This window comes from Streptomyces sp. NBC_01003, assembly GCF_045162695.1.
Taxonomy (GTDB): Bacteria; Actinomycetota; Actinomycetes; order Streptomycetales; family Streptomycetaceae; genus Streptomyces.
In genome coordinates, this window is sequence record NZ_CP108707.1 from 6722501 (window position 1) to 6837843 (window position 115343).

General features: G+C 71.2%; 86 protein-coding genes, 3 tRNA genes and 2 rRNA genes (2 of these 91 running past the window's edge). 41 read left to right on the forward strand and 50 right to left on the reverse strand.

The genetic code is table 11. The features are described from left to right. Together OG698_RS30660 and rrf are read left to right on the forward strand one after the other, a co-directional pair. Window positions 1-2405: ribosomal RNA gene (locus OG698_RS30660) — 23S ribosomal RNA — on the forward strand (it extends 718 nt beyond the left edge of the window). Window positions 2406-2494: 89 nt separating this feature from the next. Next, window positions 2495-2611, forward strand: a 5S ribosomal RNA gene (gene rrf, locus OG698_RS30665). Between the two features lie 129 nt (window positions 2612-2740). Here the strand turns inward: rrf and OG698_RS30670 are convergent. The 3 genes from OG698_RS30670 to OG698_RS30680 all read right to left on the reverse strand — a co-directional run bounded on the left by OG698_RS30670 (window position 2741) and on the right by OG698_RS30680 (window position 6104). Then, window positions 2741-3331 (reverse strand): TetR family transcriptional regulator, encoded by a 591-nt coding sequence (locus OG698_RS30670; protein WP_406106847.1) that lies wholly within the window; start codon window positions 3329-3331, stop codon window positions 2741-2743. 24 nt (window positions 3332-3355) lie between these two features. Next, a complete protein-coding gene (locus OG698_RS30675; RefSeq protein ID WP_406106848.1) occupies window positions 3356-4381 on the reverse strand; it encodes an aldo/keto reductase in 1026 nt (341 codons plus the stop codon). A gap of 280 nt (window positions 4382-4661) precedes the next feature. Beyond that, on the reverse strand, window positions 4662-6104 hold the full coding sequence (locus OG698_RS30680) for an MFS transporter (protein ID WP_406106849.1): 1443 nt from the start codon (window positions 6102-6104) through the stop codon (window positions 4662-4664). A 101-nt stretch (window positions 6105-6205) separates the two neighbouring features. Between OG698_RS30680 and OG698_RS30685 the strand changes: the two genes are divergently transcribed. Then, on the forward strand, window positions 6206-7177 hold the full coding sequence (locus OG698_RS30685; RefSeq protein WP_406106850.1) for a helix-turn-helix transcriptional regulator: 972 nt from the start codon (window positions 6206-6208) through the stop codon (window positions 7175-7177). Between the two features lie 86 nt (window positions 7178-7263). On the opposite strand, the gene OG698_RS30690 is transcribed toward OG698_RS30685, so the two are convergent. Then, window positions 7264-8733: an MFS transporter gene (locus tag OG698_RS30690; RefSeq protein WP_406106851.1), complete on the reverse strand. Its 1470-nt coding sequence runs from the start codon at window positions 8731-8733 to the stop codon at window positions 7264-7266. Between the two features lie 136 nt (window positions 8734-8869). Here OG698_RS30690 and dusB point away from each other — a divergent pair, with 136 nt between their 5' ends. After that, window positions 8870-10000, forward strand: a complete 1131-nt coding sequence (gene dusB / locus OG698_RS30695; protein WP_100591847.1) for a tRNA dihydrouridine synthase DusB — start codon at window positions 8870-8872, stop codon at window positions 9998-10000. A 158-nt stretch (window positions 10001-10158) separates the two neighbouring features. On the opposite strand, the gene OG698_RS30700 is transcribed toward dusB, so the two are convergent. Next, a complete protein-coding gene (locus OG698_RS30700) occupies window positions 10159-12150 on the reverse strand; it encodes a glycogen debranching N-terminal domain-containing protein (RefSeq protein ID WP_406106853.1) in 1992 nt (663 codons plus the stop codon). Continuing rightward, window positions 12147-13616 carry an MGH1-like glycoside hydrolase domain-containing protein gene (locus OG698_RS30705; RefSeq protein WP_406106854.1) on the reverse strand — a complete coding sequence of 490 codons (1470 nt, stop codon included), beginning with the start codon at window positions 13614-13616 and terminating at the stop codon, window positions 12147-12149. Before OG698_RS30705 ends, OG698_RS30700 begins: the two co-directional genes overlap by 4 nt. Window positions 13617-13741: 125 nt before the next feature. Here OG698_RS30705 and OG698_RS30710 point away from each other — a divergent pair, with 125 nt between their 5' ends. From OG698_RS30710 to OG698_RS30725, 4 genes are all read left to right on the forward strand, one after another. Then, window positions 13742-15004, forward strand: a complete 1263-nt coding sequence (locus OG698_RS30710; protein WP_406106856.1) for an ROK family protein — start codon at window positions 13742-13744, stop codon at window positions 15002-15004. A gap of 394 nt (window positions 15005-15398) precedes the next feature. Further along, a complete protein-coding gene (ppdK, locus tag OG698_RS30715) occupies window positions 15399-18116 on the forward strand; it encodes a pyruvate, phosphate dikinase (RefSeq protein WP_362899323.1) in 2718 nt (905 codons plus the stop codon). Window positions 18117-18349: 233 nt separating this feature from the next. Continuing rightward, window positions 18350-20734, forward strand: coding sequence for a discoidin domain-containing protein (locus OG698_RS30720; protein WP_406106858.1), 2385 nt, complete (start codon window positions 18350-18352; stop codon window positions 20732-20734). 98 nt (window positions 20735-20832) lie between these two features. Beyond that, a complete protein-coding gene (locus OG698_RS30725) occupies window positions 20833-21747 on the forward strand; it encodes an oxidoreductase (RefSeq protein WP_406106859.1) in 915 nt (304 codons plus the stop codon). A 32-nt stretch (window positions 21748-21779) separates the two neighbouring features. Here OG698_RS30725 and OG698_RS30730 read toward each other — a convergent pair whose 3' ends face one another. Beyond that, a complete protein-coding gene (locus OG698_RS30730; protein ID WP_406106860.1) occupies window positions 21780-22337 on the reverse strand; it encodes a hypothetical protein in 558 nt (185 codons plus the stop codon). 220 nt (window positions 22338-22557) lie between these two features. Here OG698_RS30730 and OG698_RS30735 point away from each other — a divergent pair, with 220 nt between their 5' ends. From OG698_RS30735 to OG698_RS30745, 3 genes are all read left to right on the forward strand, one after another. Further along, complete coding sequence (locus OG698_RS30735; protein WP_406106861.1) at window positions 22558-23805, forward strand: ABC transporter substrate-binding protein; 1248 nt, start codon at window positions 22558-22560, stop codon at window positions 23803-23805. 110 nt (window positions 23806-23915) lie between these two features. Further along, window positions 23916-24785 carry a sugar ABC transporter permease gene (locus OG698_RS30740; RefSeq protein ID WP_329581998.1) on the forward strand — a complete coding sequence of 290 codons (870 nt, stop codon included), beginning with the start codon at window positions 23916-23918 and terminating at the stop codon, window positions 24783-24785. Beyond that, complete coding sequence (locus OG698_RS30745) at window positions 24782-25621, forward strand: carbohydrate ABC transporter permease (protein ID WP_406106863.1); 840 nt, start codon at window positions 24782-24784, stop codon at window positions 25619-25621. Before OG698_RS30740 ends, OG698_RS30745 begins: the two co-directional genes overlap by 4 nt. Before the next feature lie 22 nt (window positions 25622-25643). On the opposite strand, the gene OG698_RS30750 is transcribed toward OG698_RS30745, so the two are convergent. From OG698_RS30750 to OG698_RS30780, 7 genes are all read right to left on the reverse strand, one after another. Next, the gene (locus tag OG698_RS30750; protein ID WP_406106864.1) at window positions 25644-26411 is read right to left on the reverse strand and encodes an SDR family NAD(P)-dependent oxidoreductase; all 768 of its coding nucleotides are present in this window, start codon (window positions 26409-26411) and stop codon (window positions 25644-25646) included. Window positions 26412-26545: 134 nt separating this feature from the next. After that, window positions 26546-27130 (reverse strand): TetR/AcrR family transcriptional regulator, encoded by a 585-nt coding sequence (locus OG698_RS30755; RefSeq protein WP_406106865.1) that lies wholly within the window; start codon window positions 27128-27130, stop codon window positions 26546-26548. A gap of 50 nt (window positions 27131-27180) precedes the next feature. Beyond that, window positions 27181-27543: a nitrite reductase small subunit NirD gene (gene nirD / locus OG698_RS30760; RefSeq protein ID WP_406106866.1), complete on the reverse strand. Its 363-nt coding sequence runs from the start codon at window positions 27541-27543 to the stop codon at window positions 27181-27183. After that, window positions 27540-30095 carry a nitrite reductase large subunit NirB gene (gene nirB, locus OG698_RS30765; protein WP_406106867.1) on the reverse strand — a complete coding sequence of 852 codons (2556 nt, stop codon included), beginning with the start codon at window positions 30093-30095 and terminating at the stop codon, window positions 27540-27542. The genes nirD and nirB overlap by 4 nt, the downstream gene beginning before the upstream one ends. A 1-nt stretch (window position 30096) precedes the next feature. Continuing rightward, on the reverse strand, window positions 30097-31320 hold the full coding sequence (locus OG698_RS30770; RefSeq protein ID WP_406106868.1) for an NAD(P)/FAD-dependent oxidoreductase: 1224 nt from the start codon (window positions 31318-31320) through the stop codon (window positions 30097-30099). 98 nt (window positions 31321-31418) lie between these two features. Continuing rightward, the gene (locus OG698_RS30775; RefSeq protein WP_406106870.1) at window positions 31419-32063 is read right to left on the reverse strand and encodes a class F sortase; all 645 of its coding nucleotides are present in this window, start codon (window positions 32061-32063) and stop codon (window positions 31419-31421) included. A gap of 136 nt (window positions 32064-32199) precedes the next feature. Next, on the reverse strand, window positions 32200-32712 hold the full coding sequence (locus tag OG698_RS30780; protein ID WP_406106871.1) for a hypothetical protein: 513 nt from the start codon (window positions 32710-32712) through the stop codon (window positions 32200-32202). Between the two features lie 292 nt (window positions 32713-33004). Between OG698_RS30780 and OG698_RS30785 the strand changes: the two genes are divergently transcribed. Next, window positions 33005-33643 (forward strand): NADPH-dependent FMN reductase, encoded by a 639-nt coding sequence (locus tag OG698_RS30785; RefSeq protein ID WP_406106873.1) that lies wholly within the window; start codon window positions 33005-33007, stop codon window positions 33641-33643. Window positions 33644-33707: 64 nt separating this feature from the next. On the opposite strand, the gene OG698_RS30790 is transcribed toward OG698_RS30785, so the two are convergent. After that, window positions 33708-35357 (reverse strand): M4 family metallopeptidase, encoded by a 1650-nt coding sequence (locus OG698_RS30790; RefSeq protein WP_406106874.1) that lies wholly within the window; start codon window positions 35355-35357, stop codon window positions 33708-33710. A 165-nt stretch (window positions 35358-35522) separates the two neighbouring features. Between OG698_RS30790 and cutA the strand changes: the two genes are divergently transcribed. Continuing rightward, the gene (gene cutA / locus OG698_RS30795; protein ID WP_406106875.1) at window positions 35523-35864 is read left to right on the forward strand and encodes a divalent-cation tolerance protein CutA; all 342 of its coding nucleotides are present in this window, start codon (window positions 35523-35525) and stop codon (window positions 35862-35864) included. 133 nt (window positions 35865-35997) lie between these two features. Here the strand turns inward: cutA and OG698_RS30800 are convergent, their stop codons facing one another. From OG698_RS30800 to OG698_RS30810, 3 genes are all read right to left on the reverse strand, one after another. Then, complete coding sequence (locus tag OG698_RS30800; RefSeq protein WP_406106877.1) at window positions 35998-36549, reverse strand: DoxX family protein; 552 nt, start codon at window positions 36547-36549, stop codon at window positions 35998-36000. Window positions 36550-36627: 78 nt separating this feature from the next. Continuing rightward, window positions 36628-38733: a molybdopterin oxidoreductase family protein gene (locus OG698_RS30805; RefSeq protein WP_406106879.1), complete on the reverse strand. Its 2106-nt coding sequence runs from the start codon at window positions 38731-38733 to the stop codon at window positions 36628-36630. A gap of 276 nt (window positions 38734-39009) precedes the next feature. Beyond that, window positions 39010-39585, reverse strand: coding sequence for a vancomycin high temperature exclusion protein (locus OG698_RS30810; RefSeq protein WP_399979955.1), 576 nt, complete (start codon window positions 39583-39585; stop codon window positions 39010-39012). Window positions 39586-39869: 284 nt separating this feature from the next. Here OG698_RS30810 and OG698_RS30815 point away from each other — a divergent pair, with 284 nt between their 5' ends. Beyond that, complete coding sequence (locus OG698_RS30815; protein WP_406106880.1) at window positions 39870-40757, forward strand: sirohydrochlorin chelatase; 888 nt, start codon at window positions 39870-39872, stop codon at window positions 40755-40757. Window positions 40758-40790: 33 nt separating this feature from the next. Further along, a complete protein-coding gene (locus OG698_RS30820) occupies window positions 40791-42182 on the forward strand; it encodes a deoxyguanosinetriphosphate triphosphohydrolase (RefSeq protein ID WP_406106882.1) in 1392 nt (463 codons plus the stop codon). On the opposite strand, the gene OG698_RS30825 is transcribed toward OG698_RS30820, so the two are convergent. Then, window positions 42163-42387, reverse strand: coding sequence for a winged helix-turn-helix domain-containing protein (locus tag OG698_RS30825; RefSeq protein WP_406106884.1), 225 nt, complete (start codon window positions 42385-42387; stop codon window positions 42163-42165). The genes OG698_RS30820 and OG698_RS30825 overlap by 20 nt on opposite strands. Before the next feature lie 311 nt (window positions 42388-42698). Between OG698_RS30825 and OG698_RS30830 the strand changes: the two genes are divergently transcribed. The 3 genes from OG698_RS30830 (at window position 42699) to OG698_RS30840 (ending at window position 47685) form a co-directional block, all read left to right on the forward strand. Then, window positions 42699-43973 carry an NAD(P)/FAD-dependent oxidoreductase gene (locus OG698_RS30830; RefSeq protein WP_406106886.1) on the forward strand — a complete coding sequence of 425 codons (1275 nt, stop codon included), beginning with the start codon at window positions 42699-42701 and terminating at the stop codon, window positions 43971-43973. 34 nt (window positions 43974-44007) lie between these two features. Next, a complete protein-coding gene (gene dnaG / locus OG698_RS30835; RefSeq protein ID WP_100591871.1) occupies window positions 44008-45906 on the forward strand; it encodes a DNA primase in 1899 nt (632 codons plus the stop codon). Between the two features lie 369 nt (window positions 45907-46275). Beyond that, complete coding sequence (locus OG698_RS30840) at window positions 46276-47685, forward strand: RNA polymerase sigma factor (RefSeq protein ID WP_406106887.1); 1410 nt, start codon at window positions 46276-46278, stop codon at window positions 47683-47685. A gap of 95 nt (window positions 47686-47780) precedes the next feature. Here the strand turns inward: OG698_RS30840 and OG698_RS30845 are convergent, their stop codons facing one another. The 4 genes from OG698_RS30845 to OG698_RS30860 form a co-directional block, all read right to left on the reverse strand. Beyond that, window positions 47781-49709 carry an ABC transporter ATP-binding protein gene (locus tag OG698_RS30845; protein WP_406106889.1) on the reverse strand — a complete coding sequence of 643 codons (1929 nt, stop codon included), beginning with the start codon at window positions 49707-49709 and terminating at the stop codon, window positions 47781-47783. Next, window positions 49709-51442 carry an ABC transporter ATP-binding protein gene (locus OG698_RS30850; RefSeq protein WP_406106890.1) on the reverse strand — a complete coding sequence of 578 codons (1734 nt, stop codon included), beginning with the start codon at window positions 51440-51442 and terminating at the stop codon, window positions 49709-49711. The genes OG698_RS30845 and OG698_RS30850 overlap by 1 nt, the downstream gene beginning before the upstream one ends. A 137-nt stretch (window positions 51443-51579) precedes the next feature. Next, window positions 51580-53019 (reverse strand): FGGY family carbohydrate kinase, encoded by a 1440-nt coding sequence (locus OG698_RS30855; RefSeq protein ID WP_406106892.1) that lies wholly within the window; start codon window positions 53017-53019, stop codon window positions 51580-51582. Window positions 53020-53105: 86 nt separating this feature from the next. Next, window positions 53106-53414, reverse strand: a complete 309-nt coding sequence (locus OG698_RS30860) for a YtxH domain-containing protein (protein ID WP_399979934.1) — start codon at window positions 53412-53414, stop codon at window positions 53106-53108. A 136-nt stretch (window positions 53415-53550) separates the two neighbouring features. Between OG698_RS30860 and OG698_RS30865 the strand changes: the two genes are divergently transcribed. The 5 genes from OG698_RS30865 to OG698_RS30885 all read left to right on the forward strand — a co-directional run bounded on the left by OG698_RS30865 (window position 53551) and on the right by OG698_RS30885 (window position 56769). Next, window positions 53551-53623 (forward strand) — tRNA-Asn (locus OG698_RS30865). 5 nt (window positions 53624-53628) lie between these two features. Then, window positions 53629-53701: transfer RNA gene (locus OG698_RS30870), tRNA-Asn, on the forward strand. A 187-nt stretch (window positions 53702-53888) separates the two neighbouring features. After that, a tRNA-Ile gene (locus OG698_RS30875) sits at window positions 53889-53965 on the forward strand. Window positions 53966-54878: 913 nt separating this feature from the next. Continuing rightward, complete coding sequence (locus OG698_RS30880; protein WP_406106894.1) at window positions 54879-55418, forward strand: hypothetical protein; 540 nt, start codon at window positions 54879-54881, stop codon at window positions 55416-55418. Window positions 55419-55854: 436 nt separating this feature from the next. Further along, a complete protein-coding gene (locus OG698_RS30885) occupies window positions 55855-56769 on the forward strand; it encodes a hypothetical protein (protein ID WP_406106895.1) in 915 nt (304 codons plus the stop codon). A gap of 1109 nt (window positions 56770-57878) precedes the next feature. Here the strand turns inward: OG698_RS30885 and OG698_RS30890 are convergent. Next, entirely contained in the window at window positions 57879-58916 is a 1038-nt protein-coding gene (locus tag OG698_RS30890) for a rod shape-determining protein (RefSeq protein WP_406106896.1), read from the reverse strand. Between the two features lie 224 nt (window positions 58917-59140). On the opposite strand from OG698_RS30890, the gene OG698_RS30895 reads away from it, so the two are divergent. The 4 genes from OG698_RS30895 to OG698_RS30910 all read left to right on the forward strand — a co-directional run bounded on the left by OG698_RS30895 (window position 59141) and on the right by OG698_RS30910 (window position 63180). Next, window positions 59141-60400, forward strand: coding sequence for an MFS transporter (locus OG698_RS30895; protein WP_406111381.1), 1260 nt, complete (start codon window positions 59141-59143; stop codon window positions 60398-60400). Between the two features lie 142 nt (window positions 60401-60542). After that, window positions 60543-61004, forward strand: coding sequence for a hypothetical protein (locus OG698_RS30900; protein ID WP_406111383.1), 462 nt, complete (start codon window positions 60543-60545; stop codon window positions 61002-61004). Window positions 61005-61016: 12 nt separating this feature from the next. After that, window positions 61017-62534 carry a hypothetical protein gene (locus OG698_RS30905; protein WP_406106897.1) on the forward strand — a complete coding sequence of 506 codons (1518 nt, stop codon included), beginning with the start codon at window positions 61017-61019 and terminating at the stop codon, window positions 62532-62534. After that, complete coding sequence (locus OG698_RS30910) at window positions 62527-63180, forward strand: hypothetical protein (RefSeq protein ID WP_406106899.1); 654 nt, start codon at window positions 62527-62529, stop codon at window positions 63178-63180. Before OG698_RS30905 ends, OG698_RS30910 begins: the two co-directional genes overlap by 8 nt. A 6-nt stretch (window positions 63181-63186) precedes the next feature. On the opposite strand, the gene OG698_RS30915 is transcribed toward OG698_RS30910, so the two are convergent. The 4 genes from OG698_RS30915 to OG698_RS30930 all read right to left on the reverse strand — a co-directional run bounded on the left by OG698_RS30915 (window position 63187) and on the right by OG698_RS30930 (window position 70893). Continuing rightward, on the reverse strand, window positions 63187-67728 hold the full coding sequence (locus OG698_RS30915) for an SAV_2336 N-terminal domain-related protein (RefSeq protein ID WP_406106900.1): 4542 nt from the start codon (window positions 67726-67728) through the stop codon (window positions 63187-63189). Next, complete coding sequence (locus OG698_RS30920; RefSeq protein WP_406106902.1) at window positions 67718-68737, reverse strand: AAA family ATPase; 1020 nt, start codon at window positions 68735-68737, stop codon at window positions 67718-67720. The genes OG698_RS30915 and OG698_RS30920 overlap by 11 nt, the downstream gene beginning before the upstream one ends. Window positions 68738-68851: 114 nt before the next feature. Further along, a complete protein-coding gene (locus OG698_RS30925) occupies window positions 68852-70558 on the reverse strand; it encodes a trypsin-like peptidase domain-containing protein (RefSeq protein ID WP_406106903.1) in 1707 nt (568 codons plus the stop codon). After that, on the reverse strand, window positions 70555-70893 hold the full coding sequence (locus OG698_RS30930; protein WP_100591881.1) for a CU044_2847 family protein: 339 nt from the start codon (window positions 70891-70893) through the stop codon (window positions 70555-70557). The genes OG698_RS30925 and OG698_RS30930 overlap by 4 nt, the downstream gene beginning before the upstream one ends. Window positions 70894-71151: 258 nt before the next feature. Here OG698_RS30930 and OG698_RS30935 point away from each other — a divergent pair, with 258 nt between their 5' ends. The 3 genes from OG698_RS30935 to OG698_RS30945 all read left to right on the forward strand — a co-directional run bounded on the left by OG698_RS30935 (window position 71152) and on the right by OG698_RS30945 (window position 76166). Next, entirely contained in the window at window positions 71152-74826 is a 3675-nt protein-coding gene (locus tag OG698_RS30935; RefSeq protein WP_406106905.1) for a S8 family serine peptidase, read from the forward strand. A gap of 246 nt (window positions 74827-75072) precedes the next feature. Further along, on the forward strand, window positions 75073-75168 hold the full coding sequence (locus OG698_RS30940; protein WP_406106907.1) for a putative leader peptide: 96 nt from the start codon (window positions 75073-75075) through the stop codon (window positions 75166-75168). Between the two features lie 125 nt (window positions 75169-75293). Beyond that, window positions 75294-76166, forward strand: coding sequence for an LLM class flavin-dependent oxidoreductase (locus tag OG698_RS30945; protein ID WP_406106908.1), 873 nt, complete (start codon window positions 75294-75296; stop codon window positions 76164-76166). A 379-nt stretch (window positions 76167-76545) separates the two neighbouring features. On the opposite strand, the gene OG698_RS30950 is transcribed toward OG698_RS30945, so the two are convergent. Both OG698_RS30950 and OG698_RS30955 read right to left on the reverse strand, forming a co-directional pair. After that, window positions 76546-77898, reverse strand: a complete 1353-nt coding sequence (locus OG698_RS30950; RefSeq protein ID WP_406106910.1) for a carboxyl transferase domain-containing protein — start codon at window positions 77896-77898, stop codon at window positions 76546-76548. Continuing rightward, window positions 77891-79339 (reverse strand): acyl-CoA synthetase, encoded by a 1449-nt coding sequence (locus OG698_RS30955; protein ID WP_406106912.1) that lies wholly within the window; start codon window positions 79337-79339, stop codon window positions 77891-77893. Before OG698_RS30955 ends, OG698_RS30950 begins: the two co-directional genes overlap by 8 nt. Window positions 79340-79507: 168 nt before the next feature. On the opposite strand from OG698_RS30955, the gene OG698_RS30960 reads away from it, so the two are divergent. Continuing rightward, window positions 79508-80218 carry a FadR/GntR family transcriptional regulator gene (locus OG698_RS30960; protein WP_399979906.1) on the forward strand — a complete coding sequence of 237 codons (711 nt, stop codon included), beginning with the start codon at window positions 79508-79510 and terminating at the stop codon, window positions 80216-80218. A 55-nt stretch (window positions 80219-80273) separates the two neighbouring features. Here the strand turns inward: OG698_RS30960 and OG698_RS30965 are convergent, their stop codons facing one another. The 9 genes from OG698_RS30965 to OG698_RS31005 all read right to left on the reverse strand — a co-directional run bounded on the left by OG698_RS30965 (window position 80274) and on the right by OG698_RS31005 (window position 91380). Next, window positions 80274-80882, reverse strand: a complete 609-nt coding sequence (locus tag OG698_RS30965; RefSeq protein WP_406106914.1) for a hypothetical protein — start codon at window positions 80880-80882, stop codon at window positions 80274-80276. A gap of 23 nt (window positions 80883-80905) precedes the next feature. Beyond that, complete coding sequence (locus OG698_RS30970; protein ID WP_399979900.1) at window positions 80906-81136, reverse strand: Trm112 family protein; 231 nt, start codon at window positions 81134-81136, stop codon at window positions 80906-80908. Continuing rightward, on the reverse strand, window positions 81123-82052 hold the full coding sequence (locus OG698_RS30975) for a hypothetical protein (protein WP_406111385.1): 930 nt from the start codon (window positions 82050-82052) through the stop codon (window positions 81123-81125). The genes OG698_RS30970 and OG698_RS30975 overlap by 14 nt, the downstream gene beginning before the upstream one ends. 14 nt (window positions 82053-82066) lie before the next feature. Continuing rightward, entirely contained in the window at window positions 82067-82798 is a 732-nt protein-coding gene (locus tag OG698_RS30980; protein ID WP_406106916.1) for a class I SAM-dependent methyltransferase, read from the reverse strand. Next, on the reverse strand, window positions 82795-84093 hold the full coding sequence (locus OG698_RS30985; RefSeq protein ID WP_406106917.1) for a condensation protein: 1299 nt from the start codon (window positions 84091-84093) through the stop codon (window positions 82795-82797). The genes OG698_RS30980 and OG698_RS30985 overlap by 4 nt, the downstream gene beginning before the upstream one ends. Beyond that, window positions 84090-88196 (reverse strand): alpha-(1->3)-arabinofuranosyltransferase family protein, encoded by a 4107-nt coding sequence (locus tag OG698_RS30990; RefSeq protein WP_406106919.1) that lies wholly within the window; start codon window positions 88194-88196, stop codon window positions 84090-84092. Before OG698_RS30990 ends, OG698_RS30985 begins: the two co-directional genes overlap by 4 nt. Next, window positions 88193-88942 carry a class I SAM-dependent methyltransferase gene (locus OG698_RS30995; protein ID WP_406106921.1) on the reverse strand — a complete coding sequence of 250 codons (750 nt, stop codon included), beginning with the start codon at window positions 88940-88942 and terminating at the stop codon, window positions 88193-88195. The genes OG698_RS30990 and OG698_RS30995 overlap by 4 nt, the downstream gene beginning before the upstream one ends. After that, window positions 88939-90090: a glycosyltransferase family 4 protein gene (locus OG698_RS31000; protein ID WP_406106923.1), complete on the reverse strand. Its 1152-nt coding sequence runs from the start codon at window positions 90088-90090 to the stop codon at window positions 88939-88941. The genes OG698_RS30995 and OG698_RS31000 overlap by 4 nt, the downstream gene beginning before the upstream one ends. A gap of 279 nt (window positions 90091-90369) precedes the next feature. Beyond that, the gene (locus OG698_RS31005) at window positions 90370-91380 is read right to left on the reverse strand and encodes a DUF3068 domain-containing protein (RefSeq protein WP_406106924.1); all 1011 of its coding nucleotides are present in this window, start codon (window positions 91378-91380) and stop codon (window positions 90370-90372) included. 188 nt (window positions 91381-91568) lie between these two features. Here OG698_RS31005 and OG698_RS31010 point away from each other — a divergent pair, with 188 nt between their 5' ends. Together OG698_RS31010 and OG698_RS31015 are read left to right on the forward strand one after the other, a co-directional pair. Next, a complete protein-coding gene (locus OG698_RS31010) occupies window positions 91569-91721 on the forward strand; it encodes a hypothetical protein (RefSeq protein WP_406106926.1) in 153 nt (50 codons plus the stop codon). 3 nt (window positions 91722-91724) lie between these two features. Beyond that, window positions 91725-93017, forward strand: a complete 1293-nt coding sequence (locus tag OG698_RS31015) for a helix-turn-helix domain-containing protein (protein ID WP_406106927.1) — start codon at window positions 91725-91727, stop codon at window positions 93015-93017. Between the two features lie 8 nt (window positions 93018-93025). Here the strand turns inward: OG698_RS31015 and OG698_RS31020 are convergent, their stop codons facing one another. Beyond that, window positions 93026-93961, reverse strand: coding sequence for an RNA polymerase sigma-70 factor (locus OG698_RS31020; protein ID WP_406106929.1), 936 nt, complete (start codon window positions 93959-93961; stop codon window positions 93026-93028). A 46-nt stretch (window positions 93962-94007) separates the two neighbouring features. Continuing rightward, the gene (locus OG698_RS31025; protein ID WP_406106930.1) at window positions 94008-94751 is read right to left on the reverse strand and encodes an SDR family oxidoreductase; all 744 of its coding nucleotides are present in this window, start codon (window positions 94749-94751) and stop codon (window positions 94008-94010) included. Window positions 94752-94939: 188 nt separating this feature from the next. Here OG698_RS31025 and OG698_RS31030 point away from each other — a divergent pair, with 188 nt between their 5' ends. The 7 genes from OG698_RS31030 to OG698_RS31060 all read left to right on the forward strand — a co-directional run bounded on the left by OG698_RS31030 (window position 94940) and on the right by OG698_RS31060 (window position 102407). After that, window positions 94940-95716, forward strand: coding sequence for an IclR family transcriptional regulator (locus tag OG698_RS31030; protein WP_406106932.1), 777 nt, complete (start codon window positions 94940-94942; stop codon window positions 95714-95716). Continuing rightward, window positions 95713-96561, forward strand: a complete 849-nt coding sequence (locus OG698_RS31035) for an SMP-30/gluconolactonase/LRE family protein (RefSeq protein WP_406106934.1) — start codon at window positions 95713-95715, stop codon at window positions 96559-96561. The genes OG698_RS31030 and OG698_RS31035 overlap by 4 nt, the downstream gene beginning before the upstream one ends. A 155-nt stretch (window positions 96562-96716) precedes the next feature. After that, window positions 96717-98072: an extracellular solute-binding protein gene (locus tag OG698_RS31040; protein ID WP_406106936.1), complete on the forward strand. Its 1356-nt coding sequence runs from the start codon at window positions 96717-96719 to the stop codon at window positions 98070-98072. Beyond that, entirely contained in the window at window positions 98069-99010 is a 942-nt protein-coding gene (locus OG698_RS31045; protein ID WP_406106938.1) for a carbohydrate ABC transporter permease, read from the forward strand. The genes OG698_RS31040 and OG698_RS31045 overlap by 4 nt, the downstream gene beginning before the upstream one ends. Further along, window positions 99007-99876: a carbohydrate ABC transporter permease gene (locus tag OG698_RS31050; RefSeq protein WP_406106939.1), complete on the forward strand. Its 870-nt coding sequence runs from the start codon at window positions 99007-99009 to the stop codon at window positions 99874-99876. The genes OG698_RS31045 and OG698_RS31050 overlap by 4 nt, the downstream gene beginning before the upstream one ends. A gap of 68 nt (window positions 99877-99944) precedes the next feature. Beyond that, on the forward strand, window positions 99945-100853 hold the full coding sequence (locus OG698_RS31055; RefSeq protein ID WP_406111387.1) for an arabinan endo-1,5-alpha-L-arabinosidase: 909 nt from the start codon (window positions 99945-99947) through the stop codon (window positions 100851-100853). 45 nt (window positions 100854-100898) lie between these two features. Then, on the forward strand, window positions 100899-102407 hold the full coding sequence (locus OG698_RS31060) for an alpha-N-arabinofuranosidase (protein ID WP_406106941.1): 1509 nt from the start codon (window positions 100899-100901) through the stop codon (window positions 102405-102407). Window positions 102408-102479: 72 nt separating this feature from the next. Here OG698_RS31060 and OG698_RS31065 read toward each other — a convergent pair whose 3' ends face one another. The 8 genes from OG698_RS31065 to OG698_RS31100 all read right to left on the reverse strand — a co-directional run bounded on the left by OG698_RS31065 (window position 102480) and on the right by OG698_RS31100 (window position 113978). Next, on the reverse strand, window positions 102480-105419 hold the full coding sequence (locus tag OG698_RS31065) for a glycoside hydrolase family 35 protein (RefSeq protein WP_406106942.1): 2940 nt from the start codon (window positions 105417-105419) through the stop codon (window positions 102480-102482). A gap of 113 nt (window positions 105420-105532) precedes the next feature. Next, window positions 105533-106693, reverse strand: coding sequence for an aldose epimerase family protein (locus OG698_RS31070; protein WP_406106943.1), 1161 nt, complete (start codon window positions 106691-106693; stop codon window positions 105533-105535). A gap of 59 nt (window positions 106694-106752) precedes the next feature. Continuing rightward, window positions 106753-108003 carry a multiple monosaccharide ABC transporter permease gene (gene mmsB / locus OG698_RS31075; RefSeq protein WP_399979861.1) on the reverse strand — a complete coding sequence of 417 codons (1251 nt, stop codon included), beginning with the start codon at window positions 108001-108003 and terminating at the stop codon, window positions 106753-106755. A 5-nt stretch (window positions 108004-108008) separates the two neighbouring features. Further along, a complete protein-coding gene (gene mmsA / locus OG698_RS31080) occupies window positions 108009-109535 on the reverse strand; it encodes a multiple monosaccharide ABC transporter ATP-binding protein (protein WP_406111389.1) in 1527 nt (508 codons plus the stop codon). 58 nt (window positions 109536-109593) lie between these two features. Beyond that, window positions 109594-110703, reverse strand: a complete 1110-nt coding sequence (chvE, locus tag OG698_RS31085) for a multiple monosaccharide ABC transporter substrate-binding protein (RefSeq protein ID WP_406106944.1) — start codon at window positions 110701-110703, stop codon at window positions 109594-109596. A gap of 5 nt (window positions 110704-110708) precedes the next feature. After that, the gene (locus tag OG698_RS31090) at window positions 110709-111701 is read right to left on the reverse strand and encodes a hypothetical protein (RefSeq protein WP_399979853.1); all 993 of its coding nucleotides are present in this window, start codon (window positions 111699-111701) and stop codon (window positions 110709-110711) included. Between the two features lie 100 nt (window positions 111702-111801). After that, on the reverse strand, window positions 111802-112818 hold the full coding sequence (locus OG698_RS31095; RefSeq protein ID WP_406106946.1) for a zinc-binding dehydrogenase: 1017 nt from the start codon (window positions 112816-112818) through the stop codon (window positions 111802-111804). Beyond that, on the reverse strand, window positions 112815-113978 hold the full coding sequence (locus tag OG698_RS31100; protein WP_326775894.1) for a mandelate racemase/muconate lactonizing enzyme family protein: 1164 nt from the start codon (window positions 113976-113978) through the stop codon (window positions 112815-112817). Before OG698_RS31100 ends, OG698_RS31095 begins: the two co-directional genes overlap by 4 nt. A gap of 226 nt (window positions 113979-114204) precedes the next feature. On the opposite strand from OG698_RS31100, the gene OG698_RS31105 reads away from it, so the two are divergent. Beyond that, window positions 114205-114882, forward strand: a complete 678-nt coding sequence (locus OG698_RS31105) for a hypothetical protein (protein WP_406106947.1) — start codon at window positions 114205-114207, stop codon at window positions 114880-114882. Window positions 114883-115001: 119 nt separating this feature from the next. Here OG698_RS31105 and OG698_RS31110 read toward each other — a convergent pair whose 3' ends face one another. After that, window positions 115002-115343 carry the 3' portion of a MarR family winged helix-turn-helix transcriptional regulator gene (locus OG698_RS31110; protein WP_406106948.1) on the reverse strand. Its footprint extends 135 nt past the window's final position, so 342 of the gene's 477 nt are visible here — the last part of the coding sequence; the start codon falls outside the window, past its right edge; the stop codon is at window positions 115002-115004.

Below are 115343 nucleotides of genomic sequence, written 5' to 3' on the forward strand. Positions count from 1 at the left end.
TGGGGAAGCCGTAGCGAAAGCGAGTCCGAATAGGGCGGTTCAGTAGCGCGCTCAAGACCCGAAGCGGAGTGATCTAGCCATGGGCAGGTTGAAGCGGAGGTAAGACTTCGTGGAGGACCGAACCCACCAGGGTTGAAAACCTGGGGGATGACCTGTGGTTAGGGGTGAAAGGCCAATCAAACTCCGTGATAGCTGGTTCTCCCCGAAATGCATTTAGGTGCAGCGTCGTGTGTTTCTTGCCGGAGGTAGAGCACTGGATAGGCGATGGGCCCTACCGGGTTACTGACCTTAGCCAAACTCCGAATGCCGGTAAGTGAGAGCACGGCAGTGAGACTGTGGGGGATAAGCTCCATGGTCGAGAGGGAAACAGCCCAGAGCATCGACTAAGGCCCCTAAGCGTACGCTAAGTGGGAAAGGATGTGGAGTCGCACAGACAACCAGGAGGTTGGCTTAGAAGCAGCCACCCTTGAAAGAGTGCGTAATAGCTCACTGGTCTAGTGATTCCGCGCCGACAATGTAGCGGGGCTCAAGCGTACCGCCGAAGTCGTGTCATTGCGATATATACCCCCAACGGGGATCGTGATGGGTAGGGGAGCGTCGTGTGCCGGGTGAAGCAGCCGCGGAAGCGAGTTGTGGACGGTTCACGAGTGAGAATGCAGGCATGAGTAGCGATACACACGTGAGAAACGTGTGCGCCGATTGACTAAGGGTTCCTGGGTCAAGCTGATCTGCCCAGGGTAAGTCGGGACCTAAGGCGAGGCCGACAGGCGTAGTCGATGGATAACCGGTTGATATTCCGGTACCCGCTGTGAAGCGTCAAACATTGAATCAGGCGATGCTAAGTCCGTGAAGCCGTTCCGGACCCTTCGGGGAAAGGAAAGTGGTGGAGCCGACGGACCAGACTTGTAGTAGGTGAGTGATGGGGTGACGCAGGAAGGTAGTCCAGCCCGGGCGGTGGTTGTCCCGGGGTAAGGGTGTAGGCCGTGTGATAGGTAAATCCGTCACACATTAAGGCTGAGACCTGATGCCGAGCCGATTGTGGTGAAGTGGATGATCCTATGCTGTCGAGAAAAGCCTCTAGCGAGTTTCATGGCGGCCCGTACCCTAAACCGACTCAGGTGGTCAGGTAGAGAATACCGAGGCGTTCGGGTGAACTATGGTTAAGGAACTCGGCAAAATGCCCCCGTAACTTCGGGAGAAGGGGGCCATCACCGGTGATTGAATTTACTTCATGAGCTGGGGGTGGCCGCAGAGACCAGCGAGAAGCGACTGTTTACTAAAAACACAGGTCCGTGCGAAGCCGTAAGGCGATGTATACGGACTGACGCCTGCCCGGTGCTGGAACGTTAAGGGGACCGGTTAGTGCACTTTCGGGTGTGCGAAGCTGAGAACTTAAGCGCCAGTAAACGGCGGTGGTAACTATAACCATCCTAAGGTAGCGAAATTCCTTGTCGGGTAAGTTCCGACCTGCACGAATGGCGTAACGACTTCTCGACTGTCTCAACCATAGGCCCGGTGAAATTGCACTACGAGTAAAGATGCTCGTTTCGCGCAGCAGGACGGAAAGACCCCGGGACCTTTACTACAGTTTGATATTGGTGTTCGGTTCGGCTTGTGTAGGATAGGTGGGAGACTTTGAACTCTGGACGCCAGTTCAGGGGGAGTCGTCGTTGAAATACCACTCTGGTCGTGCTGGATGTCTAACCTGGGTCCGTGATCCGGATCAGGGACAGTGTCTGATGGGTAGTTTAACTGGGGCGGTTGCCTCCTAAAGAGTAACGGAGGCGCCCAAAGGTTCCCTCAGCCTGGTTGGTAATCAGGTGTTGAGTGTAAGTGCACAAGGGAGCTTGACTGTGAGACCGACGGGTCGAGCAGGGACGAAAGTCGGGACTAGTGATCCGGCGGTGGCTTGTGGAAGCGCCGTCGCTCAACGGATAAAAGGTACCCCGGGGATAACAGGCTGATCTTCCCCAAGAGTCCATATCGACGGGATGGTTTGGCACCTCGATGTCGGCTCGTCGCATCCTGGGGCTGGAGTCGGTCCCAAGGGTTGGGCTGTTCGCCCATTAAAGCGGTACGCGAGCTGGGTTTAGAACGTCGTGAGACAGTTCGGTCCCTATCCGCTGTGCGCGTAGGAATATTGAGAAGGGCTGTCCCTAGTACGAGAGGACCGGGACGGACGAACCTCTGGTGTGCCAGTTGTCCTGCCAAGGGCATGGCTGGTTGGCTACGTTCGGAAAGGATAACCGCTGAAAGCATCTAAGCGGGAAGCCTGCTTCGAGATGAGTATTCCCACCCCCTTGAGGGGTTAAGGCTCCCAGTAGACGACTGGGTTGATAGGCCAGATCTGGAAGCCCGGTAACGGGTGGAGGTGACTGGTACTAATAGGCCGAGGGCTTGTCCTCAGTTGCTCGCGTCCACTGTGTTGGTTCTGAAACCACGAACAACCCCACGTTTGTCACAGAGCGTGGTGCGGTTGACAGTTTCATAGTGTTTCGGTGGTCATAGCGTGAGGGAAACGCCCGGTTACATTCCGAACCCGGAAGCTAAGCCTCACAGCGCCGATGGTACTGCAGGGGGGACCCTGTGGGAGAGTAGGACGCCGCCGAACTATTTTTGAAGAAAACCCCCGTAACGGATGAGAATCCTGTTACGGGGGTTTTCTGCGTTTAAGGGGTTGGTTCCCTTATGTGGCCGGACCCCTTTTCGGGGCCCGGCCGAATGCTGTGCGGGGATACAGTCAGGAATTCAGGCCGCGGAGGACGAGATCCGTGAGGGCCCTGAACTCCTCGTCGATGCCGGCCTTCTGCCACTCACCCGCGTATGCCGGATCGTGGAAGCGATTCGTCGCGTCGAATACCGCGCGGGCGGTCAGAGCGGGGTCGGGGTGAGGGAGGGTGAACTCCCCGCTGGCGATGCCGTCCTGAATGATGTGGTCGAGCTGCATGATCAGCTCACCGACGTGGAGTTCAACCACCCGGCTGTTCTCGCTGATCAGTACTTGGTAGGTGGCGAAAAGCTGCGGATCGTCGCCCGCCTTGCGGCGCTTGGCCGCGAACAGGGTCGCGAGCCATTGGCGCAACATGGCGGGCGACGTCAGCGAGCCATCTGTCATCAGCAGTTGCAGTTCGTTCGTGGTGCGGTCGAGCCAGCGCTTCGTGACCGCCTCGCGCAACTGTGCCTTCGTACCGAAATGCCGGTAGACGCTGCCGTGACTGACGCCGAGCGCGCGGGCCACGTCGACGACGTTCGCCTTGGCGGGACCATGCCGGCGCAACACCTCCTCGGTCGCCTCGAGGATGCGCTCGGTGGTCAGGGTCTCGGTTGCCATGATGCCGACCGTACCGGGCGGAGATCAGCGCTCGCTGTCGAGGTGTGCCATCTGCGCCTCGGGATAGCGGTCACCGGCGGCGGCACCGGCCGGGACGGCCTTCTCGATGGCGGCGAGGTCCGCCGAGTCCAGGGTGACGTCGAGAGCGCCGAGCGCCTCCGTCAGCCGGTCCCTGCGACGGGCGCCGACCAGGGGCACAATGTCGTCGCCGCGGCTGAGGACCCACGCGATGGCGACCTGCGCGACGCTGGCGCCCTTCTGCTCGGCGATCTTGCGCAGCGACTCGACGAGGTCAAGGTTGTGCTGGAGGTTCTCGCCCTGGAAGCGCGGGCTCATTCCGCGGAAGTCGTTCGCGGCGAGCTTGCGGTCCCGGCCGAAGTGCCCGGAGATCAGACCCCGCGACAGAACCCCGTACGCCGTGACGCCGATGCCGAGCTCGCGGGCGACCGGCAGGATCGCCTCCTCGATGCCGCGGGAGATCAGCGAGTACTCGATCTGCAGATCGGAGATGGGGGCGGTGGCCGCGGCCCGCCGGATCGTGTCGGCGCCGACCTCGCTCAGACCGATGTGCCTGACGTGTCCCTTCTCGACGAGCTCGGAGATGGCCCCGACGGTCTCCTCGACCGGTACGTCGGGGTCGATCCGGGCGATCCGGTATACGTCGATGTGGTCGACGCCGAGGCGCTGGAGCGAGTACGCCGCGAAGTTCTTCACAGCGGCCGGCCGGCCGTCGTAGCTGGACCAGCCACCGTCCGGGTCCCGGAGAGCGCCGAACTTCACGCTGGTCAGCGCCTTCTCGCGGTGTGCGGCGGGGGCGGTCCGCAGGGCCTCCCCGATCAGCATCTCGTTGTGCCCCATCGCGTAGAAGTCCCCGGTGTCGAGCAGGGTGATGCCGGCGTCGAGGGCCGCGTGGATGGTGGCGATGGACTCGCCCCGGTCGGCCTCGCCGTAGAGCGCGGACATCCCCATGCAGCCGAGCCCGATGGCGGAGACCTGAGGACCGGTGGAGCCTAGGGAACGGGGGTGGAGGGTGGGAGAGGTGGGGGGCATAGGGGGCTCCTTGGATCGGTGCTGCCAGTTCGATAGTTCGGTGTCTCCCTATCCACGATGACATGACAGCTGACAGATTTCAATATCTGTCAGCTGTCAGCTGTCAGCTGTCAGCTGTCAGCTGTCATCCGTTATCCGTCACCTGTCACCTGTCACCTGTCAGTCATGCGAGGGGTGGCAGCGAGCGCTGGGCAGCGCCGGGCAGCGCTGGGCACGCGGCGGGCAGCGCCGGGCGCGCCCGGGCACTCGGCCAGCTCCGGGCAGCGCCGCGTAGTCCCGCTCAGCTCACGACCCGTGGCAGCCTCAAGCTCAGTGCCGTTGTCAGGGCGATGCCTGCCAGTTGCACCAGCAGCGTCGTTACCAGCGCGTCTCGTGTGCCCAGGCTTGGGATCAGGGTGAGGAACAGGGAGCCGAGTGTGGCTACGCCGAGGGCCAGGGCCGACTGCTGGGTGGTGATCATGACGCCGCTGCCGACTCCCGCCCGCGACGCCGGTACCTCGGACAGGATGAGCCGGAAGAGTATGGGGAGTTGGAGTGCCTGGCCCGCGCCCGCGAGTGCGGCGCCCGGCATCAGTTCCAGGACGCCGAGGTCGGGCCAGGTTCGCCAGGCCGCGAGGGCGATCAGGGCGACGCCGGCCCCCTGGGCGATGCCGCCCGCGGTGACGATCCGGGTGCCGTAACGGGCGATGAGGCGCGGGCCCGCGAGGGACACTGCGAAGAAGGCGACGGCCATGGGCGCGAGGGCCAGGCCCGCCGGTACGGGGCCGAGGTGTTCGCCCTGCTGGAGCGCCACTGCGATCACGAACATGAAGCCGCTGAACCCGATGGAGAACGGCACGATCATGATCAGGCCGCGGCGCAGTGAGACCAGCGCGAAGAGACTGGGTGGGACCAGTGGGGTGCGGCCATGGCGGTCCGCACGGCGTTCCACCTGGTAGAAGGCGTACGCGATGAAGGGGAAGACCGCGAGCGAGAGCCACGTCCACAGGGGCCAGCCCGCCGCCCTGCCCTCGGTCAGGGGTGCGAGGAGCGTGAGCAGGGACGCGGCGAGGAGGACCGTGCCGGGGCCGTCGACCGGCTCGGGGTGCGGGGAGCGCGTCTCGGGGACGGCGCGGGTGGCCAGGAAGAGGCCGACGAGGACTACGGGCACGTTCACCAGGAACACGGACCGCCAGCCGGTCCCGAACACGTCTGCCGCGACGAGGACGCCGCCCAGGATCTGGCCGGCGACCATGGACAGGCCCGCCGTCGCCCCGTACAGGCCCATGGCCTTCGCCCGGCGCCGGCCCGTCGTCGTCGACTGGATGGTGGCGAGGACCTGCGGGAGCATCGCGGCCGACGCGGCGCCCTGCGCGACGCGCGCGGCCACAAGGGTCCAGGCGTCGGGGGCGAGGCCGCAGGCCAGCGAGGTCAGGCCGAAGGCGATCATGCCGCCGAGGAACAGCCTGCGCCGGCCGAAGAGGTCGCCGAGCCGTCCGCCGAGGACGAGCAGGACGGCGTACGCGAGTCCGTAACCGGCGACGACGAGTTCGAGGAGCGCCTCGCCCGCGGCCAGGTCGTGGCCGATGGTGGGCAGGGCGACGTTCACGATGAAGAAGTCGATGAGAGGGAGGGCCGCGCCTACGAGCACGGTGAAGAGCCCGAGTCCGCCGAGTTCCGGTGGGGCCGTGGCGGAGCGGGCGGTGGTGGCGACAGAGAGGGAACGGGTCCCGGTTCCGGTCATGGGTACCAGCGTCGTCGGGCGCTCAGACTGGTACCAGAGTGTCCTTATCCTGGTAGAAGGACTACCTGGCAACAGGCTCCGTGGCGCGGCAGGCTGGAGGCATGACCACGATGGCGCGGATTACTACGACGACTGCGGCAGAGGGACGGGCGCGGGCCGAGGCGGAGGCCGCGGCTCAGGCGAAGGCTGGAGGGCCCGGGCAGGTGGCGCCCCCGCTCGAGTCGCCCAAGCGCGAGTCCGAGATCCGGCGGCATGAGCTCGCCGACTTTCTGCGCAGCCGTCGCGCCCGCATCACCCCCGAGCAGGTCGGGCTGCCGCGCGGCCGGCGTCGGCGTACTCCCGGGCTGCGGCGTGAGGAGATCGCGCAGCTGTCCGCGGTCGGGGTCACCTGGTACACGTGGCTTGAGCAGGCGCGGGACATCCAGGTGTCGGTGCAGGTCCTGGACGCGCTGGCCCGCACGCTGCTCCTCGACGCGAGTGAGCGCGCGCATCTCTTCCAGCTCGCCGGGGCCGTCGATCCGTCGCCCGCGGCGCGCTGCCAGACGGTCACGCCGGCGCTGCGGCTGATGCTGGAGAAGCTGGAGCCGCTGCCCGCGTGCATCCAGAACAGCCGGTACGACATCCTCGCGTACAACCGCACGTACGGGCGGCTGCTGTGCGATCTGGACACGGTGGCGCCCGAGGACCGCAACTGCATGGTGCTGATCTGCACGAACGAGCAGTGGCGGAAGTCGTTCGTGTTCCTGGAGGACACGATCCGGCTGATGGCGGCCAAGTTCCGCGGGTCGATGGCCGGTCATCTGGGCGAGCCCGCCTGGGAGTTGCTGCTCAAGCGGCTGGAGGACGAGTCGCCGGAGTTCCGTGAGGCGTGGCAGCTGCACGAGGTGGTGGGCACGCGCAGCAAGACGAAGTACTTCCGCAACGCGCACGTCGGGCCGCTGTCCCTGGTCCACACCGATCTGTGGCTCGGCCCGGACCAGGGGGCCCGTCTGGTGACGTACACGCCCGCCGACGAGGAGTCCCGGGAGCGGCTCGACCGGCTTCAGGAGCTGGCGCTCGCCGTGGCCTCCTGAGTCTCCGGCTGCTCCGGCAAGGTGCCGGGCGGCCGGTGAGGAGGCCGACCTGGGGAACGGCCACGCCGTGGCCGGCGGCGGTCGCTTCAGGAGCTGGCGCCCGCCGTGGCCTCCTGGATTTCCGGCTGTTCCAGGCAGCGGGCGGTGCGCTGTGCTGTGGAGCGTGCCCAGCGGCCGCTGGTGAGGAGGCCGACCAGGAGTACGGCGAGGCCGCAGCCCACGATGATCCACCAGCCGCCGCGGCTCGCGTCGACGAACGTGGTCGCGTACGCCGATGTGCCGACGGCCCCCGCGACGCCCGACGCGAGGACCGCGCCGATGACGGCGACGCCGAGGGTCTGGCCGATCTGCCGGCTGGTGGAGGCCACCGCGGCGGCGACGCCCGCCTGGGCGCGGGGCATGCCGGAGACAGCGGTGTTCGTGATGGGGGCGTTGACGAAGCCGAAGCCGAGGCCGAACAGGACGTAGCCGATGAAGCGGGGCACGTTCGACGTCTCCGCCTCGAACGCGGCGAACAGGAGGCCGCTCGCCGTCATCGCGATGCCCGCGACGAGCAGCGGGATCCTCGGGCCGCGGCTGCCGACGATGCGGCCGGAGACCGGGGCGCACACCAGGGTCATGGCCGCCATCGGCAGCATCCACAGGCCTGCGTCCAGGGCGTTGAGGCCGCGTACGTTCTGCAGGTAGAGCGTCGAAAGGAACAGGAAGCCGCCGAGCGAGGCGAACGCGCTGATCGCTATCACCGTGGCACCGCTGAAGGGTGCCGAGCGGAAGAAGCGCAGGTCGATGAGAGGTTCGGCGCGGCGCGGCTCGTAGGCGATCAGCCCGATGAGGGCCGCGAGGGCGAGCAGCGCGAACGTCACGATGGTGGGGGACGTCCACCCCGCTTCGGGGGCCTCGATGATCGCGTACGTGAGTGAGCCGAGGAGCGCGATGACGAGGAGCTGCCCGATCGGGTCCGTGCGGCGCGGCCTGGGGGCGCGGGACTCGGGGACGTAGCGCATGGTCAGCAGGAGGGCGGCGAGGCCCACCGGCAGGTTGATCCAGAAGATGGAGCGCCAGCCGACCGAGTCGACGAGGACGCCGCCCACGATGGGGCCCGCGGCCATGGAGATGCCGACGACGCCGCCCCAGACGCCGATGGCCCGGGCGCGTTCGCGGGGCTCGGTGAACGTGTTGGTGATGATCGACATGGCGACGGGGTTGAGCATCGAGCCGCCGACCGCCTGGACCATGCGGAACACGATGAGGGACTCCAGGTTCGGCGCCACCGAGCACAGCACCGAGCCCACGGTGAAGATCATCAGGCCGGCCTTGAAGATCCGGCGTCGCCCGATCCGGTCGGCCGTCGAGCCCGCCAGCATCAGGAGCGACGCGAGGACCAGCGTGTACGCGTCGATGGTCCACTGCATGCCGGAGACGCTCGCGCCGAACTCCTTCTGCATGCTCGGCAGCGCGACGTTCAGGACGGTGTTGTCGAGGCTGACGATCAGCAGGCTCATGCAGCAGATCGCGAGGACGAGCATCCGCCGGCGGGGAGTCAGTGGGGGAGGCATGTATCCGACGGTAGCCCGACCGTGGGCGGGGGCGCCCGCCAGGTCGGGGACAACCCTGGGCGGGGCTGTCCGCCAGGTGGGGGACAATGGAGAACTGCCCCTGCCCGCCGCCCCACGATTTCGGAGAGCCCGCCCGATGTCCCAGCAGCTCACCATCGGTCCGCACCTCGTGCAGCCGCCCGTGGTCCTCGCGCCCATGGCCGGGATCACGAACGCGCCCTTCCGCACCCTGTGCCGGGAGTACTCCGGCGGCAAGGGCCTCTTCGTGAGTGAGATGATCACGACGCGGGCGCTGGTCGAGCGCAACGAGAAGACCATGCAGCTGATTCGCTTCGACGCGAGTGAGCAGCCCCGGTCGATCCAGCTGTACGGCGTCGATCCGGCGACCGTCGGCAAGGCCGTCCGCATGATCGCCGAAGAGGATCTCGCCGATCACATCGACCTGAACTTCGGCTGCCCGGTCCCCAAGGTGACGCGCAAGGGCGGCGGCTCCGCGCTCCCGTACAAGCGGAATCTGCTGCGGGCCATCCTGAAGGAGGCCGTCAGCGGGGCCGGGGACCTGCCGGTCACGATGAAGATGCGCAAGGGCATCGACGACGACCACATCACCTTCCTCGACGCGGGCCGGATCGCCGTCGAGGAGGGCGTCACCGCGATCGCCCTGCACGGGCGGACCGCGGCGCAGCACTACGGCGGCACGGCCGACTGGGACGCCATCGCCCGCCTGAAGGAGCACGTCCCGGAGATTCCCGTCCTCGGCAACGGCGACATCTGGTGCGCCGACGACGCGGTGCGGATGATGCGCGAGACCGGCTGCGACGGTGTCGTGGTGGGGCGCGGCTGCCTGGGGCGGCCGTGGCTGTTCGGCGATCTCGTCGCCGCCTTCGAGGGCACCGGCGCGCCCGCCGCGCCCGACCTGCGCAAGGTCGCCGACGCGATGGTGCGGCACGCCGGGCTGCTCGGCGAGTGGATCGGCGACGAGGCACGCGGTGTCATCGACTTCCGTAAGCACGTGGCCTGGTATCTGAAGGGCTTCTCGGTCGGTTCCGAGATGCGCAAGCGGCTCGCCGTCACGTCGTCGCTCGCCGAACTGCGTGCGGGGCTCGACGAGCTGGACCTCGACCAGGCGTGGCCCGTGGGCGCGGACGGGCCTCGCGGCCGTACGTCCGGCAACAACCGGGTGGTGCTGCCGGACGGCTGGCTCAAGGACCCGTGGGACTGCGCGGGCGTCAGCGAGGACGCGGAGCTGGACACGTCCGGGGGGTGACTGGTGGCGGGGGAGTTGTTTCCCCCGCTCCGCCCCACCCCGCCCCTTCCTGAAACCGGCTCTGCGCCCGGACCCCCGGACCCCCGGACCCCCGGACCTCCGGTCGCTCGAACGCCGCGACCGGCTAAAGGCCCCTGGTCGCCCAAAGACCCCGCTCGCTAAAAGACCGCCGTGAGCAGCGCGAGCGGCGCCGCCGCCGACCGTGACTCGCGCTCGCACGCGTGTGGGTAGGGGACGGGCGCCGGGTACGACTCCCGCGCGTACCCGGCGAGCACCTCGGGCAGCCGGTGGCCGGAGGCCGCTGCGGCCTCCACCAGCGCGTTCGCCACTGTCCGCGCCTCGTCGTGCAGTCCGTAGCGGGCGAGCCCGAGCGCGATCAGCGCGTTGTCGTGCGGCCACACCGAGCCCCGGTGGTAGGAGAGCGGGTGGTAGGCGGCCTGCCCCGCCGCGAGCGTGCGCACCCCCCAGCCGGAGAAGAAGTCGGGCTCCAGGAGACGCCGGCCGACCACTTCCCCGTACTCCTTGTCGAGCAGGCCCGACCACAGGAGATGGCCCGCGTCGGACGCCAGTGCGTCGACGTGCCGCCCCTCGCCGTCCAGGGCGAGCGCGGGGAACGCGCGGTCCGCCATCCAGAAGTCCCGCTGGAACCGGTCCCGCAGATCCGTCGCCGCCTGCTCCAGAAGGTCCGCGTACACCGGGTCGTCCCAGGCCGTGCGGGCGAGCGCGGCCGTGCGGCGCAGCGCGTCGTAGGCGTAGCCCTGGGCGCCCGCCGCCGTCACGGGTCCCGTGGGGCGGCTGCCGTCGGCCGAGCAGATGGCGCCCGGCGAGTCCTTCCAGTTCTGGTTGGCGAGGCCGCCCCGGTCGGCGCGGTAGACGAGATAGCCGCGTGAGGTGAGGCCGCCGTGGTCGAGCATCCAGCTGACGGCGGCCCGCGCGTGCGGTTCGAGGCGGCGGGCCGTGGCCAGGTCGCCGGTCCGGTCCGTGTACGCGCCGAGCAGGACGAGGAAGAGGGGCGTCGCGTCGACGGAGCCGTAGTAGCGGGCGAAGGGGACCTGGCCGAAGTGCGCCAGCTCGCCGTGCCGCACCTCGTGGACGATCTTGCCGGGCTGGGCTACGGCGCCCTCGGTGGACTCCGTGGCCTGCGTCGCGGCGAGCACCGGGAGCGTCGCGGCGGCCAGCCCCGGCCGGTAGGGGAGGGCGAACAGGGAGGTCAGGAGCGCGTCACGGCCGAGGAGCGTGAGGAACCAGGGGACGCCCGCACCCGGCACGCTCAGCCGCTCGCCGTCCGGGCCGGTGGCCGGGACCTGGAGCACGGCCAGGTCGGCCAGGCCCCTCGTGCACGCCGCTGCGAGTCCGGGCCAGGCGGCGGGCAGGGTGACGTCCCGGGTGAACTCCTCGGTGCGCGCGGCGAGTTCGGCCGCCGCGTCGGCGGGGGACGCGGGCACCGGGGTGCGGGGGGCGCCGTGCGGGCGGGCCGCGACGCGCAGGTTCAGGTCGGCCGTGCCGTGCCCGGCCAGTTCGAGGGACCAGACGAGGCGGCGGGCGCCGGTGCCGGTCTCCTCGACGGCGTCGGGCGCGGGTTCCGCGGTCACCGTGGTCGACGAGCGCCACTCGCCCCGCCGGTAGCCGAACCGGACGCCGTCCTCCAGGACCGACCGGGAGCGAACCGCGCCGGTCTTCGCGTACGTGCGGTGGTCGGCGCGCAGCTCGAACTGGTCGGTGAAGTCGGCGTCGACGGTCAACGCGAGTCGTACCGTCGTCGGCGCCGCGCGGTTGGAGACGACCCGCAGGGTCTCGACGAACGCGCCGTCCGCCACGGCCTGTTCGCGGAAGAGCGTGTACGCGGGCGGCTCCAGGCGGCCGCCGCGCGGCACCAGCACACAGCGGGCCACGCCTTCACCGGTGCCGGTCCGCCCGCCCGCGTCCCCGCCGGTCCGCCCGCCCGCGTCCCCGCCCGGCCGTCCGGCGGGCGTGAGCACCTCGGGTGCGGCGCCGTCCGCCGTGAGCTGCCAGCGGCTGAGGTGCCGGCCGTCGCGCACGAACAGGCCGTCGGGCGAGCCGGATCCGCGTACGCCGCTGATGTCGCCGCCGGGGCCGATCGCCGCGAACGTGGCGCCCCGCACGAGCAGTTGATGCTGTCGGTCCGTCATCCCCAGGTCCCTCCCTCGTGCCGCTCCTGCGGCTCCTGCAGCAGATCCAGGGCGAGCGCGGCGCTCCAGGCGAAGCCGCGCGCGCCGCAGCCGCGTCCCGTGTACGGATCCACGTATTCGGCGAAGGCCGTGTCGAGTGCCGTGCCGAGCAGCGCGGCGCGCAGGCGTTCGGCCTCCGCGTGCTCGCCATGGAGGCGCAGGCCGCGCTCGATCAGCCAGTTCGTGTTGAACCAGGCCGGTCCGCGCCAGTAGCGGTGCGGGTCGAAGGCCGGTCCCGTCAGGTCGTAACTCGGCACGAGCCGCACCGCGGTGCCGAGGCCGAAGCGGGGGCCGCGGGCGGTGCGCAGCAGTCCGGCGGTCACGTGCCGAGGGAGCGTCGGCAGGATGAGCGGGATCAGGCCCGAGACGCCGTACTCGGGGATCAGGGCGGGGGGTGAGGACCGGCCGGCGGTTCGGGGTGTGTCGTGTCCCGGTGCGCGGGACGGGTGGTGGCCGTCGGTCGCGCCGCGCAGGTCGCGGCAGAAGAACATGCCCGTCGCCGGGTCCCACAGGCGCTCGACCAGCGCTGCCGTGAGGCGTTCGGCGCGGGCGTGGCGGGCCGTGCCCGCGGCGCCGAGTTCGCAGGCGATGCGGGCGAGGGCGTGTTCGGAGGCGATCAGGAGGGCGTTGAAGGAGGGGTCCTCTACGGCGAACTCGCCCTGTCCGTCGGCGTATCGGCCGTTCCGGTAGTCCGTCGCGAGGCGCACGTACCGGCCGTAGTCGAGGTCGGTGGGGCGGTCGTCGGGCGCGCCGTGCTCCAGATCGGCGCGGCGGAACGCGCGCGCGGGCGCCGGGGCGATCCGGCTCAGCGGGGCGTCCCAGCACGGGCTGTTGTCCATGCCCTGTTCCCAGGGATGGATCACGCTGGCGAGGCCGCCGCCGCCCAGGTCCCTGCGGTGCAGGAGGTAGCGGTGCCAGGCCGCGAGCTTCGGATAGACGCGGGCCAGGAACGAGCGGGACCGGGACAGGCCCGGGTCGGCGCGGTGCACGAGCCAGGCCGCCAGCGCGTGCACCGGCGGCTGCACGATGCCGGAGGTCTGCACGGAGCGCGGCGCTCCGGCCGCCCGGCCCGAAGTGGAGGAGCGCCAGAAGTCGGGGCTGGGAAAGTAGGCGTCGAGAGGGACGGAGGGGTTGAACACGATGTGCGGCACCCGGCCGTCGCCCCACTGCGCTTCGAACAGCGTCTCCAGCTCCAACTGTGCGCGCAGCGGCGACACATGACGTGACCCGATGGCGACGAACGCGGAGTCCCACGACCACTGGTGCGGATAGAGGGTGCGGGAGGGGACCGTGGACGTGCCCGTCCAGTTCGTCTCCAGGACCCGTGCCGCCCGCTCGCGCAGCGCGGCCCGCTCGAGCGAGGGCGCGGCGACGGCATCGGGGGCGCGGCGGACAGCCGCACCGGTCCGCCGGGTTGTGCGGTCCACACGAACTCCCACGGTCTGTCAGTTAAGCCGTATCCAGCTTAGAGTTACGTCTACTTAACCAGCAAAACCCAATATGTAACGCGCAGTTGATGAACGCAAGCGATTGACGAACGCAAGGGGTGCGAATGGCCGGAGACCGGACGAGAGAGCGGCCGCGGAGCCAGGCGAGCGCCGGGGATCTGCTGCACCTCGTGCGCAGCGGCCGGGCGACCACGCGCGGCGCGCTCCAGGAGGCCACCGGGCTCTCCAGGGCCACCGTCGGCCAGCGCCTCGACCGGCTCTTCCGGGCGGGCTGGCTGCGTGAGGGGGCGGGCGCTCCGGCCGGGTCGCCGACGGGCGGGCGGCCCTCCCTGCGCCTGGAGTTCGACGACGCCCACGCGGTCGTGCTCGCCGTCTCCCTCGACACCCGGCACGCGCGCGCCGCCGTCCTCACCCTCACCGGCGAGCTGCTCGCCGAGCGCTCCGGCGCCCTGTCCGTCGACGAGGGGCCGGAGCGGGTGCTCGGCGCGCTCGGCGGCTGGTTCGCCGGGCTGCTGAAGGAGGCGGGGCGGACCGCGGACGCGGTGTGCGGCATCGGGCTCGGGGTCCCGGGTCCCGTGGACAGCGCCACGGGCCGCGTCGTGCAGCCGCCGATCATGCCGGGCTGGGACGGCTACGACATCAGGGGCCGCCTGAGCCGCGCCTTCGCCGAGCAGACGGGCGGCGGGGGTGATGTACGTGACGCGGGTGATGCAGATGGCGCAGGCGGCGTCCCCGTTCTCGTGGACAACGACGCCAACCTGATGGCCTACGGCGAGCAGCGCACCGGACACCCGGACTGCGCGGCGTTCGCCCTCGTCAAGGTGTCCACCGGCATCGGCGCCGGCGTCGTCGTCGGCGGCCGGATCTACCGGGGCATCGACGGGGGAGCGGGCGACATAGGCCATATCCGGGTGCCCGAGGGCGCGGGCACGCTGTGCCGGTGCGGCTCGTACGGGTGCCTGGCCGCGGTGGCCAGCGGGCGCGCCCTTGCGCGGCGGCTCACCGAGGCCGGGGTGCCGGCGGAGTCGGGATCGGATGTGCGGGAGCTGCTCGCCGAGGGGCACCCCGAAGCGGTGCGCCTGGCACGGGAGGCCGGGCGCAGCGTGGGTGAGGTCCTGGCGACGGTGGTGACCCTGCTCAACCCGGGGGTCCTGATGATCGCGGGGGATCTGGCCGGAACCCCCTTCCTCACGGGCGTACGCGAACTGCTCTACCAGCGGGCCCTGCCGCGCTCCACCGCTCATCTGGACGTGGTCACCGCGCGGCTCGGCGAGCGGTCTGCCCTGGTGGGGGCGGGTGCGCTGGTCGTGGAGCACCTCTACGCGCCGGACCGGGCGGAGGAACGGCTCGCGGCGCTCGGCCTGTGAACGCCCGCTTTGCGTCCGGATGCTGACATCGCGGGGCCCGGAAACGGCGTGATTCTCGCCACCCCTGATAGGGGTAGCGCTCAGATGAGCAACTTGAAGACGGCTGTACATTTCTAAGGCATGGCACTGAGTGCCACCGTTCGATCATTTACAACTTGAACTCACATGAGTAATGAGTCCGCTCACCTGAGCGATATTCGGGGTCTACGGGGGTTGTGTCTTCAAGAAGTGAAGGCAAGGAGCCGGGCGCCGCCACCTGTTAGTTACTTTCGATCTAGCGGCGGACGGGTGGTTACGGCCGTATGACGCACAAGTGGACGTACCCAGATGCCTTCGATCTGGGTATGTTCCTCGCCGTCAGGGCAGCCACCGAGTCATCGAGGAGTCGAGACCCGTGTCGGAAAACAAGGATCCCCACGTAGTGAAGTTCGTCTACGACTTCACCGAGGGAAACAAGGACCTCAAGGACCTCCTCGGCGGGAAGGGGGCGAACCTCGCGGAGATGACCAACCTCGGTCTGCCGGTTCCTCCCGGCTTCGTCATCACCACTGAGGCCTGCAAGGTCTACCTCGACAGTGGCGATGAGCCGGTGGCACTGCGTGACGAGGTGAGTGCGCACCTCGACGCCCTTGAGCAGAAGATGGGCAAGAAGCTCGGCCAGGCCGACAACCCCCTTCTGGTGTCGGTCCGTTCGGGCGCGAAGTTCTCCATGCCCGGCATGATGGACACCGTCCTCAACATCGGACTCTCCGACAAGTCCGTCCTCGGCCTGGTCAAGCAGTCCGGCGACGAGCGGTTCGCGTGGGACTCCTACCGCCGCCTCATCCAGATGTTCGGCAAGACCGTCCTGGACGTCGACGGAGAGCTCTTCGAGGACGCCCTCGACAAGGCCAAGGCTGCCAAGAAGGTCACGGTCGACACCGACCTCGACGCCTCCGACCTCAAGAAGCTGGTCACCCGCTTCAAGAAGATCGTGAAGACCGAGGCCGGCCGGGACTTCCCGCAGGACCCGCGCGAGCAGATGGACCTCGCCATCCACGCGGTCTTCGACTCCTGGAACACCGACCGCGCCAAGCTCTACCGCCGCCAGGAGCGCATCCCCGGCAACCTCGGCACCGCGGTCAACATCTGTTCCATGGTCTTCGGCAACCTCGGCCCCGACTCCGGCACCGGCGTCGCCTTCACCCGCGACCCCGCCTCCGGCCACCAGGGTGTGTACGGCGACTACCTCCAGAACGCGCAGGGCGAGGACGTCGTCGCGGGTATCCGCAACACCGTGCCGCTCGCCGAGCTCGAGTCGATCGACAAGAAGTCGTACGACCAGCTCATGCAGATCATGGAGACGCTCGAGACCCACTACAGGGATCTCTGCGACATCGAGTTCACGATCGAGCGCGGCCAGCTGTGGATGCTGCAGACCCGCGTCGGCAAGCGCACCGCCGGTGCCGCCTTCCGCATCGCGACGCAGCTCGTCGACCAGGGCCTCATCGACGAGGCCGAGGCGCTCCAGCGCGTCACGGGCGCCCAGCTCGCGCAGCTGATGTTCCCGCGCTTCGACGAGAGTGCGAAGGTCGAGAAGATCGGCCGCGGCATCGCCGCCTCGCCGGGCGCCGCGGTCGGCAAGGCCGTCTTCGACTCGTACACCGCCGTCAAGTGGTCACGTTCGGGCGAGAAGGTCATCCTGATCCGTCGCGAGACCAACCCCGACGACCTCGACGGCATGATCGCCGCCGAGGGCATCCTCACCTCGCGCGGCGGCAAGACGTCGCACGCCGCCGTCGTCGCCCGCGGCATGGGCAAGACCTGTGTCTGCGGCGCCGAGGACCTCGAGGTCGACACCAAGCGCCGCCGGATGACGGTCGGCGGGCAGGTCATCGAGGAGGGCGACGTCGTCTCCATCGACGGCTCCACAGGCAAGGTCTACCTCGGTGAGGTGCCGGTCGTCCCGTCCCCGGTCGTCGAGTACTTCGAGGGCCGCATGCACGCCGGCGCCGACGACGCCGACGAGCTCGTCGGCGCCGTGCACCGGATCATGGCGTACGCGGACCGCGTCCGCCGGCTGCGGGTGCGCGCCAACGCGGACAACGCCGAGGACGCGCTGCGCGCCCGCCGCTTCGGCGCGCAGGGCATCGGCCTGTGCCGCACCGAGCACATGTTCCTCGGTGAGCGCCGCGAGATGGTCGAGCACCTGATCCTCGCCGACACGGACGCGGAGCGCGAGGAGGCCCTCAAGGAGCTCCTGCCGCTCCAGAAGAAGGACTTCGTCGAGCTGTTCGAGGCGATGGACGGGCTCCCGGTGACGGTGCGCCTGCTCGACCCGCCGTTGCACGAGTTCCTGCCCGACATCACCGAGCTGTCGGTGCGCGTCGCCCTCGCCGAGTCCCGCCAGGACGCCAACGAGAACGACCTGCGCCTCCTCCAGGCCGTGCACCGCCTGCACGAGCAGAACCCGATGCTGGGCCTGCGCGGTGTCCGTCTCGGCCTCGTGATCCCGGGCCTGTTCGCCATGCAGGTACGGGCCATCGCCGAGGCCGCCGCGGAGCGCAAGAACGCCAAGGGCGACCCGCGCGCCGAGATCATGATTCCGCTCGTGGGCACCGTCCAGGAGCTGGAGATCGTCCGCGAGGAGGCCGAGCAGGTCATCGCCGAGGTGCAGGAGCAGACCGGCGTCGAGCTGAAGCTGGCGCTCGGCACGATGATCGAGCTGCCGCGCGCCGCGCTGACGGCGGGGCAGATCGCCGAGGCCGCGGAGTTCTTCTCCTTCGGCACGAACGACCTGACGCAGACCGTCTGGGGCTTCTCCCGCGACGACGTGGAGGCCTCGTTCTTCACGGCGTACCTGGAGAAGGGCATCTTCGGGGTCTCGCCGTTCGAGACCATCGACAAGGACGGCGTCGGCAGCCTCGTACGCAACGCCGTGGAGGCCGGCCGCGCCACGCGGCCCGACCTCAAGCTCGGCGTCTGTGGCGAGCACGGCGGTGACCCGGAGTCGGTCCACTTCTTCCACGAGGTCGGCCTGGACTACGTCTCCTGCTCGCCGTTCCGTATCCCGGTCGCCCGCCTCGAGGCCGGCCGTGCCGCGTCGACGTCGACGGGCAGCGACCACCGGTAGGAACCGGTCCGCAGAACTCCGGAGCCGTTGTCTGGGTGCCCGACCCTCACGAAAGGCAGCGGCTCCGGTGCACCGAAGGAGAGGGCGGTACCCCTTGTGCGGGGGGTGCCGCCCTTTCGTGTGGGCGGGGGCGGGCGCTCTTGGAAGTCGTGTGGGCGGGGCGGGCGCTCTTGGGAGTTCTGTGATGTCCGTTCCCTTGTGAGGCCCGGAAGGCAAGTGGTGTAGTCCAATGCATGCCTCCGAGTAACGGTACGACTTCACCGCGTCTGTCACGCCGCTCGTTCGTCATCGCCCTCGCGGTGACCTCGGCAGCCACCGCCCTGCCGCTCGGGCTCGGGTCCGCCGCCGCCCGGGCCGCGGGCGGGAGCGCGGCCAACGAACGCCCCGTCGTCATCCCCGCCCTCCAGAACTGGGCCGGATCCACGGGCCGCTACCGGCTCGAAGCGGGCGCGCCGATCGTCGTACAGGCCGCGAAAACGGGTGAACTCCTGTCGCTTGCCCGGCAGTTCGCCGACGAGATCGAAGAGGTCACCGGCATCAGGCCCGGCGCTCCCCGCGCCGGCCGCGGAGTGCGTGGCGGCCTGCGGCTCGTCCTCGACCCGGCCGACCGGCACGCGCCCGGCGGCGACCGGTACGCGGAGGAGGGTTACACCCTCACCGTCACCGCGGCCGCCGTCACGGTCACCGCACCCACCCGCACCGGCCTCTACTACGGCACCCGCTCGGTCCTGCAGATCCTCCTGCGCTCCGACGGCCGCCGCGAACTGCCCACCGGCACCGCGCACGACTGGCCCGACTACCGGCTGCGCGGCTTCATGCTGGACGCGGGCCGCCGCTTCTTCACCCCGGACTTCATCCGCGACCAGCTGCGCCTGATGGGCTGGTTCAAGCTCAACGACCTGCAACTGCATCTGAACGACAACGAGATCAGCCCGGCCGGCGGCGACTGGTCCAAGGCCTACGACGCGTTCCGGCTGCGCAGCGACAAGCCCGAATGGGCCGGGCTCGCCGCGCCCGACGGCTCGTACTCGCGGGGAGACTGGGACTCCTTCGAGGACACCGCGGCCGCCCACGCCGTCCAGCTCACCCCCGAGATCGACGCGCCCGCGCACGCCCGCTCCTTCGTGCGCTTCCGACCCGAACTCGGCCTGAAGGGCGGCAACTCCGACCACCTCGACCTGGCCGAGCCGGAGACGACCGCCTTCATGAAGAAGGTCTTCGACGAGTTCGCGCCCTGGTTCCGCAGCCCCGAGATCCACTACGGCGCCGACGAGTACACCGGCCCCGAGGAGCAGTACCGCGGCTACTTCAACGCGATGGCCGCCCACCTGCGCACCCTCGGCAAACACCCCCGCGCCTGGGGCAGCCTCACCGAGATGGCGCCCTCCGGCACCTCCGGCTACGACCGCGACGTCACCATCCACAGCTGGAACAACGGCTGGTACGGGCCCAAGGCCGCCACCGCCGACGGCTACGAGATCGTCAACACGAACGACGGGCTCCTCTACATCGTCCCGTTCGCCACCTACTACCACCCGCTCGGCCTCGACGGCCCCTATCTGTACGAGAGCTGGGCCCCGCACGTCTTCCCCGGCGACCAGAGCCTCCAGCCGCACGACCCGAAGCTGCGCGGCGCCATGTCCGCCGTGTGGAACGACCTCGTGCACGCCACGTACACCCAGCAGGCCGTCCACGGTCTGGTCGAGAAGACCTTCGGCACGCTCGCTCAGAAGATGTGGAGCGGGTCCGGAGCGGGCCTGAGCTACCGCGACTTCACGGCCGAGCTGCGGCGCGGTATCGCCGGACCCGGGCTCACCACCCTCACGCCCACCCTCGCCGAACCCGACCAGATCTCCCTGGACGCCCCCGCCACCGCCTCCTCCACGGCCGCGGGGTCCCGCCCCGCGTACGCCACCGACGGCAGCCCCGTCACCCGGTGGACCAGCGGCCGCGAGCGCGCTCCCTGGCTGGCCGTCGACCTCGGGCGGAGCCGGCCCGTACAGCGCGTGCGCGTCGAATGGGGGCAGGACCACGGCACCGCGTACGCCGTCGAGGTCTCCGACGACGGCGTCGCATGGCGCACCGTCGCCGAGCGCACCGGCCGCGACCGCGCGGGCTGGGACGAACTCGGCTTCCCGGCGACCGCCGCGCGCCATGTACGCCTGCGCGGCCAGGAGCGCGCGAGCACGCGCTACTCGGTGTGGAGCCTTCAGGTGTACGACATCCCCGACCTGGCGCTCGGCCGCCCCACCACCGCGTCCTCCGCCGAGACGGCCACGCTCACCGCGCCCAACGCCACCGACGGAGACCCGGGCACCCGCTGGGCGTCGAAGTACACCGACGGCGAGTGGATCGAGGTCGACCTGGAGCAGACCCGGACCGTGCGGCGGATCGTCCTCGACTGGGAGACGGCCGCGGGACGGGACTACGACCTCCAGGTCTCCGCCGACGCCACCGGCTCGTCCTGGCGCACCGTCGCCGCGCGCCGCGACCGCACCACCGCCGGGGTGGACACGGTCGACCTCGACGCCGTTCAGGCGCGGCGGGTGCGGATGCTCGGGGTGAAGCGGCAGACGACGTACGGGTACTCGCTCTACCGGTTCGAAGTGCGGGGCTGAGCACTCCGGGAGGGGAAACGGGGGTGCGGGGTTCCGCATCTACTGGCCGGTAAGTACAGTCGGGCACCCCCGTATCCCCTCGTCCAGGGAGCACAGCCATGACCGGCTGGAACGCGAGCGACATCCCCGACCAGAGCGGCCGCACGGCCGTGGTGACCGGCGCCAACAGCGGCATCGGCTACATCACGGCACGCGAGCTGGCCCGCAAGGGCGCCCACGTCGTCCTCGCCTGCCGCAGCGAGGCGCGGGGCACGGCCGCCCTCGACCGGCTGCGCTCCGAAGTGCCGGGCGCGCAGGCCGAGTTCGAGCAGCTCGACCTGGGTGACCTGTCGTCCGTGCGGAAGTTCGCCGGAGCGCACGCCGGCGGGGAGCGGCTCGACCTGCTGATCAACAACGCGGGCGTGATGGCGCTGCCCCTCGGGCGGACCGCCGACGGCTTCGAGACGCAGTTCGGCGTCAACCACCTCGGCCACTTCGCGCTGACCGGGCTGCTCCTGCCCCGGCTCCTCGACACACCCGGCGCCCGCGTCGTCAGCGTCTCCAGCATGTTCCACGTCCTCTCGGACATCGACATCGCGGACCTCAACAGCGAGCGCCGCTACCGGCGCTGGATCGCGTACGGCCGTTCCAAGACGGCGAACCTGCTGTTCATCCACGAGCTGGCGCGCAAGCTGGCGGCGCGCGGGTCCGACGTCGTCGCGGCGTCCGCGCACCCGGGGTACGCGTCCACGAACCTCGCGACGCAGGGCGTGCGCATGGAGGGCCGCAAGGCCGTCGAGCGGGTCGTCGAGCTGGGCAACCGGGTCATCGCCCAGCCCGCCGAGGCAGGCGCGCTGCCCACGCTGTACGCGGCGACGGCACCCGGTGTGCGCCCGGACTCGTTCACCGGGCCGTCCCTGATGATGTGGCGCGGGGCGCCCGCGAAGTCGTGGCGGGCCGGGCGGACCCTCGACGACGTGGCGGGGGAGCGGCTGTGGGCGGCGTCGGAACAGCTGACGGGCGTGACGTTCTAGGGCGAACCACCAGCGCCTTTCCGCCGGAGGCCCTAGTCCAGCTCCGAGGCCTCGAACACCGCGCGGGCCGCGTCGCCGTCGATGCGGGCCGCGAGGCGGTCGACGACCGGGGTGCCGCAGCGGAGCAGCCCGTTCGCGCGGGCCCGGCGCGCGCCCGTCTCCAGGCGGTGCCAGACGACGGGGTTGTCGGTGAACACCTTCGGGTCCAGTTCGACGCGCCCGCCGAGCGCGTCCCGCAGCACGAGCCGCGGCGTCACCCCGTCGCTGTGGCGCACCGACGTGAGCAGATCCGTGCAGACCCGCCGTGTGCCCCAGACGCCGCGCACGGCGAGCCAGCCGGGACCCGCGCTGACCAGCGGCGGATGCAGCACGGCGTGCAGCAGCGCCGAGAGCCCCGCCCACAGCCCGACCCGCGCCGCGCTGAGCGTGCCGTTGGCCGTGTCGATCACCAGGATCAGGCAGAACAGCGTGAGCGCGCAGAACACCGCCGCCCGCAGATCGGCGGCCCACCGCCGGTCCCGCACCACCGTGTCCTGCGAAGCCGGCGCCGCCGCCCGTCCGCGGGATCCCGCCCTCGTATCTCGTCCCATGCAGCGCACCGTAAGCCCGTGCGGGGCCCCAGGACAGCACTCTTGACGCGTCGCTGATCCAGCGGCCGCGCACGTTGACGCCGTGCTGACGGGAGGGCCGACATACGGCTGTAGTCCCTCTGTCGTAATCCGGCCGCATGGTTGATCGTTGGGCCGTCGGAATCCGTGGACGCCGAAAGAAGCCGGCGTTCAAGAGCAGCGAAAAGCAGGGGGACGATCAATGACCATCAGCCGCAGGGGACTGCTCGGGACCGGCGCCGCGCTGGGGCTGCTCACCGCGTGCGGCTCCAACACGGGCCGGGACGACGGCGGATCGGGCGGCGAGCCGGAGCTGGCGCAGTGGTACCACCAGTACGGCGAGCAGGGCACCGAGCAGGCCGTGAAGAAGTACGCCGCCGCGTACGAGAAGGCGCACGTCACCGTCCAGTGGCGGCCCGGCAACTACGACGAGCAGACCGCCGCCGCGCTCCTCACCGACTCGGGCCCCGACGTCTTCGAGGTCAACGGGCCCACCCTCGACCAGATCCAGGGCAAGCAGATCGCCGACCTCACCGGCCTGTTCGAGGGGGTCAAGGACGACTTCAACCCGGCGGTCCTCGCTCCGAAGACGTACGACGGCAGCATCTGGGCGATCCCGCAGGTCATCGACATGCAGATGCTCTACTACCGCAAGAGCCTGCTCGCCGACGCGGGCGTCGAGCCGCCGGAGACGCTCGACGAGCTCGTGGACGCCGCGAAGAAACTCACCTCGAAGAAGACGAAGGGCCTCTTCCTCGGCAACGACGGCGGCGCGGGCGTCCTCGGCGGTACGCCTCTGTACGCGGCCGGCCTCGAACTCGTCACCGAGGACGGCAAGGTCGGCTTCGACGACCCGGCCGCCGCGAGAGCCCTCGGCAAGATCCACCAGCTGTACGCCGACAAGTCGCTGCTCCTGGGCGCGCCCTCCGACTGGTCCGACCCGTCGGCGTTCGTCCAGGGCCTGACCGCCATGCAGTGGTCGGGCCTGTGGGCGCTGCCCACCGTGCAGAAGGAACTCGGCGACGACTTCGGCGTCCTGCCCTTCCCGAAGGACGGCGCGGGCAGGCCGTCGGTGCCGGTCGGCGCATACGGCGCGGCGGTCTCCACCCGTGGCAAGCACCAGCAGGCCGCGAAGGACTACCTCAGGTGGCTGTGGATCGACCGCACCGAATACCAGGAGGACTTCGCCCTCTCGTACGGCTTCCACATCCCGGCCCGTGTCTCGCTGGCGAAGAAGGCCGCGAAGCTGCGGAAGGGCGCGGCGGCCGACGCCGTCCGCTTCACGACCGACCACGGCTTCGCCCAGCCCTTGAGGTGGACACCCGCGAGCCAGACCGCGTACCAGGACGCCCTGAGCCGCATCATCAAGGACGGCGCGAGTCCGGACAGCGAGCTCAGGAGAGTCGTGCGGAAGGTGTCGGCCGAGCTCGACCGCGTGAAGAAGAAGTGAGCCTGCGGCAAGAGGGCCGCCGCCAGGCGATCCCTCGGCAGAGAGGCCGCGGGCAGGGCGGCACGGCACGGAAGTGGGCCGGCGTCCAGAACCGCACCCTCTGGTTCTGGATCTTCGTCGGGCCCTTCTTCCTCGGCCTCGGCGTCTTCACGTACATCCCGCTCGGCTGGAGCGTCTACCTCAGCTTCTTCGACGCGCACAACACCGTCACCCCGAGCGACTTCGTCGGCCTCGGCAACTACACGGCGATGCTGAAGAACGAGGCCTTCACCGACAGCCTGTGGACCTTCCTCGTCTTCTCGCTCTTCATCGTGCCCGCGACCTACGCGCTCTCGCTCGCCCTCGCCCTGATGGTGAACCGGCAGCGCCGCGCCCAGGCGTTCTTCCGCTCGGTCTTCTTCCTGCCCGCCGCCTGCTCCTACGTGGTGGCGGCCCTGATCTGGAAGATGTCGATCTTCAACGGGGTGCGGTTCGGGCTCGCCAACACCGTCCTCGGCTGGTTCGGCGGTGACCAGATCGCCTGGCTTTCGACGACCGACCCGCCCTGGTACTGGGCCGTCATCGTCACCGTACGGCTCTGGCTCCAGGCCGGCTTCTACATGGTGCTGTTCCTCGCGGGGCTCCAGCGCATCAGCCCCACCCTCTACGAGGCGGCGGCCGTCGACGGGGCGCGGCCCGGCTGGCAGGTCTTCCGGCACATCACGTTCCCGCAGCTGCGGGCCACCTCCGTGGCGGTCGTCCTGCTCCTCGTCATCAACGCCTTCCAGGCCTTCGACGAGTTCTACAACCTGCTCTCGGACGCCCGCGGCTATCCGCCGTACGCCAGGCCCCCGCTCGTCTACCTCTACTACACGGCACTCGGCCAGGGGCAGAACCTCGGGCTCGGCAGTGCGGGCGCGGTGCTGCTCGCGCTGATCATCGCGGTGGTGACGGTAGGGCAGGCCAAGTGGTTCGGCCTCGGCCGCAAGGAGGCACAGTGAGGGACGAATCCCGGGTCAGGGCCGGCCGCGCCCTGCGCCTCGCCCTGCTGATCGCGCTGGCGCTCCTGTTCCTGATCCCGTTCTACCTCCTGGTACGCAACGGGCTCGCGGCGGAGAGCGACCTCACCTCGCCCGAGTGGACGTTCTTCCCGTCCTCGCTGCGCTGGGGAAACGTGCGGGAACTCTTCGCCGACACGTCCGTCCCCTACGCCCGCTCCCTGCTCAACTCCGCGCTCATCGCGGTGGCGACGACGCTCGGCACCCTGCTCCTCGCCTCGCTCGCCGGCTACGGCCTGGCCCGCATCCCGTACCGGCACGCGAACAAGGTCTTCTACGCGATCCTCGGCACCCTGATGGTCCCGGCCGCGGTCACCTTCGTGCCGAGCTTCGTGCTCGTCTCGTCACTGGGGTGGATCTCGACGCTGCGCGGCCTGATCGTCCCGACCCTGTTCTCCGCGTTCGCGTGCTTCGTCTTCCGCCAGTACTTCCTCGGCTTTCCGGGGGAGCTGGAGGACGCGGCGCGTGTCGACGGGCTCGGCCACTGGCGTACGTACTGGCGGGTGGTCGTGCCCAACTCCCGGCCTGTCTTCGCGGCCGTCGGCACGATCGTCTTCATCGGCGCGTGGAACTCGTTCCTGTGGCCCCTGGTCATCGGCCAGGACCGCAACGCGTGGACCGTCCAGGTGGCGCTGTCGTCCTTCACCACGGCCCAAGTGGTGCGGCTCCACGAGCTGTTCATCGCGGCGGCCGTGTCGATCGTGCCGCTGCTCGTGGTGTTCCTGTTCTTCCAGCGGTGGATCGTGGCGGGGGTGGAACGCTCGGGCATCGACGACTGACCCCACCCTCTCTCCCTACGGGCTATGCGGCCGAGCCGCCGTCGATCACCAGGTCGGTGCCGACCACGGACGCGGCGTCCTCGGACGCCAGGTACAGCACGGCGGCGGCGACCTCGCCCGGCGTCGCGACCCGGCCGAGCGGTGACTGCTCCTTCATGCGGACGGCCCGCTCGGCCTCGGTCTCGCCGGGGAGCAGGGACATGGCGGTCGCGGCGGGGCCCGGGCTCACCGCGTTGACACGGACACCGTCACCGATGTGGTCGAGGGCCGCGCCCCTGGTCAGGGCGGAGACGGCCGCCTTCGACGCGGCGTAACCGGTCACGCCCGCCCGGGACTTGTGGGGGCCGAGGTTGGAGGAGATGTTGACGATCGCGCCGCCGCGCTCCTGAGTCCGCATCTGTGTGACCTCGGCCTGGAGGGCGAGAAGCACGCCGGTGACGTTGATGTCGAGCATCGTCTGCCAGTCACCGGACGCGAGTTCGGCGACGGGGCCCGCGCCGCGGAAGACGCCGGCGTTGTTCACGGCGACGTCGAGCGACCCGAACCGCTCGACGACGGCACGCACCAGGTCCTGAAGGTCTCCGGCCCGGGTCACGTCGGCGGTGTGCGCGACGGCGGTGCCGCCCGCCGCTTCGATGAGGTCCACGGTCGCGTCGAGGGTGGCGCGGGTCCGTCCGGCGACGACGACCCGCGCGCCCTCGGCGGCGAAGGCGACCGCGATGGCCCGCCCGAGCCCGGTTCCGGCACCGGTGACGAGGACGCTCTGACCGGCGAAGCGACTGCGGGACATGAAGGGCTCCTTGGCTGGTGGGTCGGGCGGGTGGATCAGGTATTTCTAGAACGATTGGTTCAGTATGCGGCCATGCGGAAAGACCCATGGGTGGGTCAGGGGGTGGCCCCTCGAGCGCTCAATGGCGCAGCCGCTCAGTTCAGGAGGCCGAGCGCCTGCTCCGCCGCGTCCCGTACGCGCGCCGGGTCCGGCGATGCCTTGCCGACGACGCGCATGCCCTGCATCAGGACGAGCAGCAGACGGGCGAGTGCCCGGGGGTCGCGGTCGGCGGGCAGCTCGCCCTGGGCGCGCGCCCGCGTGAGCGTGGCGTGCAGCAGCGTCTCGATGTGCTCCCAGCTGCGTTCCACGCGGCGTGCGGCGGCCGTGTCGTGCGGGGCCAGCTCCGTCGCCGTATTGGTGACGAAGCAGCCGGTCAGGCGCCGTTCGTCGGCCGTCGCCTCGGCGGCGAAGCGCCGGACGAGCCCGCGCACGGCCGGCAGCGCGGGGCCGCCGGCCGACAGGTCCGCGAGGATGACCGCGTCGGCGGACTCGGCGTACCGGTCCATGGCCTTCAGGTACAGCTCGTGCTTGTTGCCGAAGGTCGCGTAGATGCTGGCGCGGCCGATGCCGAGATGGGCGACGAGGTCCGCCATCGACGTCGCCTCGTAGCCGCGCCGCCAGAACAGCTCTAGGGCCGACTGGAGCGCGGCGTCCGGATCGAATTCCTTGGTCCTGGCCACGGAAGGGAGACTAGGCGTATCTGGAACGATTGGTCAAGAAGTGTGGTCGGTCACGCAGGGCTCGGCGTCGTCTGCACGGCATATGTGGCCACCGCGTACGTCTCGTCGTCGAGGCACGTGCCGCTCTCCAGGTCGAAGCGCTGCTTGAGCAGCGGTGACGCGACGAACGGGCGGCCCTGCGACGAGCCGATCAGGCCGCGGGAGAGGACCGCGGCGCCCGTGAACGGGTCACGGTTGCCGACCGCGTACAGGCGGCCCGAGCGGTCCAGGAACACGGCGGCCTGCCGGCCGTCGGGGAGCAGCGCCGCGACCCCGCGGCCCGGGGTCAGCCGGGCCAGCTCGCATACCGTGAACCAGGCGTCGCCCAGGTGGAGTTGCACCATCACGGCGGTCTTCTCGGGAGCGACGGTCATGACGTCACCGATCCTTCCAGGGGGCGGGAGCCGATGGAGAGCAGGGGCAGGTCGGGCTTGATCTGGTCGCGCTCCGGGACGAACCGCACCAGCGGGTCCGGGGCATCGGGCGCGTTCACGAAGGACACGAAGCGCTCTAGGCGCTCCGGGTCGTCGAGGGTGTCGGCCCACTCGTCGCGGTAGTGCGCGACATGGTCGGCCATCAGGGCCTCCAGCTCGTCGCAGAGGCCGAGGGAGTCGTGCACGACGACGTCCCGTACGTGGTCGAGGCCGCCCTCGATCCGCTCCAGCCAGCCCGCCGTGCGCTCCAGACGGTCGGCCGTGCGGATGTAGAACATCAGGAACCGGTCGATCAGCCGGATCAGCTCGGCGTCGGAGAGGTCCTGCGCGAGGAGGTCGGCGTGGCGCGGGGTCGCACCCCCGTTGCCGCCCACGTACAGGTTCCAGCCATGGGCCGTGGCGATCACCCCGAAATCCTTCGACTGGGCCTCCGCGCACTCGCGCCCGCAGCCCGACACGGCCGACTTCAGCTTGTGCGGCGCCCGCAGACCCCGGTAGCGCAGCTCCAGGTCGATCGCCATGCGCACGGAGTCCTGGACGCCGTAACGGCACCACGTCTGCCCCACGCACGACTTCACCGTCCGCAGCGCCTTGCCGTACGCGTGGCCCGACTCGAAGCCGGCGTCCACCAACCGCGCCCAGATCAGCGGCAGTTGCTCGACCCGGGCGCCGAACAGGTCGATCCGCTGACCTCCGGTGATCTTTGTGTAGAGGCCGAAGTCGCGCGCCACCTCGCCGATCACGATGAGCTTCTCCGGGGTGACCTCGCCGCCGGGGATACGGGGCACGACCGAATAGGAGCCGTTCTTCTGGAGGTTGGCGAGGAAGTGGTCGTTCGTGTCCTGGAGGGCCGCCTGCTCGCCGTCGAGGACATGGCCCTCGGCGCCGATCGTCGGGGCGAGTGAGGCGATGATCGAGCCGACCGCCGGCTTGCACACCTCGCACCCCTCGCCGCCGCGCGCGCCCTCACGCCCGTGCGCGTCGAGCAGGTCCGCGTACGACGCGATCCGCTTGACCCGGACGATCTCGTACAGCTCGGCGCGGGTGTGCGGGAAGCAGCCGCACAGGCCCTTGTCGCCGCTCTGGGGCAGGAGCCGGCCGATGAGCTTCACGCAACTGCCGCAGCCCGTGCCGGCCTTGGTGCACTTCTTCACCTCGGGCAGCGTGGCGTGTGCCTGGATCGCTTCCTTGGTGACGTTGTGGCAGGAGCAGATCACCGCGTCGCCGGGCAGCGCCTCCGGGCCCAGTGCCACCGGCGCCCCCGCCCCCGCGGGCAGCACCAGCTGCTCCGGCGCCACGGGCGGCACCGAACCGGTCAGCGCGCGCAGCGTCCCGTACGCCTCCGCGTCCCCGACCAGGATCCCGCCGAGCAGCTCCCCCTCCGGACCCACGACCAGCTTCTTGTACGTGCCCGAGCGCGAGTCCGAGTAGACGACGTCGAGGCAGCCGTCGGCCGCGCCGTGCGCGTCGCCGAACGACGCCACGTCCACGCCGAGCAGCTTCAGCTTCGTCGACAAGTCGGCACCGGTGAACTGTCCCTCCTCCGACGCGATCGAGGCGGCCACCGTCAGCGCCATCTCGTAGCCCGGCGCGACCAGGCCGTACACGCGGCCGTCCACGGCCTGCGCGCACTCGCCGATCGCGTACACCGCCGGGTCGCTGGTGCGGCAGCGCTCGTCGACGGTGATGCCGCCGCGTTCGCCGACCGTGAGCCCCATGTCGCGGGCGAGCTGGTCGCGCGGCCGTACGCCCGCCGAGAACACCACCAGGTCGGTCGCCAGTTCCGAGCCGTCCGACAGCTTCATGGCGCGCACCGCGCCGTCCGTACCGTCGGGGCCCTCGGTCAGGATCTCCTGCGTGCCGACGCCCGTGTGGACGCTCAGGCCCATGCCCGTGATGGTGCGCAGGAGGGCCGCGCCGCCGCCCTCGTCGACCTGTACCGGCATGAGGCGCGGCGCGAACTCCACGACGTGCGTGTCGAGGCCGAGGCCGCGCAGGGCGCCCGCCGCCTCCAGGCCGAGCAGCCCGCCGCCCACCACGGCCCCGGTCGTGGCGTGCTTCTTCGCGTACTCCTCGATCGCGAGCAGGTCCTCGATCGTGCGGTACACGAAACAGCCCGTCGCGTCCTTGCCGGGCACGGGCGGCACGAACGGGTAGGAACCGGTCGCGAGGACGAGGGCGTCGTACGTGACCTGGAGACCGGAGCGCGCCGTGACCGTCCGCGTAGCGCGGTCGATGTGCTCGGCGGGGTCCCCGAGGTGCAGCTCGATGCCGTGCCGGGCGATGAACTCCGTGTCCGTGAGAGAGAGTTCGTCCGGTGTGCGGCCCGAGAAGTACGAGGTGAGCTGGACCCGGTCGTAGGCGGGGCGCGGCTCCTCGCACAGCACGACGACGCGGTGCGTGTCCGTGAGCCCGCGCTCGGCCAGGGCCTCGAGGAAGCGCTGGCCGACCATGCCGTGGCCGACGAGGACGAGTGTGGGCATGGTGGGCATCTCAGAGGCCTCCGTCGTGAGTGAGCAGGTGGAGCAGGGGTGCGCCGTCGTCGGGCAGCGGGTCGTCGGCCTCCCAGGCCCGGGCGAGCGCCCCGACCGTGCCGAGCTCGCCGACCAGCACCCCGCCGACGAGCCGGTCGCCGCGGACGACGACCTTGCGGTACGTGCCGCGGGTCGCGTCGGCGAGCTGCACGACGTCGTCACCGGGCAGCGCCTCGGTCTCCCCGAACGCCGCGAGGTCGAGCGGCCCGGCCTCGTGCGGCAGGGTCAGCCGGGTGAGGGTGCGGGTGCCCGCGTAGGGGCGCCGCCGCCCGGAGAGCAGGTTCTCGGCGAGCGCGTCGGCCTGTTCGACGGCGGGGGTCGCGAGCCCGTAGACGCGGCCCGCGTGCTGGGCGCAGTCCCCGACCGCGCGGACGCGGGGGTCCGAGGTGCGCAGATCGTCGTCGACGACGATCCCTTCGCGCACGTCGAGCCCCGCCGCCAGTGCGAGCCCCGTACGGGGACGCACCCCGCACGCGAGGACCGTCAGATCCGTGTCGAGTACATAGCCGTCGGCGAGCTCGACGCTGCGGACCGCCCCGTCGACGACGCCCACGCCCCGTACGCGGCACTGCGTGTGCACCTCGACGCCGCGCGCGGTGAGGTGCTCGTGCACGAGACGCGAGGACCGCGGGTCGAGCTGGCGCTCCATCAGGCGCTCGGACTGCTGCGTGAGCACCACCTGGGCGCCGCGCCGGGCGAGCGCACGGGCCGCGGACACCCCGAGGAGCCCGCCGCCGACGACGACCGCGCGCACCCCGGGAACCACCGCCCGCGACAGCGCCAGGCAGTCGTCCATGGTGCGGAAGGCGTGCACCCCGCCCGGCAGCTCGGCCGCACCGGGCGCGAACAGGCCGCGCAGAGGAGGCAGGACCGGGTTCGACCCGGTGGCGAGCACGAGGGTGTCGTACGGGACGTCGGAGCCGTCCTCGCAGCGCACCACCTGCTCGTCGCGGTCGATACGGACGGCGCGGGTCCGCAGGTGGGTTCCGGTGTGGCGGGGCAGCGCGATGACGTCGGCGCCGTAACTGCCCGCGAGGACCTCGGCGAGCAGCACCCTGTTGTACGGGGCGTGCGCCTCCTCGCCGATGAGTACGGCGGCAGCGCCCACGCGCCGGGCGAGCCGGGTACCGGCGAGGCCGGTGCCGATCACCACCACGCGCCCGGGGTCCGTCGAACAGTTCATGCACGGCAGCCTGCGGGGCCGGTGTTACCCGGCCGCATCCCTCCCGTTTCCCACGGGGAACGCTGCGCTCAGCGAGTGCGAGAGGGTGGTGTGAGGGCTCAGCGGCTGCCCGTCAGATGCGCGAACACCACGACGTTCCCCCGGTAGCCGGTCTGCTTCGAGTAGCCGCCCCCGCAGGTTATGACCCGCAGCTCGGGCCGGTCGGCCGCGCCGTACACCTTCTCGTCGGGGAAGGCGTTGGCGTCGTAGACCTCGACGGCGTCGACGGTGAACACGGCGACGGAGCCGTCGCGGCGGTCGACCTCGATGGTGCGGCCCCTGGTCAGCGCGCCCAGGTCGTAGAAGACGGCGGGCCCCTCGGCGTTGTCGACGTGGCCGGCCACGACCGCTGTGCCGCGGACGCCGGGCGCGGTCCCGGCCTCGTACCAGCCGGCCAGGTTCTTCTGCTGCGGCGGCGGGACGCCCAGGCTGCCCTGCGGGGTCAGGGCGAGCCCCATGAGCGGCGCGTCGACCCGGATCGAGGGGATGCGGATGCGGTCGGGGGGCGAGGAGGAGAGGGGGGCCGCGCCGGGCGGTTCGTGGCCGGTGCCGGGGAGCGCGGCCCCGGCCTGAGCCGTGGACGGCTGCGGCGGCCCCTGTATCTCGGTGCCCTGGAGCAGCAGCCAGGCGCCCAGACACAGGGCGAGAGCGGTGACCGCGGCTATGAGTCCGCTGCTGACTCTGCGGCGGCGCGCCTGAGGCATCGGCTTCTCCAGGTCGAAATCGGTGAGGGGAGCCTTCCTCTCCCGGCCGCGCGAGGGGGGTGGGCGGCCGGGAGAGGAGAGGACAAGCGGTACCAGGAGGCCGGAGGGACAGCGGAGGTCGTCCGTCCGGCGCCCGTCAGATCCCTTCGCCTCTCGCCCGGCGATGCAGGAGCCAGGTACCGCCCGCGGCGGCGACGGCAAGCGCTGCCACTCCCGCCGTGGTCTTCACGGGGTCGGTGCCGAGCGCGCCGCCGACCCCTGTCTCCACATGGCCCTTCGGACGGACCTGGTCCGACGAGGAGGCGAGCGCGACCATCAGATCGCCCGTCACCTGCCCGCCGCCGGAGCACTTCGCGACGATCTCGTACGTCCCGGGCTGCGCCGACGGAGGCACCTGGAACCGCCCCACGGCGCCCTTCTCCTGCGAGCCCGGGGCGAGCGTGAAGGTGCCCGCGCCGACCGCGCTCGCGTCTCCGGCGGCCGCACGGCTCGCGCCGCACGCGGTGGTGTTGACGGTGACCGTGGCGCCCGCGGTGGCGTTCGCCGGGTACACCTCGAGACCGCCCTTACCGGCGTACGAGGGCGCAGCGGTCAGTGCCGCGGCGGCCGCGGCGAGCGCGGCGGCGGTCAGCAGGCGGGATGTGCGCATCGTGTCGTGCTCCTCCGAGGGGGCACGGCCCGCGGCACCCCCAAGTGCCGCTGCGTCGGTCACGCCCCTGCCCTACCGAGGTAAGTGGCACTCGCCCCGGAACGCCTCCTGATGCACCATCAGAAAACCGGTGAAAGGGCGTCATCTGACACCCCGGCAGGAACATTCCAGCAGGTCACCGGCGCGTCGCAGAAAAGAAGCCGAAGGAGGAGCGGACGCCGGTGAACGGGTGACCGGACTCCGCGCGGCGCCCGCTTGACCTCAACCATGCTTCAGGTAACAGGCTTGCGCCATGAACGCCACAGCGGTGCAGACCGCAGCCCCCGTCACCGTCCCCGATACCGCCCCCACCGAGACCCCCGTACGGGTCGCAGTCGTCATCGGCAGCAACCGCGAGGGCCGCTTCGGCCCGGTCGTCGCCGACTGGCTCATGTCCCTGCTGGGAAAGCGCCCCGACCTCGCCGTCGACGTGATCGACGTAGCCGCCACCGACCTGCCCATCGCGCTCTCCTACGACCCGTCCGCCGAGGTACGGGCCGAGCTGGCCAAGGTCACCCCGAAGCTGGCCGCGGCCGACGCCTTCATCGTCCTCACCCCCGAGTACAACCACTCCTACCCGGCGTCCCTCAAGAACGTCATCGACTGGCACCACGCCGAATGGCAGGCCAAGCCGGTCGGCTTCGTCTCCTACGGCGGCATCTCCGGAGGTCTGCGCGCGGTCGAGCACCTGCGCACCGTCTTCGCCGAGCTGCACGCCGTCACGGTCCGGGACACCGTCTCCTTCACCCATGCGGGCAGCCACTTCGACGAATCCGGCGCCCACCGGGACCCCGAGGCGCCGGCCGCCGCGGTGAAGGCGATGCTCGACCAGCTGGCGTGGTGGGCGAAGGCGCTGCGGGAGGCGAAGGAGGTACGCCCGTACGGCAGTTGAGACCGGGCGACCGAAGGCCCCCGCAGCCGACGACTACGGGGGCCTCCCTCACTCATGCGCGATGTCAGCCCACGGACACGGCAGACCAGGTCGCGGCCACGGCGGCGTACTCCGCGCTGCCGGCGCCGTACAGGTCCTTCGCCGCACTGAGGGTCGCCGTGCGGGCGCCCGCGTAGTTCGTCGAGGACGTCATGTAGACGGTCAGGGCCCGATACCAGATCTTGCCGAGCTTGTCCTTGCCGATGCCGCTCAGCGTCGAGCCGTTGCACGTCGGGCTGTTGTGCTGGACGCCGCCGATGACCTTCGGCCCACTGCCCTCGGCAAGCAGGTACGCGAAGTGGTTGGCGACCCCGGACGAGTAGTGCACGTCGAGGTTGCCGACCGACGAGCTCCAGCAGTCGGCGGAGTTGCCGTCCTTGCTGGGCTTGTCCATGAAGCGCAGCGCAGGCTGGCCGAAGCCGGGCTTCACGATCTTCTCGCCGATGAGCCAGTCGCCCGGGTCGGACGCGTTGTTCGCGTAGAACTCGACGAGCGTGCCGAAGATGTCGGACGTCGCCTCGTTCAGGCCGCCGGACTCGCCCGAGTAGGTGAGCCCCGCGGTCTTCGACGTGACGCCGTGCGACATCTCGTGCCCGGCGACGTCGAGCGCCACGAGCGGCCCGAACGTCGAGCCGTCACCGTCGCCGTACGTCATGCAGAAGCAGGTGTCGTCCCAGAAGGCGTTGTTGTAGTTGCTGCCGTAGTGGACGCGGTTGTACGAGCCCTTGCCGTCGCCGCCGATGCCGTTACGGCCGTGGACGTTCTTGTAGTAGTCCCACGTCGTGTCGGTCCCGTACTGGGCGTCCACGGCGGCCGACGAGCGGTCGGAGTTCGCGCCGGTGCCCCAGTGGTTGTCGGCGTCGGTGAACACCACCGCGGGAGCGCGGCTCCAGCAGATGGTCAGGATGCAGCCGTCGGTCTTGTTCTGCGCGTCACCCGAGTAGGTACCGCCCCGCGTCGCGTCCTTGAGCTGGTACGTCGAACCGGACAGCGTCGTGTCCAGCGGGACCGTGCCCGCGTAGAGGGACTTTCCGTCGCCGGTCGCGGTCTCGATGCTGTCCCAGGCGTCGATCTGCTTGCCGGTGGTGGCGTCGGTGAGGACGACGCGGGCGACCGGGTTGCCGAGCGAGTCCTTGCCCGCGGTGTCCGTGCGCCACGCCAGCTTCGGCGCGCCGTGCAGCGCGTCCACGACGAGCGCGGGCTTGGCGACGACCTTGCGCAGGAGCTCGCCCGGATTGGCGGCGCGCAGCGCGGCGGCGGCGATGTCGGCGGCCTTCGGGGCGGGGAGCCCCGGCGTCACGCTCGGCACGGCGAGGTCGCCGAGGACCGCGCGGTTCGCGGAGCGGTAGCCGCCGTCTCGGTTCAGATGGACGACGAAGTCACCGCCGAGAACAGGCAGTTGGCGGTAGGTGCGGTTGTAGCGCACGTGCTGGGTGCCGTCGGCGTCGACGACGACGTCCCGCACGGAGGCGCCCTGCGCGCCGGTGATCCCGAGGCGGGCGGCCTCGGCGGTGAGCGCGGCCGTCGCATGGCGTACGGCGTCGGCCCGGGTGGGTGGCGTGGGGTCACCGGAGTCGGCGCCCGCGGTGGGGGCGAGGGCGGCGGCCAGCAGGGTGGCGGCCGCCGTGGCTATCCCGGCGGTGGTGAGTCGCGATGTGGTCCGGGCAGGTCTCATCGGGCTCCTAGTGACGGCGCGCGGGCGCGCTGAAGGGGGTCACACTGATGACGTCTCAGATTTAAGGGTCCATGACATGTCATGTCCATAGCGCCCCCGTGGTGGAGCTGTGAATAGGTGTTCACGTGCAGAATCACGAGCGCACGGCCTGTGAAAGGAACGGACATGAACGCGATGGACATGAACGCACTGGCCCTGACGGTCCTCACGACGACCGACGACGAGGCCAAGGCCCGAGCCCTGGCCGCGGGAGCGGTCGAGGCACGCCTGGCGGCCTGCGCCCAGATCGCGGGGCCGGTCATGTCGGTCTACCGCTGGCAGGGCAACACGGAGACCGCCCAGGAATGGCAGGTGCTACTCAAAACCACGGCAGAGGGCTACGAGGCTCTGGAGTCCTGGCTGTTGGAGACACACGACTACGAGACGCCCGAGATCATCGCGACACCGGTGGTACGGGGGAGCGCCGGGTACCTGGCGTGGATCGCGGGGGAGACGGGCGGAGTCTGAGTACGGGAATCGAGTGGTGCGTGGCCGGGATCCAGGGTCGCGAGGAAGCCGGGAAAGCCGACGGTCCGAGCGCTCCAGCACCCGGACCGTCACCGACTCACCGATGCGCGACGTCACCGATTCGCGACCGACCTCACTTACGCAACACCAGCGTGATCCCCGCCACGACCAAACCGAGGGCCACGGCCGCGACCCCGTATCCGAGGCGGTGGGACCGAAGGCCCGGCAGAAAGCGGTCGAAGGCGATGCGCCCCGGGCCGGTCAGGGCGAGCGCCACCGCGCCGAGGGCGATCAGGAGCTCGTACTCGATGCCCTGCGGCGCGAAGAATCCGCCGCCCCACTTCACGGCGATGGCATTGACCAGGGTGCCGGCCACGGCCGCGGCGGCCAGCGGGGTGAGCAGGCCGAGCACGAGGCCGAGCCCGCCGAGGGTCTCGCTGAGCCCGGCGACCAGGGCGAACGCCTTCGGCGAGGGGTAGCCGGACGCGGCGAAGAACTGCCCGGTGCCGTCGATGCCGCCTCCGCCGAACCAGCCGAAGAGCTTCTGCGCACCATGCGCGGCCATGGTCAGGCCGAGGGCGAGGCGCAGTACGAGAAGACCGACGTCATAGGCGTGGGCGGGCGCGGCGGGGGCGGGGGTGCCGGGCGCGCGGAGCGGCCCGAGCTGGTTCGCGAGAGAGGTCACGTGGGGGTTCTCCTGACTCGGAAGAGGCATGCTTGAACTTTCAAGCTATAACCAAGCTAACCGCCCGCCCACGATGTTTCAAACGTGAACGACACCGTCCGAGCGGTGACCGGAGTCGGTACCGGCCGCCTCGACCCGTACCGCGCACACCTTGAACTCCGGCATCCGGGACGTCGGATCGAGAGCGGGGTTGGTCAGGTTATTGGCGCGCCCGGCGCCCGGCCAGTGAAACGGCATGAACACTGTGTCGGGCCGGATGCCCGCCGTGATCCGGGCGGGCGCCTCGGCCCGCCCGCGCCGGGAGACGACGGCGACCGGCTCGCCCTCCGCCACCCCGATCAGCGCGGCGAGCCGCGGATGCAGCTCCACGAAGGGGCCGGGCGCGGCGGCGTTGAGCTCGGCCACGCGCCGGGTCTGCGCACCCGACTGGTACTGCGACACGACGCGCCCGGTCGTCAGATGGACCGGGAACTCGGCGTCCGGCTCCTCGGCGGCGGCCCGGTGCGAGACGGCGACGAACCGGGCCCGCCCGTCCTCGGTGGCGAACCGTTCCAGAAAGAGCCGGGGCGTCCCGGGATGCTCCTCTTCAGGGCAGGGCCAGAACACCCCGTCCTCCTCGACGAGCCGCTGATAAGAGATCCCCGCATAGTCGGCAGGCCCCCCTTCCGAAGCCAGCCGCAACTCCTCGAAAACCTCCTCCGGATCGGCCGGGAACCCCTTCTCCACCCCCAGCCGCCCGGCCAGCTCACGCAGCACCTCCAGATCGCTCCGCACCCCGTCCGGAGGCGGGAGCGCCCGACGCCGCAGCAGCACACGCCCCTCCAGACTGGTCACGGTCCCCGTCTCCTCGGCCCACTGGGTAACGGGAAGCACCACATCGGCAAGAGCGGCGGTCTCGGAAAGCACCACATCGGCCACGGCCAGAAAGTCGAGTGACTGCAGCCTGCCCTCCACATGGGCGGCACGAGGAGCCGACACCACCGGATTCGACCCCATGACCAGCAGAGCCCGTACGTCACACCCCAGCGCGTCGAGCAGTTCGTACGCGGAACGGCCGGGCCCGGGAAGGGAGTCGGGGTCGACGCCCCACACACCGGCCACGTGTGCACGCGCCGCGGGGTCGGTCAGCTTCCGGTACCCGGGCAGCTGGTCGGCCTTCTGCCCGTGCTCGCGCCCGCCCTGCCCGTTGCCCTGCCCGGTCAGGCACCCGTACCCGGAAAGGGGCCGCCCGGCGCGCCCGGTCGCGAGACACAGGTTGATCCAGGCGCCCACGGTGTCGGTGCCCTTGGACTGCTGCTCGGGCCCACGCGCGGTGAGCACCATCGCGGCCTGGGGCTCGCAGAACATCCGTACGGCCTCGCGCAGTTGAGGCACCGGAACGCCGGTCACACGCTCCACGTACTCGGGCCAGTGCGCCATCACGGCGGCCCGCGCGTCCTCCCAGCCGCGTGTCCGCGTGCGCACGAACTCCTCGTCGACCCGCCCCTCGGTCACCACGAGATGCAGCATGCCGAGGGCCAGGGCGAGATCGGTCCCGGGCCGGGGCGCGAGATGGAGGTCGGCGAGCTCGGCGGTGCGCGTGCGGCGGGGGTCGATGACGACCAACGTGCCGCCGTTCTCCCGCAGTTCGTTCAGATAGCGGACAGCGGGGGGCATGGTCTCGGCCATGTTCGACCCGACCAGGACCACACATCCCGTACGCGGAATGTCCTCAAGGGGGAACGGCAGCCCCCGGTCGAGCCCGAACGCGGCGAGCTGCCCCGCCGCGGCGGACGACATGCAGAACCGCCCGTTGTAGTCGATCTGCGAGGTCCCGAGCACGACCCGGGCGAACTTCCCGAGCCCGTACGCCTTCTCGTTGGTGAGCCCGCCCCCGCCGAAGACCCCGCACGCGTCCGGGCCATGAGCAGAACGCGTACGGGAGAGCCCCTCGGCGACACGATCAAGCGCCTCACCCCAGGAAGCGGCCTCGAGCGCGCCCCCTTTTCGAACAAGCGGCCCACTCAACCGCACCCCCGGCTCCAGCACGGCAGCGGCCGTACGGCCCTTCCCGCACAGGGCGCCACGATTGACGGGAAATCCGGCACGCTCCGCGACCTCGACGCCGCCGGAGTCCGACGGGACGAGATTCATCCCGCACTGAAGGGAGCAGTAGGGGCAGTGGGTGGGCGTAACAGTGCGCATGTCGCCCACACTGCGCGCACGCTGTTACACGCCGGCCCACGCCCGATTACACCCAAGGCACGACGCCCTCTTAGCGGCACCGGAGGGACGGTGAGAACAACGGCGGATCAGCCGCGAACCCGTCGCGAGGGGACGTGGGGGTGTGTCCGCCCGGAGCACGGAGGTGCAAGCGCCGGTGAAGGGACACAGGGCGGAGGCGCCACGATGGCGAGGACGGACACACCCCCGCGGCCCCGCCCCACGTCACACGAGGCGCCCCACCAACCACCCGGCGCATCAACGACGCCCCACCTCAAGAGCCTCCCGAACCCCAGGCTCCCGTTGGCCGAGAAACCGCGGATCGGGCCGGAACACGGAGTCGATGACGGCCTTCCCCGCAGCGAACACCTCACGAGCCCCGCCGTAGTACCAGGTCACGTCGTGCCGGTCGTCGACGCCGACGCCGTACGACGAGACCCCCGCCGCCTCGCACAGGGCGACCGCGCGCCGAATGTGGAACCCCTGGCTGATCAGCACGGCCCGGTCGACCCCGAAGATCTTCTTGGCCCGCACGCACGAGTCCCACGTGTCGAACCCGGCGTAGTCGCTGACAACGGCCTTGTCCGGCACCCCGTGCCGGGTCAGATAGGCGCGCATGGCGTCGGGCTCGTCGTAGTCCTCGCGGCTGTTGTCGCCGGTCACCAGAACGACCCGGATCCGCCCGTCACGGTAGAGCCGGGCCGCGGCGTCGAGCCGGTGAGCGAGATACGGCGAAGGCTCGCCCTCCCAGAGCCCGGCCCCGAACACCACAGCGACATCCGTGCGCGGCGCATCGTCAACCGTACGAAGCCGGTCCCCGGTCACCACGAACATCCACGTAGCCGGCAACAGCGCCAGCACACACACGGCCACAGCGCCCTGTACGAACAGCCGCCACCCCCGTCGCGTACGCGGCAACCGGATCCGCACCACTGACCCCCACCCCACCCCTGCGAAAACGTCGTCGCACGACTGGACGCACGTTTCCGCCGGCCGGTTCACGCGGCAAGCGGGGACCCGACCACCTCACATCCGTCCGAACACCCGGTGAGCCCAGGGGAAGCGACCCGTCACCGCCCCGCAACGACGCCGCAACCTCCCGCGGACAGGATCGGTTCATGACGGCGTCGAAACATCAGCGCGACGAGCCCACCGGCACGGCCCACCTCGACAGTACGGCGCAACTCATGACCAGGATCACCAGTCAGCTCGGCACCCAGTTGAGGCACGTCCGGCTCGACGGCAGCCGCCGCACACCCCCGCCGGCCCTGGTGGTCGTGGCGCACGGCAGCCGCGACCCGAGGGCGCTCGCCACGGTCCACGCCCTGCTGGACAAGGTGCGCGAGGAACGCCCGGGGCTCCCCGTCCATCTCGGCCACATCGAGCTGAACGAACCGCTCCTGACCGACACCCTCGCGGGCCTCGCCCCCGGCCGCGCCGTCCTGGCCCCGCTGCTCCTGTCCCGCGGCTACCACGTCAAGCAGGACATCCCGGCAGCCCTGGCCACGGCCCCGCACCTGACGGCCCGCGTCGCCCCGCCGCTGGGCCCCCACCCGCTCCTCGTGGAAACGCTGTACGCCCGCCTGGTAGAGGCCGGCTGGGACCCGCGCCCCGACGCCCGTACGCGCAGGGCCAGCGGCGTAGTGCTCGCGGCGGCGGGCTCCCGCGACCCCGACTCGGCCGTCGACACGGCCCGCACGGCCGCGCTCCTGGCGAACCGGCTCGGTGTCCCGGTGGTGCCCGCCTACGCGAGTGCCGCCGCGCCCACCGTCCCGGCCGCGCTGCGCGCGCTGGCCGCGAGAGGCAGGCACCGAGCCGCCGTCGCCGCGTACTTCACGGCGCCGGGCCGCTTCGCCGTGCAGTGCGCGCAGGCCGCCCCCTGGATAGCCGCCGCCCCGCTCGGCGCGCACACGGCGATGGCGCGCCTCCTGCTCCACCGCTACGACACGACGCTCGCGTCCCCGGCGCGACCCGCTCCCGTACAGCGGCAGCTCACGTCGGCCTGACCGTTTGTCACCGCGTGCCTTTACTGTCAGTCCATGGAAGGCACGCACGAGACACCCGCAGCGAAATCGGACCCGTCCATCCCAACCACCCCAGCGCACCCCATCGACCAGTCCGGCTACGACGCAGCGGCGGCGGAGCGCTGGGCCCCCGAGCCGGACAAACGCCCCGGCCGCACCGCCTTCCAGCGCGACCGCGCCCGCGTCCTGCACTCCTCGGCGCTGCGCCGACTCGCGGGCAAGACCCAGGTAGTCACCCCCGGCACAATCCCCCAAGCTCTCGACTCCGTTCGAGCAGGGGGGACCCCCATCCGAGCCTGGGACGCCAGCCCGCGCACTCGTCTGACGCACTCCCTGGAATGCGCGCAGGTGGGCCGGGAGCTCGGCGCGGCGCTCGGCTGCGACCCGGACCTCGTGGAGACGGCCTGCCTCTCGCACGACATGGGCCACCCGCCCTTCGGCCACAACGGCGAACAGGCGCTGAACGAGGTGGCGCAGGACTGCGGCGGCTTCGAGGGGAACGCGCAGTCGCTGCGCCTGCTGACCCGTATCGAACCCAAGCGCTTCGTCCACAGCGCCGACACGGACGAGCTGGTCAGCGTAGGCCTGAACCTCACGCGCGCCGCGCTGGACGCCGCGACGAAGTACCCGTGGCCCCGCGGCGGCCACCCCACCGACCCGGCCTCGCCCAAGTTCGGTGTGTACGAGGACGACCGCCCGGTCTTCGACTGGATCCGCAAGGAGTCACCCGAGCGACGCACCTGCTTCGAGGCGCAGGTCATGGACTGGTCGGACGACGTCGCGTACTCGGTGCACGACCTGGAGGACGGCCTGCACGCCGGCCACCTGGACCCGAACATGCTGAACGCCGAGCCGGAGCGCCGTGACATCTACGCGGTCGCGATCGGCCGTTACGTACCGGCGGACACGGACCCCGAAGAGCTCGCGGCGGCGCTCGACCGGCTCCTCGACCAGGAGTGGTGGCCGCACGGCTACGACGGCACGGCGGTCGCGCAGGCCCGCCTCAAGGATGCGACGAGCCAGCTCATCGGCCGCTTCTGCCTCGCGGCGGAGGGTGCCACGCGCGCCCGGTACGGCTCGGGCCGCCTCACGCGCTACGAGGCCGAGCTGGTGGTGCCGCGCGAGGCACGGTACGAGTGCGCGGTCCTCAAGGCGGTCGCCGACCGGTACGTGATGCAGCGCCCGCAGCAGGAGCGGCTCCGCGCCGACCAGCGCATCGTCGTGGCGGAGCTCGCCGAGGCGCTCACCCGGCGCGCCCCCGACGGCCTCGACCCGCAGTTCCGCGCCCTGTTCGACACGGCGGGCGACGACCGCTCCCGCAAGCGCGTGATCGTCGACCAGATCTCCTCCCTCACCGACGCCTCGGCCCGCGAGCTGCACGCGCGGCTCACAGGGCCCCGTCCATGAGGGCGTCGCCCAGCGGGCTGCGGCGGTGCAGGACGGTGTTGCCGCGCCGCAGCGAATCGACGAGACCCGCCTCCCGCCAGACCGTGGAGTGCCGGCTCGCGGTGGACGCGGTCAGCCGCAGCAGCCGGGCCGACTGCGTGGTCGTACGCGGATGGCCGGGGGCTTCGAGGGCGAGCAACCGGATCGGCCCGATCAGCTGACCCACCGGCGGGGCCGCCGCGCCGGCCACCCCGGCGCGGGTCCCAGAGGATGCACGAGGACGGGGTCGAGCAGCGGGTCGGTCAGCGCCGCCGGTGACACGACGCAGAAGAACGACGGGGCCCGCACCGCGCTGCGCCGCGGAGCGGGGTTCGTGCGGAGCGCCGCTCCTGTGCACGGTCGTCGTCCTCGTCGTGAAACCGGCCATCGACCACAGGGCGTGACGAAAAGATGCCCTGTTCGGACCATGCCCCCTTCCCGCATCACGCTCCGTGCGGGACGCTCGCATATGGCGCCATGGCAAAGAGGAGGCATCACGTGGTCGACGCGGATCAGACGTTCGTCATTGTCGGAGGCGGGCTCGCCGGAGCGAAAGCGGCCGAGACGCTGCGCTCCGAGGGCTTCAACGGCAGAGTGATCCTCATCGGGGACGAGAGGGATCATCCGTACGAACGCCCACCCCTGTCCAAGGGCTATCTCCAGGGCAAGGAGGAACGGGACAGCGTCTTCGTCCACGAACCGGCCTGGTACGCACAGAACGACATCGAGCTGCACCTCGGCCAGACCGTCGTCGCTGTCGACCCGGCCGTGAAGAACGTCCGGCTCGGCGACGGCACGGTCGTCCACTACGACAAGCTGCTCCTGGTCACCGGCGCCGAGCCGCGCCGCATGGACATCCCGGGCACCGAGCTGGCCGGCGTGCACCACCTGCGCCGCCTCGCCCACGCGGAGCGCCTCAAGGGCGTCCTCGCCTCCCTCGGCCGGGACAACGGCCACATCGTGATCGCGGGCGCGGGCTGGATCGGCCTGGAGGTCGCCGCGGCGGCCCGCGAGTACGGCGCCGAGGTCACCGTCGTCGAGCCCGAGGCAACCCCGCTGCACGCGGTCCTCGGCCCCGAAATCGGCCAGATCTTCGCCGACCTGCACGCCGAGCACGGCGTCCGCTTCCACTTCGGGACCCGCCTCACCGGCATCACCGGCCAGGACGGCATGGTCCTCGCCGCCCTCACCGACGACGGCGAGGAGCACCCGGCCCACGACGTGCTCGCCGCGATCGGCGCCGCCCCGCGCGTCTCGCTCGCCGAGTCCGCCGGGATCGAACTCGCCGACCGTTCGCACGGCGGCGGCATCGCCGTCGACGCCTCGCTGCGCACCTCCGACCCGGACATCTACGCGGCCGGTGACGTGGCGGCCGTGCAGCACCCCCTCTTCGGGACCCGGATGCGCGTCGAGCACTGGGCCAACGCGCTCAACGGCGGCCCGGCCGCCGCCCGCGCCATGCTGGGCCAGGAGGTGACGTACGACCGCGTGCCGTACTTCTTCTCCGACCAGTACGACGTCGGCCTCGAGTACTCGGGCTGGGCGCCCCCGGGCTCGTACGACCAGGTGGTCATCCGGGGGGACGCGGGCAAGCGGCAGTTCATCGCGTTCTGGCTCAAGGACGGGCGGGTGCTCGCCGGGATGAACGTGAACGTGTGGGACGTCACGGAGACCATCCAGGCCCTCATCCGCTCCGGTGTCAGGCCCGGGACGGAACGCCTGTCGGATCCGTCCGTCGCGCTCACGGCGCTGCTCGAGGGGGAGGACGGGTGACGTGAGTGTCGGCGGGTCACCGTAGAATTCTTGCGTGGCAGGCAGGATCAATGACGAGGACGTGAAGGCGGTCCGGGACGCGGTCCCGATCGACGCCGTGGTGTCCGAGTACCTGCAACTGCGCAACGCGGGCGGCGGGAACCTCAAGGGCCTGTGCCCCTTCCACGACGAGAAGTCGCCGTCCTTCCAGGTCAGCCCGAGCAAGGGCTTCTTCCACTGCTTCGGCTGCCAGGAGGGCGGCGACACCATCACGTTCGTGATGAAGGTCGACCACCTCTCCTTCTCCGAAGCCGTGGAGCGCCTCGCCGGCCAGGCGGGCATCACCCTGCGGTACGAGGAGGGCGGCTACAACCCCTCGCACCAGCGCGGTGAGCGCATCCGCCTGGTCGAGGCGCACAAGGCGGCCGCCCAGTTCTACATGGACCAGCTGGAGAGCGCCGAGGCGGAGATCGGCCGCAAGTTCCTCGCCGAGCGCGGCTTCGACCAGGCCGCCGCCGCGCACTTCGGCGTCGGCTACAGCCCGGCCGGCTGGGACCACCTCACGCGCTTCCTGCGCGGCAAGGGGTTCACCGACAAGGAGCTCATCACCTCCGGGATCGCGCAGGAGGGCCGCCGCGGCCCCATCGACCGCTTCCGCGGCCGCCTCATGTGGCCCATCCGCGACATCGGCGGCGAGGTCGTCGGCTTCGGCGCCCGCCGCCTGCGCGACGACGACAACGGTCCGAAGTACCTGAACACGCCCGAGACGCCGATCTACAAGAAGTCCCAGGTGCTCTACGGCATCGACCTCGCGAAGAAGGACATCGCCAAGTCGAGCCGCGCGGTCGTCGTCGAGGGCTACACGGACGTGATGGCCTGCCATCTCGCCGGCATCACCACCGCCATCGCGACCTGCGGCACCGCCTTCGGCGGCGACCACATCAAGATCCTGCGCCGCCTCCTCATGGACAACGGAAGCGCCCGTGTGATCTTCACCTTCGACGGCGACTCGGCGGGCCAGAAGGCCGCCCTGCGCGCCTTCGAGGACGACCAGAAGTTCGCCGCCGAGACGTACATCGCCGTAGCCCCCGACGGCATGGACCCCTGCGACCTGCGCCTGGCCAAGGGCGACGAGGCGGTCGCCGACCTCGTCGAACCCCGCACCCCGCTCTTCGAGTTCGCCCTGCGCCACATCGTCTCCCGGTACGACCTGGAGACCCCCGCCGGCCGCGCCTCCGCACTGGACGAGGCCGCCCCCGTCGTCGCCCGCATCAAGAACAGCGGCGCGCAGCACGAGGTAGCCGTCCAGCTCGCCGGCATGCTCGGCATCCTCGACACCCAGTTCGTCGTCAAGCGCGTCTCGCAGCTCGCCCGCTGGGCCCGCGACCGCGGCGGCCGCGGCCCCGCCCCGGCCCGCCCGCAGCAGTCCTACGAGGCCGCGGCGACGCGCGCCTCCGCCGCCGGCCCCGCCCTCACCCTGCGCAACCCCGTGTACGCCACCGAGCGCGAGCTGCTCAAACTCGCCCTCCAGCGGCCCGAGTTGGTCTCCCCGGCCTTCGACGCGTACGGCGTGGACGAGTTCACCGCCGCCCCGTACGCCGCGGTGCGCGAGGCGATCATCGAAGCGGGCGGCGCCGACCTCGGCACGCAGGACCCCCAGGCGTATCTCGTACGCGTCCGGGAGGTGGCGCCCGACGACGCGGTGCGCGCCATGGTCACCGAGCTCGCCGTCGAGGCGATCCTGCGCAGATCCGTCGACGAGGTGTACGCGGGCCAGCAGCTCGTCGCTGTGCGCCGCCGCGCCGTCGACCGGCGCATCCGCGACGTACAGGGCTCCCTGACCCGCCTGGGCACGCACGGCGACCCGGCGCGCCTGTCCGCCGTCCAGGAGGAGCTGATGGTCCTCCAGCGCTACGACAGGGCACTGCAGGACCTCGGCGCGCAGGCGCTCTGACCCCTCAGGGCCTGTCGTCGAACTCCCGCCTGCCCCGCGCCGTCTGGTGCGCACGCTCCCGGCGTTGCCGAAAGGTCCTGGTAGCTCCTCCCTCAAGGCCTGAAGGGCCAGGGGGACCTCCACCGAGGACTTCCCGGCGCCTTGCGATCGCATGCACCGGACGCCGCGGGGCCCGCCCTCCGGGTGACGACGGGAGTTCGACGACAGGCCCTGGCCCTCGCGGGCCCGCGACGAGGTCCGCCCGGCCGGTTTCGGCCCGCCCGGCAGGGGCAGGCGTCGTGCACGGTAACCGGTCGGTCACGCACCGGACTCAAAAAGTCACCGCACGCCCCTCGTGGCGGCGTTGTGTCGTACAGCACACTGGGTCCGGTGCCTGAGTCCTCGGAGCGCGGCCGGAACCCCGACAACGGGTCCGACACCCCCGCGGTTCCGCCTATCGCGTACGGGACGGACAGCGGTGTGGCCGCCGTCGCCGATCCCGGTGTACCCCTGCCGCACGCCTCAGCAGCGATCACCTTGGAGGTCGCCCCCGTGCAGACCCAGACCCTCAGCCAGACCGGTGCCGCGCGTCAGAGCGCCCAGGGCGCCCCCGCGCCGGACGTGGACGGAGAGGCACTCCCGGCCGTCCCCCAGCAGAAGGGGCCGGAGAACCACCCGGACTCCGACCCGCCCGACGATCCCGCCGACGCCTCTCAAGCGTCCGGCGCCGCCGAACTGCCGGAACCGGAGTCGGAGTCGGAGCCAGGGCCCGAGTCGGAGACGGAGTCGCGGGAGGCCGGGTCCCGCCCGCCCGTCGCCCTCCTCCTCGACAGCGTGGACTCCGAGACTCCCGAGCCCCCGGCCTCCCGCGGCCGCACCGACACCGGCGGCCCGTCCTCGGACCTGTTCCGTCAGTACCTGCGCGAGATCGGACGGATCCCGCTGCTCACCGCCGCGGAGGAGGTCGATCTGGCCCGCAAGGTCGAGGCCGGGCTCTTCGCCGAGGAGAAGCTGACGGGCACCCCCGACCCCGACTCCCAGCTCGCCATCGACCTCGACAAACTCGTCGTCATGGGCCGGATGGCCAAGCGCCGCCTCATCGAGGCCAACCTCCGCCTGGTCGTCTCGGTCGCCAAGCGCTACGTGGGCCGCGGCCTGACCATGCTGGACCTGGTCCAGGAGGGAAACCTCGGCCTGATCAGGGCGGTCGAGAAGTTCGACTACGCCCGCGGCTACAAGTTCTCGACGTACGCGACCTGGTGGATCCGGCAGGCCATGTCGCGGGCCCTCGCCGACCAGGCCCGCACGATCCGCGTCCCGGTGCACGTCGTCGAGCTGATCAACCGGGTCGTCCGCGTCCAGCGCCGCATGCTCCAGGAACGCGGCTACGAACCCACCCCCGAAGAGGTCGCCGCCCACCTCGAACTCGCGCCCGAGCGGGTCAGCGAAGTCCTGCGCCTGGCCCAGGAACCGGTGTCACTGCACGCGCCGGTGGGCGAGGAGGACGACGTCGCGCTGGGCGACCTGATCGAGGACGGCGACGCGACGTCCCCCGTCGAATCGGCCGCGTTCCTCCTCCTGCGCGAACACCTGGAGGCGGTCCTCTCGACCCTCGGCGAACGCGAACGCAAGGTGGTCCAGCTCCGCTACGGCCTGGCGGACGGCCGCCCCCGCACGCTGGAGGAGATCGGCCGCATCTTCGGAGTGACCCGCGAACGCATCCGCCAGATCGAATCCAAAACCCTCAACAAGCTGCGCGACCACGCGTTCGCCGACCAACTGCGGGGCTATCTGGACTGATGGGGCGCGACGAAGAACGCCCGTAAGGGGCGCGGGGAACTGCGCAAGCAAGCCACGAACGACCCGCACACAGAACCCCGCCCCCGATGACGCTCCTAGTCCACCTCGGCAACAGCCTGCGCGAACTGCGCGTTGTACAGCCGCTCGTACGCCCCACCCGCGGCGCGCAGCGCATCGTGCGTGCCCTGCTCCACGATGTCCCCGTTCTCCATCACCAGGATGGTGTCGGCATCGCGGATCGTGGACAGCCGGTGGGCGATGACAAAGCTGGTCCGCCCGTGCGCGAGCCGCGCCATCGCCTTCTGGATGAGCACCTCGGTACGGGTGTCGACCGAGCTCGTCGCCTCGTCGAGGACGAGTATCACCGGGTCCGACAGGAACGCGCGCGCGATGGTGATGAGCTGCTTCTCACCGGCACTGACCCCCGCCCCCTCGTCGTCGATCACGGTGTCGTAGCCCTCGGGCAGCGTCCGGATGAACCGGTCCGCGTGGGCGGCCCGCGCCGCCTCCTCTATCTGCTCCCGCGTGACGTCCTTCGTGGCGCCGTACGCGATGTTGTCCGCGATCGTGCCGCCGAACAGCCACGTGTCCTGGAGCACCATGCCGATCCCGGAACGGAGTTCGTCGCGCGACATCTTCGCCACGTCGACCCCGTCGAGGGTGATGCGCCCGCCGGTCACCTCGTAGAAGCGGAGCAGCAGGTTGACCAGCGTCGTCTTGCCGGCGCCCGTCGGGCCCACGATGGCGACGGTGTGACCCGGCTCCACGGCGAGCGACAGGTCCTCGATGAGCGGCTTGTCCTGCTCGTAGCGGAACGACACGTTCTCGAACTCGACGAGCCCGCGCAGCAGATCGGGCTTCTCGCTCGGCACCGGGTCGGCCTCCTGCTCGTCCGCGTCGAGCAGTTCGAAGATCCGCTCGGCCGACGCGACGCCCGACTGCACCAGGTTCGCCATCGAGGCGACCTGCGTCAGCGGCATGGAGAACTGCCGCGAGTACTGGATGAACGCCTGGACGTCACCGATCGACAGCGAACCCGAGGCGACCCGCAAGCCACCCACCACGGCGACGAGCACATAGTTCAGGTTCGACACGAAGAACATCAGCGGCTGCATCATCCCGCTGTTGAACTGCGCCTTGAACCCGGCCTCGTAGAGCGCGTCGTTCTGCTCGGCGAACGCCTTCGCCGACTCCTCCTGACGCCCGAACACCTTCACCAGGGTGTGGCCGGTGTACATCTCCTCGATGTGCGCGTTCAGCTTGCCGGTGGTCTTCCACTGCTGCACGAACTGCGGCTGCGACCGCTTGCCGACCCGCGTCGCGATCAGGAACGACAGCGGCACCGTCACCAGCGCCACCAGCGCGAGCAGCGGCGAGATCCAGAACATCATCACCAGTACGCCGATGATGGTGAGCAGCGAGTTGATGAGCTGGCCCATCGTCTGCTGGAGCGTCTGGCCGATGTTGTCGATGTCGTTCGTGGCGCGGCTGAGGACCTCACCGCGCTGCCGCTTGTCGAAGTACGACAGCGGAAGGCGCGACAGCTTCGCCTGGATGTCCTCGCGCATCCGGAAGACGGTCTTGTTGAGCGCCCGGTTCGACAGCCGCGTCGCCACGGCCATCAGGAGACCGGCCCCCAGGAACGTACAGAGGGCGAGCCCCAGCACGGAGCCCACGGCGTCGAAGTCGATGCCCTGGCCGGGCGTGAAGTCGATCCCGGAGAGCATGTCGGCGACCCCGGAGTCACCCTTGGCCCGCATCCCCGCGATGACCTGCGCCTTGCTGCTCCCGGACGGCATCTCACGCCCGATGATGCCCGCGAAGACCAGGTCGGTCGCCCGGCCCAGGATCTTCGGGCCCAGCACCGACAGGCCCACACTCAGGACGGCGCACGCGACCAGCGCGTACATCGTCGTCTTCTCGGGCTTGAACTGCCTGATGAGCCGCTTGCCCGAGCCCTTGAAGTCCATCGAACGCTGGTCGGGGCCGCCCCCGGCCATCATCCGCCCGCCTGGCCCCGCCATCAGGCCGCCTCCGCTTCCGTCAGCTGGGAGAGAACGATCTCCCGGTACGTCTCATTGCCGGCCATCAGCTCGTGATGGGTGCCCGTGCCCACGACATGGCCCTCGTCGAGGACCACGATGCGGTCCGCGTCGCGGATGGTGGAGACCCGCTGGGCCACGATCACCACGGTCGCCTCGGCGGTCTCGTGCCCCAGCGCGGCCCGCAGCGCGGCGTCCGTCGCGTAGTCGAGCGCGGAGAACGAGTCGTCGAAGAGATAGATCTCGGGCCGCTGCACCAGCGTCCGCGCGATCGCGAGCCGCTGGCGCTGACCGCCGGACACATTGGTGCCGCCCTGCGCGATCGGGGAGTCGAGCCCGCTCTCCAGCTTCTCCACGAAGTCCTTGGCCTGCGCCACCTCCAGGGCGTGCCACAGGTCCTCGTCACTCGCGTCCGGATTGCCGTACCGCAGATTCGTCGCGACGGTCCCCGCGAAGAGGTACGGCTTCTGCGGCACGAGCCCGACGGTCCTGGCGAGGAGCGCCGGCTCGATGGTGCGCACGTCGACGCCGTCCACCAGGACCTCGCCGTCGGTCGCGTCGAACAGCCGCGGCACCAGGCCGAGGAGGGTGGACTTGCCGCTGCCGGTCGAGCCGATGACGGCGGTCGTCTCACCGGGGCGCGCGGTGACCTGGACGGCCTTGAGCACGGGCTCCTCGGCACCCGGGTAGCGGAAGCCCGCGTCCCGGATCTCCAGATGACCGTGGCTGCGCAGCTCCCGCACCGGCGCGGACGGCGGCACGACGCTGGACTCGGTGGAGAGGATCTCCTGGATGCGCTCGGCACAGACCTCGGCGCGCGGCACCATCATGAACATGAAGGTGGCCATCATGACGCTCATCACGATCTGCATGAGATAGGCGAGGAACGCGGTGAGCGCGCCGATCTGCATGCCGCCGCTGTCGATGCGGTGCGCGCCGAACCAGACGACGGCGATCGACGAGATGTTCACCACGGTCATGACGATCGGGAACATCAGCGCGAGGAGCTTGCCGGTGCCGAGGGAGACCGCGGTCAGATCGGCGTTGGCCTCGCGGAAGCGCTCCTTCTCGTAGTCGTCGCGTACGAAGGCGCGGATGACGCGGTTACCGGTGATCTGCTCGCGCAGCACCCGGTTCACCGTGTCGAGCCGCACCTGCATGGTGCGGAACAGCGGGCGCAGGCGGCGCACGATCAGGCTGACGCTGATCCCGAGGACCGGGACCACGGCGAGCAGCACGCCGGACAGGGGCACGTCCTGGCCCAGCGCCATGACGATGCCGCCGACGCACATGATCGGCGCCGACACCATCAGCGTGAACGTCATGAGCGTGAGCATCTGGACCTGCTGCACGTCGTTCGTCGTGCGGGTGATCAGGGACGGCGCCCCGAACTGGCCCATCTCGCGCGCCGAGAAGGACTGCACGCGGTCGAACACGGAGGCCCGGACGTCCCGTCCGAGCGCGGACGCGGTGCGCGCGCCGTAGTACACGGCGCCGATGTTGCAGACCATCTGGACCACGGTGATCGCGATCATGATGGCGCCGAAGGCCAGGATGTAGCCCGTGTCCCCCTTCACGACACCGTTGTCAATGATGTCCGCGTTGAGTGTGGGCAGATAGAGCGAGGCGCAGGTCTGCAGAAACTGCAGCAGCACCAGCACGCCGATGGGTTTCTTGTACGGACTGAGGTAGGTCCGAAGGAGTCGTATGAGCACGCTCGGTCTCTCGAAGTCGGCCGACATGATGGGGGTCAGTGATGCACGACCCCCATCGTCCGACACTCCACCCGCGTTACCTCAACCGGTTTAGCCAAGTCCGCGCCAAGAAACCCACGTGGAGCGGGACGAAACGCTCATGCCCCCACGGAATCGAAGGCTCCGGGGTGCGTCTGCTCCCGTACGGCGGTGAACTGCTGGCGCACCGCCTGCCCGACGGGCAGTTCCTCGCCCGGCTCCAGAACCTGCGCGGCCGCGCCCTGCCACTGCGGCAGCTGACCGCTCAGCGCCCACGCCGCCTGCCGCGCCGCACCGAGCGCCGCGTAGTCCGCCGGCTGCGGCACCACGACCTGCGTCCCGAACAGCATCGGCGCCGCGGCCTGCACCGCCGGCAGCTCGGCCACCGCCCCGAGCAGGAACACCCGCCGCACCTCGACCCCACGCGCCCGCAGTACGTCCATGGCGTCCCCGAGCCCGCACAGCATGCCCTCGAACGCGGCCCGCGCGAGATGCTCCGGCTTCATCGACTCCCGCCGCAGCCCGCTCAGGGTGCCCGCGGTGTGCGGCAGATTCGGCGTCTTCTCGCCCTCCAGATACGGCAGCATGACCAGCCCGTGCGAACCGGGGGTCGACTTCATCGCGAGGTCGGACAGCTCCTCGATCCCGGAGAGCCCGAGCATGTCGGCCGTACCGCGCAGGGTCCGCACCGCATTGAGCGTATGGACGACGGGCAGATGCATGCCGGTCGCGTCGGCGAGCGAGGTGATCGTCCCGGACGGGTCGACGAGCGCCTCGTGGTGCACCGCCATGACCGACCCGGAGGCGCCGAGTGACACCACGGCGTCGCCCTGCCGCACCCCGAGCCCGAACGCCGCGGCCATCGTCTCGCCCGTACCGGCAGAGATGATCAGGCCCTCCGGAGTGGTGCCCGCCGCGGCCCCGGGGCCGAGCACCTCCGGCAGCATCGCCTGGTGCCCGAGCGCCAGCTCGACCAGGTCAGGCCGGTACGAGCCGCTCGCCGCCGACCAGTAGCCGGTGCCCGAGGCGCCGCCCCGGTCGGTGGTCCGCCGCGAGGGCCGCCCGAGGAGCTGCCACACCAGCCAGTCGTGGGCCTGGAGCACGAGCGCGACCCGCTGCGCGGCCTCCGGCTCGTGCTTCGCCAGCCACCGCAGCTTCGTCACCGGATGCGCGGCCTGCGGCACGCACCCGACGGCCTGCGCCCACGCCTCGCGCCCGCCGAGCCGGTCGATGAGATCCGCGGCCGAGGCCTGCGTCCGCTTGTCGCCCCCTGGCATTGCGGGGCGCACGGTGTTGCCCTGCGCGTCCAGCGGCACCAGCGCGTTCTGCTGCGTGGAGACCCCGATGGCCTGCACGCCTTCGAGCAGCCCGCCGCCCGCGGCCTCGCCGAGTGAGAGGAGCCACGCCTGTGGATCCACATCGGCAAGGCGGCCGCCGCCCTCGGCGGATTCGAGCGGGTGCGGGGCATAGCCCTGCTTGAGCACGGCACCGGAGTCCGCGTCACAGACCACGATCCGAGTGAAATCGGGCGAACTGTCCAGCCCGGCGACTATCCCCATGACTGAATTCTGCCGCACTCCGCGCCGGCCCCGTCCCGCGGGCCGGGGCCGGGCCGAAGACCCGCCGGCGGCGGGGCCCGCGGGGCTCAGGTGTTGCTGGTGCCCCAGTCGTCCTCGAAGCCGTCGCCGCCCTGGCCACGCTCCCGCAGCGAGCGCACCCGGCCGGCCACCGAGTCGGGGACCCGGCTCTCGACCTTCTCGCTCACCGAGTGCAGCGCCCTGCCCGCGAACTGACGCGTCTGCTGGGCCGCCGACTCGGCCGTGTTCCGGACGGCGGGGTTCTGCGCGAACCCGCGGGCGGACTTCTTCAGCTGCTCGTACCGCTCGCGTCCGGCACGGGTCCCGAGCACGTATCCCAGGGCCAGACCGGCGACGAATGTGAGCCGGTAGCGCATGGCTGCCACCCTTCCTTGTGATCACCGGGGGAACCGATTGGCGGAGCACCCCCCTGCTTGCGCTAATGTATGTGTCGCAGCGAGCGCACGCCCCCTGGCAAGTACCCAGGTAGATGCGTTCGATGCAACGAGACATTCCCCTGTAGCTCAATTGGCAGAGCAGCCGACTGTTAATCGGCAGGTTACTGGTTCGAGTCCAGTCGGGGGAGCTCGATCTCCTGTAGCTCAATTGGCAGAGCAGCCGGCTGTTAACCGGCAGGTTACTGGTTCGAGTCCAGTCGGGAGAGCTGACGGACAAGACCCCCGGGGAACCCCCGGGGGTCTTTTCGTGTCGTCTTCTTCACCAGGTGGAACCGTCTGCGGGCGCGGCGAGGTCCTCTACGTCGAGCAAGGCCGAGCATCCGGAGCAGGAGATCGTATGAGCGGCTATGCTGCGGCAGACGGCGCGCACACATGTACGCGCCACGCCGTAACGGGGCGGTAGCTCAGCCGGTTAGAGCAGCGGACTCATAATCCGTCGGCCGTGGGTTCGAGTCCCACCCGCCCCACCAAGGGTTTCCGATGCAGGAACGTTTTAACCTGCGACACACCGGAGCGTCCGTCGTTCGGCGGACGTGATTACCCGTCAGGTGGACCGTCGGCCGCCCGCTGTCGGCCCGAAGAGCCGACGGCCGAGCCATTGGGTGCAACCTCCGTCACCTGGCTCGGGGGGGAAGCGCGAGCCGGTCGAGCGGGCCATCGATGACGATGGCCCCCGGCGCCTCAGGGGCCGGGCAGGCGCGCGCTCGGTGATCTGATCGATCCGCCCCTTCGACCTCTTCCGCCCCTTCGGCGAGCACGCCGGCCGGCCCGCTTCGCCGCGGCTTCCCGGCAGCCCCGCAACGAGTTCGCCGCCGAGGCGCTGCACCTGTCTGGACGGGGCGTCGCGCGCGGTAGGGGAGTGTCCGAAAGGACGGCGGTCGGACGAGAGGGCGCTCTCCCTCGCCTGTGAAGAGAGACGCCATCGACGTCGAGATCGCGGACGGTCGGGTCGTGAACCGGCCCGGTCTGCGTGGCGATGGCCGTGACCGCCGAAGGCGCCCGGGACACCCGGGGCATCCTGGGGATCAAGAGGCCGCCGCCCTCAAGCGCGGTCTGCATGGCGCGTCGACGGGCTTCGCCCCGACCGGCAGGGGTCGCGAGCGACTGCGCGCCCCGCGGGAATCCGCGACACGCCGTCGGAAGTTCGAGGAATCGTCAGCGAGTCACCTGATAGGGCTAACGAGGCGTCAACTGGCCCGGAAATCAAGCCAATTGAGAGCCGTCGCGGGCGCCGCAGTCGACGGGCGCCGCCGCGGGCATACGGCCACTCGGATTATTTCTCGCATTTTCAGCACGTCTTATAAGTGACGAATGGGGCGATTTCTGTATCTTCTTTCACAGAGCGGCTGTCCGGCCGATCTCTCCGAGAAGGAAGAAACTGACATGAGCAAGCGCTCCATTGCTGTCACCGCCGCTATTGCCGGCGCTGCAGCCCTCGCCGCCACCGGCATCAACTACGCCGCTGCTGCCGGCACGGAGGCCGCCCCGGCTGCTCCGGCTGTTCGTCAGGCGGCTGCTCCCGCGGCGGCGCCCCTCGGTGGCGACTCCGGCCAGGGCAAGGAGAAGGAAGACAACAACTACGGCGGCGGCTACAAGCACGAGGGACGGATCCACTTCAACGAGCGGTCCTACTCGGCCTGGTCTGATGGCTGCATCACTGTGGTCAGCGGTCTGGGCTCGCGTAGCTTCAACGTCCGCAACGACAGCAGGAAGACTGTTGAGGTCTTCCGCGGCGCGACCTGCGACAATGGGTCTCCCATTGCCACGGTCGGACCGTGGAGCACCAGCAACAGCATCGTGCCCTTCCGCCACATCCGTGGCGGCGTGTTCGTCAAGAACGGCGTTGTAGGCAGCTTCCGTGTGGTCGACGACCACCGTGGCGGCTACGGCGGCGGCTACGGCGGCGGCAAGGGCGGCTACTGACACCGGCCGCTGGAATAGTTGAGGCCCCGGCCCGCCGGAATCGGGCCGGGGCGATCAACGAAACTTTATCCCAGCCGGGCACGCCGCGCCCGAGATGGCTGAATGCTCGTACGGATCACCTCACGGCCGTGCCTGCATCGCGGTGATCTCGGGCGCACCCCTGGGCATGTCGCGCTTCGTCGACGGCGTGCCGAGGTATGCCCGGCTCCTCGGGCTCGACCGAGCCCTCCAAGTCGCGTCGGCTGTCGTCGGTCATGTTGCACATTCCGTATACGGACGGGGGTATACGAAACGGCGTCATGGCCGACCAGCCGAAAATCGCAATGGGTGGGATGCCGGCCGTGCACGGGCTGAGCATTCACCAGGCCGCGGACCGCCTTGCTCCGTCGATCAGTGACGCCGAATCCGCCCCTTCGGACTTGAGGGATGCATGAAAATGCCGCACAGATCGCTCACGAAAACGAAGACAACGGCCGCCGCAGCAATCTCGCAAAGACTTGAAGAGACCATCGAAAGCTCCGAGTACTGGGCAAGAAGGATGCCGCGTGAAGCCGTCCGCCTGGTACGCAAGGAGCGCCTCTACGGCGTCGCCGCAGGAGGAGTCAGCCTCCTCACCGGCCTTCTGGCCTGGCCTGTGGTCGCCGAGTCCTCCGTGCTCACGGCGCAGGTTCTCATCTCCGGGCTGTCGGGCCTGGCGGCGCTGGCCATTGCCGCCCCCTACGCGAGCGGCCTGACTGATCGCGGCGAGGACTCCGTCAAGCTGGGCAGCGCGTACGGGGAAATGCATCGCGAACTTCTGCGCGGCAGAGAGCAGATCGCCGCGGGATCCGCGGAGACTACGTCTCAACTGCCTGGTTTCTACCAGCAGTTCGACTACATCGAGGAACGCAGAGACTCCCTCGGAATTCGGCCCATTCCCTCAAGGGTGACCGCGTCCGGTGTTCCGCTGGCCGGCGAGGTCGGGCGGCGGGAGCGGGCCGTTCCGATCGCACCGAGAAGGTGCTCGAAGAGTTCGGCACCCGAGGCGCCGGTGGGTAGCGTTCGTACAGTGGTCGTGGATCAGGATTCGGTCGCCACGCTCATTTATCTCGTGGCGAATCAGTTGGTGTCGCAGAATCAGGCTTCGACAACGGAGTTCGCTCGTCGCCCGTCTTCGGGTCAGCTCGATATCTGTGGGCAGGGTTCTACGGGGCGCCTCGAACAGCATTGGCAGCCCGCCTTGCCATTCGACTCCTCAGGAAGTTCGGACCCGGGAAGGCGTGACGAAAACCGACTCACGGCAACGTCGCAAGCGCTTCTCTCGAAGCTGTCCGGTCCGGCGGGGCCACTGCGACGATTCAGCCGTTCATGACGGTGTGTCCGGGCACGAACGACGAGTGGTGCGGGGCCCGCGTGCGGCCGGCTACGGAGGGCCCATCGCCGGATCAGGCCCCGGAGACGTCAGCCGATCGGCTGAGCGGAGGTGCCCGGCGAGCCCTTGCGTCCGTCACACACAGGGGCTCGGCCCGGCTGAACCGAGCGGCGCGAGCGGCCTGGCGAGTCACCCGGTGACGAGGCGGTCCCGGGAGCTGTATCCGTAGGCGAACCCGCATGGTGCGCAAGGTACTTGGTGGCGTGCGACCAGGACGGTCGGACGCCACCGCAGTCCGCCATGCCCCCGGACAGGCCGTTCCCCGACACAGGTCGCGGGGCGGCCTCACGTCGCTGTTGATGTGTCCGGTCACGCGAACAGCGCAACGTTCCCACCGGAGCTCACGCGCGGGATCGGCCGGCCTGTAGCACCGTTCGCCGTATGGACTCCACTCCGATAGTCGTGCACCCGCCCACCCCCACCGGGGGCCGACGGGTAGCAATCCAGGGGCACGTCGCCGGGATCGCCCGGAGTGATGCCGACCTGGTCGAACTCCTCTGTCAGGCGGGCGTGACGGTTCACAGCGCTCTCCTCGACGACGAGGCATGGGTGAAGTGGCGGGGAGGGCGAGCCCACCACTACGCGTCACGATGAACATCGTGGACTCGCCCAGGGCAAGCGAGTCTCCTCAGCCTCCTCAGTCATGACTCTCCGCGCGTGCGGACGTGAGCCGCCCCGTGCCGGCGAGCGGAGACTCCCGATGGTTTGCCCGGGCCTGCCTTCCCCGCTGCGCTGACCGGCGCCGGTCAGCGCACCCTGCTGAGGGGTGTGGTGGCGCTGGTTCTGTGCGGTGGGTCTCGGACTCTTGATGATCTGTGGCCACCCGGCCGGCCCCGATACTCGTGCGTCGCGACGCATCCGTGGACTGCCCGAGCCCGCTCGCCTGCGCACCGGCCCTGGGGCTCGGTGCGCGGGCGGGCGGGCTCGCCCTCGTCAGGTCGACTTGCGTCGGGGGATCAACTCCTGCTGTGCACGGACGGCGTGACCGAGGCCCGCGACACGCAACATCGAAGGACGTCCCCGCGCCGCGTCGAACCCGGTCGCCGGAATCAGCCGGCTACCGGGGTGAGGGTGAGGGGCTGGACCTTGCCCTCCAGCATCGCGCCGAGGCCGAGGACCGCGCAGATGTCCGGGCGTTCGGCGATGTGGACCGGTACGCCCGTGGCGTCGCGCAGCATCTGGTCGAAACCGGGCAGCAGCGCGCTGCCGCCGACCATCATGATGCCGCGGTCGGCGAGGTCGGCCACCAGGTCGGGCGGGCAGTCCCGCAGGACCTTGCCGATGCCGTCGAGGACGGCGGTCAGCGGGGTGTGGATCGCGTGGCGCACGGCCGCCGTGTCGACCAGCACCGAGCGGGCCAGGCCCGTCGCCACGTCCCGGCCGTGGATTTCCGTCGACTCCGGGCCGTACGGGGTGAGGCCATTGCCGCTGAGGGCGATCTGCAGCGGACGTACGGACTGGGAGGGAAGCATCAGTTCGTGGTGCTGGCGCAGGTGCTGGACCACTGCGTGGTCGATGGCGTCGCCGCCGACCGGGATGCGCTCGGCGGTCACGATCGAGCCCAGGGACAGGACGGCGATCTGCGTCGTGGCCGCGCCGCACACGATGATCATCGTGCCTTCGGGGCGCTCCACGGGCAGGTCGCAGCCGACGGCGGCGGCGATGAGGGTGTCGACGAGTTCGACGCGGCGCGCCCCGAGCCCGACCAGGGTCTCGACGGCGGCGCGCTGCGCGAGCGGGTCGGCGTCGTGCGGGGTACAGGCGGCGGCGCGCAGCCGGGGCTTGCGGCGCAGCGCGCGGCGCAGCTTCTCGCCGATGAGGTGGCGCAGCATGCGCTGGGCCATGTCGATGTCGACGACAGTGCCGCCGGAGACGGGGCGCATGACGCGGATGTAGTCGGGGGTGCGGCCCGTCATCTTCTCGGCGAGCTCACCGACCGCGATCAGGGCGCCGGTGCGGGTGTTGACGGCGGCGGCGCTCGGCTCGTCGACGACGAGGCCCGCGCCCTTCACGTACACCCGGGTCCGCGCGGCCCCCAGGTCGACGGCGAGATGGCAGCGGCGCAACTGCTCCAGACTGACGGTCATGGCAGATCCTCCCGAGAGCGCAGACCGTGACGGGTCGTCAAATAACGGCCCTCCTGAAATCCTGCGGCGGGGTGGCGCCGGGCGCGCGCTGGAATGAGCCGGGCGGGGTTCCGCCGGACGGGTGGTCTTGCCGGGCGTTGTTAGCATCCCGTGTGACCAGCACCCCGTCCTCGCCGGACCAGGCAGACGCCTCCGAGGCCCCTGCGATATCCGCTCCCGCACCGGTGAAGGGCCCCGCGCCGGGTGGTCGCCGCCGGATTCTCGCCGATCTCACGCCGTTGCGTATCTCCGTCGACTACCGGCGCCTGTGGGTCGGCAACACGGTGTCCTGGACGGGCCAGGCGATGACCGCGCTCGCGGTGTCCCTCCAGGTGTACGACATCACGCACTCCAGCTTCTCCGTGGGCCTGGTCGGCCTGTTCTCGCTGGTCCCGCTGGTCGTCTTCGGCCTCTACGGGGGTGCCATCGCGGACACGATGGACCGGCGCAAGCTCGGCTTGTACAGCGCGACCGGCTCGTGCGCGCTGTCCGTGGCACTGGCCGTCGCGGCGCTCGCCGGCTACCACCGCGTCTGGCTGCTCTACGCGGTCGTGGCCCTCCAGGCGATGTGCGGGGCGCTCAACTCCCCGGCGCGCACCTCGATGATCCCGCGCCTCCTGCCGCCCGAGCACCTGCCGGCGGCGAACGCGCTCAACTCCATGACGAGCACAGCCGGCAGCCTCATCGGTCCCATGCTGGGCGGCGTCGTGGTCGGCCTGTGGGGCTACCAGACGGCGTATCTGATCGACGCGGTCGCCTTCTCTGCGGCGCTGTACGCGATGTGGCGGCTGCCGGCGATGCTGCCGGACGCGCCGGAGGGAGAGCGGCGCAAGCGGGCGTCCGTGGTGGACGGCCTGCGGTTCCTGGCCGGGCGGCCCAACCTCCGGATGACCTTCTTCACGGACATGTGCGCGATGGTCCTCGCGTATCCGCGGGCGCTGTACCCGGCCGTCGCGCTGCTCTGGTACGGCGGCGACGCGCGGACGACCGGCCTGCTCGTCGCCGCTCCCGCGGTGGGCGCGCTGCTGGGCGGGGTGTTCTCCGGCTGGCTGGGCCGCGTGCACCGCCACGGCCTGGCGATCGTCCTCGCCGTGTGCGTGTGGGGCCTCGCGATCGCCGTCTTCGGCCTCACCAGAAACCTCTGGCTCGGCCTCTTCTTCCTCGCGCTCGCCGGCTGCGCGGACACGGTCTCGATGGTGTTCCGCGGCACGATGCTCCAGGTCGCGGCCCCCGACGAGATGCGGGGCCGCCTCCAGGGCGTCTTCATCGTGGTCGTGGCGGGCGGCCCCCGCCTCGGCGACTTCGTCGCAGGCTCGACAGCCGACCTCGCGTCCCCCGCGGTGGCGATCACGGGCGGCGGCACGGCGTGCGTGGTGGCGGTCCTGCTGCTGGCCCTGAAGTGGCGCAAGTTCCTGCAGTACGACGCGAGGAAGCCGACGGCGTGAGGGCTGTCGGGGCGTCCCCAGTTCGTAACGAACTCCCTTGATCCGTCGGGGCACTTGGTAAAGGCTTGGTAAGTTGGCGCAGGTCGGGGGTGCGCTGTGACCGGTGCGCCCGGAACGTACGACGGCGCAACGGGGGATGCAGATGGCCTGGGACGAGTGGGAACAGAGCAAGGGCGCCGCCACCCAGCGGCAGGCCGCTCGGATGCAGCTGAACGAGGCGGGCACCGCGGACGGTGACGGGGACCTCGTGGTGCGGCAGGACGACCTCGGTGCCGTGGGGCACGAGGCGTTCGTCCTGCACGGCGAGCTGGCCAAGAAGGCCGATATCGCGGGTGTCGGAGCGGACGAGGGCGGGGCCGGGTCCACGATGCGCGCGGCCGCCGCGCTGAAGAGTCACCACTTCACGCTGGGCTCCGAGCTGGAGACGACGGTGGAGATGTGGACCTCGCAGGTGAAGTCCGTTCTCCAGGCGTGCGGGCACATTTCGAACCACCTGGACTACAGCAAGAAGATGCACGCCAATGACGATGCTCTGATCGCCGCCGACGTCCGAGGCCGTACCGGGCCCCTGCCGGTGTCCGCGCTCAACGACTACTTCAAGTAGGGGGCCGTCTTCATGGGGCACCTCTCCTACTCGGATCTCATGGGCATGGACCTCGGGAAGCTCGGCACCGCGGCGTCCGACTGGACGACGATGGTCGGCGAACTGTCGAAGCTCATGACCGACGTCCGCGACGGCCTGGTCAAGAAGTCGGACACGGCCCGCTGGCAGGGCGTCAACGCGACGGTGACCAAGGACTTCGTACGCAAGACGGCCAAGGAGTTCACGGACCTTCACCTGGAGGCCCGGAGCATCGCCGGTGTGCTGACCGACGCGCACGCCGAGCTGACGCGCTACCAGCAGCAGGCCAAGACCCTCACCGAATCGGCAGGCAAGGGCGACCCCTCCCACGACCCGCCTGACCCGGCCTTCATCGTGGCCGACGGGCCGAACGGCACGGTCAAGGTCATGGAGGCGATGTGCACCCCCGAGGGCCCCAACCAGCGCACCCAGGACCGCCTTCAGTGGTACGCGGACACGCTGACCGGGATCGTCACGCACGCAGCCGAAGTCGACGCTGCGGCGCAGCGCGCGTTACGCAAGAGCCACGGAAACGACCAGTACAACGCGGGACACGCCACGTACACGTCACTGGACGAGGAGCAGTTGCCGCGCGCCACGGAGCTCGCCAAGCGCGGTGAGGACGCGAATCCGAAGGAGCGGGCAGAACTGCGGAGGCTGTGGGAGTCGCTGAGCCCCGAGGCGCGGGCGAAGCTCTGGCTGGCACACAAGGACGACCTGCTGGAAGCCGGGATCATGAGTCCCACCGCGCCACAGGTCGCCGCGGACGGGGGCGCGGGGCGCCACGGGTCGCAGTCGGCGGGCTTCGGCGACTGGGTCACCAAGCAGAAGATGGAACTGCTGGTGGAGGGCGCCGACTGGAAGGGCATGACCGACGCGTCGCGGCACATGGCGCACTACCTGGGGAACAGCGGCAGCGACATGAGGCTGCCGGTGGACAAGATGATGAAGGATGTGCCGGATTTCGAGAGGTATGTCGCCACGATCGTGCGGTCGAAGCAGGACGACTGGCGCAATCAGGCCCTGGAGGAGTTCAGGAAGAACGGGGGTAAGCCCGTGGCGATCCCTGTCGAGGCGAAGGCGGACCAAGGCTTCTACTTCTCCGAGGACCGCGACTCCAACTGGTTCTACGCCGTGGGCGGTGCCAACTCGAACGTGACGGGTGTGGTGACCGCGGTACCCGACGCTGACGGCAACCCCAAGGTCTCCCTCGACTACCAGGCCAACGTCTGGGACCGGTACAACTGGGACCAGGGCAAGGGAGTCAACGTCGGCCCGCTGGACATCCCGGACGGAGACATGGCCAAACTGCACCGGGCGGGCCTTGCGCAGGAGTTCGACATGCGCGGCAGCAGCACTGTCAAGCACTATGACCTGGGAACATCGGCGCCCAACGACGATCCGCTGCCAGGACCGGAATACGACCGCCCGGACGAGCGGGTGAACCCGACGCGGGAGCAGCAGCAGGGCCGTACGAGTGACACGACGGAAAGGGCCGCCAAGCGTGAGTGACATCTACGGCTTCCCGGGGCCCGCGGGCGTTCCCGGCGACGGCGCCGCGGCCCGGCGGCGTCGGCGGCGGATCGTCGTCGGGGTGGTGGGTCTCGTGCTGGTCGTCCTTGGGGCTTTGGGCGGTGGGATCTACTACCTGCTCGGGCCCGGGGCCGACAAGATGCTGGCCGAGAGTGAGAGTGAGAAGCCGAAGTGGGCCGGGGGGATCACACCCGGGTGGATGAGCGAGCAGGTCGGGCTCAAGGTTCCCGGGCAGGCCACGGATCGGCGGGCCGGGTACAAGATCACTTCGCGCTTCGATACCGGGCTTCTTGTCTTTACGTTGCCCAGGGCAGAGGCGGACGCCTATCTGGAACCGCTCCACCCGGAGGGCTCGGAGTGGGTTCCGAACGGGCGTCTTCCCGGGTCCAAGGGCAGGCCGGGCGAGTTCGAGCACCTGGGGCTTCCGGAGCCGGAGTCGATCGTCAAGGGCATGCTCATCGGCGGCCTCTGTCCCGGCGACACCAAGGATCCGAACGGCGTCGGTCTCAAGCGTTGTGTTGATCTCTATGCGCACCAGTACTCCGGCGAGCGGACGCGGATCTACGTGCGGTCGCACTTCGAGCCGGGGATCAGTCCCTTGCCGGTGGCGCCGACCGGGGCCTGAGGGGCGTCAGCCGTGCAGGGCGTCGAGCAGGTCTGTCAGGTTGTGGACCAGGTGGCGGGCGCCGGCATCGGTCAGGCGGGTGGCTGTGCGGCGGTTCGGGGCGTAGCCGATGAAGGGGAGGCCTATCGTCCGGGCCGCCGTCAGTTCCGCGGGGGACGAGCCGATGAGTACGCCGTGCGGGGTGGGGGAGCCCGGCTGGTGCAGGGCGCGGTGCAGGGCGTCCGGGTTCGGCATGAGGAGGCGGGGGTCGTCGGAGCGGCCGTGGACGCCCGCGCGGACGGCGAGGGCGCGGTTCTGGAGGTGGGCCGAGACCACGTGCGGTGACACGTCGCTCACCACGGACACCGGGCGGCCGGCGGAGTTGAGCGTGCGGATCAGGAGGTCCGCGTCGCGCGTGGGCCGGGCCGTGCGCAGGGCGCGCAGCTCGATGGCGTCGAGGCATTCCCGTAGGGGCTGGGCGAGGCGGCGGTGGCGGGCGAAGGTGCGCAGGACGTCCAGGGGGTGGATGTCGACCTCCATGGGTGACGAGACGGCGCCCAGGGGGTCTCCTGCCAGGGCTTCCTCCGGGTCGCGCAGTTCCGCTGCCAGTGCCGTGAGTTCGCGGGCGGCGTCGCGGGCCGCGCGCGCACCGGCGTAGAGCTGGAGGAGCGGGCCGTCGAAGCCCAGGAGGAACGCCTCGGCCGTGGCGAGCGTGTCGGCGAGGGACGGGGCGCGGCGCGTCTGCATGCCGAGGGTCAGGTCGAGCGCGTGGACGTCATCGGACTCCGCGACGTCGAGTGCCTCGGTGAAGCTCAGGGTGCGTGGGGTGGGGGGCGGTTCGGTGTCGAGCAGTCGGGGGAGCCGCTCCGCTTCGGTGACCGCCGCGCTGTCGCCGCCCAGCAGGCGCGTGAAAGCGTCAGCCGCGTCGGCGCCCTCGAAGGCTCGGACGGTCTTGACCAGGGCGAGTTCCCCGGTCGGTACGCTCAGCGCGGCGCCGGCCATGGTGACCGTGTCCTGGCGGAGGCTGGTGACGCGCAGGTCGATGGGCTGGTGCAGATGTCCGCTGAGGACCGCGGCGAACTCCACGCGGTTCGCGGGATCTTGCAGGAGATCCAGGCCGTTCAGTGCCGTCGCAAGGCGGTGCATCCGGTCGAGGCTCATGGCCGTGAGCATGCGGTACCAGTACGCGGGCGGGTCCCCGCCCATGGCCCGGAGGCCGAGCGCGGACACCGTGTACGGGTCGACGAGGTCGGGGGAGACGGTGACACTGGACGCCGCGGAATGTGCGGCGAGTTCGGCGTGGATGGTCTCGCGTGTCGCGCGGTGGTCGGGGCCTGCCGGCCAGAAGACCACGGTGACGTGCACTCCTGCGGGCAGCCCGGCGACGCGTACCCGGGTCGGCACATCGGAGAGGGCCGCGGGCAGCTGTGTCACCGTCGACTCCAGCAGTCGCTGCGTGGCCTGTTCCGTCTTGACGAGGACCTCATAGCCGGCCGGGACGCTGCGCAGGCCGTGGTCGCCGGCCGTGAGACCGGCCGCTTCGGTCAACTGGGCGATGATCGGGGCCAGTCCGACATCCGAGTCACCTGCCACCTCGAAGGTGACCGAGGCGTGGGCCGTGGAGCGCGAGGCCCCCGCGCCGCGTGCCTCCAGCAGCTTCCTGTGGAGTTCGGCCAGGGCCGGGCCGGTCCGGCCGCCTACCGCCTCGTACTCCTCGTACGCCTCCAACGCCTCGCCGGTACGGCCCAGTTGGCGCAGGGCGATCACCTGGAGGCGGCGGAAGTCCTCGCGGGAGGGGTGGTCGCGGACGAGGCCGGCGAGGTCGATGGCGGCGCGGTCGACGTCGCCCAGGTCCAGGTCGAGCTCGGCGCGGGTGCGGTGGAGGGTGAGGTGGAGCTGGGTGAGGCGGGTGCGGGCGGTGTGGGCGGCGGGGCCGTGTACGCCGTCCAGGGGGGTGCCACGCCACAGCGAGAGGGCCGCGGCGACGTGGTTGCGGGCCGCGTGGAGGTTGCCCGCCGCGCGTTCGGTCTCGGCGAGGGTGACCAGCTCCTGGCACTGGAGGATGTCGAGGGTGTCGGTGCTGGTGTGCAGGGCGTAACCGTCGGGGAGGGTGGCGAGAGCACCGGGGCCGAGTGCGTTGCGCAGCCGTGAGGCGTAGGTGCCGAGGAGGGCGTCGGGACGGTCCGGGCGTTTGCCGGCGGCCCACAGGCCTTCCGTCAGTTCGCCGCGGCTGACGGGGGTGCCGTGCCTGAGCAGCAGCATGCCGAGCATGGACTGGAGCGCGGGGGCGGACGGGGTGAGGGGGGCGCCGTTGCGGGTGACCGTCAGGGGGCCGAGCAGGCGGTAGTGGCGCCGGTCCGCGGGGGCGGGTTCGAGGTCGGCGGGTGGCAGGTTTCTGAGCAGTACTTCCAGAGCTTCCCGCTGACGGGCGGCGTCCCCGGACATGAGGCCCTCCGCGGCGAGGGTATGAAGCGGCATCAGGGCGCCGTCGCCGTCGGCTGCCGCACCGATGTTCAACAGGTCCAGAAGTACGCCCAGTTGGTGCAAGTCTTCGGCGATGCCGTCGGGGCCGCTCTTGTTCCCCGGGGCGAACAGCGTGAGTTTGACGGTGCCGTCCGGGAGGAGGGCGACCTTGGGCATGCCGATCGCGCCGTGGGTGACCCCTGCCGCGTGCACGGCTTCGACGGCGCGGGCGAGCTGCTTCGTGACAGAGGTGCGCAGCGACTCCGGCAGGCGGTAACCCCCGGCCGACGTCAGGGTGTTGAGCGCGATACCTTCCAGGAACTCCATGGCCGTGAACGCCGTGCCGTCCTCCTCGACGCCGAAGTCGTGGACCTTCACCACGTTCGGGTGGTCGATGCGGCTCAGTACGCGCGAGGCGTCGAGGAACGCGCGGCGCTGCCGTGCCGGCATCTGCCCGTACAGCTTCACCGCCACGACGCGGTCCAGCTCCCCGTCCCTGGCCTCCCACACCGTTCCGCCGGGCCGGAGCCGCCGCAGCAGCCGGTACCGGCTGCCGAGCCCGGGTGAGGGAGTTCCGCCCGACAGTCTCCGTACGCTCTCCTCACTGACCGTCGCGAACGCCTCCCCGTCCGCCCCCCGCGTCGCCGCCCGGAACTCCCCGGCCGCCACCCCGGCCCGCTCGTCGATCAACGCACCTACACGGCCGAGGAGTTCGGACGTGCGGCCGCGTGCGGTGCGGGGCAGCGAGCGCAGCAGCAGGTCCCGTACGCCGTCCCGGAACACGTACGAGCCCGGGGGACCCGGAGCCGTCGCAAGCATGCCGCTGAGGATGACCTCGGCCAAGTGCTGCGGGCGCGGCTCAGGTTCCAGAGCCGCGTGGACCAGGCGCATCACCGGCAGGTGCGGGACCCCGACCGCCAGATGGCCCGCCAGGCGGAAGGCCTGCGGGGACGCCGTCGCGCGAAACCGCAGGACGAGGTCCTCGGGGGTGAGGGAGGCGACGTCCTCGCGGGGCTCGTCCGTGACCGGCGACGGGGACAGCCAGGCCGCCGCACCGGGGACATGGACGCCTCCCGCGGTCGCCGTCAGGCGGGACCAGTTGGCCAGCCAGGCCGGGGCGGGTTCGAGGACCGGCAGGGGGACCGCGTCCGGGTGCCGGGGCGGGCCGGGTTCGCCGCCGTCGTACGGGGTGAAGCCGAGGGAGGAGAGCGGGGCCGCGGCGTGCGGCGCGGTGAGGCGGCCCGGGCGGGCCGGGAGCGCCGTGGTGCGCCAGAGGTGTTCGGGCAGTGGCTGGATCACGGCCAGGGGCATGCGGGACGCGAGGGTGTGGAGCGTGCGGAGCCAGCGCAGGCCCGCCTCGCTCTGCCGCCACTGCGGACCCGTGCAGTCGCTCAGCAGGAGGGCGACCGTGCGGCCGTCGTGCGGTACGGCCAGGTGGTCGACGCGGCCGTCGGGCGTGGCGCGGTGCACGGTGACCGTGCGGAAGATGCCCGACTGGGCGAGCGCGGCGTGCAGTTCGCGGACCAGTGGCCGCCAGACGGGCATGGTCGGGCCGGTGTCGTGGAGCAGGATCAGGCGCAGCCAGCGTTCGGGAGCGGGGCGCAGGACGGGCACCCAGGAGGAGGGGTGCGCGCCGAGGCGTGCGATGCGGTCGGCCGTGGCCCGCTCGTCCAGGACCCGCCCGCCCGTGAGCGACGGGACGCTGCGCTTCAGGGGGCGCAGGGCTCGTTGGAGGGGGAGCGGGTGGCGCAGCATCGGGGGTGCCGGGGCGAGCAGCGAGGCGGGGGTGGCCGCCGCGGGGTCCTCCGACTGGTCCATGTACAGCGGGACCCGGTCGCGGATCCGGGGCGTGCGGTGCGAGGGCGCGGGTGCCTTCGGGGGCGTACGAGGGGTGGGCTGCCGGGGGTGCGGGGTCGGCGTGGTCCCGGTCGCCGGATCCGGAGGCGGGCTCTGGGGCGGGGGCTCGGCCTCCGGGTCGGAGTGGCCGTCGGCATCCTCCAGCCGCCCCGCCAGCCACAGCAGCTCCGCCAGTTCCACCGGTGTCGGTGCCGTGCCGCCCGACGCCGCCGTCAGGGCGGCTGCGAGGTGGGCGAGTTCAGTGCGCATCGGGGTCGGCCGCCCGGCTCAGATACGGCATCAGGCGCTCCGCCAGCTCGTCGCGGGAGGTCTCGTCCAGGCCCGCCGCGCCCGTCAGGTAGATCGCGTTGAGGAGCTGGTCCGTGGCGAGTTCACCGCTGCCCGCCCGGGCCAGGAAGCGGGCGATCAGGGGCCGGGCGTGCTCGTCGGGCTCGCCGAGGTGGGCGCGGACGATCTCCGCGAGGTGGGTCTCGTCGGGGCGGCGCAGGCGCAGCGTGACGCAGCGGCGCAGGAACGCCGGCGGGAACTCGCGCTCGCCGTTGCTGGTCAGGACGACGAACGGGAACGCCCGGCAGCGGACCCGGCCGCGCACGACCGGGACCCGCGCGTCCGTTCCGTGCGCCATCACCTCCGCGCCGGCGTCCGGCGTGTGCCGCGCGGCGCGGGCCAGCTCCGGGATCTCGTACTGGCCCTCCTCCAGGATGTTGAGGAGGTCGTTGGGCAGGTCGAGGTCGCTCTTGTCGATCTCGTCGATGAGCAGCGTGCGGGGGCGGGTGTAGGGGAGGAGCGCCGTGCCGAGGGGGCCGAGGCGCAGATGGTCCTCGACGCCGCTGTCGCCGCCGGTCACGGGCCGGTCCGCGCCCCTTGCCGCGTACAGGCGCGACAGCGGGTCGTACTGGTAGAGGCCGTCGGCGAGTGTGCTGCGGCTCGTGATGTTCCAGCGCAGGACCGGGCCGAGGCGCAGCTCGCGGGCGACCGCGTACGCGAGGGACGACTTGCCGGTGCCGGGCGGGCCCGTGACGAGGAGCGGGCGGCGCAAGTAGAGGGCGGCGTTGACGAGTTGGATGCTCTCGGGGGTGGCCCGATAGGTGTGGGCGCGGTGCACGCGGTCCGGGGAGACCGCCGCCGTGTCGTCGCTGTCGGCCGGGGCGGGCAGGGCGGGACCGCCGTCGAAGGCGCGCCACGGCGGGGGAGCGGGGAGCTCGTCGATGCCGTCGTGCGGCTCGGTCGTACCGGTGTAGACGGGCCACAGGGGCATGATCCGGATCTCCGTAACAGGGGCGGGTGTGGCGGGTGATCGGGCGACGCGTGGTCAGGCGACGGGTGCGTTTTCGGATGAGGTCAGGCGGCGGGTGCGTTCTTTGGATGGCTGTCAGGCGACGGGTGAATGCAGATGGGCGGTCGTGGCGTGCGGGTCCGGGAAGCAGCGCGGGTCGTCCCACAGGAGCTGGACGTCCCTCGCCCAGTGTCCGTCCGGGTCGTCCGCCGCGTCGGCCGTCTCGCGCAACGAGAGGATGTGGCGTGGCAGTTCGGCCGGCGTCACACCGGACACGTACGGGCCGATCGCATCCAGGAAAGCCGAGCCCCCACAGTCGCCGTTCCCCTTGCCCGCCCCCGCCCCCGCCCCCGCGTGCTCGCCGCCGCACCCCGAGCGCGGCCACAGCAGGACCGGAACCGGCTTGGTCAGCGCGGTGTCGAAGCGGGGGCGGGCGTGTCCTGCCGCGGGCGGCGCCGCGAACCCGGCGACGTCGGCCGCGCGCAGCCGCAGCCGCAGCTTCCTCGGGTCCTCGCCGCTGTCGCACTCGACGCGGTGCACCAGCGCGTTCGCGCCCGCGTCGATCCCCTGCCACCGGCGGGTGAGCCGGTGCCGCAGGCCGCCCCTGCGCCGCGCGTGGTCGGTGACGACGAGCGGGTACGAGCAGCCGAGCGGCGTGGGGTCGTCGGGGCCGCTCTCCCACTGGTCGACGGGCCAGTTCAGCCACTCGCGGGGCAGGGCGAACGCGATCAACTCGTCGGTGTCCGGGGCGAGATGGGAAAAGGCTTCGTCGATGCGCTCGCGGACGTACGGGCGCAGCTCGCCGTGCGCCAGGGTGCGCGAGTCCACCGGGTGGCGGCGGCCCGCGCTGTACGCCGACACCTCGACGACGACCTGGTCGCCGCCCGCACCGCTGCGGTCGATCTCGACGAGGATCGGCGACCAGTCGGGCCGGTCGTGGCGGGCGGCGGCACCGGTCCGCGGCGCGTCGAGGAGGGCGTCGAGCCGGTCCGCGAAGCGGGTCACCGACTCCGGGTCGTCGAGCTCGCACAGGACGTACCAGGCCGCGGCCCACAGGGAGTCGAAGCCGCCGGGCGGCACGGGCGGCCCGAACGGGCCCGCAGCGTCGAGATAGAGGCGCTGCGGCGAGCAGTGGAGGCCCGCGCGCGCCGCCTTCTCGACGAGGACGCGCAGCCGGTCCCGGTCCGCGTCCTCGTGGGCGGGTGTGGGGAGGCGCTCGCCGAGCTCGGGCCAGTAGCGGGCCATGACGTGGGTGGGCAGCATCCGGCCGTTGCGCACGCCGCGCCCGCCGGTCGCCGTGACCATGCCGACGACCTCTCCGGTGCCGGCGAGCGCGACCGCGGCGCCGCTGAACCCGGCCTCCAGGGGCTGGCCGTGCCCGTTCCACGCCTCCAGCTGGATCCACTCGCCGCCGATCAACTGGGCGGCGGTGGCCCGGTATTCGGCGAGCGTCCCCTCGTCGTAGCCGCGCGGGAAGCCGTACGCGACGAGCTTGCGCGGCGGCTCGCCGAACGCTGCGCCGGCCGGGGCGAAGGCGGCCGGGTCGACCGGCGCGTCCTCGTCGAGTTCGAGGACGGCGAGGTCGCCGGGGTCGGTGGGGCGGCCGCCCCAGCCGCCGTGCGAGACGATCCGCGCCGGTACGGCGGCCGCGCCCGCCTGGTGCGGGAACGTGACCGTGACGGGCGCGGCGCCGCTGTCCGCGATCACATGGGCGCAGGTCACGACCTTGCGGCCGGTCACCAGGAACCCGGCCCCGATCTGGCGCCCGCACTCGATCCTGGCGTGCCAGCGCGCGCTGTTCACGCGTCGTCCGTGGCCGTGCGGTCCTTCGCCGACCAGGTGAGCTTCACCACCAGATGGCCCTCGGCCGTGCCCTTGGCGATCACCGCGCCCGCTTCGGCGGACATCTTCACGCCGAACTCGATCTCCACGCCGTCCGGCTTGAGCGGCCCCTCGCGAAAGACCCGCAGCGCCGACTCGGCAGCCGAGCGCGCCCCGTCGAGCGCGGACTCGAACGTACCGACCGCCTGCGCCGTGGGCAGGCCCCCGCGCGAGACGAGCCGCACCCCCGTCTCGTCGGACGCCTCGAAGACCACGGTCGTGTGGTCCTTGGTCTCGTACTCCACCAAACCGTCCATGCCGCCCCCGTGAAACCGGTCGAAACGTGTGGCACATGCCTGACGCCATTGTGGCCGAGGGGCGTTGAGGCTGTCAGCCGCACGCGGACGCCGGCGTCGGGACGGCGTCCGGATCGTGTCCGGATGGCCTCCTGGCGGGAAGGCGCCAGGGCAGCTTCCCGCCAGGTCCCGTCAATGTCGCCGTAACAGTGCGCACTTCACACTCTTCGCAGCGCTCGGGTAACACCCCATACCCGAGGCCTACGAAGAGAGGCAACGATGACCAGAGGACCAGCGAGACGGAGCGCGGCCCTGCTGTCGGCCGGGCTCGCGCTCGCGCTGCTTCCGGGCGGGCAGGCCGTCGCCGGTGACACCACCGCCCCGGCGGCCCGCGCCACCACGCCTGCCGCCCGCGCCGCCCACACAGTGACCCTGGTGACCGGCGACAAGGTGACCGTCACCGACCTCGGCGGCGAGAAGAAGGCCGTCACCGTCGACCGCGCGAAGGGCGCGACCGGCGCCGTCAGGACCCAGGTGAACGACGGGAAGATCAGCGTCGTACCGGACGAGGCGCGCCCCTACCTCGCGGCCGGAACGCTGGACGCGCGGCTCTTCGACGTGAGTGAGCTGATACGCCAGGGGCTTGCCGACAGCAAGGCCGATGCGACGCCGCTCATCGTGTCGTACGCAGGCAAGAGCGCCCGTTCCGCCGCGCGCACCCCCAAGGGCGCCGACCGCACCCGCGGCCTCGACAGCATCGGTGGCGCCGCCCTGGACGCCGGCAAGGGCCGCACGTTCTGGAACGCCGTGACCGCCCCCGAGGGCAAGGACTTCGCCGACGGCATCGGCAAGATCTGGCTCGACGGCCGCGTCAAGGCCGACATGGCCGAGAGCAACGAGCAGATCGGCACCCCGAAGGCCTGGGAGGCCGGGCTCACCGGCAAGGGTGTCAAGGTCGCCGTCCTCGACACCGGCTACGACGCCACGCACCCCGACCTCGCGTCCCGCGTCACCGAGTCCAAGTCCTTCATCGAGGGCCAGGAGGTCGCGGACCGCAACGGCCACGGCACCCACGTGACCTCGACCGTGGGCGGCAGCGGCGCCGCCTCCGACGGCAAGGAGCAGGGTGTCGCCCCCGGTGCGACCCTCGCCGTCGGCAAGGTCCTCAGCAACGAGGGCTCCGGCAGCGAGTCGCAGATCATCGCCGGTATGGAGTGGGCCGCCAAGGACATCCACGCCAAGGTCGTCTCGATGAGCCTCGGTTCGTCCGAGGCGAGCGACGGCACCGACCCGATGGCCGCCGCCGTGAACTCGCTGTCCAAGGAGACCGGCGCCCTCTTCGTCATCGCCGCGGGCAACGCCGGCGCCCCCGGCTCCATCGGCTCGCCCGGCGCCGCCGACTCCGCCCTCACCATCGGCGCCGTCGACTCCGCCGACGAGGCCGCCTACTTCACCAGCAAGGGCCCCCGCTTCGGGGACAACGGGCTCAAGCCCGACCTGTCCGCGCCCGGCGTCGACATCCTCGCCGCCCGCTCCTCGCTGGTCTCCGGCAGCGGCCCGTACACCACCATGAGCGGTACGTCGATGGCGACGCCGCACGTCGCCGGTGTCGCCGCCCTGCTCGCCGAGAAGCACCCCGACTGGACGGGCGCGCAGCTCAAGGACGGGCTGATGTCGACGTCCAAGGAGCTCGCCGACTCCGCCTACGACCTGGGCTCGGGGCGCGTCAGCGTGCCCGACGCCGTGACCGCGGACGTCACCGCGACCGGCAGCGCCGACCTCGGGTTCTACAAGTGGCCGTACGACAGCAACAAGCCGGTCACGAAGACGGTCACCTACAGCAACTCCTCCGACAGTGCGGTGGAGTTGACGCTGGCCGCGGAGGGCGCGTCCGACGGCGTCGTCTCGCTCGCCGACAGCAAGCTGACCGTGCCCGCCCACGGCACCGCCTCCACGACCGTGACCGGTGACGGCGCCAAGGCCGCCGTCGGGAACACCAGCGGCCGGATCGTCGCGTCCGTGGCCGGAAAGCCTGTGGCGCACACGGCGTTCGGAATGGTCAAGGAGGAGGAGCGGTACACGCTCACCGTCCATGTGAAGGACCGGGACGGCGCCGCGACGGCCGCGTATCTCGGCGTGCAGCAGCTCGTGAAGAACACCGACCCGTTCCCCGCGCCCGTCGGTGACTCCGGCACGATCCAGCTGCGCCTGAAGCCGGGCAACTACTACGTGGACACGTTCCTCGACGTGCACGGCAGCCACGGCAAGGACTCCCTCGGGCTCGGCTACCTCGCCGACCCCGCGGTCAACCTCGACCGGGACCGCGAGATCACTCTCGACGGACGGCAGTTGAAGGAGGTCAAGGCCGACGTCGGCCGGACCACCCAGACCCGCCAGCTCGTCATGGAGGCCGACCGCAAGGCGGGCGGCGCCGACTACATGACCGCGGTCCAGCTGCCCATCAAGTACGACAGCATCTTCGCGGCACCCACCCACAAGGTCACCGACGGGTCCTTCGAGTACCGCACCGTGTGGCGCCTCGGAAAGCCCACGCTCCAGGTGGACGGGCTCCGTGAGGCCGTCGTCCAGCCCGGTAGCACCCTGACCGAGGGCCGCAGCAAGCTCGCGGTCGTGGACGCGGGCGCCGGCGCACCCGCCGACTACGCCGGCAAGAACGTGCGCGGCAAGGCCGTCCTCGTACGCCGCACCGACGCGCTCTCCCCGGCCGAGCTCGCCCAGGCCGCGCAGGACGCGGGCGCCAAGGCGCTGTTCGTCACCGACGAGGCCGCGGGTCGGCTCAACGCCTGGTTCGGCACGGACGACGGCACCGACCGGCCGCTGCAGATCGCCACGGTCGACGCCGCGGACGGCGCGAAGCTCGCCGCGGCCGCGAAGGCGGGCCGCAGCGTCACGATGACCGGCACCCGCAACACACCCTGGGTGTACGACCTCACCGACGAGCACAAGGGAGCCGTCCCGAGCGGCGACCTGACCTACCGGCCCGGCAAGTCCGAACTGGCCGTCCTGGACGCCAAGTTCCACGCCGTGAAGCCCCAGGCGGGCGGCGAGTTCCGCTACTCCATCACCGACACCTTCCCCATCGGTCTCGGCTTCCTGGAGAAGATCGACTACCCGGCCGAGCGCACCGACTACGTCTCCACCGGCACCGGCCAGAAGTGGCACGAGTCGGTCCAGACGGGCCCGACCGACCTGGAGCAGCGCAGCGGCCTCATCACGTACAAGGGCGGCAAGCACTCCGAGCTCGACTGGTTCAAGCCGGTCTGGCACCCGTGGCTCGGCACCGGTCTCGGCTGGGGCCAGCAGCGCGCCGGCAACGACCTCCAGTTCAACGTGCCCGGCTGGGGCGACTCCGGTCCCGACCACACCGGCTTCGGCGACGTGTGGAGCGACAGCACCCAGACGCAGTTCTCCTCCGTGTACGTCGACGGGGTGCTCAAGGACCGCAGGAAGGGCTCCGGCGCGCACGTGTGGGACGCCGACCCGGCCGAGCACACCTACAAGGTCGTCACCGACACGACGCTCGACCCCGCGCGCTGGAAGCTGGCCACGAAGGGCCACTCCGAGTGGACGTTCAAGTCCGCCGAGACTCCGGCCGACCGGTACACGTTCCTGCCGCTGCTCAACCTCGGCTTCGACGTGGACACCGACCTCGCGGGCAACGTCCGCGGCGGACACCGGGTCCCCGTCGGGATCAGCTCCGAGTACGTCAAGGGCGCCCCGGACACCGGGAAGATCGGCGGCGGCAGCCTCGAGGTCTCGTACGACGACGGCAAGACCTGGACGAAGGTCGCGCTCGACGGGCACGGCGCGTCCTGGAAGGGCACGCTGAAGGTGCCGGGCGATGCGCAGTACGTGTCCCTGCGCGCCTCGGCGAGCGACGACCGGGGCGGCAAGGTCACCCAGGAGATCATCCGGGCGGTGGGGGTGAAGTAGCTGAAGTAGCCCTTCCGGTAAGGATGTTCTGACCTGCGCACGGATGCACTGACCTGTACTGGTGCACTGGCTTGCACGGGTGCACTGACCTGTACGGACGTCTGACCGAAGGCCCGGCGCGGCAGCCAGCCGCGCCGGGCCTTCGCGTGCGTCTCGGCACCCTTGGCGTCCACCCAGTGATACGCCGCTGTCCGCCATGCGGGAACGCCCTTGTGGGGGTGCTGTGGCCGCGGACAGGATGCGTGCATGGCTCCGGTACTCGTCTCGCGCCGCCACGTGGATCTTCTGCGTGTGTCGACGATGCTCTGTCCGGCCGCTTCCGGCACCGACGCCCTTTCCTGAGGCGCTCCGGGGAGGTATTCCCTCGCCCGGCCCGCCCGCGTCCCGTGTCCTTCGAGCCGCTCCGGCGGCCCCGCGCCCGTTCCCGCAGTAGTCCACGCCCCCGCGCGAATTCCCGAGGTGTCGTCATGCCCGAGAACCACCCACTGCTGCACTGGTACCTGCCGGCCCGGCGGCCGGCCGACATCGACTCGCTGGCCCCCACGGCCCTGGCCGCGGAGCGCGCCGGGTTCGACTCGCTCTCGATGCCGGCCGGCGGCCCCGACCCGTGGGCGCTCGCGTCCGGACTCTGTCGACGCACCGAGCGGATCGGCTTCCTCGTCGCGCTGCCCGCCGGCAGCGCGGGACCCACCGTCATCGCCCAACAGGCGGACGCGTTCCGCCGGTTCGCGGGCGGCCGCCTCAGGCTCGACGTCGGCGCGCACGGCGCCGGGCTGACCCACGACCAGCGCTACGGGCGCACCGACGAGGTGATGGCCGTCGTGCGCGACCTGCTCGACGGCAGGCGCATCGACTTCCAGGGGGAGCATGTGCAGGTCGAGGGCGCCCAGTTGAGCGACCCGGCCGTCGAGCATCCGGTGCCGCTCTACTTCGGGGGTGAATCCCCGTCCGCCGACGGCATCGCGGCCCGGCGGGCCGATGTGCGGCTGGTGAGGAGCGCGCCGCCGGCCGTCGTCGCGGAGCGCGTCACCCGCTCACGAGACCGGAATCCGCGGCTGCGGTACGGGCTCCGCCTGCGTCTGGTGGGCCGCGCAGAGGCGTCCGAGGCGCGGGACGCGGCGGACCGGATCCTGGGCGACGGCAGGAGCGGACCGGCGGGGGGCGCGGTCGTCGGGACGTACGACGAGGTGGCGCGTCGGCTGTTCGCCTACCGGCAGCTCGGCATCGACGAGTTCGTCCTCTACGGCTGTACGGGTCCCGGCGAGCCGGCCCGCGTCGCCGGCGAGATCCTTCCGCGGCTGCGTGCCCTCACGGACGCGGCCGCGGTGTGCGGGGCGTGACGCGCGGCGGCGCCGCCTCCCCGTGGGACCGGGGGAGACGGCGCCGCCGCGGTTGACTCCGCGTGACCTGCGCGGTCCGGCGTCAGACGAGCCAGCCGACGAAGTGGGCGAGGCCGGCGAGGATGTCGGTGATCAGGTTCATGGTGGCGCGTTCTCCTAGCGGTGTTGCATGTGTGGGACCAACTCCCCGGCCACGTATGGGACATGGGCCGGGTTCGCAATTACGGTCTGCATCCCGTTGCTTGCGCACCGTAAGCATCGTTGGTCACCGACGCCTCATGCAATTCCTGGCGACACGATCACCTGTTCCAGGGAACAACTGCTCCCCTGTTCGTATTTGCGAGGCCTCGTGATGCCCCGTCACGCCGTGCGGAGTTACTCACGGCGCCGTCCCCGCGATGCCGCGCACCACGCCCAGCTCCACCAAGTCCTGAGGCCTGAGGTGGAGTTGGTCGGCCGTCGCGTCCGTCTCGTCCGGGTCGCGTTTGAGGATCGCGGCGGCGAGTTCGGGCGCGATGACGGAGAAGTAGCTGTCCGGCGTCGCCCAGGTGTTCTCCGGTGCGGCCAGGGCGAGTGCCCCGCCCGAGCCGCCCTCGCCCACGACCAGCGTGGTGACCGGGACCGGCGACGCGGCGAGCGCCGTGAACAGGTCCGCGATGGCGGCGCCCGCCCCCGACCGCTCCGCCTCCGCGTCGTTGGCCGCACCTGGCGTGTCCACCAGCGTCAGCACGGGCACACCGAGCCGTCCGGCCAGCCGCACCAGTCGCGCCGCTGTCCGGTAGCCGGCCGGCCGTGTCGCCGTACCGAGCTGTGCGGCGTACGCGACCGTCCTGCCGTCCCGCGCGCTCTCCCCGAACCCGCACAGCACACCGTCGTCGGTGCCGCCGCAGCGGTCGCCGCGGACCGTGACCCGGGACGTGAAGTACGCGTCCAAGTACGCGTCGGCGCGGGGCCGTTCGGGAGCGCGGGCGCGGCTCACCGCGTCGCGGCCCGTGGCGGGCAGGTCGCCGCGGCCGAGGGCGTACGGGACCGGGGCGGGGTCGTCGGACGGGCGCGTGAGCAGGCGCAGCCACCCGGCGAGGGTCTCCGCCAGGTCATCGGGGCGCACCACCGCGTCGACCGCGCCTGCGGCGAACTGGCCGCGTGCCGAGTACGCCGCCGGGTCCGCGTCCGCCGGTCTGACCCGCGAGCCCGCGAAGCCCACCTGTGCCGAGTCGAGCGCCAGGATCACATCGGCGCCCGCGCCGAGCGTCGCCCAGCCGCCGCCCGTCGTCGGGTCGCGCAGGACCGCCACCTGCGCAAGCCCGGCCTCCCGCGTGAGCGCCGACTGCCGTGCCACGCGCTGGAGCTGGGTCAGCGCCCGCATGCCCTCCTGCATCCGGCTGCCGCCCGTCGCGACCAGCGGCACGACGGGGAGCCGGTGCGCGCGGGCGAAGGCGTACGCGGCCTCTATGCGGTCGCCGGTGCGCTCGCCGAGCGAGCCCCCGAGAAAGCCGAACTCGAAGGAGACCAGTACGGCCCTGGTCCCGCCGACCGACGCCGTCCCGCACACCACGGACTCGGCCTCGCCGGTGCGGGCGGTGGCCCGGGCCCGCGCCGCGTCGTAGCCCTCCCAGGAGAGCGGCCCGTCGGGCGCGTACGTGCCGTCGGGGGCGGGCAGTTCGGTGAAGGTGCCGGGGTCGGTGACGGCGGCGAGCGCCTCGCGGGCGGAGAGCCGCACGGCGTCAGCCACGGGGGAGCGCCCGCTTCATGATCTTGCCCATGTCGTTGCGGGGCAGCGCCTCCAGGTAGCGCACCACGCGCGGGCGCTTGTGCGGGGCGAGCCGGTCGGCGACATGGGAGGCCAGCTCGTCGGCGGCCGGGGGCTGCTCGGCGTCGGCCGGGACGATCCAGGCCACGATGCGCTCGCCGAGGTCGTCGTCGGGCTCGCCGGTGACGGCGGCCTCGCTCACCCCGGGGTGCTCGAGCAGCGCGTTCTCGATCTCGCCCGCGCCGATCTTGTAGCCGCCGCTCTTGATGAGGTCGGTGGCCTTGCGGCCCACGATGCGGACATAGCCGTCCGGGTCGCGGACCGCCATGTCGCCGGTGCGGAACCAGCCGCCGTCGGCGAACGCGCCGGCCGTCGCGTCTGGCCGGTTCAGGTACTCCGTGAAGAGGTTGGGGCCCCTGACCTGGATCTCGCCGACCGCCTCCGGGTCGCCGGCCGGGATCTCCGTGACGCCGTCGTCCTCCACGAGCCGCACCGAGACACCTGGCAGCGGCACGCCGACCGTGCCCGCCCGCGCCTCGCCGTCCGCGCGCACGCTCGTGTTCATCAGGGTCTCCGTCATCCCGTACCGCTCGATGACGCGGCGGCCCGTCGCGGCGGCGATCCGCTCGTGGTCGTGCACGGGCAGCGCCGCGGAACCGGACACCAGGAGCCGCGCCCCCGACAGGGCCTTCACCAGCTCCGGCTCGGCGGGCAGCGCCTCGGCGATGCGGTGGTACATCGTCGGCACCCCGAACAGCATGGTCGCCCCGCTACCGAGCTCGCGCGCCACGCCCTCCGTGCTGAACCGGCCCAGGTGGCGCACCGATCCGCCGCGGCGCAGGGGGCCGAGGATCCCCAGGATGAGGCCGTGCACGTGGAACAGCGGCAGGCCGTGCACGAGGACGTCGTCGCCGGTCCACTCCCAGGCGTCCTGGAGCGCGTCCAGGGTCGAGGTGACCGCGCGGCGCGGCAGGACCGCGCCCTTGGGCGGGCCCGTGGTGCCGGAGGTGTAGACGACGAATGCGGGCGCCGAGGCGTCCGGCTCGGGCCATTCGCGGGTCGGGCCCGACGCGTCCACATCGATGCCGACGAACCTCAAGTCGCCGAGCGCGTCCGGGAGTTCGGTCCCGGGCGCGGCGAGCACGACGTCCGGGGCGCTGTCGGCCACGATGTGCGCCAGTTCGCCGCCGCCCGACTTCGGGTTGAGCGGCACGGCGGGCACGCCCGCGAGCAGCGCCGCGACCACGCCGACGGCGGTCTCCAGGGTGGGCGTCGCCCACACGGCGGCCCGGCTCGCGCCGTCGAGGCGCGCGGCCAGGGCTCCGGCCGCCGAGGCCAGCTCCCCGTAGGTGAGGGAGCGGTCGCCGAAGCGCAGGGCGGGGCGGTCGGGGTCGTGGGCCAGGGCGGGGAAGAGCAGGGACACGGGTGGCGCTCCTAGCGGCGGTCGACAGTGACGGCAGTGGCCAAGTGGCTGAACCAATGTGGGGGTGGCGTCGCCCGTACGTCAAGGATGCGCCGAAAGATTGGTTCAGCCACTGGGCCATTTGTTCGGCCCGCTGTTACGCTGCGGAACCCCAGGGAGGAGGGCCCCATGACCGACGCACTGCGGCCGATGACGGCCAGGCCGCGCCTGTACGAGCAGGTCCTCGACCGGCTTCGCTCCTACGTCGCCGAGGGCGGCCTGCGCGCCGGTGACCGCCTCCCGCCCGAGCGCGACCTGGCCGCCCGCCTCGGCGTGAGCCGCGCCTCCGTGAAGCAGGCCATCACCGTCCTGGAGGTCCAGGGCCTGGTGGAGGCCCGGCACGGCGGCGGCACGTACCTCATGCGCGACAGCCTCGACGCGGAGCCCGTCGAGCGGATGGTGGAGCGCCGGCGCCGGCTGCCCGACGTCCTGGAGGCGCGCGAGGCCCTGGAGACCAAGCTCGCCGAGCTGGCCGCCGAACGCCGCACCGACGAGGACCTCGCCGCCCTGCACGCGGCGCTCGACCGCATGGTGGCCGACATCGAGCAGGGCGGCCACGGCGTCGAGGGCGACCGGCTGTTCCACGCGGCCGTCACCGCTGCCGCCCACAGCGCGCTCCTCGCCGAGTTCATGCGGTCCATCGCCGACCAGGTCACCGAGTCCCGCACCGAGTCCCTGCGTCAGCCGCGCCGCCCGGCCCGCTCCCTCGCCCAGCACCGGGCGATCCTCGAAGCGATCGAGACGGGCCGCCCGGCACAGGCCGCGGCGGCGATGCGCCGCCACGTACGGACGGTGGCGAAGGTACGGCTCCTGGACTGGGACCCGGACGAGGGCGAGTAGCCCCCCCGCAAGGACCCCGCAAAGACCCCGCAATGGGGTTGCCGACCAGCCGGCTTCAGCCGGTGAGTGTCCACCGCTGGAGCAGTCCGTAGGTGAACTCCGCCTTGACCTCTCGAGGCGTCCCCTCCGTGTCCGGCGCCGTGAAGGCGAGACCCCAGCGCGTGGGCGCCGAGCCCTCCAGCGGGCGGGCCGGAGGGAACGCCTCGGACACCTCGTCCACGGTGCAGGACCAGGGCACGAGGTCGTCGAGGGTGCGGAGCGCGGGCGCGGGTGCGCCGGGGGCCCGCACCAGCCACTCGTTCCACACCGCGCCGTTCGGGCCGGCCAGCGCCTCGAAGAGAAGACCGGGCCAGAGCGGCACGCTCCATTGCAGGGCCTCGCACGTCACGTCGCCGATGTGCCGGGTGACGGTGTGCTCGGGGGCGCCGAGGAGCGAGCGGTACAGGGACCGTGTGGTGAGCGGGCCTCTCACATGGCGCCTGGCCTGGTAGCGGCGGTTCGCCTCCCGCATCTGTGCCACCGTCGCGCCGAGTTGCCGGCGCGCGTCCTCCACAAGGTCCGGGTTGTGGTCCGCCATGCGGCGCAGCAGGACCAGCTGGAAGTCGGTGACCGTGAAGGGCTCGCCGGTGGGGGCGGGCGTGCGTCGCGCTGACATACGGTCCATGGTCGCGCACGGCGGCCGCGCCGTCAGGGCGACATCCGATCGAGCAGCCGCTCGTGCTCGTCCTCCGGGACCTGCTCGCCCGACGAGGGCAGGAGCTGGGGGATGCCGTCGACGATCGGGTAGCGGCGCCGCAGCCGGGGGTTGTAGAGCGCCTCGCCCGACAGAAGGGCGTCGTCATCGGGCGGGAGGAGATGCAGGGGACCCTTGTCGAGCGGGCAGGCCAGGATCCTCAGCAGCGGGTCATCGGGCTTCACGGTGGGCCAACTCCTTTGCGGGCGAGGGTGTTCGGGGCGGCGGTTCGTCGTGCTTCGGCATGAGGAGCAGTACGGACACGGCGAGGAGCGTGCCGGTCAGGCGCAGCACGAGCGCCACCGGTTCGCGTGGCAGTGACTCGCCGAACGCGAGCGTGCCGAGCACGGCCGTGAACAGGCACGTCACCGTCGAGCACACCGGCACGATCAGCGAGGCGCGGCACCGCTGGAGCGCCGCCTGCGACATGACGAGCCCGAACCCGCCCGTGCACAGCAGGAGATAGGGGTAGGGCGAGGTCAGCAGGTGCAGCGCGGCAGCGCCGAGCCGGTCCGTGGTCAGATACCCGGCGACCCCCTTGATGGCCAGCGAGCTCACGCCGTAGAGCAGGCCCACCGCGACCCCGTACTCGACGCCGGTCGTCGGGAGGCGGTGCCGGCGGCGCGTCCTGCGCTCGGCGAGGCCGTACAGGAGCAGCCCCGCCGCGAGCGTCGGCACGCACACCCCGAGGATCAGCGCGGCGGGCGCGCCCTTGCTGACCGTGTCGCTGCCCTGCCGCAGGGACAGTACGACCATGAGGAGCGCGGCGAGGATCGCCCCGATCGCGTACCGCTCCCGGCCCGTCGTCCGCTCCCCGAGGAGCGCCGAGGACAGGAGCAGCAGCAGGACGAGGCCGGAGACGAAGATGGCCTGCGCGGCGGCGATGGGAAGCGTTCTGTAGACGGCGAGCTGTGCCCCGAACCCGGCGGCCAGGGCCAGGGAGCCGCCGAGCCAGAGGGGACTGCCGGCGACGAGGCGCACCAGGTGGGCCGGGCGGCGCACGCTGATCTGCGGCAGCGCGGCGAGCGCCCGCTTCTCCAGGACGAACCCGGTGCTGTAGAGGACGTTCGCGAGGAGCGCCGCGCCGACGCCCCACCACATGGCGGTCATCCCGCTCACGTCTTCCTGGCGTGCAGCAGGAGGATCGACGAGAGGGAAGGGGCCGCGCAGGCGAGCCGGTCCAGGGGACGCAGCGGGCGCGGCACCCCGTGGAAGGGCGCGCCCGTGACCCGTACGACGTCGAAGCCCGCCGCCGCCACGAACGACCGCAGCGCGCGGGCCGTGTACAGCCGCAGATGGCCCACGACCTCGCTGCCCGGGCGGCCGTGCACCGCGCGCAGGCTGACCTCGGAGAAGACGGGCTGCACACCGGCGAGGAGCAGGGCACGGTTGTACCAGGCGGCGAGGTTCGGCGTGGACAGCATGAGATGGCCGCCGGGGCGCAGGATCCGGCGGATCTCGTCGAGCGCGGCATCGGGGTCGACGAGGTGCTCGATCACCTCGCTGAACAGGACGGCGTCGGCGGAGCCCGCCGCGAACGGCAACCCGCTCGCGGTGAGTTCACCCCGCACCACGTCCGGGATTCGGGCCCTGGCCCGCTTGAGGGCGTCCTGCGACCAGTCGACGCCGACGATGCGGTGGCCCGCGAGGAGCGGCGCCGCGGTGGCCGCGGCCTGCCCGTCGCCGCAGCCGATGTCGACGACCGTGGCGGGGAAGGGCGCGGGCCTGCCGAGGGCGGTGGCGAGCGCGCGGGCCTGGCGGTGGGAGCGCTGTGCGCCGGAGGCGACCGGGGTCGCCGGGTCCTCGTAGAAGTCCCGCAGCCCCGGCGGGGCGGACGTGGTGGTCATGGCGTCGCCTCCTGCGTCGCGTGCAGGTAGTGCTCGAACAGGTCAAGCAGCCGGTCGCCGTCGCCCGGTCCGAGCAGGGCGCGCGACCAGCGCAGGGCGAGGTGCAGCCGGCCCGCCGTGGACGCGGTCGTCACGGTCAGGCCGCGCGGCATGCGCGCGGGGGCCGAGAACCAGACGGCGTGGGCGCGGCCCGCGTCGCCGAAGTCGAGCGGGTAGGGGACGCGGCCGATGTTGCTGAGCAGCGTGGTCGACGTCCAGGGTGCGGCGGCCCTGCGCAGCCCGCGCGTGACCGCGGCGCGCCAGGCGACCGGGGCGAGCGGAGCGGTGAGGAGGGCGGCGCCGTGGCCGAGCTGGGGCCGGTCGAGGGCCTTGAGCGCGCGGGTGCGCACCGAGGTGCGGTGCAGCAGGAGCGGGATGCCCGTAGGCGCCAACTCCTGTGGTTCGAAGGTGACTTCGACGAGCCGGGTGCCGTTGCCGATCGGCATGTCCGCGCCCCGGGGCCGGTCGTCCACCGGCATCGTGATGCGCAGGGGGCGCGGGCGCGCGCCGTGCTCCCTGTTCCAGTGCGTGATCATCAGGGCGGTGGCGGCCATGAGCTGGTCGTTGACGGTGTACGGGGCGCCGGCGGGCCGGTGCGGCACGGGCAGGTCCGCGACGAGGAGGCCGTTGCCGGGCGAGAGGGCCGACGAGGGATCGGGGGTGCCGGGGGCGACGCGGGCGGGCGGGGTCCACGGCGAGGGCCCGCGCAGGGCGGGCCCCGGCGCCCCGGGCGGCGCCCTGTGTGGCGGAGGCGCGCCGGGGGCGTCGTCGTGCCCCCCGTAGATCTCGGCCGCCGTCGCGAGAACGCGCAGACAGGCCGGGCCGTCCAGCGCGGTGTGGTTGATGGTGAGGAAGAGGACCGCGGCACCGTCCTCCCGCTGCCGCACCACCTCCAGACGGATCGGCGGCGACGCGGTCAGCGGCGGGGCGTGCGTCAGCGCCCGCGTCCTCGCGTCCTTGAGCGCGTCCGGCCCCGGCGGCGGGAAGGCGACCACGTCCACATCGGGCCCGCGGGTCAGCTCCCACTCGTAGCGCCGCCGGTACCAGGGGCCCGCCGCCTCCCGCATCAGGATGCGCGGATGGCGGCGCAGCGCCTCGGCGAACGCGGCCTTCAGGCATGCGGGGTCCGGAGCGCCCGGCAGGTGGACCTCGATGTGGACGGTCTCCGGCTCCTCGTCCTGGAGACAGTGCCGGGCGACCTCGTCGACCACGGGGAACGGGACGCGCCGCGGCGCGGGCGGGGCCGGAACGCTCATGCTTCGCCTTCCTGCGACGGGCCGGCCGCGGTGTCCGGCGGCCTGCGGGTGGTCGCCAGCGCCGCGAACAGGGCGATCAGCGCGAGGAGTTGGGCCACCGGGCCGAACGCGCCCGCGGCCGACCGGGACGGCTCCCCGGCCCCCACCGCGGCGGCGACCCCCGCGCCCGCCATCGCCAGGAACGCGATCGGGACGAGGAGTGCGTGCCGCCGCCACGCCACGAGCGCGAGCGCCGGGACGAGCAGCGCGAGCGGGCCCGCGATCACCGCGCCGACGAGGGTGAGCGCCACCGTGCCGAGCAGCAGCCCGGGCGGCGGGGCGGGCGGCATCACATCTGTAGCCGCGGCGCGCCGCCGGAACAGGGCGATCCCGGCCAGCGCGAGCACGCCCGCGGCCCCGCCGAACAGCCCGGCCTCGTACGTCCGCGCCGGCTCGTAACTCAGCTTCACGGTGCCGCCCGCGCCCTGGGGGACGAGGAAGCCCTGCTGCCAGCCGTCCAGGCGCAACGGCGTCAGCTCCTTGCCGTCGAGGGTCGCCTTCCAGCCGTCGTTCACGTTCTCGTACGTCGTCAGATAGGTGGCGGGGCCGGAGCCGACGGTCACCTCCTTGCGGTCGCCGAGCCAGTCGCGGATACGCAGATCGCGGCCGGCGGGCGGGGCGGCAGAGGGCGCGTCGGTGCGGGTGAGGGTGGCGTCGGTGAGACGGAGGGGGCCCTTGTCCTGCGGTGTCTCCAGGGTGTGGGTGCCGGCCGGGAGTTCGAGCGATGCGGGGGCTTTCCCGCACCGGGTGACGGTGATCGGGCGGCGCTCCACCAGGTCCCTGACCGACCCCTGCGCGCGCGTCGCGTACCGCGTCCCGTCGACGGTGACCTCGGGCCCCTTGCCGCAGGACAGGCTGAACGTGCGGGTCGGGGACGGCTGCGGGGTGCGGTACTGGTCGAGCGCCGGGAGGTACGCCTCCGTCAGCCCCACCGGCAGTTGCAGATCGGCGTCCGCCACCGGGTTGTGGACGGTGAGGGGCGCCGTCGCGGTGACGGTGATGTCCAGTCGGTCCGTGGTGATCGGGTCGAAGCGGGCCACGCCGTTCTCGTCGACACCCGCCACCGCCGCTCCGTCCGGCGAACTGATCTCGATCTTCTCGGGCCGGGTGGACAGGCCGCCCGCGGCGGCGAGTACGACCTCTCCCACCGGCTGCTTGTCCGGCCAGCGCAGATGGATGGTGGGCCGGTCGCCCGCGATCCACGCCGTGGTCAGGTCGCCGTCCGTGAGGTTGCGCGCCGACAGATCGCCGCCGAGCGCGGACGTGGAGTCCGCGGTGGCCGTGATGCGGCGGCGCTGATCGGGCGCCACGTCGTAGAGGAGCTTGTCGAACGCGTCGCCCGGAGCGGGCCGCGCGCTCGCCTTGAGGGTGTACGCGCCGCCTTCGGCGGTCGTGAAGCGGCGCCCGAGGTTCGGCTCCTCGGTGGTCGCGTGGAAGCTGAACTGCTGTGCGTCCGTGGAGTCCTGGGGCAGCCGCAGCAGCCGGGTCACCTGGACGCCGGGGATGTCGACGTCGGAGAAGCCCGCGCCCGCGAGCCCCGTGTGCCCCGCCTGCGCGTCCAGGATCGTGATCCGCAGCCAACTGCTGTTTCCCTCAGGAGCCTTGACGGTCTGGCGCCTGCCGTTCGCCTGAAGGGTGGAGGTGGCCGAGCCGATTTCCGTCTGTACGCGGATCCGGGTCGGCGCGGCCCGGACTCCCTCCTGCGGCAGGGGAGTCACCTGGAGCGTGCCGGGCACGGGTGTCTTCGCGGAGAACGCGATCCGCAGCCACTGCCCGTCGGGCGTGCCCGGTGTGCCCTCCGCCCACGCCGTGTCCGGGTCGCCGTCGAACGCGTTCACCGGGTCGTACTGCGGCAGGTGGAACAGCCAGTTCCCGCTCGACGACGCCGTGACCTGCGCGGCCCCGCGCAGCACGGCGGTCGTCTGATGACGGACCCCCTCGCCCGGCAGGATCTGCCGCGGCTTCGCCCCAGGGTCCTGCGTGCTGCCCGGGGAGTTCCGTTCGGTCGGTGTGTACGTGTACGAGGTGTTGGAGCCGACCAGACCGAAGCGGGTGTCCGCGCGGCGGAGTCCGTCACCGGCCGTGCGCAGCGCGGGCGTGCCGATGCCCGGGTGGTTGTCGCCGGCCAGGACGGTGGGCCGGCCGCGCATCCCGGGGTCGGCGGACAGCGGCAGGAGCGCCTCGGGGCCGCCGCTGACCTCCGCGGTGCCGGAGACCGGCAGCAGGGCTGCCTGCCCGGGGTTGCGCGCGGAGCCGGGCGCGTAGATCTCCACCGCGCGCCGGCGCGGATAGAGGCCCTCGATCTGGAGCGGGGTGCCCTCGGAGATGCGCCCGCCGGTCGTGACGGGCCCGAACCCGGTGACGCGCCGGTACCCGGACTCCTCCAGGGTGCGCCTGACGGTCGCGGTCGGTACGTAGCCCAGCTGGTCGGGGTCGAGGTCGTTGCGGACGACGACGTAGTGCAGGCCCGCCCTGCTCAAGTAGTCCTGGAGGCCCGGGACCTCACCTCCGGTGGTCAGGGCCTGCTCGACGGCGTCGAGGGCGCGGCGGTTGCCGGGTGTGCCGAACGGTACGTAGTCGCGCTGCGCCCAGCGCGAGTCGGCGAGGACGTCGAGGGGCTGGTCGATGGGGGAGCCCCAGGTGTAGATGCCGTGCGCGGTGGCGGGCACGACGAGGGCGCGCGAGTCGGTCGAGTGCTTCTTCAGCCAGTGCGCGGTCGTGTCCCAGTACGCGGGCAGGGTGCGGAACGAACCCGGTTGCAGGATCGAGCCGTTGAGGTAGGGCCAGGCGAGTCCCGGCAGGATGAGCACCGCCGCCACGAGGGGCGCGTACCGGCGGTGGCGCAGGGGGCGGGCGCCGCGCGGCTCGGCCGCGACCGCCGTCACATGCGTCAGCCCGAAGGCGAGGGCGAGCCCCAGGCCGGTCTGGAACTTGTAGATGTTGCGGAACGGGACCAGGCCGCCGTTCAGCCAGGACTGCACCGTGGAGTGGAAAGGCGCGCCGAGCGCACCGCCGTAGCCCGCGAGCGTGATCAGCGCGACCGTGAGGACCGTCAGGACGAGCCAGCGGCGTTCCGGCAGATCGCGGCGGGCGAGCCCCGCGAGCCCGAAGGCCGCCGCGAGCGCCGAGCCGACGACGGTCACGGCCGCCGTCGCGACCGTCCATCCGGCCGGCAGCCAGGCCTCGCCGAAGTGCAGATACGCCACCCAGTTCCCGGCGCCGCGCAGGGACTCGGCGGCCGACATGGTGCCCGTCGTGGTCTGCGAAGTCTCCACGTACGGAAGGAAGTTCTCGCCGTAGACGCCCAGGAGGAGGAGCGGCAGGATCCACCAGGCCGTCGCGAGGATCACCGACGGGGTCCACCACGCGATCAGCTTGCGGCGGCGCGGGCCCGGCGGGCGGGACAGGAGGTAGAGGCCCACCGGGAGGAGGGAGGCGAGCGTGGCCGCCGCGTTCACCCCGCCCATGAACGGGATGAGGAGCGCCGAGCGCGTCGCCGCGACGCGTGCGCTCGTGCGGTCGTTCGTGAGCGGCAGCAGCACCCACGGAAGGAACGCGCCCGGCAGGACGGCGGCCGACGTCGAGCCGACGACGATGGTGAACGCCGGCCACAGCGCGTAGGCCACCGCGCCGAGCAGCCGGGTGCGCGGGCTGCCGATCTTCAGGCGCTCCGCGAGGCGCAGGGCGCCCCAGAACGCCACGGTCACGATGATCGACAGCCACAGCCGTTCGGCCAGCCACACCGGCAGATGCGTCAGGCGCGCCAGCCCGTAGTAGGGCAGCATCGGGAACGAGTAGCCCACGTACTGGTCGAAGATCCCGCCGAAGCCCGCCCGGTCGTGCCACAGGTCGCCCAGGTCCGTGAGGAACTTCCACGGGTCGAGCGCGACGCCCAGCTTCGTGTCGAACGTCATGCGCCCGGGCGACACCGCCACGAACAGCACGAACACCGTGGCCCAGAAGGCCAGCAGCCAGCGCCTCGAGCGCGGCCCCCGCCCGTGGCCCGGCCGGGAGTGGGCGGGGCGGGCCGCTGCCGGGGGCGGCGCCTGGACCGTGCTCGTCATGGAGAACACCGCCGGAGGATGAGGAGGAGGTTCCAGGTGGCGAACTCGCGCACCCCCGGCACCTTCGCGACGGTCGCCGCGAGGAACGGCCAGTAGCGGGAGCGCGCGGAGACGACGGTGATGTCGTCACGGGCCCTGACCTGGCGCAGCGTCGGGCCGATGTGATGCGCGAAGAGGTTCTCGCCGAGCGTGTGCTTGGGCGGCCTGCCCGTGCGCCGCTGATAGCGGGCGCCGGCCCGGTCGGCGCCCAGGTAGTGCCAGGGCGCCCACTCGTGACCGCCCCACGGGGACAGCCAGTTGGTGAACGAGAGATAGACGATCCCGCCGGGCCGCGTCACGCGGACCAGCTCGCTGAGAAATGTCTGCGGGTCCTCCACGTGTTCCAGGACGTTCGAGGAGAAGGTGACGTCGGCCGCGCCCTCCGCGAGCGGCAGCAGATAGCCGTCCGCGACGACTGCGGGAGCGGACGGCCGCTCGCCCAACTCCCTTGCGTCGGGCTCGAAGAGGAAGCCGTGCGCGCCGCGCCGCCGGAACTCCCGCGTGAAGTAGCCGGACCCGCCGCCCACATCGACGACGACTTTTCCGCGTACGTCGCCGCAGACCGCCTCGACCTGGTCGGCGGCGTCGCGGGCCAGCAGCGAGTAGCAGGCCTCGGGGTCCTGCTGTTCGCGCAGGAACGCGCGGAACAGGGCGAGTGAGCGGCGCAGCGACGGGTCGGGCGGGGACGTCCGTGTCGAGTGCGTCATGGCGTGGGGCTCCTCACCGCCTCGGCGGCCACGGCTCTGAACTGCCGCACCGTGTGCGCCCAGCGGAAGGTCGCGGCGCGTTCCTCGGCGGCCTTGCCCATCAGCCTCCGCCGCTGACCCGACAGGGCCAGCGCGCACCAGGCCGCCGCGAACGACGACTCGCCGCGCGCGAGGAGACCCGTGACGCCGTCCTCCACGGAGTCGCGCAGGCCCGGCACGTCGAAGCCGATCGCCGGGGTCCCGCGCGCGGCGGCCTCCGTGACGACCAGGCCCCAGCCTTCCACGGCGGAGGGGTGCAGCAGCAGCCATGCCTCGCACAACAGCCGGTTCTTCTCGGCCTCGGAGACATGGCCCCTGAACTCGACGCCGGGGCCCGCGAGTTGTTCGAGCCGTTCCCGCTCGGGCCCGTCGCCGACGATCAGGAGCCGGCCGCCGGTGACCGGCCGCACCCGCTCCCACAGCCGCAGCAGCAGATCGATCCGCTTGTACTCGACGAGCCGGCCCATCGCGAGGAAGAGCGGCTCACGGGAGCGGTCCGCGCGCGGGCCCGGCTCCTCGACGCCGTTGTGGACGACGCGGATGCGCTCCCGTTCGACGCCGAGCGCCCGCAGCGCGGCCGCCGTCGACGGCGAGACGGCCACCAGCAGACCGCGGCGCTCGGCGCCGGACAGCGCCCAGTGCTCCAGTCTCCGCCCGAGCCGCGCGGCCGGCGCGAGCGGCCCGCCGAAGCGCATGCGCCACAGATCGGTGTGGACGTGGTTGACCAGGCGCAGCGTCGGGCCGCGGTGCCACAGCGGTGCCAGGTACGGCATGCCGTTGCACACCTCCACGAGCAGGTCGCAGTCGCCGACCTGGCGGGCGAAGGCGGAGCGCGCCCGCAGATAGTGGCCGAGGTCGCCGCCCGCCGACACGACGCGGTAGTCGCGGAACGCGGCGGGTCCGCCGCACAGGAGCGTCACCTCGTGTCCCAGGCGGGTCAGCCCGTCGGCCAGCCGGTCGACGAGGAGTTCGGAGCCGCCCGCGGCCGGATTGCCGAGGTCGCGGTGGGCGAGGAAGACGATCCGGCGCGGCGGTGGGGGAAGCGCCGGGTGGGGACGCGCGTCGCCCGGGTGGGGCGTGCGCAGGGGGGTGGGCACGTGCTGGGGCATGGGTGCTCCAACTCGTCTCGGGGTGCGGAACTGTGTGGGGGGACTTGCGCTGGGCGTTTCAGGAATGCCTTTGCGGTGCCGTTGGGGATGCCTTCACGGGGCTGGCTCAGGCTGCGGAACGGGGTGCCGGGGCGGCGGTCACGGAGGAGCTGTGCCGGGGCTGTGCGGGGGCCGTGCCTGAACTGTGCGGGGGGTGGGGTGGGACAGTTTTCGCCGAGCTGTTCGATGCGGCTACTCACCGAGGTGACAAATTCTCAGCTTTCCGGAGCTGACGTCTCATCACATCGTGGAGGGTTCCAGCACTGTTGGGGACGAATCGGGATTCGACGGCCCCCTCCCGCCCGTACCGCCCCGTCCGCCCCTGCCCCGTACGACGAACACGGCACCCAGTGCCGCGAGCACCAGGCCGGCCGCGCCCGCCGTGAGCGGGAGCGTCGTGCCGAGGAGGTGGAGCCGGCCGCTGTCGTCGTCGGCGAGAGCGACCTGCCGGCGCTGTGTGGCCGGGGTGAACGCGATGCGCTCGCTGTCCAGAAGTACCACCGCGTCCTTCGCCGAACCGGGGGCGCGCAGCGTCTTGCGCGGGCCGATCGCCGCGTAGACGATCCGGCCCGTCTTCTTGTCCACGACCAGCTCGATGCCGTGGTTCGCGTACCACTCCTCGGCCAGGACCTGATTCCGCTTCGGCTGTCCCACGATCGTCCCGGGCACCAGGCGCGACCCGGTCCTCGTGGCGGGGACGGTGCCGGTGAAGCGGTAGCCCTCGTAGCCCTGGACCTGCTTCGTGCCCCGGTAGGAGAGCGTGACCGTCGCGCCGAGCGTGTTGTCCCACCAGCGGTAGGCGCGCTTCTGCACGTCGAAGGGGAACTTGAGGTAGGCCTCGCCCTCGAAGGACGGCTGCTCGCCGCAGCAGTGCACGGGTGCGTTGGTCCTGCGGTCGGTGACCCAGCGCTCCAGGGTCCACTGGAGCGCGTCGTGCGGGTCGGCCGCGGGCAGCGACGCGTCGGTGTCGACGGACGTGGACACGTCCCACACCGCCCGGCCGCTCTTCTCGGACGCGGCCACATCGCCGCGCACCTGGCGCGTGACGGTGATCCTCCTGCCGCGCACGGTCTTCACCGCGCCGGTGTCGAAATAGCTTCCGGTTCCGGTGAACACGGTCGTCGTGTCGACGTCGACGGGGGTGCGTTCGGCGCGCGGCTCGACGTACCACGCGAGCAGTGGGGCCAGGGCGAGCAGGAACGCGCCGAGACCCAGTGTGAGCAGGGAGAATGGTGAGACTGTCCGACGCATCCGGCACTCCTGGGGTGGGGGAGGGAGGTCTGGTGCGGGCGCAACGCGGCTTTGGGCCGGGAACCGTAGGCGCACCCTTGACGGAGTGTCAATGCATTGCAGACACTGGGCACTTGCCGGAACGGGGCCCGGCAGGGGACTGCGCAAAGGGTGGGGATTCGACCTCCGAACGAGAGGCTGACCCTGCGATGAACCGACTGCTCGCCGCCGCCCTGACCGTCGCGGCAGGCGCCGTGCTCGCCCTCGGCGCCTCCCTGGGCGTCGTCGCCCTCCTGGACGCCACCCCGGACCAGCCGAACGTGCCGCTCGTGACGTACGAGACAGCCGGCCGGGAGCGTTGAGGGGTGCCCCCCGTTCCGTCCGTCGGCCCCGCGACCCACAGCGCCGTGCGGCCCGAGCGCTCGGCCTGGCGCGATGTGCCCCGGCTCCAGGTGAAACGGTTCGCCGGGCTCGCCATGGCCGAGGCGCCCGCCCTCGCGGAGGACATCCTGCGGGAGATCCGCCGCGAATACCCCCATTTACCCCTCGTGCTCGACGAGTCCGGCGAGCCCATGGCGCTCGTCGGCATCCGCAGAGCCATCGAGGGCTTCGTGCAGCTCCAGCTCGCCGACGCGGAGGACCGGCCGCGCTCCCACCCGGCCGTCTTCCAGGAGTTCGGCCGCGGCCAGAGCCTGCACGGCCGCAGCCTCGACTCCCTCCAGGCCATGTACCGGCTCGGCGTCCGCCTGGCCTGGCGCCGCCTCGCCGAACTCGGCCAGCGGGCCCTCATCCCGCCGCCCGCCATGTACGAACTCGCCGAGTCGGGATTCGAGTACCTCGACGGACTCGTCGACCAGTCCGTACGCGGCTACGCCGAGGCCGCCGCCCGGCAGGCCGGCGAACGCCTGCGCCTCCAGCGCAAACTCATCGACCTGCTCCTCACCGAGCAGACCGAACACCCCGGCCACGGCGAACGCGGCGGCGCCGCCCCGCCCGACCCCGCGCGGGCCCTCGCCGAACGGGCCTCCCGGATCGGCTGGCCCCTGCCCGGCCGGGTCTCCGTCGGAGTGCTCCTGCGCCCCGCGCGCGAGGCGGTCGCGCCCGCCGTCGGACAGGGCGTGCTCCTCGACATGGAGACCGAGCAGCCCCGCATGGTCGTGCCCGACCCCGACGCGGCGGGCCGCCCCGAACTCCTGCGCCGCGCCATGGCCGGCTGGTCGGGCGCGATCGGCCCGCCGGTCCCGCTGTCGGACGCGGCGAAGTCCCTGCGCTGGGCCGAGGCGGCTGTCCGGCTGGTGGAGCGCGGGCTGCTCCCGGCGGGCGAGGTGCTCCACTGCACCGAACACACCCAGGCCCTCGTGCTCCTCCAGCCCGAGGAGCTCATCGACGACCTGTCGCGCCGCGCGCTCGCACCCCTCGCCCACTGCGGCCCCACCCACGCCCGCCGCATGGCCGACACCCTCCTCGCCTGGCTGGAGACACGCGGCGGCGCACCCGAGGTGGCCGCCCGCCTCGGCGTCCACCCGCAGACCGTCCGCTACCGGCTGCGCCAGATCCGCGAGCTGTGGGGCGACGAGATCGACGACCCGGACCGCCGCTTCGAGCTGGAACTGGTGTTGCGGGCGCGGCGGTTGAGGGATCTGCCCGGAGGGCCGTGACCGGTCCGTCAGCCCTTCGGCTGTCGGCGGGCCTGCCGCACCTCGCGGTCGACCGCCCATGGGTCCGACACCGGGCCCAGGTGCCCGAGCTTGTCGGGGTTGATCACCAAGCGGATCGTCTGGATCTGCCCGTCGAGCACGTCGAGGGTGACGGTGTTGAGGACCCCGCCGTCCCGGTCGCGCAGGATCGCGCCCGGCTGACCGTTCATCTCGTGCGGCTCGGACGTCACGTCGATCCGGAACATCACGGGGAAGACCGAAGCCAGCAGCCGGGCCACGTTGCTCGCGCCCGCGACGGGCCTGGCGAGCTGCGGGGCGTTGCCGCCGCCGTCGCCGACCAGGGACACATCGGCGGCGAGCAGCGCTTGCAGGCCGTCGACGTCGCCCTCCCGCAGCGCGTCGAAGAACCGCGCCGCCAGTTGCTCCCGCTCCTGGCGGTCGGCCTCGAACCGGGGCCGGCCCGCGTCCATGTGGCGCCGCGCCCGCACCGCGAGCTGGCGGCACGCGGCCTCCGAGCGGTCCACGGCCGAGGCGATCTCGGGGAAGCCGAACGCGAACACCTCCCGCAGCACGAAGACCGCCCGCTCCAGCGGGCTGAGCCGCTCCAGGAGCAGCAGCGCCGCCATGGACACCGAGTCGGCCAGCTCCGCCGAGCGCGCCGGATCCTCATAGGGGTCGGACAGGAGCGGCTCGGGGAACCACGGCCCGACGTACGCCTCCCGCCGCACGCGGGCCGAGCCCAGCACGTCGATCGAGATCCGGGTGATGGTGGCCGACAGGAACGCCTTGGCCGACCTGGGCTGTGTCGTCGACGCCGCGAAGCGCAGCCAGGTCTCCTGCACCGCGTCCTCGGCCTCGCCCACACTGCCCAGGATGCGGTAGGCGATCGAGAACAGCAGCGGCCGCAGCTCCTCGAACTCCTCGAACTCCTCGACCCGTCTCACGCAAGTTCCTCCCCAGCCTCGGCGGAAAACCCGCACCCGTAGATCATCACCATGCGACGGGACCGAGGCGGTCGGTGAAGGTTCCGCTCGGCCCGTCAGCGTCGAGCAGCGCGAGCCGGACGATCGAGTCGGTGCCCTCGGTCACGGTCAGCACGCCGGTGTGGCCGTTCATGTCGGTGGCGGCGAAGGTGCGGTTGGCCACTTCGCCGGGAGTGACGGCGTTGAACTTGATCCCCGGAAGCGCCTGCGCGTACCGGACGGTGAGCATGTTCAGCGCCGCCTTCGACGAGCTGTAGCCGAGCTCGTGGATCTTCGAGAAGGGCTGCTCCGGATCGGTCACGGTCGCGAAGGAACCGCCGGCGCTCGACACCATCACCACCCGCGGGTTCTCCGCCGCCTGAAGCAGGGGGAGGAACGCCTGCGTGACCCTGATCGGTCCGTACACATTGGTGTCGTAGACGGCATGGATGTCGTCGGCCGTCGCGTCCGCGGGCGCGGTCCCCTTCCCCGGCGCTCCGGCGTTGTTGACGAGGACGTCCAGCCGGTCGGTGTGCTCGCGGACGAGTCGTACGGCTGCGGCCACCGACTCGTCCGAGGTCACGTCCAGCGGGACCGTCACCACGTTTGCGCCACCGGCGGCCAGCTTGTCGGCGGCCGCCCGCCCGCGGTCCTCGTCGCGCGAGCCGAGGAAGACCGTCCAGCCCAGTTCCCCGAGCCGCCGGGCCGTCTCCAGGCCAAGTCCCTTGTTGGCGCCGGTGATGAGTACCGAGATCTGCTCCGTGTTCGTCATGCCCCCTAAGACGATCAGGCCCCCTCGGCTGTGACACGCGTACGGAGCATGTGAGCGCCGTCACAAGGTTGCGACCCGGTTCGCGGAGGCACCTGCGGGCCCATTGCCCCCTCAACGCGGCTGTGAGTAGCCTATGTTCGCTATACCGACCGACTGTTGAAATTTCGAACATAGAGAGGGGGCCGGCCGTGGGGCGTCTCGTACCCGCCGTGACCCGGGCTCTCGACATACTCGAGCTGTTCCTGGACGGGGACGGCACCCTGTCCGCCCCGGACATCGTCCGCAAGCTCCAGCTGCCGCGCACCACCGTGCACGAGCTGGTCACGACGCTGACCGCCCGCTCCTACCTCGTGACCGTCCCGGGCGAGCCCGGCCGCTACCGCCTGGGCGTGCGCCCCTACCAGCTCGGCAGCCGGTACGCGGAGCAGCTCGACCTCGCCGCCGAGGGCCAGCAGGTGGCCCGCGAGGTCGCCGAGACCTGCGACGAGACCGTGCACGTGGCGATCCTCGAGGGCACCGATGTCATCTACATCGCGAAGGTCGACAGCACCCACGCCGTGCGGATGGTCTCCGCCGCGGGGCGCCGGCTGCCCGCGCACTGCACCTCCGTCGGCAAGATGCTCCTCGCCTCGCTGCCGCAGCCCGAGCTGGCGGCCCGTGTCCCCGACGACGCCGAGCTGATGGCGATGACGGAGAACAGCATCACCGACCCGGCCCTCCTGCGCGAGGCCCTCGCCGGTATCCGGGAGCGGGGTGTCGCCGTCGAGAGCCGCGAGTCCAATCCGGACGTCAGCTGCGTCGCCGCCCCCGTGCGCGACCGCTCCGGACGGGTCGTCGCCGCTCTCTCGGTGTCGGTGCCGATGATCCGCTGGAGCGAGTCGCGTGAGGACGAGCTGGCGCAGCTCGCCGTGAAGGGCGCCGCCGACCTGTCGGGGCGGCTCGGGTACCGGGGGGCCGGCCGATGAGGCCGGAGGTGGCCGTCCGCGCGGAGGCCACGCTCGGGGAGGGGCCCACCTGGGACGCGGAGGCCGGCCGGCTGATCTGGGTCGACATCCTCGGCAGCCGGGTCCACACGTACGACCCCGCGACCGGGCGCCGCACGGTCATGGCCACCGAACAACACGTCGGCGCGGCCAAGCCCCGGGCGGGCGGCGCGGGACTCGTCGTCAACCTCCGTGACGGCATCGGCCTGTACGGGCCCGGCGGCAAGGACTTCCGCTGGCTGCACCGGGACCCCGTGCCGGGCCGGCGCGGCAACGACGCCGCCGTCGCCCCCGACGGCTCGCTCTGGGCCGGCAGCATGGCGTACGACGAGACGCCGGGCGGCGGCAACCTCCTGCGGATCGCGCCCGACGGGACCGCCACCGAGATCCTCGGCGACGTCACGGTCAGCAACGGCACCGGCTGGAGCCCCGACGGCACGCTCATGTACTACGTCGACACCCCGACGCGGCGCGTCGATGTTTTCGATGTGGACGGTCAACAGGTCGTGCACAGGCGGGAGTTCGCGGTCGTCGAGGAGGGGGCGGGCCACCCCGACGGGCTCACCGTCGACGCCGACGGCTGTGTGTGGGTCGCCCTCTGGGACGGCTCGGCGCTGCGCCGCTACACCCCGTCCGGCGCGCTCGACCGCGTCGTGGAGCTGCCGGTGAAGCGCCCCACCGCCTGCGCCTTCGGCGGCGCGGACCTCGCCGACCTGTACGTCACGTCGGCGCGCGTCGGCCTCGACGCCCCGTCCCCGTACGCCGGTTCGCTGCTCGTCCTGCGCGACATGGGCCGCGGTCTGGCGCAACCCGCGTTCGAGGGCTGAGCCCGGAGCGAGCGTTTCGAAGGTGCGGGACCCCCACGCGGGTGGGGGGCCCGCACCTTTGTGTTGTGCAACCCATTGACGTCGCCGCGTCCCGAATCTACGGTCCGTTCGAAGTTACGAGCATCATTCGATATTTCGAACAGTAAGGGCAGGGAATGGGACGACCTGGCCTGAACCGCAGGCAACTCATGGCCGGAATAGGCGGGTTGACCGTGGCGGGCAGCATTGGCTTCGCGGCGCTCGGCACCGGCGCCGACGCGCTCGCCTCCGGCGCGGACACCCGTGTGCGCTACTGGAACCTCTTCAGCGGCGGCGACGGCTACAACATGATCGCGATGCTGGACGCCTTCCGTAAGGCGAACCCCGGCATCGACGTGAAGGACTCGACCCTCCAGTGGGGCAACCCCTTCTACACCAAGCTCGCCATGGCGGCCGCGGGCAACCGCGCGCCCGACCTCGGCGTCATGCACCTGGGCCGTGTCACGGGCTTCTCGCCCGGCCGTCTCCTGGACCCCTGGGACATGGACCTGCTCGCCAAGTACGGCGTGCGGGAAGCGGACTTCAACCCCAGGCTGTGGAAGCGCGCCGTCATCGACGGCAAGCTCTACGCCCTCCCGCTCGACATCCACGTCCAGCTCTGCTTCTACCGCAAGGACGTCCTGAAGAAGACGGGGCTGATCGGAGACGACGGCAAGCTCGTCCCGGTCACGTCGGTCGACGACTGGTTCGGCATGCTGAAGGAGGCCAAGAAGGTCACCAGGAAGGGCCTGCAGACCATCGGTCTGTGGATCAACGACCAGAACTTCCAGTGGTGGTTCTTCGTCGCCTTCTACACCCAGCTCGGCGGCACCTGGTTCAACGCCGACAACACCGAGGTCACCTTCGACGCCGACAAGGCCACCCAGGTCCTGGAGTTCCTGCGCCGGCACGTCGCCGACGGGTACGCCAACCCGGGCATGGGGACCGTCGGCGCCGAACAGTTCGTCAACGGCACCCCCTTCACCTGGGAGGGCAACTGGTCCGTCCCGGTCTTCTCCGGCGCGAAGCTGGAGTACGGCGCGACCCCGCTGCCGCCCGTGTTCGGCCGGCAGGCCACCCACGCCGAGTCGCACTCCTTCGTGCTGCCGCACCAGGCCGGCCGCGGCGGCGCCACCAACGAGGGCGCGCACCAGCTCGCCGCGTACGTCGTCAAGCACGCCCGGCAGTGGGCGGCCGGCGGCCACATCCCCGCCTACACGCCGACCCTGTCCACGGCCGCGTACAGGAAGCTCGAACCGCAGCACGAGTACGCCGGCGCCATGGATCACCAGGCCAACGAGCCGAAGGTGTGGTTCGCGGGCTCCACCGGCATCCTCGCCCAGGAGGTCGGCCCGACCGTCGTCTCCTCGACCGTGGGCTCCGCCAAGCCGGCCGCGGCCGCCGCCCGCATGAGGAAGCAGCTCGTCAAGCTCCTCGCCATGAAGAACCCGATGGACGGGCACACCGCCGCGCAAGGAGGTGCGGTCGCATGACGACGACCAGCGCTGAGACCGTCATCGCCCCGGCGCGGGCGAGGACCGCCGCGTACAGCGCCACCGTCCGCCGCAAGCAGGGTTTCCAGCACGGCGGCTGGTTCGTGGCCCCGTTCCTTCTTCTCTTCGTCCTGTTCGTGATCTGGCCGCTGGTGCGCGGCGTCTACCTCAGTCTCACCGACGCCAACATCTCCGGCGACGCGGCGAGCTTCATCGGCCTCGACAACTACCGCGAGGCCCTGCACGACTCGATGATGTGGGACTCGCTCGGCCGCAGCGCCTACTTCACGCTGCTCGTCGTCCCCTGCATCACGGTCCTCGCCTTCCTCCTCGCGATGCTCGCCCACCACATCGAGCGCGGAAAGTGGCTGTGGCGGCTGTGCTTCTTCATGCCGTTCCTCCTGCCGTCCACCGTCGCGGGCAACCTGTGGCAGTGGCTGTTCAACCCCGGTACGGGCATGGTCAATTACGTCTTCGGCCTCGACACGCCCTGGCTGACCGACAAGTCGTACGCCATGCTCGCCATCGTCATCGAGACGCTGTGGTGGACGGTCGGGTTCGCGTTCCTGCTCTATCTGGCCGCGCTCCAGGGCATCCCCGGCCACCTCTACGAGGCCGCGAAGCTGGACGGTGCGAACGCCTGGCACCGGATGGTCCACATCACCCTGCCGATGCTCCGCAACATCACGGGCCTGGTGGTCGCGCTGCAGATCCTTGCCTCGCTGCAACTCTTCGACCAGACCGTCGTGATGATGGACTTCGGCCCTGGGCCGGAGAACAGCACACGCTCCTTCGTCCAGTACACCCTCGAAGAGGGCTTCACCAGCTACCGCGTGGGCTACGCCTCCGCCATCTCCATCATCTTCTTCGTGCTCATCGCGGCCGTCGCCCTCGCGCGGATGTGGCTGCTGCGCAACCGTGAGGAGGGCGCGCGATGACCACCGACGCCGCGCAGATACCCATCAGGTCCCGTACACGCAAGGCCTGGACGCCCAGCCAGATCGTGCTCACCCTCCTCGGTGTCGCCGTCTCCGCCGTCTTCCTGGCGCCGCTCGCCTGGGCCCTGTTCACCTCGCTGAAGTCGGAGACCGAGGCCGTCGAGGTGCCGCCGCACTGGCTGCCGAAGGAGTGGACCGGCCAGGCGTGGAAGGCGCTCTTCGAGACCGGCAACATCACCGACTGGTTCGTCAACTCCCTCGTGGTGTCGGTCTGTGTGACCGCGATCGTGCTGACGGTGAGCGCGCTCGCCGGCTACGGCTTCGCCCGCACCGATTTCCGCGGCAAGAACGTCCTGATGGGCGTCGTCATGGCCGGACTCATGGTCTCCCCGGCGGTCCTCGGCGTGCCGCTGTTCACCACCGTCCAGCAGATGGGGATGGTCGACACGTACTGGGGCATGATCCTGCCGCAGTGCGCGCCGGCCGCGATGGTCTACATCCTCTACAAGTTCTTCCAGGGCATCCCCAAGGAACTGGAGGAGGCCGCGTTCATCGACGGCGCCGGACGCTGGCGGGTCTTCTTCACCATCGTCGTGCCGCTCGCCCGGCCCTCGCTCGCGGCGGTGGGCATCTTCACCTTCATCGCGTCGTGGAACAACTTCCTGTGGCCCTACATGGTCACCAACAACCCTGACCTGATGACCATGCCGAACGGCATCGCGACCGTCATGAACTCGTACGGCATCCAGTGGGCCCAGCTGATGGCCGGCGGCCTCATGGCGGGTCTTCCGCTGATCGTCGTCTTCGTCTTCTTCCAGCGCCAGATCGTGGCGGGTGTGGCCCACACAGGATTGGCGGGACAGTGACCGTACGCGCAGTGGGCAGACCCCTGGCGGCCGTGGCGGCCGCCGCCCTTCTCGCCCTGCTCCCCACGATGGCGCAGGCCGACGCCGCCTACCCGGACCCGCAGGCGATCACCGGCCAGCAGATCGTCCACGACCCGACGGTCATCAAGCTCAAGTCCGGTCAGTACGTGGCCTATTCGACCGGCGGTGTCATCGGAGCCCGCCTCTCGAAGGACCGCGTCCACTGGACCGACGAGGGCAACGCCTTCGCCGCGCCCCCGAGTTGGTGGTACGAGTACAACGACACCGGCGACCCGTGGGCCCCCGACATCTCCTACCGCGACGGCACGTACTGGCTCTACTACGCGGTCTCGTCCTGGGGTACGAACCACTCGGCGATCGGCGTCGCCACCTCCGCATCGGGTCTCCCAGGTACGTGGACGGACCACGGCAAGGTGTTCAGCTCCGGGACCACCGACACCTGGAACGCCATCGACCCGGCGGTCGTCCGGGCCGACGGGAAACTCTGGATGAGCTTCGGCTCGTACTGGTCCGGCATCCGCATGGTCGAGCTGAACCCGCGGACCGGCAAGGCGATCGAGGGCGCGACCGTCCACCATCTGGCGACCCGCCCCGACGCCCCGTACGCGGTCGAGGGCCCGGCCGTCGTCCACCACGGCCGCTACTACTACCTCTTCGCCTCGTACGACGCGTGCTGCTCCGGCGTGAACTCCACGTACAAGATCCGGGTCGGCCGCTCGACTTCGGTCACCGGCCCGTACGCGGACGAGGACGGCACCCCGCTCCTGGCGGGCGGCGGCACGCTGCTCCTCGCCGGGCACGGCCGGTTCGTCGGCACGGGGGGCGAGTCCGTCTTCCGCGACAAGGGGCGTGACGTACTCGCGTACCACTACTACGACGCCGGCGACTCCGGCACCCCCAAGCTCGGCCTCAACGAGCTGAGCTGGGGCAAGGACGGCTGGCCGGCCGTCCGCTGACACGATCCGCGCCAACCGATGGACCAAGCCACCCCTGAGGGAGACATGACCCGCACCGCACGCTTCGCCCTCGACCCCGCCTTCGCGGTCGGCACGGTCGACCCCCGGCTCTTCGGCTCCTTCGTGGAGCACCTGGGCCGCTGTGTCTACACCGGCATCTTCGAGCCGGACCACCCCACCGCCGATGAGGCGGGCCTGCGCCAGGACGTCCTGGAACTGGTCCGCGAGCTCGGCGTCACCGCCATCCGCTATCCCGGTGGCAACTTCGTCTCCGGCTACAAGTGGGAGGACTCGGTCGGCCCCGCCGAGGAGCGCCCGCGCCGCCTCGACCTGGCCTGGCGCACGACGGAGTCGAACCGTTTCGGCCTGTCCGAGTACATCGCGTTCCTGAAGAAGGTCGGCCCGCAGGCCGAGCCGATGATGGCGGTGAACCTCGGCACGCGCGGCGTGGCCGAGGCGATAGAGCTCCAGGAGTACGCCAATCATCCGGCGGGCACGGAGCTGTCGGACCGCCGCATCGCCCACGGCGACAAGGACCCCTTCGGCATCAGGCTCTGGTGCCTGGGCAACGAGATGGACGGCCCCTGGCAGACCGGCCACAAGACGGCCGAGGAGTACGGGCGGCTCGCCGCCGAGACGGCCCGGGCGATGCGCCAGATCGACAAGGACGTCGAGCTGGTCGCCTGCGGCAGCTCGGGCCAGGGCATGGACACGTTCGCCGAGTGGGAGGCGAAGGTCCTGCAGGAGACCTACGACCTGGTCGACTACATCTCGCTCCACGCGTACTACGAGGAGCACGACGGCGACCGCGACTCCTTCCTGGCGTCGGCGGTCGACATGGAGTCGTTCATCGAGAACGTCGTCGCCACCTGTGACCACGTGGGCGCGCGCCTCAAGTCGAAGAAGAAGATCAACCTCTCCTTCGACGAGTGGAACGTCTGGTACATGTCGCGCACGGACGCCGAGGTCTCGGCGCTCGACTGGCCTCAGGCCCCGCGCCTCCTGGAGGACGTCTACTCGGTGACGGACGCGGTCGTCTTCGGCTCGCTCCTCATCGCGCTGCTGCGCCACGCCGACCGTGTGACGGTCGCCTGCCTCGCCCAGCTGGTCAACGTCATCGCCCCGATCATGACCGAGCCCGGCGGCGCGGCCTGGCGCCAGACGACGTTCTTCCCGTTCGCCCAGGCCGCCAGGTACGGGAGGGGCGAGGTCCTCGACGTCCGCGTGTCCGGGCCGACGTACGACACGCGGCGCCACGGCAGCGCGGACCTGCTGCACGCGACGGCGGTCCGTGCGGAGGACGGCACGGCCACCGTCTTCGCGGTCAACCGCAGCCAGACGGATTCCCTGCCACTCGAAGTGAGCCTGCATGGCATGGAGTTGAGTGAGGTCGTCGAGCACTCGGTGCTGTCCGACGCCGACCCGGACGCCCGCAACACCCTCGCGGAGCCGGAGCGTGTTGCGCCGCACGCGGGTACGGGCACGACGCTCGAGGACGGCACGCTCAAGACGACTCTTGAGCCGCTGTCGTGGAACGTGATCCGGCTCGGCTGATCCACGGCGTCGGCCACTGAGTGGCCGGAGGGGATGTCGCCCTCCGGCCACTCAGTGGCATTCAGGGAGTGGTTACACGCCCGGCGACAGAACCGCCCGCACCTCCACCCCGCCCGCCGCGCTCCCGAGGAGCGTCAGCTGTACGTCTCCCGGGCCCGCCGGGGTCGTGCCGTCGGCGAGGACGGCCAGGGCGAGGGTGTTGGCGCCACGGGTGCGCAGGATGCCGTTCGGGACGGCGAACGTGTGCTGGGGGCCCACGTCGTTGATGTACTGGCCCATGTTCCAGCCGTTGACGTAGAACTGGACGCGGTAGGCGTGGGCCGGGTCGTCCGTGAACGTGAGGCCGATCGAGGCGTCCACGTCGTGGTCGACGGCGAGCCGGAACGTGGTGCGGTACCAGGAGACCCCCTGGCGTGCCGGGCCGTCGACCGGGAACGTGGCCCGCTCCCAGCCGCCGTCCGCGTCGAGATCGAGCCCCGGCAGGTGCCAGCCGTGCCGCTCCCCGTACAGGCCGCCCGTGTTGAGCGGGCCGCGCACCGGGTCCGTGCCCGAAGCGCCCTGGATGCGCCAGGTCACGGCCGGGTCGGCACCCGTGAACGCCACCTCGGTCAGGCCGCGCGCCGACTTGTGCGAGTCCCGGGCGCCGCCGTCCTCGTCGTGCTGCATGCGGCGGACGAGGACCGAGAGGACATGGCCGCCTGCGGTGCGCAGTGCGGCGGGCAGGGCGAAGGCCGCCGTCGCCGTCCACGTGCCCTGGGTGGACTGGGCCGACGTCGGCACCGGCATCCGGTGCGTGCCGAGGGGGCGGCCGTCGAGCCAGGCCATCAGCAGGCCCTGGGTGCCGGTGGAGTACGCCAGGTTCACCGACTCGACGCCGCTCGCGTCGTCGAACGAACCCCGGTACCAGACATCGCCGTAGTGGAAGCCGTAGTCGTCGGCGAACAGGACGGGCCGGCCCGCGGGCACGGGCGTCGTCGAGTACGACGTCGCCTTGTCGGCGACGGTCCAGTACGTGTCGTCGAAGTCCTGCTCCGACTCCGGGTTTTCGGGCCGTTGCTGCCAGTGTGTGAGCGCGGGCAGCTGTACCTCCGGAACGCCCGGGAGTGCCCGCTCGGCGGCGAAGCTGCCGGAAGGAGTGGTGCGCACATGGACCGGGCCGTTGTTCCAGGTGATCCGCTGCACGCCGCGCGGCGCCCACACCTCCAGGTCGGTGTCCTCGATCGTGTCGCCCGTCAGGTGGAGGGTGGCGCCGTCGAGTACGGCCCGGCGCAGCAGCGCGGGACCGCGGACGAGGACCGGGCCCGAAGGGGTGTCGTAGCGCCAGAGCCGCGCTGATGTCTCGTCGTCCGCGAACAGGACGAGGAGCGTGCCGCCCACCAGTACCCTCACCAGGCCGCCCAGGTGGGTGGCGATGCGCAGGATTCCGTCCTCGTACGTCGCGGTTGCCGGCCCGTCGAGGACCGAGACCTCCGGTTCCTCCTCGTACGCGAAGGCCGCCTCGGCCGGCTCTCCCGGCCGGCCCGCGAACACCGCGACGTCCCGGCGCCCCGCACTCAGCTGGATCATCGGCTGGACCGTCGAGTACGCCAACTCCCGTTTCCCCAGAGCGGTATCGGCCAGGACGAGCTTCGCGTCCTTCGCGCCGACCGTGACCTCCGAGCTCACCGAGCCCAGCGGCAGCGTCGATGTGATGGACGCCGACGTGTCGTTGCGCAGGACATAGACGTGCGCGCCCGTGTCGGGATTGGTCAGGTGGTAGACCTTCAGGGCCGGGTCGGCGGCCGCCGTGTCCTGCGCCCGGTCCAGCTTCGCCAGGTCCGGTACGGAGCGGAGCAGTTGGCCCATCTGGTGCATGGGTGTCAGCTTGGACGTGACATTGCGCGCCTCGTCGAGGGCCGCCCCGTAGTCGTACGACGTGTAGACGACCGGCGCGGGGAGCCAGCCCCAGCTGGTGCCGCCGAACGTCATGTAGACGTTGTGGATCTTGATTCCGTTGGCGAGGTTGGTGAGGTAGAAGCGCCGCTCGTACGCCGCGTCGCGGGTGCGCCGAGACTCCTCGTATCCCTTGCCGGAGAACACGGCGCCGCCCCACGGGTCGAACCAGCCGCCCCCGAACTCGGCCAGGAGGCCAGGGGTGTCGGGGCTCGCCGTCGACCCGCCCTTGGCGCCGCCCACGCCGAAGTAGCCCCAGTCCGGCGGGTTGCCCGACGGTGACGGGTATCCGTCGAATCCGTAGAGGTAGCGGCCGGACTCGTCACCCGTGCTGAACGAGCCCGGAGCCCAGTAGCCGTTGCGGCCCTTGTCGTTGTGGAACAGCGGGACGTCGATACCGTCGGCGCGGACCTTCGCGTACAGGTGCGCCATGTAGTCCTTGCCGGCCGGGCTGGTCACGTTCGAGGCGTACTCGTTCTCCAGCTCGTAGAGGACGACCGTGCCCTTGCCGCGCGTGTACTGGTAGCGGGCGATGATCTCGTTCACGGCCGTCAAGTACTCGTCCACGTACGCCAGATAGGTGGGATCCGAGGTACGGGCCGTGCCTTTGGTGGCCGTCAGCCAGCCGGGGAATCCGCCCGCGTCGACCTCCGCGTTGATGTACGGGCCGGGGCGCGCGATGACGTACAGACCCTCCTCGGCTGCCGTCTCCAGGAAGCGGCCGAGGTCGCGCACGCCCGTGAAGTCGTAGACGCCGGGGGCTGGGGAGTGGAAGTTCCACGCGACGTAGATGCTGATGGCGTTGTAGCCGTGCGCGCGCAGCTTCTGCAGCACGTCACGCCACAGCGACGGGCTCGGTAGCCGGAACGGGTGCACCTCGCCCGACCACAGGACGACCCGGCTGCCGTCCACGAGCAGCGAGTACTTGTCGAAGGCGACGGTGTGCGTCTGCCCGTCGGCCTCGGGTACGGGGGCGGTCGTGTCGTCGGGAGTGGCTGCGCCCGCCGTCGGCAGCGGCAGGGCGAGGCTCGCCGCGGTGGTGGCGCTGAGCGCCGTGAACGTGCGTCTGCTGAGCTTCAACTGACGTCTCCATAGGGCTTGGTGAAGTGAGTGCGAAGGGGCGAGGAATGACACCGGCCTCGCCCGTGGTCGTTACGGGCGAGGCCGGAGGATGTGGGTGGGGTGGGGGGCGGTCAGGCGCTGAACGAGTGCACTGTCGTCGTCCGGTACGTCTCGCCCGGGCGCAGCACCGTCGACGGGAACGCCGGACGGTTCGGCGAGTCCGGGAAGTGCTGCGTCTCCAGGCACAGGCCGTCGCCCTGCCGGTAGGTGCGCCCGGAGGGGCCGGTGAGCGTGCCGTCGAGGAAGTTGCCCGAGTAGAACTGGACGCCGGGCTGATCCGTGGCGATCTTCAGAGTGCGGCCGGAGGAAGGGTCGCGCAGCGTCGCGAAGTGCACGGGCCGCGCCGTGATCCCCTTGTCGAGGACCCAGTTGTGGTCGAAGCCCTTGGCGGTGATCAGTTGCGGGTGCGCGGTGCGGATGTCGCGGCCGATCGGCTTCGCGGAGCGGAAGTCGAACGGGGTGCCCGCGACCTTCGCCCGCTCACCGGTCGGGATGAGCCCCGAGTCGGTGGGCGTGTATCGGGAGGCGGCGAGCGTGAGTTCGTGGTCGTAGATACCGCCGCTGCCCTCGCCCGCGAGGTTGTAGTATGTGTGGTTCGTCAGGTTCACGACGGTCGCCTTGTCCGTCGTCGCCTCGTAGTCGATGTGCCAGTCGCCGCTCGCCCTGAGGGTGTACGTGACCGTCACCCTGAGCGTGCCTGGGTATCCCATCTCGCCGTCGACCGACGTGTAGTGCAGCTTCAGCCCGACGTCGGAGCCGGAGGTGAAGTCCTCCACGTCCCACACCCGCGTGTTGAAGCCCTTCGCCCCGCCGTGCAGGGAGTTGACCCCGTCGTTCACGGAGAGCTGGTACGTCGTGCCGTCGAGTGTGAACCGGCCGTTCGCGATGCGGTTGCCGTAGCGGCCGATCGTGGCACCGAAGAACGTGGTCCCGGCGACGTAGTCCTCGATGGTGTCGTAGCCGAGGGAGACGTTCACGTACCGGCCGTGGCGGTCCGGTATCTCCAGGGACTGGATGATGCCGCCGTAGGAGAGGACCTTCAGGCGGGTGCCGCCGTTCTCCAGGGACCAGCGGTAGATCCTCGTGCCGTCGGCGAGCTTGCCGAAGGGCTCCTTCACGGGTCTCCTGCCTCCCGAGGCGGAGCCTGAGGCGTGGGCTGTTCCGCCCAGCGCGGTGGCGGCTGCACCGGCAGCGGCGGCCGATGCGAGGAGAGTGCGTCTGCTCAGTTCCATGTGCGGCTCCCTGAAAGGGTGGGGCCCCGCCGGGCTTCGGCCGACGGGGCCGAGCTGACCTACGAACCGACCTTGCGCTTGTTCCACACGTCGAAGCCGACCGCCGCGAGCAGGACCAGGCCCTTGATGACCTGCTGCCAGTCGGTGCCGACGCCGACGAGGTTCATGCCGTTGTTCAGGACGCCGAGGACGGTGCCGCCGATGATCGCGCCGAGCACCGTGCCGACGCCGCCGCTCATCGACGCGCCGCCGATGAACGAGGCGGCGATCGCCTCGAGTTCGAAGTTGACGCCCGCCTTCGGCGACGCGGCGTTGAAGCGGGCCGCGAAGACCAGGCCCGCGAGGGCCGCCAGCATCCCCATGTTGAGGAAGACCGCGAAGGTGACCTTCTTGTCCCGGACGCCGGAGAGCTTCGCCGCCGGCAGGTTGCCGCCGATCGCGTACACATGGCGGCCGATCACCGCGTTGCGCATCACATAGCCGAAGGCGACGAGGAGCACGGCCAGGACGATCAGCACCACGGGCGCGCCCTTGTAGCTGGCGAGCAGCAGGGTGAAGACGAGGACGGCGGCGACCAGCGCGGTGAGCTTCAGCGCGAACAGCTTCGCGGGCAGCACGTCGAGCGCGTACTCCTGCTGGCGCTTGCGGTCGCGCACCTCCTGCCACACGACGAGGGCGATGAGGCCCAGGCCGAGCAGCAGGGTGAGGTTGTGGTAGTTGGTGTCGGGGCCGACCTCGGGCAGGAAGCCGTTGGCGACCTTCTGCAGCCCTTCGGGGAACGGGCCGAGCGTCTGCCCCTTGAGGAAGATCTCCGTCAGACCGCGGAAGAGCAGCATGCCCGCCAGGGTCACGATGAACGACGGTATGCCGAGATAGGCGATGAAGAAGCCCTGCAGGGCCCCCGCGAGCGCGCCGACGGCGAGGACCGCGATGGCGGCCACCGGCCACGACCAGTGGTGCGTGACCATGAGCACCGCGGCGAGCGCCCCCGTGAACGCGGTGATGGAGCCGACCGACAGGTCGATGTGGCCCGCGATGATGACGATCATCATGCCGATCGCCAGGATCAGGATGTAGCTGTTCTGCAGCACCAGGTTCGAGACGTTGCGCGGCAGCAGCAGGTCGCCGCCCGTCCAGACCTCGAAAAGGATCACGATCAGGCCGAGGGCGAAGAGCATCCCGTACTGCCGCATGTTGCGGCGCATGCCGTCGATGATCAGCCGGCCGAGGCCGGTCGCGTGCCCGGTGTCTCCGGATTCCTCCGGTGCCGCGGCGCCGGCCGGCGAGCCGGCCTCCAGGTTCGTGCTCATCGGTCCTACCTCTTGTCCTTGGTCATGTGCCGCATCAGCACTTCCTGGGTGGCCTCCGCTCGCGGGACCTCACCGGTGAGCCGTCCGGCCGACATCGTGTAGATCCGGTCGCACATGCCGAGCAGCTCGGGCAGTTCGGAGGAGATGAAGACAACGGCCTTGCCCTCGGCGGCCAGTTGGTCGATCACCGTGTAGATCTCGTACTTCGCGCCCACGTCGATGCCGCGGGTCGGCTCGTCGAGGATCAGCACGTCCGGCCCCGCGAAGATCCACTTGCTGAGGACGACCTTCTGCTGGTTGCCGCCGGAGAGCCGGCCCACGGGTTCGGAGACGTTGGGCGCCTTGATGTTCATGGACTTGCGGAAACCCTCGGAGACCTTCCGCTCCTCGTGCTCGTCGACGACCCCGCGCCGGGCGACCTTGCGCAGCGCGCTCAGCGAGATGTTGCGGTTGATGGAGTCGATGAGGTTGAGGCCGTAGTGCTTGCGGTCCTCGGTGACGTACGCGATGCCGTGCCCGACCGCCTCGGGGACGGTGCGGGTGCGGATCTCGGTGCCGTCCTTGAGGACGCTGCCGCCCGCGTACTTCCCGTAGGCCCGCCCGAACACGCTCATCGCGAGTTCCGTGCGGCCCGCGCCCATCAGCCCCGCGATGCCGACGATCTCCCCGCGGCGCACGTTCAGGGACACCGAGTCGACGACCTTGCGCTGCTGGTCGATGGGGTGGAAGACGGTCCAGTCGCGGATCTCGAGGGCCGGCGCCGCCGTGTGGTCCTGCGGGTGCGGGGTGCGCTCCGGGAAGCGGTGGTCGAGGTCGCGGCCGACCATGGCGCGGATGATCCGCTCCTCGGTCGTCTGAGCGGCCTTCACGTCGAGCGTCTCGATGGAGTGCCCGTCGCGGATGACCGTCACCGAGTCCGCGACCCGGGCGATCTCGTTGAGCTTGTGCGAGATGATGATCGAGGTGATGCCCTGGCCCTTCAACTCCAGGATCAGATCGAGGAGTTTGCCGCTGTCCTCGTCGTTGAGCGCGGCTGTCGGCTCGTCGAGGATGAGCAGCTTCACCTCCTTCGACAGGGCCTTGGCGATCTCGACCAGCTGCTGCTTCCCGACGCCGATGTCGGCGACGCGGGTCTGCGGGTGCTCGTTCAGACCGACGCGCCGCAGCAGGTCCGTGGCGTGCTTGAGGGTTTCGCCCCAGCTGATCACGCCCCGCGTGGCGTGCTCGTTGCCGAGGAAGATGTTCTCGGCGAGCGAGAGGTACGGCACCAGGGCGAGTTCCTGGTGGATGATCACGATGCCGCGCTTCTCGCTCGCCCCGATGTCCTTGAACCGGCACGGCTCGCCCTCGAAGAGGATCTCCCCCTCGTAACTGCCGTGCGGGTGAACGCCGCTGAGGACCTTCATCAGCGTCGACTTCCCGGCGCCGTTCTCCCCGCAGACGGCGTGGACCTCGCCCGCGCGGACGCTCAGAGAGACGTCCGCGAGCGCCTTGACGCCGGGAAAGGTCTTGACGATCGAGCGCATTTCCAGGACGGGTCCCGCCATGGTCGTGCCTTTCTGCTCCGTGTGAACCGGTGGTGTGGGCGGGCTACTTGAGGTCGCTCGCCTTGATGTAGCCGGTGTCGATGAGCTCCTTCTGGTAGTTGCTCTTGTCGACGCTCACCGGCTGGAGCAGATAGGACGGCACGACCTTCTTGCCGTTGTTGTACGAAGTGGTGTCGTTGACCTGCGGCTTCTTCCCCTTCAGCACCGCGTCGACCATGCTGGAGGCGACCTTGGCCAGCTCCCGGGTGTCCTTGTAGACGGTCTGGGTCTGCTGGCCCGCGACGATCGACTTCACCGAGGCGACCTCGGCGTCCTGCCCGGTGACGACGGGCAGCGGCTTGCTCGCGGAGCCGTAGTCGTCGGACTTGAGGGCGGACAGGATGCCGATCGAGATGCCGTCGTACGGGGAGAGGACGGCATCCACCTTGGCGGAGGAGTACGACGACGTGAGCAGGTCGTCCATGCGCTTCTGCGCGGTGCCGCCGTCCCAGCGCAGCGTCGTGACCTTGTTGAGCGCCGTCTGGCCGGACCTGACCACGAGCTGCTTCTTGTCGATGTAGGGCTGGAGCACCTTCATCGCGCCGTTGAAGAAGTACTTGGTGTTGTTGTCGTCGTTCGAGCCCGCGAACAGCTCGATGTTGAAGGGGCCCTTCTTGGAGCCGTCCTTCAGACCCAGCTTCTCGGTGATGTACGTGCCCTGGAGCCGGCCGACCTTCTCGTTGTCGAAGGAGGCGTAGTAGTCGACGTAGGGGGAGTTGAGCAGGAGACGGTCGTAGGAGATGACGGGGATGTCCGCGTCATGGGCCTCCTTGAGCACGTTGGAGAGCGCGTCGCCGTTGATCGCTGCGATGACCAGCGCGTCCACGCCCTGCGTGATCATGCCCTCGAGCTGCTGGACCTGCTGGTCGACGTCGTCCTCGCCGTACTGGAGGGTCGTCTTGTAGCCGGCCTTGTGCAGCGTGGCGACCATGTTCTTGCCGTCGGCTATCCAGCGTTCGGACGACTTGGTCGGCATGGCGATGCCGACGGTCATCTCCTTCTTGTCCTTCGTGTCCTTGCTGCCGCCCTCACTGCTCTGCCCGCAGGCGGTCAGGGCGAGGGCGAGAGCGGCGGCTCCCGCCACGGCGGAAACGGCACTTCTGCGGTTGCGCATGGTCATCAGTCCTTGTCGGTCGCGTCGTGGGGAGCGGAAACGGTGAGCGGGAAACGGTCGAGAGCGCCCGGCAGCCGCGAGCCGAGCGGCGACATGCCGCCGTTCGCGCCGTGCCGGGCCAGCAGGTCGAGCGCGAGCCGGCCGCGGCGCACGCGCTCACGGGCGGTGTCGAGAGTGACGTCGCGCAGGTGGGCGCCGTACGGGTAGATGGCGGGGGCTTTCGCGAGCCCGAACTTCAGGTACAGCGGCGCCCCGCGGCGGATCAGCTCCGCGATCTCGTACATCCGCACATAGCCGCCGAGGTCGTCCGGCGCCTCGACGTACAGGTCCATGGGTGCGGCGGAGACCCGGCGGATCTCGGTGAGGTGGGCGAGGGTGAGGTCGCTCGGCACGTTGAGCGAGTCGGCGCCGAGCCGCTCGAAGACGGCGTAGGACGCCGGGTTGACCGGCCCGATGAGCGCGGAGACCTTGAGCGTGGTGTCACGGGGAATCACCCCCTGCTCGCGGGCCCGGTGCAGGGTCCACAGCACGCCTTCGTCGGCGACGAGCAGGCACTTCACGCCCAACTCCGTGGCCCGGACGGCGTCTTCCACGCATCCGGCGACGGCGTCGTGGCCGCGGGCGCGCAGGCCGGCGCCGTGCGAGTCGGTGCGCACGGAGGCGCCGGTGTCCCAGGTGCCGCGCGGCCCGGTGAACAGGCACAGCTCGATGTCCCGCTCGGCGGCCGACTCGACCATCTCGGTGATCTCGGCGTCGGTGAGCATCCACACGCCGCTGCCCTGGCTGATCCGGTGGACCGGCACGTCGAGGCGCGAGGCCTCCTTGAGTACGACGGCCAGCGCCTCGGGCCCCTCGACGGAGGGGATCTCGGTGCGCCAGGTGCCGCCGTCGGGGAAGGCGTGCGGGGAGGTGTCGGCGTCGGCGGTGGAGGGGGCGGACAGGCCCAGGGCCGCGAGGGCGGGTTCGCCGGGGCGGCGGGGAGAGGGGGAGTCGGTCACGGGCAGTCCTTCACGTTCGGTGTTGTTCGGTATTTCGAACCAAGTTCGGATCGGTGGGTGTGGGCACGCCCGGAACGTGCCGGGAGGCAGGAGCCAGGGCTTACGAGAGGCCCTGGGGGCGCAGCAGCACCTTCCCCACCTCGGGGTCACCGGTTCCCACCAGCTCGATGCCGTACGGGAATTGATCCAGCGGCAGCTCGTGCGTCACCAGCGGCAACGGATCGAGCAGCCCCGCGCCGAAGACCCGCACGGCATGCGCCCAGGCGGCCGGCGGCGCCCCGAACACGGTCCGCACCTCCAGCTGCCGCACGACGAGGCCGGTCGGGTCGAGCCCCGCCGCACCGGACGCCGGGAGCCCGGTGAGGACGAGCCGCCCCCCGCGCCGCAGCAGCGACGCCGCGGTACGGGCCGAGTCCGCGGAGCCGGCGGTCTCGATCACCACGTCGAAGTCGCCGGGCAGCTCCTGGTCGGGCGTGCGGAAGTGCGTCGCGCCGAGCTGTTCTGCAAGGGGGGCCCGTTCGGGCCGCGTGTCGACGGTGAGGAGTTCGGCGGGGGAGCCCGCCGCGAGGAACTGCACGGCGAGCATGCCGAGGGTCCCCGCGCCGACGACCGCGACACGTTCGCCCGGCCGCGCGTCCGCCTTGAGCGCGGCGGCGGCGACGCAGGCCGCGGGTTCGAGCAACGCGGCCGCCGTCAGGTCGGCGTCGTCCGGCAGGACGTGCAGGAGCCGGGCGGGCAGGGTGAGGGTGGCGGCCATGGCACCGGGTTGCGTGAACCCGGTCTCCTCGTACCCGGCCGTGCACAGCGTGGTCTCGCCGGCGTGGCACCGGTCGCAGACCTGGCAGTTGCGGAAGCCCTCGCCGACGACCTTCCTGCCGACGAGCGACTGCGGCGCGCCCGGTCCGACGGCCTCGACGGTGCCGGACCACTCGTGCCCCGGAGTGAGCGGGTACCGCACGTACCCCTCGGGCCGGTTGCCCTGGTACACCTCGCGGTCGCTGCCGCAGATGCCCACGGCGTGGACGCGGACCAGCGCCTCGTCGGCACCCGGCGGCGTCGGCTCGTGAGGAACGATCCGGTACGCGCCCGGCGCCTCGACGACGACCGCGACGCTCACCGCGTACCCTCCGGCCGGCGCTGCTCCCAGCCCTCCGCCCACAGGTCGAACCGCGCCTGCTGCTGCGGGAATTCGGCCGCCGCGTCCACGTCGAGCTCGACCCCGAGCCCCGGCGCGTGCGACAGCTCGAAGCACCCGGTCTCCGGATCGACCTGTGGCGCGCCCTTCACGACCTTCTTGATGGCCGCGTCCGCGAAGTCGTTGAAGTGCTCCAGAACCTTGAAGTTCGGTGTGGAGAAGCCGACTTGGAGCGAGGCCGCGGTCAGCACGGGACCGCCCACGTTGTGCGGCGCGACCAGTACATAGTGGGACTCCGCCGTCGCCGCCAGCTTCCGCGTCTCCCAGATGCCGCCGATGTGGCCGACGTCCGGCTGGATGATGTCCGCGGCCTGGCTCTCGAACAGCTCACGGAACTCGATCCGGTCATGGATCCGCTCACCCGTGGCGACCGGGATGTCCACCCTCGCGGCCACCTTCTCCAGCGCCTTGAGGTTCTCCGGCGGCACCGGCTCCTCCAGCCACGCGGGCTTGAAGGGAGCGAGATCGCGCGCCAGCCGGATGGCGGTGGAGGGCGAGAACCGGCCGTGCATCTCCAGCATCAGCTCGGCGTCGGGCCCGATCGCGTCGCGTACCGCCTCGATCAACGACACGGCGTACAGGCTCTGTTCGTGGTCCAGCTCGTAGTGCCCCGTCCCGAACGGGTCGATCTTCAGCGCCTTGTACCCGCGCTCCATCACGGCCTGCGCCGCCTTGTGGTACGCCTCGGGGGTGCGCTCGGTGGTGTACCAGCCGTTCGCGTACGCCTTGACCCGGTCCGTCACCTTGCCGCCGAGCAGCTGCCACACCGGCACACCGAGCGCCTTGCCCTTGATGTCCCAGCAGGCCATCTCGACGACCGCGATGCCGGACATCACGATCTCTCCGGCCCGCCCGTAGTCCCCGTACTTCATGCGCCGTACGAGGTCCTCGGTCGCGAAGGGGTCCGAGCCGACGATGTGGTTGGCCTGAGCCTCCTTCAGATAGCCGACGAGCGCGTCGGTGTGGCCCAGCATCCGGGTCTCGCCGACCCCGGTGATCCCCTCGTCGGTGTGCACCTGGACGTAGGTCAGGTTGCGCCAAGGCGTCCCGACCACGTGTGTGCTGATTCCCGTGATGCGCACGGCAGTTGCCCCCTGCGACGTTCGATATTTCGTCATGCGTTCGAAATCTTGGCGTGACAGTAAGGAGGTGCGCGCGGGGTGTCAATGGTTCGTGCACCCGGTCGCCCGGTACGCCGTGCACAGAAGCCATATGGAGGGTCAATTCTTCGGAACACGCAGTTCCGCACAGAACATTCACAGCCCCGGCTTTTTCCGTTACCGGCGCGGCGCCTAGCCTCCATGCGTCATGGATTACTGCCACCCGTGCCGAAGGCACCTCAACGGCGCCCTCGCCTGCCCTGGGTGCGGCACGCCCGCCGAAGCGTGCCGCGCGCACGCGGAGGCGCTCGCGGCGCAGGAGTCGGCCGAGAGTGCCGACGCCCCCTATGCCGACGAACCCACGCACACCCGCCGCTCCCGCAGGGAACGCCGTGAGCGCGGTGCCCGCAGGGCCCACCGGCGCCGGCGCAACAAGATCGTGATCGCCGCCGCGGGGCTCGCGCTCGCCGCGGGCGGCCTCAGCTTCGCGGAACTCGGCACCGAGTCGTCGGCGGACGGCGACGCGCACGGCTCGTCCTCGTCGGCCGAGGAGGCCGCCGACCAGGAGGCTCAGGCCGCCGCATCCTCGGCGGCCGGCACTCCGACCGGCGCCGCCGCGGCCGAGGCGGACCCGCAGGCGTCGAGCGCCTCGGCGTCCCCCTCCCCGTCCGCGTCGGAGTCCGAGGACGCGAAGAAGGGCAAGGAGACGGACGGGCCGAAGGAGGGGACGGAGGGCCACGCCACCTCCGTGCCCGCCGCCACCCCGACGCCGCACGCCCCGACCGGCCCCGGCACGCCCGCCCCCGGGCCCGCCACGACACCGCCGCCCCCGCCGCAGCCCACCCCGACGGAGACGTGTGACCGCTTCCTGTGGTGGTGCACCTAGTTCCTGCGGGACGGCGCGGCCGATGTCGGGCCGTCACGTCGTTCGCCTGAAGGTCGTCCCCCGCAGCCGGCGTCAGGCCCCCACGTCGTTCACCTGAAGGTCGTCCCTCGCGGCCGGCGTCAGGCCGTGGCGTCGCCGTCCAGCATCATCTTGGCGAGGAGCCTGCGCAGCGCCACCCGCTCGTCGTCGGTCAGCGAGGCGATGGCCCCGCGCGCGAAGCCCAGGTTCCCCTGCACGCCGCGCGCCATCCGCACACCCTCCGCCGTCGGCGCGGCCAGCTTCACGCGCCGGTCGGCCGGGTCGGGGCGGCGCTCGACGAGGCCGCGCGCTTCCAGCCGGTCGATGAGCCCGGTGATGTTCGACGGCTCGCAGTTCACCTGCTGGGCTATGCGCCGCATGGGCATCGGCTCGCGCGAGAGCAGATCGAGAACCCGCGCCTGCGCCGTGGTGAGGCCCTGGCC

What these genes read in the sequence shown, in the direction of transcription:
- OG698_RS30820 (WP_406106882.1), top strand. Translation starts at nt 40,791, where the DNA reads ATGGAAGGCACGCACGAGACACCCGCAGCGAAATCGGACCCGTCCATC.
- OG698_RS30805 (WP_406106879.1), bottom strand. Translation starts at nt 38,733, where the DNA reads ATGCGCACTGTTACGCCCACCCACTGCCCCTACTGCTCCCTTCAGTGC.
- OG698_RS30680 (WP_406106849.1), bottom strand. Translation starts at nt 6,104, where the DNA reads ATGACCGGAACCGGGACCCGTTCCCTCTCTGTCGCCACCACCGCCCGC.
- OG698_RS31060 (WP_406106941.1), top strand. Translation starts at nt 100,899, where the DNA reads ATGACCCGCACCGCACGCTTCGCCCTCGACCCCGCCTTCGCGGTCGGC.
- dusB (WP_100591847.1), top strand. Translation starts at nt 8,870, where the DNA reads ATGTCCCAGCAGCTCACCATCGGTCCGCACCTCGTGCAGCCGCCCGTG.
- OG698_RS30880 (WP_406106894.1), top strand. Translation starts at nt 54,879, where the DNA reads ATGAGCAAGCGCTCCATTGCTGTCACCGCCGCTATTGCCGGCGCTGCA.
- OG698_RS31070 (WP_406106943.1), bottom strand. Translation starts at nt 106,693, where the DNA reads ATGGAACTGAGCAGACGCACTCTCCTCGCATCGGCCGCCGCTGCCGGT.
- OG698_RS30785 (WP_406106873.1), top strand. Translation starts at nt 33,005, where the DNA reads ATGAACGCCACAGCGGTGCAGACCGCAGCCCCCGTCACCGTCCCCGAT.
- OG698_RS30975 (WP_406111385.1), bottom strand. Translation starts at nt 82,052, where the DNA reads ATGTGGTGGGGCGTCGGCGCGGCGCTCCTCGCGAACGTCCTCTACAGC.
- OG698_RS30990 (WP_406106919.1), bottom strand. Translation starts at nt 88,196, where the DNA reads ATGACGAGCACGGTCCAGGCGCCGCCCCCGGCAGCGGCCCGCCCCGCC.
- OG698_RS30965 (WP_406106914.1), bottom strand. Translation starts at nt 80,882, where the DNA reads ATGGACCGTATGTCAGCGCGACGCACGCCCGCCCCCACCGGCGAGCCC.
- OG698_RS30890 (WP_406106896.1), bottom strand. Translation starts at nt 58,916, where the DNA reads ATGACCGTCAGTCTGGAGCAGTTGCGCCGCTGCCATCTCGCCGTCGAC.
- OG698_RS31105 (WP_406106947.1), top strand. Translation starts at nt 114,205, where the DNA reads ATGGATTACTGCCACCCGTGCCGAAGGCACCTCAACGGCGCCCTCGCC.
- OG698_RS30900 (WP_406111383.1), top strand. Translation starts at nt 60,543, where the DNA reads ATGGCCTGGGACGAGTGGGAACAGAGCAAGGGCGCCGCCACCCAGCGG.
- OG698_RS30940 (WP_406106907.1), top strand. Translation starts at nt 75,073, where the DNA reads ATGGCTCCGGTACTCGTCTCGCGCCGCCACGTGGATCTTCTGCGTGTG.
- OG698_RS31045 (WP_406106938.1), top strand. Translation starts at nt 98,069, where the DNA reads ATGACGACGACCAGCGCTGAGACCGTCATCGCCCCGGCGCGGGCGAGG.
- OG698_RS30920 (WP_406106902.1), bottom strand. Translation starts at nt 68,737, where the DNA reads ATGCCCCTGTGGCCCGTCTACACCGGTACGACCGAGCCGCACGACGGC.
- OG698_RS31055 (WP_406111387.1), top strand. Translation starts at nt 99,945, where the DNA reads ATGGCGCAGGCCGACGCCGCCTACCCGGACCCGCAGGCGATCACCGGC.
- OG698_RS30720 (WP_406106858.1), top strand. Translation starts at nt 18,350, where the DNA reads ATGCCTCCGAGTAACGGTACGACTTCACCGCGTCTGTCACGCCGCTCG.
- OG698_RS30930 (WP_100591881.1), bottom strand. Translation starts at nt 70,893, where the DNA reads ATGGACGGTTTGGTGGAGTACGAGACCAAGGACCACACGACCGTGGTC.
- OG698_RS31040 (WP_406106936.1), top strand. Translation starts at nt 96,717, where the DNA reads ATGGGACGACCTGGCCTGAACCGCAGGCAACTCATGGCCGGAATAGGC.
- OG698_RS30690 (WP_406106851.1), bottom strand. Translation starts at nt 8,733, where the DNA reads ATGCCTCCCCCACTGACTCCCCGCCGGCGGATGCTCGTCCTCGCGATC.
- OG698_RS30775 (WP_406106870.1), bottom strand. Translation starts at nt 32,063, where the DNA reads ATGCCTCAGGCGCGCCGCCGCAGAGTCAGCAGCGGACTCATAGCCGCG.
- OG698_RS30995 (WP_406106921.1), bottom strand. Translation starts at nt 88,942, where the DNA reads ATGACGCACTCGACACGGACGTCCCCGCCCGACCCGTCGCTGCGCCGC.
- OG698_RS30855 (WP_406106892.1), bottom strand. Translation starts at nt 53,019, where the DNA reads ATGGGGATAGTCGCCGGGCTGGACAGTTCGCCCGATTTCACTCGGATC.
- OG698_RS30675 (WP_406106848.1), bottom strand. Translation starts at nt 4,381, where the DNA reads ATGCCCCCCACCTCTCCCACCCTCCACCCCCGTTCCCTAGGCTCCACC.
- OG698_RS30670 (WP_406106847.1), bottom strand. Translation starts at nt 3,331, where the DNA reads ATGGCAACCGAGACCCTGACCACCGAGCGCATCCTCGAGGCGACCGAG.
- OG698_RS30905 (WP_406106897.1), top strand. Translation starts at nt 61,017, where the DNA reads ATGGGGCACCTCTCCTACTCGGATCTCATGGGCATGGACCTCGGGAAG.
- OG698_RS30710 (WP_406106856.1), top strand. Translation starts at nt 13,742, where the DNA reads ATGGCCGGAGACCGGACGAGAGAGCGGCCGCGGAGCCAGGCGAGCGCC.
- OG698_RS30790 (WP_406106874.1), bottom strand. Translation starts at nt 35,357, where the DNA reads ATGAGACCTGCCCGGACCACATCGCGACTCACCACCGCCGGGATAGCC.
- OG698_RS31035 (WP_406106934.1), top strand. Translation starts at nt 95,713, where the DNA reads ATGAGGCCGGAGGTGGCCGTCCGCGCGGAGGCCACGCTCGGGGAGGGG.
- OG698_RS31050 (WP_406106939.1), top strand. Translation starts at nt 99,007, where the DNA reads ATGACCACCGACGCCGCGCAGATACCCATCAGGTCCCGTACACGCAAG.
- OG698_RS30960 (WP_399979906.1), top strand. Translation starts at nt 79,508, where the DNA reads ATGACCGACGCACTGCGGCCGATGACGGCCAGGCCGCGCCTGTACGAG.
- OG698_RS30685 (WP_406106850.1), top strand. Translation starts at nt 6,206, where the DNA reads ATGACCACGATGGCGCGGATTACTACGACGACTGCGGCAGAGGGACGG.
- OG698_RS30815 (WP_406106880.1), top strand. Translation starts at nt 39,870, where the DNA reads ATGACGGCGTCGAAACATCAGCGCGACGAGCCCACCGGCACGGCCCAC.
- OG698_RS30780 (WP_406106871.1), bottom strand. Translation starts at nt 32,712, where the DNA reads ATGCGCACATCCCGCCTGCTGACCGCCGCCGCGCTCGCCGCGGCCGCC.
- OG698_RS30915 (WP_406106900.1), bottom strand. Translation starts at nt 67,728, where the DNA reads ATGCGCACTGAACTCGCCCACCTCGCAGCCGCCCTGACGGCGGCGTCG.
- OG698_RS30935 (WP_406106905.1), top strand. Translation starts at nt 71,152, where the DNA reads ATGACCAGAGGACCAGCGAGACGGAGCGCGGCCCTGCTGTCGGCCGGG.
- OG698_RS30730 (WP_406106860.1), bottom strand. Translation starts at nt 22,337, where the DNA reads ATGGGACGAGATACGAGGGCGGGATCCCGCGGACGGGCGGCGGCGCCG.
- OG698_RS31005 (WP_406106924.1), bottom strand. Translation starts at nt 91,380, where the DNA reads ATGCGTCGGACAGTCTCACCATTCTCCCTGCTCACACTGGGTCTCGGC.
- chvE (WP_406106944.1), bottom strand. Translation starts at nt 110,703, where the DNA reads ATGCGCAACCGCAGAAGTGCCGTTTCCGCCGTGGCGGGAGCCGCCGCT.
- OG698_RS31010 (WP_406106926.1), top strand. Translation starts at nt 91,569, where the DNA reads ATGAACCGACTGCTCGCCGCCGCCCTGACCGTCGCGGCAGGCGCCGTG.
- cutA (WP_406106875.1), top strand. Translation starts at nt 35,523, where the DNA reads ATGAACGCGATGGACATGAACGCACTGGCCCTGACGGTCCTCACGACG.
- OG698_RS30725 (WP_406106859.1), top strand. Translation starts at nt 20,833, where the DNA reads ATGACCGGCTGGAACGCGAGCGACATCCCCGACCAGAGCGGCCGCACG.
- OG698_RS30735 (WP_406106861.1), top strand. Translation starts at nt 22,558, where the DNA reads ATGACCATCAGCCGCAGGGGACTGCTCGGGACCGGCGCCGCGCTGGGG.
- OG698_RS30985 (WP_406106917.1), bottom strand. Translation starts at nt 84,093, where the DNA reads ATGAGCGTTCCGGCCCCGCCCGCGCCGCGGCGCGTCCCGTTCCCCGTG.
- OG698_RS30750 (WP_406106864.1), bottom strand. Translation starts at nt 26,411, where the DNA reads ATGTCCCGCAGTCGCTTCGCCGGTCAGAGCGTCCTCGTCACCGGTGCC.
- OG698_RS30810 (WP_399979955.1), bottom strand. Translation starts at nt 39,585, where the DNA reads ATGTTCGTGGTGACCGGGGACCGGCTTCGTACGGTTGACGATGCGCCG.
- OG698_RS31025 (WP_406106930.1), bottom strand. Translation starts at nt 94,751, where the DNA reads ATGACGAACACGGAGCAGATCTCGGTACTCATCACCGGCGCCAACAAG.
- OG698_RS30980 (WP_406106916.1), bottom strand. Translation starts at nt 82,798, where the DNA reads ATGACCACCACGTCCGCCCCGCCGGGGCTGCGGGACTTCTACGAGGAC.
- OG698_RS30845 (WP_406106889.1), bottom strand. Translation starts at nt 49,709, where the DNA reads ATGGCGGGGCCAGGCGGGCGGATGATGGCCGGGGGCGGCCCCGACCAG.
- mmsB (WP_399979861.1), bottom strand. Translation starts at nt 108,003, where the DNA reads ATGAGCACGAACCTGGAGGCCGGCTCGCCGGCCGGCGCCGCGGCACCG.
- OG698_RS31000 (WP_406106923.1), bottom strand. Translation starts at nt 90,090, where the DNA reads ATGCCCCAGCACGTGCCCACCCCCCTGCGCACGCCCCACCCGGGCGAC.
- nirB (WP_406106867.1), bottom strand. Translation starts at nt 30,095, where the DNA reads ATGCCCACCATGCCCACACTCGTCCTCGTCGGCCACGGCATGGTCGGC.
- OG698_RS30885 (WP_406106895.1), top strand. Translation starts at nt 55,855, where the DNA reads ATGCCGCACAGATCGCTCACGAAAACGAAGACAACGGCCGCCGCAGCA.
- OG698_RS30860 (WP_399979934.1), bottom strand. Translation starts at nt 53,414, where the DNA reads ATGCGCTACCGGCTCACATTCGTCGCCGGTCTGGCCCTGGGATACGTG.
- OG698_RS30945 (WP_406106908.1), top strand. Translation starts at nt 75,294, where the DNA reads ATGCCCGAGAACCACCCACTGCTGCACTGGTACCTGCCGGCCCGGCGG.
- OG698_RS30770 (WP_406106868.1), bottom strand. Translation starts at nt 31,320, where the DNA reads ATGAACTGTTCGACGGACCCCGGGCGCGTGGTGGTGATCGGCACCGGC.
- OG698_RS30700 (WP_406106853.1), bottom strand. Translation starts at nt 12,150, where the DNA reads ATGACGGACCGACAGCATCAACTGCTCGTGCGGGGCGCCACGTTCGCG.
- nirD (WP_406106866.1), bottom strand. Translation starts at nt 27,543, where the DNA reads ATGACCGTCGCTCCCGAGAAGACCGCCGTGATGGTGCAACTCCACCTG.